The sequence below is a fragment of the Mycobacterium sp. HUMS_12744610 genome, assembly GCF_041206865.1.
GTDB classification, from domain to species: Bacteria; Actinomycetota; Actinomycetes; order Mycobacteriales; family Mycobacteriaceae; genus Mycobacterium; species Mycobacterium servetii.
Map to the genome: position 1 here is coordinate 3092840 of NZ_JBGEDP010000001.1, position 112613 is coordinate 3205452.

A 112613-nucleotide genomic window follows, 5' to 3' on the forward strand; every position below is an offset into this window, starting at 1 on the left:
GGTGACGACCCAGGCCAACCAGTACGACCACCCCATGAAGAAGGCCGCCGCGGGGCCGAGCAGATCGGCCGCGAAGTCGACGAACGACTTGTAGTTGAGGTTCGACAGCAGCAGTTCGCCCATCGCGCGCAGCACGAAGAACATGAAGAACCCGACGATGCCGTACACCAGCAGCACCGCCGGCCCGGCGTGGGCGATCGTTTTCGCCGACCCCAGGAACAGGCCCGTGCCGATCGCGCCGCCGATCGCGATCAGCTGGATGTGTCGGTTGGACAGCCCTCGGTGCAGGTGCGGGACGGCGGCGTCGTCAGGCATTAGCGGACGGTACCGGACCGGCGGCGCGCGATTCCGGACACGCGCAACGCCGCGCGTCTTACGCTGCATCCGGGGCCGAACGGAAGGTGGGTTCGACATGGTCTCGCGAGCCGCATCCGTTGCCGCCGGTGTCGCCGCGGCGGCGGCCGTCTGCTGGCCGGCCGCGCCGGCGAATGCCGATCCGCCGCCGACGGAGGTGATCACCATCGTGGCCGTGGGACCCGACGGCCAGCCGGTCAACGGCTATCAGGAGGCGCCGGCACAGGGCAACGTCCCCACCGTCGACCAATGCACCACCCCGTCGCCGTCGGCGGTGGCCGACGACATCTACTACTGCTCGCCCAGCGCCGCCGGCGCCGGCACCTGCTGGCCCGCCACACCCGGGTCGCTGCTGTGCATCGACAATCCCTGGGACATGCGCCTGCACCGGGTGGGCTACGGCGGTCCGCTGCCGCCGGTGCAGCCGCTCGCGACGCCCGATCCGTTCGCGCTGGTCCTCGACGACGGCACGCGCTGCCTGTTGCGCAACGGCGGCGCGTGGGGCGGGCGGGACGACGGCTATGTCGGGGTGTACGGCTGCGGCGACCCCGCCGCCCACCTGGCGGTCCTGTGGCTGCCCAGCCAGGGCGCGGGAACCTGCATAGATCGCGCGGCACCGGTGTGGACGGTCAAGGTCGGCCAGGTGGGCACCTCGAGCACTCCGTTCCCGCCGCCACAGATCCATGCGGTGACGACCGCATGGTTCGCCGGCCGGTGACCGGCGGGTGCTATAACGCAACGTATGCCCGGCCCCGGAAGCTCGATCACCCACGTATCCGACACGGCGAAGTGGACGGCGCTACACCGGGCCGCCGAGTCGGCCCGTCCGGACGCGCTGTTCCGCGATCCGCTGGCCGAGCGCCTCGCCGGCGAGCACGGCCGCGCGATCGTCGCCGCGGTGCCGCGGTCGACCCGCAACGGGTGGTGGCTCGTCGCGCGCACCAAGATCATCGACGACGCCATCGCCCAAGCGATCGCCGACGGCTGTGACCGGGTGCTGAACCTGGCCGCGGGGCTGGACACCCGGCCGTACCGCCTGGATCTTCCGCCCGACTTCACCTGGATCGAGGCCGACCTGCCCGCGTTGCTCGAGGAGAAGACGCGACTGCTCGCCGACCAGACACCGCGCTGCCGGTTGAGCCGGACCGCCGTCGATCTGGCCGACCCGCGGGCACGCGGCGCCTTCTTCGACGACGCGCTCGACGGCGCGACGAAGGCCCTGGTGCTGACCGAAGGCCTGTTGATGTATCTCGAGGAGGCCGACGTCGCCGCGCTCTCGGCGGCCATGCAGCGGCCCGAGGTCGGCTGGTGGATGCTCGACTTCGCCGGCCCCGGCCTCAGGGCGATGATGAACAAAAAGATGGCCGGCATGCTGGAGAACGCGCCGTTCAAGTGCGCACCCGAGAACGGGCTGGCCTGGTTCGAAGGTCTCGGCTGGCGCACGGTCCACTCCGAATCGCTGCTCGCGGCCGCGCGCCGGTTCCGTCGCCTGCCGCCGTTGATGCGGCTCGCGGCAAGGCTGCCCCAGCCCGATCCCCGTCGCCCGGGCCGCAGGGCGTGGAGCGCGGCGGCCCTTCTAGCCCCCGCATGATTCGGCCGGCCCCGCATCGTGAACGCCGGGACGTCCGAGCGGCTTCACCATCGCGGCATGGGAATCTCGCTCGAGTTCGACATGCGCTTCGATGCTCCCCAACCCGAGGAGATCAACGGACGGCCGGCGGATCGATCACTTCCTAGCTGCCGCCGTTGACGCTTGCCGAAAATGAGTTGACCGACGCGCCGACGCTGCCGCTCCAGGGCTCGAAGCCGGCTTGGATGCTGGTGAGATACCACGAGTTGGTCACCTGCTCAATGGTTTCCGTATTGTCGACAAAGCCCAGCACGTTGAAGTTGTTCCAGGAGTTCATGGGCGTGCTGGCGACGTAGGACACGACATTGTTCTGACCGTTGCTGCCCTCCCAGACCGCGAAGCTGCGCCCGTCGATCGTGGCGTTGCCCACCACCGAGCCGACCGGCTGGATCGGTCCCTGATGGTTGAACCAGATCATGATCTCCTGATGGTTGACACCGTTCGTTATAGGCGTCGGATTCAGCCAGATGTCGTAGGACGCGTCGTAGATCCCGTGGCTGGGATAGGTGTAACTGATGCTGCTGGTGGCGGTTTGGATCTGGCTCAACTGCTCGGGCAGGGGAGTGCCCGGCGAACTGGCGCCATAGGCCGTGCCCAGATAGACCGACGGGTATCCCAGCGGCGCCCCGTTGGTGGGGGCAGACCCGTTTTCCCCGGTGATCGTGAATCCGGTGGAGGTGACGTCGATGGTCTGCCCGTTGGGGTTGTTGTAGGCGTTGTTCTGGACCAGGTAGGAATTTTCGATCGTCGTCTTTCCGTACTGGGTGGTGATCACAGTGTCGCCCGTTCCGGTTCCGGTGCCCGTGCTGCCGCTGCCCGTGCTACCCGTTCCGGTTCCAGTGCCCGTGCCGGTTCCGGTACCCGTGCCGGTTCCCGTACCGCCGGTTCCCGTGCCCGTGCCCGTGCCGGTTCCGGTTCCCGTGCCGGTGCCGGTGGGGATTGAGTGTCCGTCGACCAGCAGATGGGTGGGTGGGGCGTAGGAGCCGGTTTGGCTGGCCTGGAAGCCGACCGTCACTGAATGACCCGGCGCAATCGTGTCGTTGTAGCTTTCGGCGGTCAGGGTGTACTGGGTGCCCGTGTGAGCGATCTGTGCGTTCCAGGCATTGGTGATGGATTCGTTTGAGGGCAGGTTGAATTGGGCCTGCCAGTTGGTCAGCGGAGTCGAACCGGTATTGGTGATCGTGTAGTCGGCGGTAAAGCCGTTGGCCCACTGCGACGACACACTGTACGTCGCCCCTAAACCGGTCCCCCCAGCGCTGCCTGTACCAGTGCCCGTTCCGGTTCCCGTGCCGCCGCTTCCCGTACCCGTCCCCGTACCGGTGCCTGTACCCGTGCCAGTCCCCGAGCCCGTGCCCGTACCCGCACCCGTGCCGGTGCCCGTGCCCGTGCCCGCACCCGTACCGGTGCCGGTTCCCGTGCCGGTACCGGTTCCGGTCGGGATTGAGTGTCCGTCGACCAGCAGATGGGTGGGTGGGGCGTAGGAGCCGGCTTGGCTGGCCTGGAAGCCGACCGTCACTGAATGACCCGGCGCAATCGTGTTGTTGTAGCTTTCGGCGGTCAGGGTGTACTGGGTGCCCGTGTGAGCGATCTGTGCGTTCCAGGCATTGGTGATGGATTCGTTTGAGGGCAGGTTGAATTGGGCCTGCCAGTTGGTCAACGGAGTCGAACCGGTATTGGTGATCGTGTAGTCGGCGGTAAAGCCGTTGGCCCACTGCGACGACACACTGTACGTCGCCCCTAAACCGGTCCCCCCGGCGCCGGCGGACGACGTTGCCCCACTGGCCGAGTCTGCAGTGGATGCGGACGCGTAACCAGTCGCGGTGCCCGCCGTGTTGCCGCTCGCATTCAGGGCCGCGGCGCTGGCCCGGACCTGCCCGCTGGTTCCACCGTTTACCGAGAGGCTGACCTTCCCGCTGGGCCCCTCCGCCCGCGAACTAGTCCCATTGATGCTCGCCGCTGCGGATCCGTTGTGTCCGCCGGCGCCGCCCTTGGCCACCGATTGAACACCGTTGGCGCCGGTCAGTGCGGTCACCATGCCGCGCGCCTCCTGCGCCACGCTCTGCAGGCGCGACGCGTTGGCCGCCTCCGCGTTCGCATACAGCGCCGCGCCGGCAGCCATTGCGCGCTCGAATTGGGCATGAAATGCCGCCGCTTGGGCGATCAGCGCTCTATATTCGTGACCGTACGAGCCGAAGAGGGTCGCGATGGCCGCAGATACCTCGTCGGCGGCCGCCGGTGTCACGCGCGTTGTCGAGACTGTTGCCGCGGCGCTGGCCGCGCTGACCTGGATTTTTCATCGAATGTGGAGCTCAGGGGTGTCGTTAACGTGAAAGGTGCACTGCCGCAAGGATAATCGGAGTATTCGAGGCTCGGTTATCCAGGATGGGAGTGCACCTGTCAGATGCAGGCTACTACGGATTGGTCGAAGAATGTCCGAGTTGAGGTCCGTGGCGACGACGTGGTCGGGCACGCCGGTAACGTGATACCCCGGTTGCTGGCCGACAATCTGGGTTTGACCAGCGGTTTGTCGTCGGTGCTGTCGCGCCCAGAAGTCACCCACGACCGAGGCGCGGTGTTGCGCGATGTGGCGGTATCGATCGCCGGCGGCGCGCAGAACCTGGCCGGCACCGCGGTGCTGCGCGATCAGCACCGGTTGTTTCAGGCGGTGGCGTCGGTTCCGACGATGTGGCGGTCCCTGGGCGAGATCGACGAGCAGAGCATCACCGAGGTCACGGCCGTGCGCAACAAGGTCCGCTCTCGGGTGTGGGAGGCGATCGAGGCCCGCCACGGTGCGATCCCGGCTTCGCAGACCTGCTATGGGGACCTCGGGGACACGATCGTGATCCGCATCGACGCGTCGCTGATTCAGTCGCACAGCGATAAGCAGCACGCCGCAGGCAATTTCAAAGGCGGGTTTGGCTTCCACCCGCTGTTGGCGTGGTGTGACAACACCGGCGAACTGCTGGCGGTGATCGCCCGTGCAGGCAACGCCGGCTCGAACACCGCGGCCGATCATATCGCGATCATCGACGCCGCGATCGCGGCGATCCCGGCCAAGTGGCGCCGCAAGTTGCTGGTCACCATCGACGGCGCGGGTTCAAGCCACGCCGTCGTCGAACACCTGGAGAAACTCAATGCCCGGCCGGGGATGTCAGTGGGCTACTCGGTCGGATTCGACCTCGATGAGCGGGTCCGGGTCGCGATCGGCCAGATGCCCGATGCGGGATGGCAAGCCGCACTGGATGCCACCGGAGCGGCCCGTGACGACGCCCAGGTCGCCGAGTTGACCGGGCTGCTGCGCCACAGCACCGGAGGGGATCGGCTGGTCGGCTGGCCGGCCGGCATGCGCATCCTGGTGCGGCGCGAAGAAATCGAACACGGCACCCAGTTGTCATTGTTCGAGCAGCTGGCCGGCTACCGCTACCAGGTCCTCGCCACCTCGACTGCCGGTGGACAACCCCAGCGACTGGAAGCCCGCCACCGCGTCCACGCCCGGGTGGAGGGCTTCATCCGCACCGGCAAAGACACCGGCCTGGCCCGCTGGCCCTCACACTCGTTCGCCATCAACACCGCTTGGGTCACCGCCGTCGCGATCGCCATCGACCTGCTGTGCTGGATGCGACTGCTACTCCTGGACGGCCCACTGGCCAAAGCCGAACCCGCCACCCTGCGCTACCGGCTGCTGCACGCCGCGGCCCGGCTGATCAAACGATCCCGCTACCTGATCCTGCGGATCCCCCAAACCTGGCCCTGGGCACAAGAATTCGCCGACGCCCTCAACAGGGTCCGCGCCATACCCTGACCCACAGGCCCCTATGCCCTCTCGACCCCAAGAAAGGAGTAACCACCCCCGGGATAAAGGACCCGGCGTCACCGCACGACACGCGGCGCCGCCGCCTACCCCCAGCCTCAAAACCTCGACAAAGCTGCCGCCCCGCAGACCGCCACAGCAGAACCCGGGCCACCGTGAAATTCTGAGGCTGAGTCTCGAGCCGATCTCGGCGATGTTTGCCGCCGTCGCCGCCAGTGCGTCCGGTGTCGAAATCATGTATGGCATGTGCAATCCTCTGGATGACGTATCACGCAGTTATCACGGCCCTATCACGGTGTGATCACGACCGTAAATCACTTCGATGTGATGCACATAGCGTTTCGATAACTTTTCGCGAAATTTTCAATCCCCAGGGCACAAATGAGTGCCAGTAGTCATTCGCTGTCCAGGCCAAAAACAAAGGTGACTTGGGTACGCAAACGTTGCGGAGCGGAGCGGTCGGGGAACAGCGGCGTCGAGTCGTTTGGGGCGACGCGGCGGGTCGATGCGACCGACACGCACGTCGAAGCCACACCGCCGTAGCCAACCCCGATAGAACGTCTGGGCAAGGATCGTGGCAGCCATGCCCACGGCAACGCTGAACTGGCGCTTCGGGTCGGACGCGCCTTGCCGCGTCCACATTGCGTCGCGGGCATCGTGCTCAGATACGCGGGCTGTCGCGGTTGCTGCGCCGGCGGCTTCTGTGCATTCGGCCAGGAACTTTCGCGCCGTCCGGCGCGAAAGCTCGTGGTCCGGAACGAACACGGCCGTCGCCCACTCCGCAACCGAGGCACCGGCCGTAGCGGCGGCTGATGGTCAGCGCATCGAGTGTGGTCCAAGATCCGGTTGTTGCCGGGGGGCGGGCCTGCGACGGCGCACCGCGACCATCGCGGCCGAGCACGGCCGAGCGCCAGTGCGCTCTTTTGTTCGTAAACCAACCCGCAAATCTGATAACGCCCGAATTCACGGCGGAAAACGAACGAAAAAAATTCAGGCGAGCGTGCAAATACGCGTTTCGCCGACGGCGCTTTCAGCCGGTGGATGCGACCCTCCCGGATTTCATGCATCCTGGAAGTGCTGTGAGACGCCAGTCGGTCGCGTGTTGGGAAGGGTAATGGGCCTCAACCTGGACGGGTCAGTCATCAACCGTGCGGTCAGCCGCACGCCACCGGCGCTCCGCTGATCCCCGGCCGACCGATCGAACGAGTGATATTGCGATTACACGCCTCGCATGCCCGGGACAAGGGCCGGGTGCCATCGCGTTCGGAGGACGATTTCCCTTGCCGAATGGCTGACGAAAATGGGTGAATCAGCTACCGAATGCTTTAACCGGGAGAGTGAGATGCAGGCACGAACTCTGGCCCCCGCCGCCACGGCCGTAGCCTCGGCCGCCGTCATCGGTGGGTTGGCGAGCCGCCCGGCCGCATCGCCGTGGTATCGATCGCTGCGCAAACCGCCGTATCAGCCCCCACCCCAAGCCTTTCCGATCGTGTGGCCGGTGCTCTACGCGGACATCGCGGTGGTCTCCTCCAACACACTCGACGAGCTGGAGCGCCGCGGACGAAAGCCGGAACACCGCCAGTACGTCATGGCACTCGCGGTCAACCTGGCATTGAACGCCGGCTGGTCGTGGCTGTTCTTCCAGCGCCGCCGGCTGGGCCTTTCCGCGGTCGCCGCGGGGGTGCTCACCGCCAGCAGCGCCGACCTGGCGCGCCGGGCGATGGACGCGCAGGGCGGGCGCGCCGCTCCGCTGCTCCTGTACCCGTTGTGGTGCGCGTTCGCGACGGCACTGACCGCGCACGTGTGGTTTCTCAATCGACGCTGAGAGAATGACATCGTGATGAAACTGACCAAGCTCGCCGAACAGGTTGCCGAATCGCTGGTCGCGGTCGTCGGAATCCGCGTGGGCACCGAGGAGCCCGGCTATACGCGCCGGGAACTCACCGACACCGTCGAAATCCGGAGCTACGGCCCGCGCATCGCCGCCGAAACCACGGTGCCGGGAGACCAGGAGCGCGCCCGCAACCTCGGCTTCCGCCGGCTCGCGGGCTACATCTTCGGCGGCAATCGCGGCGGCCAGGCGATTGCGATGACGGCGCCGGTGGGCCAGCATGCAAGCGCGGGCCAACAGATCGCGATGACCGCGCCCGTCGTGCAGTCGGCCGCCGCCGAGCGCGGCTGGGTGATCCGCTTCTTCATGCCGTCGAAGTGGACCATGGAGACCCTGCCCCCCCCCTGATGACGAACAGGTCCGCCTGGTGACCGTGCCGCCGCAGACGGTGGCAGTGCTGAAATTCAGCGGCGACCGGAGCCCGGCGGCCGTCGCCGCCCGCACCGCCGAGCTCAGGAACGTCCTGCGCAACAACGACATCACCCCGATCGGCGGGGCCGATGCGTGGTTCTACGATCCGCCGTGGACGCTGCCGTGCCGGCGCCGCAACGAGGTGGCGATCCCCGTCGAGCCGTGATGGGACGCAACGTCGGCCCCGTCGTGGTGGTGGTCGGGATTCTGGTCGTCGCCACCGGTGTCCTGATCTGGGCGGGCGGCTTATCGTGGTTCGGCCGCCTTCCTGGCGATGTCCGGATCGAGCGCGGTAACGTGCGCGTCTACATTCCGTGGGTGTCGATGCTGCTGGTCTCGGTCGTGGCGACGTTGTTGCTCTCGGTCGTGCGGCACCTGTTCCGCCGTTGAGTCGGGAGGTCTGATGAGTCGTCACAAAGACGACGGAGACGGCAAAGTGGACGCCCGGCAGTTGACCGGCGTCTCGGAAACTGCGCTGCTGACCTTGTACGGCAGGGCCTACCAGGCCGAGCGACCCGACGCGATCCTCGACGACCCGATGGCGATCGAACTCGTCGAGTCCATCGACTTCGACTTCGAGAAATTCGGCCGCCGGGGCCAGGAGATGGCGCTGCGGTCGCTGGCGGTGGACCGGTGCGCGACCGAATACCTCACGGCGCGGCCCCGCGCGACCGTCGTCGCGCTCGCGGAGGGCTTCCAGACCAGCTTCTGGCGCCTCAGCAGCGCGCTGCCCGACGCACCGTTCCGTTGGGTGTCGGTGGACCTGCCGCCGGTCATCGAGCTGCGGCGGCGCCTGCTGCCGCATTCGGAGCGGATCACCTACTTGGCGCAGTCCGCGCTCGACTACAGCTGGATGGCCGAGATCGACGACTCCGACGGCGTTTTCATCACAGCCGAGGGTTTGCTGATGTATTTACAGCCGCACGAGGCGCTGGGCCTGATCGCCGCGTGCGCCAAGCGGTTTCCCGGTGGTCAGATGTTCTTCGACCTGCCGCCGACCCTTGTTAAAAAGCTCGCGCCGCGGGGGATGCGGTCCACCAAGCGCTACCGCGTGCCGCCGATGCCGTTCAGCCTTTCGGCGCGTCAACTCTCGAATCTGGCCGGCACCATGCCCGGGATCCGGGCGGTGCACGACCTGCCGATGCCGCGAGGGCGGGGCTTGTTCTTCGGGATGCTGTTTCCCGCGTTCTGGCAGTGCGCGCCGCTGCGGACGTTCCGCGGCGCCTACACGCTGCTCGAGTTCGGCTGACTCACCACACGCGTATCCAGTCGACGAGCATTTCGGCGGGGTAGGTGCCCGGCCCCGGATCGCCGCCGCCGGAGCCGGCGACCGCGAGGTTGAACACCGTGAAGACGGTGTAGCCGGGCGCGTTGAACGGCCAGTCCGGCAGCGAGTTCGCCGGGACGTCGAAGTAGGGCTGCGCGCCGTCGACGTAGTCCTTCCAGAAGCGGATCCCGGTCTGGTCCCACTGGGTTCGCCACGTGTGCCACGCGTTGTCCACCGCGATGTTGTGGGTCTTCCACTCGCCGCCATTGGCTTTCGCGTGCACGGTGGTGGCCGAGGGCCAGTTGCCGTTGCCGTACCATTCCATGACGTCGATCTCGCCTTGGTCCTGGTTGCCCAGCCAGTAGGCGGGCCAGGCGCCCGGCGTCAGGCAGTTCAGCTTGATGCGCGCTTCCCAGGTGTGCCCGACGCCGCCCCGCCACAGGCTTTGCACCTTGCCGCTGTAGTACGTCGGGCCGTCTTTGGCGGCACGCAGGACGAGGTTGGACTTGCCGTCGACGTAGACGTTCTGCCGGTTGTCGCGGTACTGGCCGATGTTCTCCGGCCGCTCCCAGTACGTCGGGTCCTTGATGGTTTCGCGGGCCTGCGCCACCGTCCACTTCGACGCGTCGGGCGGCGAGCCTGCCGGCCCGTCGAATTCGTCCTGGAAGGCGTAGCTCCCGGACTGACCGCTGGGCGCTGCGGGCAGCGGGGTGCGCTGCGCGCGGGCCTCGGGACCGGGCAAGGCGGCTGCCAGCACGCCGATCCCGGTCGTCAATATCATGCGGCGGCGGTCCATCTCCGGCATAAGCAAGGGACGATAGCAGCCCGATACCAGCCGGGGCCCGGTCGAAGCCGGGCGAAATCGCACCGCCCGACCCGCGAATCGTGTCGGTGGTCACCATTACCCTCCTGATTCGTGGCCGGCCCGAGAACCGGCGGCGACAGGGAGCGGCTGAGCATTGCGGCATTTTCATGGCAAATTCTCATCTCTCGGGGTGGTTTGGTCTCAGGATTGGTCGGGCATCCTGAAATCACGAACCAATAACCACACCTGTCCCACGGCGCGGCCGAATCGCAATGCTTCGGAAGGAGTTGACAATCGTGGCGAATACTTCAGAGGCGACGGTCATTCGTCTTGACTCCCACCCAGTGTGGCTTGCGGCTCAACGACGTGCGCGGGAGCGCAGCGAGGCTATGCTGCGCCATCCGTCAGCCAGGGCCCGACGACGACGCGGCCCGTCCACCGGCGGTGCGGCCGGCCTCCGCGCTTTCGGGAGCTATTCAAGCTCTGATACACCGGCCTGAACTCTGTCCGCAATCACCCTGAGCAAAGACGGTTGATCAAAGACATATACATGGCAGTCGGTCGCCGGAAAGCGCGGCCGCTAACTGGCTGGCGCGGTGTTTACCGCCATTTCCAGTGACCGACGGTGGTAACGGATCGGCCTCGGCGGAGCCGCCCGCCTCAGAATTTCACGGTGGCCCGGGTTCTGCTGTGGCGGTCTGCGGGGCGGCAGCTTTGTCGAGGTTTTGAGGCTGGGGGTAGGCGGCGGCGCCGCGTGTCGTGCGGTGACGCCGGGTCCTTTATCCCGGGGGTGGTTACTCCTTTCTTGGGGTCGAGAGGGCATAGGGGCCTGTGGGTCAGGGTATGGCGCGGACCCTGTTGAGGGCGTCGGCGAATTCTTGTGCCCAGGGCCAGGTTTGGGGGATCCGCAGGATCAGGTAGCGGGATCGTTTGATCAGCCGGGCCGCGGCGTGCAGCAGCCGGTAGCGCAGGGTGGCGGGTTCGGCTTTGGCCAGTGGGCCGTCCAGGAGTAGCAGTCGCATCCAGCACAGCAGGTCGATGGCGATCGCGACGGCGGTGACCCAAGCGGTGTTGATGGCGAACGAGTGTGAGGGCCAGCGGGCCAGGCCGGTGTCTTTGCCGGTGCGGATGAAGCCCTCCACCCGGGCGTGGACGCGGTGGCGGGCTTCCAGTCGCTGGGGTTGTCCACCGGCAGTCGAGGTGGCGAGGACCTGGTAGCGGTAGCCGGCCAGCTGCTCGAACAATGACAACTGGGTGCCGTGTTCGATTTCTTCGCGCCGCACCAGGATGCGCATGCCGGCCGGCCAGCCGACCAGCCGATCCCCTCCGGTGCTGTGGCGCAGCAGCCCGGTCAACTCGGCGACCTGGGCGTCGTCACGGGCCGCTCCGGTGGCATCCAGTGCGGCTTGCCATCCCGCATCGGGCATCTGGCCGATCGCGACCCGGACCCGCTCATCGAGGTCGAATCCGACCGAGTAGCCCACTGACATCCCCGGCCGGGCATTGAGTTTCTCCAGGTGTTCGACGACGGCGTGGCTTGAACCCGCGCCGTCGATGGTGACCAGCAACTTGCGGCGCCACTTGGCCGGGATCGCCGCGATCGCGGCGTCGATGATCGCGATATGATCGGCCGCGGTGTTCGAGCCGGCGTTGCCTGCACGGGCGATCACCGCCAGCAGTTCGCCGGTGTTGTCACACCACGCCAACAGCGGGTGGAAGCCAAACCCGCCTTTGAAATTGCCTGCGGCGTGCTGCTTATCGCTGTGCGACTGAATCAGCGACGCGTCGATGCGGATCACGATCGTGTCCCCGAGGTCCCCATAGCAGGTCTGCGAAGCCGGGATCGCACCGTGGCGGGCCTCGATCGCCTCCCACACCCGAGAGCGGACCTTGTTGCGCACGGCCGTGACCTCGGTGATGCTCTGCTCGTCGATCTCGCCCAGGGACCGCCACATCGTCGGAACCGACGCCACCGCCTGAAACAACCGGTGCTGATCGCGCAGCACCGCGGTGCCGGCCAGGTTCTGCGCGCCGCCGGCGATCGATACCGCCACATCGCGCAACACCGCGCCTCGGTCGTGGGTGACTTCTGGGCGCGACAGCACCGACGACAAACCGCTGGTCAAACCCAGATTGTCGGCCAGCAACCGGGGTATCACGTTACCGGCGTGCCCGACCACGTCGTCGCCACGGACCTCAACTCGGACATTCTTCGACCAATCCGTAGTAGCCTGCATCTGACAGGTGCACTCCCATCCTGGATAACCGAGCCTCGAATACTCCGATTATCCTTGCGGCAGTGCACCTTTCACGTTAACGACACCCCTGAGCTCCACATTCGATGAAAAATCCAGGCCCGCGGGGCCTCTGACTCCGCTTCGTTGTGAAGCCTGTGCGGCGACACCGCCAAAACCGTCAGTTCACACAGGCCGCCTCGCCGCGATTGGCCACGCCCCCGAACAACGCCCATCCGATAGGGGCGTTCGGCCCTACCCGGTTCACGGCCGGAATGCGACGGTGAACCCGACATGCAGGAGCCCCGAGGGGAGACGGGTTTGGCCGAGACCACCGAAAAGCTGACCGAGTTGCCGTTACCGCAGCTGCTGACCGCACTGGACAGCTCCGCAGCGGGATTGACGACAGCCCAGGCCCGGCAAAGGCTGGAACGGTACGGGCCCAACGAGATCGCCGAACGGCATCGCGATCCGGTGCTGGAGTTCCTGGGGTACTTCTGGGCGCCGATCCCCTGGATGATCGAGGTCGCGCTGGCGTTGTCGGTGGCCGCCCAGCACTGGACCGACGCCGCGATCATCGGCGTGCTGCTGGCGATGAACGGGCTGGTGGCCTACTTCGAGGAACACCAGGCCGCCAACGCGATCGCCGCGCTCAAACAGCGTCTGGCCTCCTCGGCCCGGGTGTTGCGCGACGGCACGTGGGTAACGGTGGCCGTGCGCGAGTTGGCGCCCGGCGACGTCGTGCGAGTGCGCCTGGGCGACGTGTTGCCCGCCGACCTACGGATTCTCGACGACGTCGCCCTCGAGGTGGACCAGTCGGCGCTGACCGGCGAATCGCTCGCCGTGACCCGCGGGCAGGGCGAAGCCCTGTTCTCTGGTTCGGTGGTGGTGCGCGGCGAGGCCGACGCGCTGGTGTGCGCCACCGGGACCGCGTCCTACATGGGCAAGACCACCGCGCTGGTCGAGAGCGCGGGCACGGTGAGTCACTTCCAGCGTGCGGTGCTGCGCATCGCCAACTACCTGATCGTGATCGCGCTTGTCCTGGTCACCCTGACGGTCGTGGTGTCGCTGATCCGGCACAATCCCGTGCTAGAGACGCTCGAGTTCGCGCTGGTGGTCACGATCGCCTCGATCCCGGTGGCACTGCCGGCGGTGCTGTCGGTGACCATGGCCATCGGCGCCCGGCAGCTGGCGCGCCACGAGGCCGTGGTCAGTCACCTGCCCGCGGTCGAGGAACTCGGCGGCATCGACCTGTTGTGCTCGGACAAGACCGGCACCTTGACCCAGAACCGCCTCGCGCTCGCCGCCCGCTGGACCGCCACGGCCGTCAGCGACGACGAACTGCTCACCGCGGCGGCGCTGGCCTCACGCGTGGAGGACAACGACCTCATCGACTTGGCGGTGATCGCCGCCGCGGGCTCACCGCCGTCGGGGCGGGTGGACAAGTTCGTTCCGTTCGACCCGGTCAGCAAACGCACCGAAGCGACGGTGCACGACCCCGACGGCCGTGTCTTCCGGGTCAGCAAGGGTGCGCCGCAGGTCATCGCCGCATTGTGCGACGGCGACGGTGCGGTCACCGAGGTCGACGGCGTGGTCGAACGGTTCGCCGCGCACGGGTATCGGTCCCTCGGGGTGGCCCGGACCGATGGCGAAGGCTCCTGGCGGCTGATGGGTGTGCTGGCGCTGGCCGACCCGCCCCGCGACGACTCCGCGGCCACCATCAGCGCCGCCGAGGAGCTCGGCATCGACGTCAAGATGGTCACCGGCGACCAGGTCGCCATCGGCCGCGAGATCGCCCGGCAGGTCGGCCTGGGGCAGAACATTCTCGACGCCGCCGTCCTGGACAGCGCCGCCGACGACGACGACCTGGGTGCCCGGGTGGAAACGACCGACGGGTTCGCGCAGGTGTTTCCCGAGCACAAGTACCGCATCGTCAAGCTGTTGCAGGCTCGCGGGCACATCGTCGGGATGACCGGCGACGGCGTCAACGACGCCCCCGCGCTCAAACAGGCCGACGCCGGCATCGCGGTGTCCGGCGCCACCGACGCCGCGCGCGCGGCCGCTGACGTGGTTCTGCTGGCGCCCGGGTTGTCGGTCATCGTGCACGCGATCGGGGTGGCCCGGGAGATCTTCGCCCGCCTCACCAGCTATGCCACCTATCGCATCGCCGAGACCATCCGGGTGCTGTTGCTGATCACCCTGGCCGTGGTGTTCATGAACTTCTTCCCGGTCACCGCCGCGATGATCGTGTTCCTGGCGCTGCTCAACGACGGCGCCATCCTGTCCATCGCCTACGATCGCGTGCGCGGCTCAGCCAAACCCGTCAAGTGGGACATGCGCACCGTGTTGACCATCGCCACCGTGCTCGGTGTGATCGGCGTCGTCGCGACGTTCACGCTTTTCTTCCTCGCCGACAAGGTCTTTCACCTCGACCGCGACTTCATCCGCACGATGATCTACCTGAAGTTGTCGGTCGCCGGCCAGCTCACCATCTTCCTCACCCGCAGCCGAGGCCCCTTCTGGTCCGGACCCGCACCCGCACCGTTGCTGCTGGGCGCCGTCCTCACCGCTCAGACCATCGCGACGCTGATCTCGGTCTACGGGGTGGCGATGACGCCGCTCGGGTGGCGCTGGGCCGGGCTGGTCTGGGCCTACGCGTTGGTGTGGTTCCTGTTCAACGACCGGCTCAAGCTGGCCGCCTACTGGTGGCTCGACCACCACCCGCGCCGCGAGCAGCCACAAAAGCAGCGCGCCAACATGTTTCGGCGTCACCCGGCCTGAGCCCCGCCGGACGGCCGCGGATGGGCACGGACCCTGCCGTCGGGCACCCGGCCAGACCGCGGGGCGCGGGACTTTGGTCCCTGTTTCCGGGTCGCGTCGGCCGCCAGGAGGCAAGGCGAGACGGAATTTGACGTTTGGCGCTCGGGTCAAGCCACCGTGGGTGTCGGTCGAGGAGGAACGGTCGTGAGTGCCCCTGTCCAGCTGCAAGGTTCAGTCCGGCAGGACGGTCTCGACCGGCTCGTCGCAGGCGACCACCACGACCCGCACCAGCTCCTGGGCGCGCATTTCCGGCACGACGGCGACTTCGGGCGGCGCGGTGGAGATTCGCCCCGCCCGGACGCGCAGGACATGGCGGTGCTCACCGCCGGGGAGCGGCTGCCGATGCGCCGCATCCACCCCGCCGGTGTCTTCGCCGCCGCACTGAATACGGGTGCCGTGCCCGGCCCCGGCGGTCCGGCGCGAGCACCGGATCGGGCTTCCCGAGGCGGGCCGGTGGGTCGCGGTCCTCGCTACCGACGCGACCAGATTCGGCGGCAGCGGCGTGAGCGTCGGCGACCTCACCGCGGAACCGATCGGGTGCCGCGACCTGCCGTACTCAGCCGCCCTGACGCTTCCGCCGTTGAGCGTCGTCTGGCTGACACCCGACGACGACCGAAACCGCCGCTGAAATCTATCGCTATCGCCGGTATTGCGGGCAGTAGGCGGTGATCGCCGCGTTGACGCCCGCCGCCGCCTGCGCGGGCGTCAATCCGCTCCTGTGTTGGGTTGCGGCGGCGGCATCGTCGGGGCTGACCCCTTTTTGCAGCCCGGCGCACACCCCTCGGGCGGTGGCGGTTGCCTCCTTGGGGTCGCTGACGGTGACCCCGGGAATCTGTGAGGCCAGGTCGAGATACACCTGGTCGGGTCCCGGGGCCTGCCGCCTCGGGACCGGCGGCGTGTGCGTCGGGGCGGCCGCGACGGGCACATGGGCCCGGGATGCCACAGGTGGCGCCGAAGCGCGTCTGGGCGCCGGCGGGACCTGGACGGGCGGAGCGGGCGTCGGTAGGGCGGAGGCCGGTGGCGGAGCCCCCGGTGCCGGTCGCGGCGGGGCAGGCGCCGGAGGCCGCGCCGGGGCCGGGGACGCGACAGCCTGGTTGTGGCCTGCTGTGCCGCTGCCACCTTCGACGGCGTAGCCGGTGGCGCCGACGAGGTCGAATGCGAGGATGGCCGCCGCAGCCGCGAAAATCCGGCGCCGCCTGCGTCGTTGCTGCTTGCCGACGTTGATGGGGGGCAGGGCCACGCTCGCGGGCGGCCGGACCGCCAGCGGAATCTGCATGGTCGCGGCCGTGTCCGTCGGCGTCCGCCAGGGCGCCGCCTCGGCGAACGCGCGGGCGAAATCGGTGCACCGGGGGAATCGGTCGGCGGGGTCCTTCGCGAGGGCCACGGCGAGCACCGGGTCGAAGGCCGCGAGTTTGGCGCGGGTCTTTGCCAGCGCCGGCGGCGGCGCAGTGAGGTGGTGGCTGATCACCGCCACCGGATTCGTGTAGGGAAACAGCGTGGTTCCGGTCAACAGGTGATAGGCGGTGGCCGCCAGCGCATACTGGTCGGCGCGGCCGTCGGTCGGTTCGCCCGTCAGTTGTTCGGGTGCGGCATAGGGAAACGTGCCGATGGTCATGTTGGTGGCGGTCAAGCCACTGGAGTCGGCGATGTGGCGGGCTATGCCGAAGTCGCCCAGCAGGATTCTCTGTTCACCGTCACCGGGTTTGGCGAGCAGGATGTTCGCCGGGTTTACGTCGCGGTGCAGCAGGTCGTGGTGCTCGTGGGCGTAGTCGAGCGCGCCGGCGATCGCCGTGACGATCGTGGCAACCTGGTCTGCCGGCATGCCGACCGGGTAGCGGTCGCGCAGGAGGCTGGCGGCGTCGGTGCCGTCGACGAAATCCATCGCAATCCACAGCCGCCCGTCGCACTCGCCCCGGTCGTTGACGCGCACGATGTTCGGATGCCACAGCGCGGCCGCCAGGTCCGCCTCCCGGACGAAGCGGCGACGGTAGTCTTCGTCGGCAGAGACGTCGCCGCCCAAGATCTTGAGCGCTTCGCGGCGCGGCAGCCGCGGGTGCTGGGCGAGGTAGACCTCACCCATCCCGCCGGATCCCAGTAACCGGACGATCGTGTACCCGGCGAACACCTGCGCGGCGCGCAGGAGCGGCGTGCTCATGGCCTTCTCCTCGGTAGGCGGTCCTGCAACGCCCACCATCCGATTTCAGCACATCACCGCGTTCGCCGATAGGGGGTAAGACATCTTGCGCGCCATGCGATCCCATGCGGGCGAGATCGCCGTCAGAGCTTCGAGTTGAACATCAACCCGCGACGTGAACGTGATCGCCACGCCACGCGGCCCGCCGCTGGGGCGTGAAAACCGTTTGGGTGCAACGGGTCGCAGTCCACCGACCGCGCGAGGTGCTTCACAGGTTGCGACGTGACGCCCGAGGAGGGAATCGAGACGGCCATGAATTCACCGGTACGGCAGGCAGTCGGGGTCTGCGCCAACGGCGCCGTGGTCGCCGCGGCGCCGGCCGTCTCCGGATTCGGATTTGCCAGCGGCCCCAGCGAGTTGGCAGCCATTACGCCGACGACAACCCCTTCCGACAGCGCTACGTCGACGCCGCCCCCGGACAGCGATGCGCCGGGCGACACGGGCCGTATCCCCGGCGTCATTGCCGGCCGACCACGCTCGCGTCACCCGGCAGCGCGTCACAGCATGGAATTGATCATCGCCTCGGCGACGCCGCCGATCTGGCTGGGCGATTCGTCGGATTCCCGGTAGTCGATGAACGCGGACAGTCGGCTGGAAGGATTCAGCAGTTCCATGAACACGCCCATCAGGTGGGTGGTGTCGATGCCCGCCCGCTCATCCGCGGTGTAGTGCACCCGGGCCGCCCGCTGGAAGTGGCCGCCCTGCACGGTCTTGGATTTGATCTCGTCCGACGGCGCCAGATTGATCAAGCTGGTATTGGCCACCTCGTTGTCGATGTCGGCCTGCAGCACGGCGGCGACGTCACCTGCGCCGGCGGTTTTGACCGTGACCCGCATTTTCGCGCCGGCGTCGGTGTCGGCCAGGGTGACCCAGTTCGGGCCCCGATCTACCAGCTCCCAGCCGGGTGCGGGGGTGATGGAGACTCCTTGGTCGATGCCAATGGGGTCGGCCGATGTGAGGGCGATCACCGCGCCGCGACCGCGCGTGGGCGATGGCTGTCCCGGATCGATCGTGGCGGTGAGGACGGCCGCGCCGGTCACGGCGGCCATGAGGACGTTGGATGCGATGACAACCGGACGCAGGCGGTGCGGTGACGTTGATGACATGGTGGTTCCTCTTTCAGTTGAGGTGATACGGGACGTGCGGGTGCGTAGCGCCTGCTGGCGCATGTTTTCTGTTCATCGGCCGTGCTCGGTGGAGGCGGAATAGCGGTCTTCGATGGCGTGGATCAGCTGGCGCCGGATCCGTTGCACGTCGGCGGCGTGGCGCGCCACCAACTCGTCTTCCCAGGCGGCGACCTTCGCGGCGAGGTCCATGTCGGCGATGGTGTCGCCGAGCCAGCGGGAGAAATCGCCGCGTTCGAGGTGGTACTGCAGCGCCTGCGGATCGAGATATCCCAGCGCGGTGCGGAACTCGTGCATGGTGCCCGCCGCCGGGATGTTGCGCCCGTCGGTCGGGCGAAAGTAGAACCGGCGCTCCTCGGGCAGCGACACGTCGGCGTATTTGTGGGCGTGGCGCACGTGACCGGTGCGGCGAGACGAGATTGTGAAGGCACGGGGCGCCGCCGAGCCGAACTGGATGGATGCCCGCCGAACCGGTTCCGGTGCAACGCTACTCACCGGATCGATACCGCCGACGGTGAGCACGATATCAGTGTCGCCGACTTCACCCGCCGGTAGCAAGGCGGGCATGAAGGACGACAGCAGGTTTCCCCCGCGGCGCGTCCAGTGCGGCTGCTGGTCCGCACCCAGCAGGTGGGCCTCGTCGTAGATGACCCAGTGGGGAAACCCGCGGGCCTCCCGCTGAGCTTCGGCTGCCGGCCGCAGGCGATGCAAGTAGCCGATCTTCTCGGCGGTGGGCAGCGCCGACAGGTCCACCACCAGACCGGTGTGCGGCTGCAGCAGACCGACCAGTTCCACCGGGTCGGGGAGCCCCTCGTCGGCGTCCACGACCCGGACGCCGTTGAGCTGCTCGAGTTGCCGGTGGTCGCCTTCGGGGTCGACGAGCAGCACGCAGTAGCCGGCGTTCGTCCATTCCTCGGCCAGCAACCCGACCAGGTAGCTCTTGCCCGACCCGGCCGGCCCGGTCACCATCATGCGTGCCTGGCTGCCGGGCACCTTCGTCGGTGTTCCGTCGTCGAAGGTCCCGATCTGCACCCACCGGCGCGGCGGGCACCAGCGCCGCGCCCCACTGAGGTATGTGTCGGTGAGCAACTCGGCGACCCCGGCACCGTTCGGTTGGTCGAGCACCAGGTCGGCGTGTTCGCGTAAGGACGGAACCGCGTCGGCGACGGCGGCACCGATCTCAGCCGAGCCGAATAGTGACAGGTCGTTTTCGGCATCTCCGACGGCGATCGTGTTGTGTGGCGAAAGATTCAGCCGGTTCAGCACCTCCGTCAGACCGGTGCCCTTGGTGACCCCGGCCGGCACGACCATCAACTCGCCCCGGTTCCGGACGATCTGGCAGTCCAGCCCCAGCGCGCCGATCACCTCGAGGACCGTCGTGGCACGCTCGGCGCTGGTGGCCAGGATCACCTCACCGCGCCGGTACGTCACTTCGTGTTCGTCCAGTGCCGCGTCGAGTGCGGTGTCGACCGGCGCCGCCAGCGGGTAGGCCTTCCCGCCGATCTTGGCCACCGCCCCGTTTTCCAGGACCAGCGCATCGACATGGTTGCTGATCTGCGGGAAGCTTGCCGCCAGCTCGGTCCCGATCCGGCCGGTGGCCAGCACGACCAGCAGACCGTCGCGGCGCACCTGGTCGATGGCCTGCACGGCCTGCTCCGAGATCTGGCCTGCCGAGGTCAGGGTGCCGTCCACGTCCAGGGCCACCACTCGAAAGAAGCCCACACCCCGATCCCTTCGTTGCACACCACCGACCCGGCTAGCGGCGCGACCACGTGAAGGATAGGCAACCCGGCCGCGCACCGGGCAGGGTCGTTCGTCCCCATTCGCGGGTCGAACGTCCCGGCACGACGCCGCTCGGTCGTGAGCCGCAAGCCTTTCCGGGGCGGCATCCGGCATCCGGCTCCGGGCTGGCCGCGGCCCCTCGGCCATTGGTCGGCCCGCCGGACGCACCGATCGGCACGACCGATAGGTTCGGCTGATGAACGGCACCGATGCCCACTCGACCGAGCGCCTGTTCGCGCTGTCCGAACAGGTGCAGGGTTTCATGCCCGCCGACGAGGGGCGCGCCCTCTACGAGGCGGCGGTGCGCTACCTCGACCGCGGCGTCGGTGTCGAGATCGGCACCTACTGCGGCAAATCGACCCTGCTGCTGGGCGCGGCGGCGCAACAAACCGCCGGCGTGCTCTACACGATCGACCACCACCACGGCTCGGAGGAACATCAACCCGGCTGGGAGTTCCACGACGCCAGGTTGGTCGACGAGGTCACCGGTCTCTTCGACACGTTGCCCACCTTCCGCCGCACGCTCGACGCGGCGGGCCTGGACGACCACGTCGTCGCCGTCGTGGGCAAATCGCCGGTGGTGGCCCGGGGATGGCGGTGCCCGCTGCGGTTGTTGTTCATCGACGGCGGTCACTCCGAGGCCGCCGCGAACCAGGATTTCGACGGATGGGCCAAGTGGGTGGATCTCGGCGGTGCCCTCGTCATCCACGACGTGTTCCCGAACCCCGCGGACGGCGGGCGCCCGCCTTACCACATCTATTGCCGTGCACTGGATTCCGGCCAGTTCCGAGAGGTCTCGGCCACCGGGTCGCTGCGGGTGCTCGAGCGCACCGGCGGCGAGGCGGGGGAGAGGGTCGTCAGCGGCCCGGGCCGGTGACCACGCATTCGCAGTCGAAGCCGGTCTGCAGCCCCGTCGGCAGCCCGTCGCCGCGGAAGATGCCGCCGGCCGCGGTGGTGTCCGAGAGCGCGTCGGCGGCCAGGATCATCGCCGCCCCGGTCCAGGTGGTGCGCTCTTCGGGCCAGCGCTTACCGTCCGCGAAGACCAAGCCGGTCCAGTACGAGCCGTCATCCTCGCGCAGGTGCTGCATCGCGGCGAACTGCCGCAGCGCGGCGGGCCGCTGACCGATCGCGTCGAGCGCCATCACCAGTTCGCACGTCTCCGCACCGGTCACCCAGGGGCGGTCGTCGACGCAGCGGATGCCCAGGTCCCCGACCACGAAGTCGTCCCAGCGCTGCTTGATCCGCTCGGCCGCCGCCTGGCCGCGCAGCGCGCCCCCGAGGATGGGGTAGTACCACTCCATCGAGTAGCGGTCTTTCTCGGTGAACGCCTCCGGATGCGCGACGATCGCGTGGCCCAGCCGCCCCAGCGCCAGCTCCCACTCGGGCTGCGGCTCTCCGATGAGACCGGCGAGCGCCAGCGCGCACCGGATGCTGTGGAAGACGCTGGCGCACCCGGTCAGCAGCGCCTCCGGCAGCGGACCGGCTTCGCTTCGCGCCCAACAGATCTCGCCGTAGCCGATCTGCAGGTCGATGACGAAGTCGATCGCCTTGTGCACCACGGGCCACATCGACCTGGCGAAGGCTTTGTCCCCGGTGACCAGCACGTGGTGCCAGACGCCGGCCGCGATGTAGGCGCAGAAGTTGCTGTCGCTGTTGGCGTCCTCGACGATTCCCTCGCGCACCTGGATGGGCCAGGAACCGTCGGGCCGCTGCGTGCGGCGACACCATTCGAACGCGGCCCGGGCCGGCTCCAGCAGCCCCGCCGCGGTGAGCGCCATCGCGCACTCCACGTGGTCCCACGGGTCGGTGTGCCCGCCCGGGAACCAGGGGATGGCGCCCGACGATTCCTGAGCGTCGGCGATGGATCGCGCGGTTTGCCGGCACTGCTCGGCGGTCAGGATGTCCGCGACCGCCGGCGGCTCAACGCGACGCAACTGAATACCCCGGCGTCACTCCGCTTTCCGTCGCCCGCGGCTTGGTGAAGTACATCGCCACGCTTTTACCCACCAGCGGGTTGAGCAGCGACTCGGCCAGCCGCGTCAGTTTCGGCCGCTGCATCAGGTCCCACACCAGCAGTTTGTGGTAGGCGGTCACCGCCGGATGGTCGGTGTTCGACACGCCGACGGCGCATTTGAGCCACCAGAACGGCGAATGCAGCGCGTGTGCGTGGTGCTCGTGAGTCCAGTCCAGGCCGCCGGCGGTGATCTTGTCGCGTAGCCGGCTGGCCCGGTAGATCCGCACGTGGCCGCCCTCGTTGGCGTGGTACTCGTCGGAAAGCAGCCAGCACACCCGTTCGGGCAACCAGCGCGGGACGCTGACCGCCAGCGTGCCACCAACTTTGAGTACCCTGATCAGCTCGGCGATTGCGGCGTCGTCCTGCGGTACGTGTTCGAGGATCTCCGCGGCGATGACGCAGTCGAACGTCTCGTCGGCGTAGGGCAGGCTCAGCGCGTCACCGGCGACGGCCTGCGCCGAGGCGTCCAGGGGCGCCTCTCCGGTCTCGCCCATCGCCCGCAAAATGGTTTCCACGCCGCGCAATTCGGATTCGTCGCGGTCGAACGCGACGACGTCGGCCCCGCGCCGGTAGGCCTCGAAGGCGTGCCGGCCCGCTCCGCATCCCACGTCGATCACCTTGGTGCCCGGCCCGACGCCGAGGCGGTCGAAGTCCACCGTCAGCATCGGGCTTCGCCCCCGGCGGTGGCGCGGCGCGCGATCGCCAGCTCGTAGACCGCCACGGTCTGCGCCGCCACGGCGTCCCAACTGAACACGTTGACCGCGCGTTCGCGACCCGCGCGGCCCATGCTGCGGCGCTTCTCCGGTGAGTCGAGCAGACCGCCGAGCGCCGCGGTGAGCGCCTCGACGTCAGCCGGCGGCACCAGCTCGGCGCAGGCACCGTCGGTCCCGACGACTTCGGGCAGCGCGCCCACCCGGCTCGCGACCACCGGGGTGCCGCTGGCCATCGCCTCCACCGCCGGCAACGAAAACCCTTCGTAGAGTGAGGGAATGCAAGCAACCTCCGCCGACGCGAACAAGGCGGCCAGCGCGGCGTCGGACAGCCCGCTGGTGATGTGGACGATGTCGGAGATGCCGAGCTCGGCGATGAGTTTGTGGGTGGGGCCGTTGGGCTCCACCTTGGCGACCAGCCGCAGCTCGAGGTCGCGGTCCACGCGCAACCTGGCCACCGCGTGCAGCAGGGTGCGAACCCCCTTCAGCGGGGTGTCGGCGCTGGCGATGGCGATGACCCGCCCGGGCCGCCGCGGGGCCGATCCCGGTTTGAACAGGTCGGTGTTCACCCCGAGCGGCACCGTGTGCAGTTGCTCGGGGGCCACGCCGAAGTCGGTGACGATGTCCGCCGCCGACGACGACGAGACGGTCAGCAGGTCCGGGATCTGGCGCGACACCTCCTGCTGCATGTCCAAAAAGCCGTACCAACGACGCACCAGGGGTTTGCGCCACCAGCGCGCGGCGGCCAGGTCGAGCACGCGGTCGCGGGTGATCGGGTGGTGCACGGTGGCCACCACCGGCAAACCCGACTCGGCGATCCTGAGCAGCCCGGTGCCTAGGCTCTGGTTGTCGTGGACGAGGTCGAAATCGTTCACCCGGTCGGCCAGCAGCCGGGCCGCCCGCAGGGTGAACGTCCGCGGTTCGGGAAAGCCGGCCGTCCACACGGTGAGCAGTTCGAGCAGGTCGATCGAGCTCCGGATCTCGCTGGGACGGGGCACCCGGAACGGGTCGGGTTCGCGGTATAAGTCCAGGCTGGGCACCTTGGTCAGCCGCACCCGCGGATCGAGCAGCTCGGGATAGGGCTGGCCGGAGAACACCTCGACCTCATGCCCGAGGTCGACCAATCCGCGGCTCAGATGGCGCACATAGACGCCCTGTCCGCCGCAATGGTCCTTACTGCGATAGGACAGCAGGGCAATTCGCATACTCAACTCTTATCCGCCGCTGGAATACCACGGACGGGCAGCCCCCACTCCATCGCCATCAACGCACCCGATAACCCCACGACAGCAAACTGGACATGTGTCCAGACTATAGTTCGAACAGCTAAACGACGCAACGCGTACCCGGGACGACGCCGAGGCGGCCGCCGCTGCGCGCGTTCAGAGTTTGCCCGCGACGAAGTCCGCGGCTTGGTTGGGCATGCCGGCCTTGATGTATGCCCCCGCGAGGTGTTGCGGCCAGTTGTCGTTCCAGGTGTGCGGGTCGGCCGGGTTGCAGATGGGGTCGTCCCCGTGGCACAGCTCGATGGTCCTGTCGCCGTACGCCGGGCTCAAGTTCGTGAACGGGCCGATCCATTGGGTCCCGTTGCCGAACAAGGCGACGGCGGCGACGTGCTGGCCGGCGTCCGGCGGGAGCGGGTCGTCGAAGCCGAACGCGGAGAAAGGCACCGCGAGCACTACGTCGGTGACGGCCGCGCCGAGCGAATAGCCGCCCAGCACCAGCCTGGTGTTCGGGCAGTTGTCGACCATGTACCGGACGTGCTTGCTCATGTCGTTGGCGCCGACGGCCACCTCGGTGTTGGCGGGATAGTTCACGGCGTACACGCCGACGTCCTTGCCGGTTTTCGACCTGAGCGCGTCGACGAACGCGTTGCCGACGGCGCCCGTCCCAGGCGGTTCCAGACGTCCGCGGGCGAACACCACCTGCACCGGGGGGCAACCTGCCGCGGCGGCCGGCCAGGCGGCGCCCGGCGCCCCGGACGGCAGCACGATCGCAGCCGAGATCAGCGCCGCCGCGAGCGCGACGACCGACCGACGGGCGAGCCGGATACCCACAACAGAATTCAAAACGATGCGCGGCCAGCCCACAAGCCGTAGCGCGCACTCCGCGCCGTCGCGGGCGTCGGTTTCGGCCCGCCCGGCGGTCCAGCGGGCTTTGTTACCATCGCGCGATGCACGATTCGGCCGCCCCGCGCGGACCGGACGACGCGCGCTCGTTCTCACGACGCGACGTCCTCAAGCTCGCCGTCACACCGGTCCTGCTGGGCGCGGGTGCGGCGGCCGCCACGCTGGACGCGCCGACCGCGTCGGCCGGCGATCTCAAGCTGATCGACTTCGCCGAGCGGCGGATCGCGCCGGAGGAAATCAAGGCGGCGGGCTATGACGGCGTGGTCAACTACGTCTCCGAGCCGCGGCCCGGCGCGCACTTCGAGGCCAAACCGTTGACCCGCGGGTACGCGGACGCGTTGCGCGCGGTGGGCCTGCACATCGTCAGCAACTACCAATACGGCAAGCCCGCTTGGCCAGGGGCGCCTTCGGACTTCACCCGCGGCTACGACGGCGGCGTGGCCGACGCGCAGACCGCCCTGCAGCTGCACACCGCGGCGGGCGGGCCTCCGTCGGCGCCGATCTTCTTCAGCGTCGACGAAGACATCGACTCCAACACCTGGAACGATGTGGCGCTCAACTGGTTTCACGGGCTCAACTCGGTGCTGGGCGTCGGCCGCACCGGCGTCTACGGCAGCTACCCGGTCTGCGGCTGGGCGATCCGGGACGGGGTGATCGGCAGTTCGAGCACCGCGGGGCACCGGTGGGCCTGGCAGACGAAGGCATGGTCGCACGGGCAACGCGAACCCATGGCGGTGCTCTATCAGGCCGTGGTCAACAGCCCGTCGAGTCCGGGTCCGCTGCTGGGCGGGATCAACGTCGATGTCGACGACGTCCTCGCGGCCGATTACGGCCAATGGGATCTCGACCGCTGACGGTCGCGACTCACTTGGAGTTCAGGGCGCTGCCCTTGCGCCACTGGTCCCAGCCGAGCGTCCAGTCGCCGTTCTGCGCCAGGGTCAACGAGGGCCCGCCGGTGTTGCGGACCTCGACCACATCGCCCGGCACGGAGAAGTCGTAGAACCATTTCGCGTTGTCGGCGTTGAGGTTCAGGCATCCGTGTGAGGTGTCGCGGTGCCCTTGGGCCCACACGGTCGCGTTGAGCTGGTGCAGATAGATTCCGTCGATGCTGATCTTGGTTGCGTAGTGGATGGTCTCGCGGTAGCCCAGCCGGGAATTCTTGGGCAGCCCGAACGTCGAGGAGTCCATGATGACCGGGTTGCCCTTGCCGAGCACGGTGTAGATCCCGGGGGGCGTCCACAGATAGATGGTCTTGCCCCCGACGTCTTCGGTGCCGCCCATCCCCATGCTGGTGGGCATCGTGCGGACCAGCTTGCCGTTGTCGTAGACGCTGACCTGTTTGGTGGCATCGTCGGCGATGGACACGTGGGCGTCGCCGATCCGGAACGACACCCGCTCGTCCTCCTGCCCGAAGATGCCGTTGCCCATGGCGATTCCGTAGATGTCGGCCTTGGCGGTGACCGTCGTCCCCGGTGCGTAGTAGTGCTCCGGCCGCCAATGGGCGTTCTGGCCGTCGACCCAGAACCACGACCCCTTGACCGGCGGGTCGGTGGTGACCGTCAGATGCCGCTCGGCGGTGGCCCGATCGGCGATCTGCTCGTCGAAGTGGGCGACGACGACCGTCCCGACACCGTAGGTGGCGCCCTCCTGCAGGGGCGCCTCCGAGGTCAGCTCGAAGTAAACCTTGGTCTGGTTGGAGGGACGCAGCGTCGAGAACGACGACACCTGCGTGGCGTCGACCCCGTCGGATCCGCGGGCGGTGACGGTGAGTGTGTAAGTGCGCCCGTACCCCAGGGGGACCGTGGGCTTCCAGGCGACGTCGTCGGGGGTCATGACCCCCGGGATCGGCTTGCCGGCGTCGTTGACCATGCGCACCTCGGTCAGCCTGCCCGCGTCCGCTTTGACCATCACGTGCCCGACCGGGTCGACGTCGCGGGCGTCGTCACGCGGTGTGATGCTCACCCGCGCCGGTTCGGCGGGCTTCACGGAGGCCTCGTGGCGCGTGCAGCCCCCGCTCGGGCAGCCCGCCGGCGACGAGGTGAGCTGCACCGCGCCCACGACCGCGACCGCGACGAACACGGCAAGCATGAATCGGCGCGGCCAGTCGATGCCGAGAATGCGGCGAACGAGCTGTTCGCTGTTTTCGGATGTCATGGGCTGCCGAATCCTTGCTGGTCTTGGTCACCGGGTCATGCCGACACCCGCCGCCGAGGTCGTCCATCAGGTATCCCCGGACGTGCATTCCGAAACCGGTCCCGGCTTCGCGCCCGACGACGAGCTCGCCGAATTGTATTGGGTCCGACCGGATGTTTTCACCACGCGACGCGCCGCGTTTTCCCGCGGGGCGGCCGGGGTATCAGCCCGCGATAACTTCCTTGTGGCTGGCCGAACGCGCCGAACCTCTACCACGGGGCGTGCGGCTGGCCGAACAGGCACAGTTCGACCCGATGCCGTTCCTGGACTCGCTGGTCGTGGAGCTGGGCAGCCGCGGCGGGCGGCTGGTCGAGCACGCCCGGGTGCGGCGGGTGTCCGTGCGCAGGCGGGGCGTGCGTGTCCAGTCCTCAACTACGCGCGGCATAAGTTCGAGCTCACCGCGGACCGGCTGGTGCTGGCCACGGAATCCCGATCCTGGACCGCGGCGGATATTTCGAGCTGGAGGGGCCCGCCACCAGCGGGCTGACCGCCTCGGCCTGAGTGGGTCCCGGCGCTCAGCCCGTCTTCTGGTACACCAGCCAACGCAGGTCGATCGGGGAATCCTCGGGCTCGACGTCGAACACGTCCAGGCCCCGCGCCCACCCCTCGAACCACCCTGTGGGCGGCCAGGCGGTTCCGGGCAGATGGGTCTTCTCGAATTCGTAGGCGGGGTCGTCGGCGACGAGTTCGAGGGGGAGCCCGGCCGTCGCGGTCACCACCTCGTCGCGGGTGAAGATCATGGTGTTGCACTGCTGGCCCATTTCCCGCGCCGCGTCGTCGGGGGTGTAGCCCGCACGCGCCAGAAAGGTGTTGAGCACCAGGCGCCCGCCGGGCGCCAGGAGCCGGGCGGACAGTTCGAACACCTCACGCAGCTGGGACAGCGTCCGGAAGTCGGGAACCACCTCCGAGACGATGATCAGCTGATACTGCGAGTCGACATCCTCCATGGCCGCGAAGACGTTCTGCTGGATCACGCGTATGCCCAGCGATTCCTTGTCGGCCTCGATGCGGATGATCTCGGCGAACTTGGGCGTCATCTCGACCGCGTCCACCGGGTGACCGCGTCGCGCCAGCGCCAGGGAGTTGCGCCCGGTTCCCGCGCCGAGGTCGAGCACCCGGCACGCCGCCGGATCGGCTGCTTCGCCGGCCAGCGCCCACACCCGCGCGTCGGGTTCGCTGCCGAACAGCGGCGCCGGGCGGGTCTCGACCCAGTGGTCGTAGTCGGCTTCGAGCGTCCACCATTCGGCTTTGACGCGGTAGTTCAGCGTCGTGCCGAAGGGGCTGTGAAAGGTGACGACGACGTTCGAGCGGGGCGAGGCCCGGTAGCCCTTCGCCAGCTCGGCTTCCAGCACACTCCTGAGCTGAGCGGACTGTTCTGCCGTGTACTCCACGCCCACCCCGGCGAACAGCTGTCCGCACATGCGGACGTACTCGTCGATCAGGGCGGGCACGGCCGGCAGGCTGAGCCGGCCCTCGGCGACCGCTCGGCGATGCAGCCGCCGCGCCACCGCGTCCCGCAGCAAGGGCGGATCGAACGATCGGGGATTCGGCTCCTCCACGAGACTCTTCTACAGGACCGGGTGCGCGATCGCACACCGGGGCGGCAGCAAGCCGCCCGGCATCGCCGGGGCCGGCCTGCGCATCCTCGAAACCGCAGTTCTCCGGGGTCGGCGGCCTGCCGCCGGGTGCCGCGGGGAGCAATTGCGTAGGCTGGAGCCACCTGGTTGAGCCGACAGCCCCCATCCACGTGACCGTGCCCCTGCGCCGGACCACGACATGCACTGCCTAACGGCAAGAGAGTCGGCACCCGATGCTGTTCAAGAAAACACGCGTCGTGAACGACGCGGAGATTCACCCCTCTCCCCCCGACGTCCGCGCTCACCTGGCCGAAGAGATCACCCTCGACCTCGGCGGATCGCTGAACCTGCGCCGCAGCGCGCTGCGCCTGATCACCCTCATCGAGGCCAGGCTGGCCGACTGGGCGATGGTGGTCATGCCCGACGGTCGCACCGGCGAGCTCGTCGCGGTTGGCGCCGCCGACTCCGGCGGGGTCGTCTTGCGGCGGGCCACGCTCGAAGGCCTGCCGCTGGGCCGCATCCTGCACACGGGCCGCACCGAACAGCTCGTGGGCAGCGAGCTCTCGGGCCTGGTCCCCATCCAGCCGTTCCACGCGTCGGCGATGGACCTCACCCCGGCCGAGGTGCTCGGGCTGGGACTCACCGCCCGCGGCGGCACGTTCGGTGCGCTGGTGCTGCTGCGGCGGGCCAACGCGGGATTCGCGACGACGTCGCGTTCGCCGAACTCGTCGCCGGCCGCGCCGCGCTGGCTTTGGACTCGGCCCGGCTGTATGAGGACCAGGCCAGGATCGCGTCGGTGCTGCAGCAGAACCTGCGGCGACCGAGCCTGCCCGAGATCCCGGGTGTCCGCGTGGCCGCCCGCTACCGCGCCGCGGCCGAACACCTCGACGTGGGCGGCGATTTCTACGAGGTCAGCGGTCGCGACGACGACTGGCTCATCGCCATCGGCGACGTGTGCGGCAAGGGCGTGGAAGCGGCGGCGTTGACCGGATGCGCCCGCCAAAGCCTGCGCACCGCAGCGTATTTCGATCGGCGCCCGGCGGCGGTGCTCGCCGCCCTGAACAGCGTGCTGGACGAATCGATTTCGATGCCGTTCGTGACAGTGCTGTGCACGCGGGTGCGGCCGAACCCGGACGGGACGCACGCCGACGTCGAATTGGCCACTGCGGGACACCCGGCGCCGATCATCGTGCGCGCCGACGGCGGGGTCGAGCAGGCCGAGGTCTATGGGACCGCGGCCGGAGTGGTGAGCGAGATGGCATACGGCGCCGTGTCGCTGAGGCTGCACCGGGGCGACACGATGCTGTTGTTCACCGACGGGATCGATGAGGCACGCGGCGACGACGGCCAGTACGGGACGGAGCGGCTGCACGCGCTCCTGCCCACCTACGCCGGGGCGTCACCCGAAATCATCTGCGAGGCGGTCGAACAGGACGTGATCGAGTATCTCGACGGCCGCCGCCACGATGACATGGCATTGCTCGCGGTCACATGCGGCAGGTGACGGTCGCGTCAGACGCGTTGCAGCAGTATGAAACTGCCGTGGCCGCCGATGACAGGGCCGCGGTGCTCGCGCTCGTGGAAGCCCTTCTCGAGCAGGGAGCCGCGCCGCTGGACATCCTCACCGGGCTGGTCGTGAGCGCCCAGCGCGAGATCGGCCGACGGTGGCAGCGGGGGGAGTGGTCGGTCGCACAGGAGCACGCAGCCACGGCGATGGCCATGGCCGCCACCGAGATCGTGGCGCGCCGGATAGCGCAGGTCCCCGTGCGACGCGGCCACGTGATCGTCGCCTGCGCCGAGCGGGAGTGGCATTCCCTGCCGGCCACGATCATCGGCTGCGCGCTGCGCGCTGACGGTTGGCAGACAACGCAACTCGGGCCGGCCACCACGCCGCAGCGAGTCAGCCAGTACGTCCAGGACCTCGGCCCCGAAGCCGTCGCGGTCAGCTGTTCGATGCTGGGGGCGGTCCCGACCACCCGACGACTCATCGAGGCCGCCACCTCGGCCGGGGTCCCGGTGGTCGTCGGCGGCGCCGCATTCGGCGACGACGGTCTGCGCGCGACCGCGTTGGGAGCGACAGCATGGGCGGCCGACGCCCGCAGCGCGGTGGAGGCGGTGGACAACCTGCCGCTCTCGGTACCGCCCGTGGCACCGCTGCCGGGGGCGCCGGCCCAGGAACAGGCCGCTCTGGAGCTGAATCATCAGCGCCTCGTCGACGGGCTGCGTCGCGGGTGGGCCATCACCTCGGATCGCCGGCACGCCGGCTCGTCGGCCGCGCTGCGTGCGGTGGCCCGCGACGCGCTCCCACAAACCCTGCACGCCGTGTCGGCGGCCCTGCTCACCGGTGATCCACGGCCGGTGTCGCAGACGGCGGCCTGGTTGGCCGACCTGCTCGCCCACCGCGGCGTCCAATCCGTTCCCGCCGTCGCCGACCTGACCGGGGCGCTGGCCGACACGCTGCGCGACTACCCGTTGAGTCTGGACCTGATCCGTCGCCACTTCGCCACCGGCTGAGGTCGGGCGGGCCCGCCTAGAGTTGTCTCCATGGCCGCCGCCGATCCGACGACCCGCACGGGCCGCGCCCCGGCGCGGATGCAAGTCGACAGCCTGTGCCGCTACCCGGTGAAGTCGATGCTCGGCGAGTCCGTGGACCGGCTGTTCGTCGACGAGCGAGGCGCCGATGGGGACCGGCGGCTGGCCCTTCTCGATGCCGCGACGGGGCACGTGGCCAGCGCCAAGCAGGCCCGGCTCTGGCGCGGGCTCCTGCAATGCACCGCCCGCGGCGACGCCGGGGGAGTGAGCATCGTCTTTCCCGACGGGACTCGCGTCGCGGCCGACGATCCGCAGGCGGACGAACTGCTGTCGCGGCTGTTGGGCCGGGCGGTCCGGCTCATCAGCCGGCGCGACCCCGGCGCGACGGTGGAACGCCCTGACCCCGAGAAATTGCTCGCCCTGGGGCTGGACGCCGAGGTCGAGGGCATCGTCCTCGAGATCGGCAAGGCGACCCCGGGGGAGTCGTTCACCGACGATGCGCCGTTGCACGCGATCACCACCGCGACGTTGGCGCACATCGGTGTCGAGGCGCTGCGTTACCGGCCGAATGTGGTGATCGCAACGCCACCGGGCTACCGGCCTTATGCCGAAAATGATTGGGCCGGATCGGAGTTGACGGTCGGTGCGGCGCGGTTGCGGGTCATCGAGGCAACACCGCGCTGCGTGGTTCCCACGCTCGAGCACGGACCGCTCCCACTCGCCCCCCAGGCGCTTCGCACTCCGGGAGCCGAGAATCGGGTTCGGACAAGCGGTTCGGAAGCTCAGCGGCCCTGTGCGGGGGCATACCTCGAGGTCGTCGAGCCCGGCGTCCTCGTCCCCGGCGACGCGGTGGTACGGACGGGCTGACACCAGGAGATGTTCGCCTCCGGAATTTTCGGGGATCTACTGACGTTGTAGTGGGTCATTTCCGTCCGGGTAGTGCTGGGCAGAGGCCGCCTCGGGTGAGCATGGCCATGGCGATGAGTGCGTCTGGGCTGTGGAATCCGTAGGCGCGTTTGGTTAATGCCCGCAGGTGGGTGTTAGTGGCTTCGGATCGGGCGTTGGACAGGCCGTGATCGAGCGTGTTCCAGATGAGGTCGCGGTAGCGGCGGATGCTGCGGGCCAGCGCGGCGAACTCGGGGATGCGTGAGTGCGACGCCCACGACAGCCAGCCGGCCAGCAGCTGCCGCCCGTGGGTGCCCTTGACCCGAAACACCTCGCGTAGTTGCTCTTTGAGCAGATACGCCCGGTAGAGGGTGCGGTTGGTGTCGGCGATCTTAGCGAGGCTGGTGCGCTGCTCGCAGGACAGGTCAGCCGGGTTCTTGCGGGTCGCCCACATGGCGTGCCGATCGGTGATCCCGGCGCGGGTCATGGTGCGTACCCGCACCTTGTCCAGTGCCTTCATGGCCCAGGCCACGACATGAAACCCATCCAGGCAAATCAGCGCCTGCGGCGCGCGGGCACGCACCAGGGCGTGGATCCATTCCGCCCCGTCGCAGCTGACGTGGGTGAGCAGCTTGGCCCGCTCGGCGCCGAGCTGATCGAAGAACCGGCCCAGCGTGTCCTGGTTGCGGCCCTCGCCGGCCCACACCAGCCGGCCTGTCGTGTGGTCAACCACGCACGTCAAGTAGCGATGTCCCTTGCGGTAGGCGATCTCGTCGATGCCGATCCGCGACAGTCCGGCGAGCAGGTCGTTGGTGTCGCGGCCATCGGCCACCACCCTGGTCACGATCGCCGCCACGGTGCGCCAGGCGATCTGCAGCAGCACCGTGAGCACACTCAATGCGGTGTGCGCGGCCAGCCACGCGCAGGTGTCCTCGAACGCCCAGGTGTGTTTGGCGCCCGGCCGCGCCCACGGCACATGCGCAACCACCACCCCATGCTCGCCGCATGCCACCCGCGGGGCCGCGGCCTGCAGATACGCCTTTGTGGTCCCCACATCCAGGGTCCGCCAGCGCCTGATCCCGTTCCCGTCCCGGCCCCCCGCGTCATAGCCCGGGCACCGCTTCCGGCACCGCGAGCACCGGCCCGCCTGCGACGCCTTGGGCCGCACCGAGAACACCAGAACTTCGGAGGTCTTCGGCTGCTTCCGACCCGTGGTCTCGGTCTCGATCGTCACGTCCTCGATCACCATGTTTTGGTCACCCAGACCGCTCGCCAATACCCTGGACATGCGCAACGCCGTAGCTCCTTCTCGCGGATTGAACCCTAGACAGTCCAAAACGTAAGCAGGACACGGCGTTGCGCCCAAATTCCCAGGTCAGCGAACCCACGACAACGTCACAAGAGCCATTTTCGGTATCCCCAGCCTCGAATTCGCGTGAATTTCCCCAGCGTCGACTCTCTGCGACGATACCGCCAATGGGGTCGGCAAAACGCCGCGGACATACGAAACTCTTTGAATTCCTGACTGTGCGGCGCACTCCGGCCGACTGTAGCGTCAACGCCAACAACGGAAAGGACCGATTGACATGACTTCGCCTCGCGGGCTGATCGCGCTGGCCGTTCCGGTGATAATCGGCGCTGTTCTGATGCCCGGTGCCGCGGTCGCTGCCGCCGATGCCGCCGACGACGCATTCCTGTCCAGAATGCAGACACTCGGCTTCACATGGCCCAACGGGGAGGACTCCGCAATAGTGGCGTTGGGACGCAAAATCTGCGCCGACCGGACGGCCGGCAAAACTCCGGACGAAATCGCCGATCACATCCATTCCACCCTCGGCCCGGAAATCGTCACGTTCCCCGACGTCACGTCGATGGTAAGTGCCGCAGAATCAAACTATTGCCCAGAGTAACTGTTTTGGGTTGACCGATTCAGCGCGTTCCACGGTCGGCGCACCCGCGGCGCCGGTCGCCGGCGGTGACATCTGCGGAGACGATAAGTTCATCGCCCAGCCACCTGCCGGTCACCTTTCTTCGCCCAGGTCCGCGGCCCGGTCCCCACGGTGCGCCCGGCCGAGCCGACCGACTCGGCAAATACGGCGACCACCGTCCAGGGCAACCCCTACCGTGTTAAATCCGTTGCACGTAGTGCAGCCCGAAATTACAGCAAAGTTACGCCGGGGTGGGATGGGTCACATACACGCCGCGCTCAGGAACCCGACTGTGTACCATTTGTTAACTCGGACGAAAGGAGTGTGCTCCGATGATTTTACTGCGCCGGTTGACCGCACTCTGCGCGCCTGTATTCGTCGGCATTGCGCTACTGCCGAATCCTGCGCCGGCGCAGGCCGACGCCGCCGCCGATGATTCCGAGGACACGTTCCTGACGCAGATGCACCGACTGGGCTTCACGTGGCCGGTGGGCGAGGATGCCGCCATCGTTGCCCTGGGTAAGCAGATCTGCGCCGACCGCAAGGACGGCAAAACACCGGATTCCATCAGCCAGGACATCCATTCCGCTCTGGGCTCCAGAACCATCACGTTTCCCGACGTCACGTCGATGGTAAGTGCCGCAGAATCAAATTACTGCCCAGAGTAATCATCCTCGCCCGCAACGAAATTCGCGGGCGCGCCTACACGGTCAAGACACTGGGGTCCCGCGGTTGCGTGTCGCGCAGGTCCTTCTCGATGATGGCGAGTCCCGCGCGAAGTTCCGCGTTTCCCTGATCGAGGTAGCTGGCAGCGTACGCGATCTCGCCGCCGTCGCGGTTCTGCACGCCCACGACGCAGTGCCGCAGCCCAACGCGGTAGTTGTCGATCGCCTGCTGCAACGCGATGTTCAGTTCGGGGTCTGGGCTGGGCAGGTGGCGCTGGGCACCGGCGACGGAGGCGTCGGCGCTCCGGCAGGCCGCCCCCGTCGCGGTGACGTCGCCGGCGGCCGCGGCGGCGGTAACCGCGCGCCGGGCAACGATCAGCTCATCGATCGACGGCTCGGCCTGCGTCAGCCACCCCTGCAGCTGCCCGCCCGGCTGGGACGACGTCAACGGCTCCGCCACTCCGGTCGCGGGCGCGGCCGACGCCGCCCGCGGTGACGCCGGGTTCGCATTCGACAGGCTGTAGTGCGCCCAACCCGACAGCACCCCGATGACCACCACCAACACGGCGCCACTCGCCGCCGCGATCAGCTCCTGGCGGTGGTAGCTGGCCGGCTTGGCCGACACACCGTCACCGCCGTGGTGTCGGGAACGCACCGGCGCGCGGTGACGGCTGGTCGTGGCCATGGTGGGCCTTCCTGAGGGCGATGGGGCAAGTTCTGACGCTGATATTTCCCTTTTGGCACGATTGCAAACGAGAGCCGTCGGACACGCACGCGCGTGCCTTAGGGACCGCGATGAGGAGTCCGAAGGCCCTAGAAGCGGTGTCGGGGTCGCCGGCCGACCAGCGGACCACGCAAAGCCGTCGCGATGCTCGGCGGCTACCAAGTACACGGAGGTCGACTTCGTCGCCGGCCGCCCCGGCCTGTCGCTGATGCGCTGCCACCAGCAGATTCACTGGACTACGGGTCGATGACGCTGTTCAACACGGCGTGACGGCCGCGGCGCCCCGTCAGGGGGCGGTGGGGGACCGGTGCACCGGGCCGTGCGATTCCTCGCAGTGCGGTGCAGGCGCGGACTGATCGCGCTCGGCGTCGCCGCCGCCGGCATGATCGAGCTGCAGGGTGGTGTGGTGGATGCCGTGCTCCTCGTCGAGCAGCCGTGCCAGGTCGACGCGGACGGAGTGGCAATCCATCCCGTCTTCGACCAACACGTGCGCGGACAGGGCGGGGGAACCCGAGGTGATCTCCCAGATGTGCAGGTCGTGCACTTCGACCACCGCGTCGCAGTCGGCCATGGCCCGGCCGACCGCGGCCGGGTCGAGATCCTTCGGCGCGGCCTCCATGAAGACCCGCACGGAGGCGGCGATGAGACCGAATCCGGCCCGCGCCATCAAGGCGACCACGATCAGGGTGGCGATGGCGTCCGCCCGCCAGAACTGGGTCAGCAACATGATCACGCCGGCGATCGCGGTGGCGACGAATGCGAACAGGTCGTTGAGGATGTGCTGGAACGCGCCCTCGACGTTGAGGCTGGTGCGGTTGGCGCGACTGATCATCAACGTCGCCGCCACGTTCACCCCGATACCGACGAGCGCGGTGATCAGGACCAGGCTGCCGGTGACCTGGGGCGGATGGATGAGACGGCGGATCGCCTCGTCGGCCAACCAGGCCGCCAACAGCAACAGCGTCAAACCGTTCACCTGCGCCGACAAGATCTCGGCCCGCTTCCACCCGTAGGTCATGAACCCCGCCGCGGGACGCGCCGCCAGCCGAATCGTGTACAGCGCCAACGCGATCGAGCCGGCGTCGGTGAGCATGTGCGCGGCATCGGAGATCAGAGCCAGCGACCGCGCGATCAGGCCCATCGCGACCTCGCCGACCATGTAGGCCACGATCACCAGCAGTGCGCCCAGCAGCCAGCGCCGATCGCTGTTCGCCGAGGCATGCCCGTGCGCGTGCGAATGGCTCGCGCTCACCGACCCGCTCCCACCGCGATCACACCGAGTAACTTATGCACACACCCTTATGCGTGCAACTTCAGGCGACCCGGTTAGGGACCAAAGCCTCCTGCTCAAATCCGCGGCGCGGCCTAAGATAAATGGCATCCGCTTGACCGTCCGAGAACGGGCTTCAGGAAAAGAACATCCGAATGTCAGCTCAACAATTCGGAATCGTGGTAGGTGTCGACGGGTCACCGTCGTCTACCGTGGCGGTCGAGTGGGCGGCGCGGGATGCCGAGATCCGCGACGTGCCCCTACATCTGGTCCACGTCGTGGCGCCAGCGGTCACTCCCATCGAACCGTGGGTCGACCCATCTTCGCCGTCGAGCTTTCCGCGGCATCAGGAACAGCAGGCGCGCCGGATCGTCGAGGAGGCTCGCGGGGTCGCCGTCGCGGCGACGTCGTCCGACCGCGCATCGCAGATCACCGGGGAGGTGCTCTACGCGCCGGTGGTTTCCGCGCTGGTCGACCTGTCCGGGCGAGCCGAGATGATAGTGGTGGGTTGCCGGGGCCAGGGCGCGGTGACCCATTTCCTGCTGGGCTCGGTCAGCTCCGGACTGGTCCACCACGCCCACTGCCCGGTCGGCGTGATCCACGACGAGGAACCGCACACCTCACCGCCCTCCCGGGCGCCGGTGGTGGTGGGCATCCACGGGTCGCCTGCCTCGGAGTTGGCCACCGCGATCGCGTTCGACGAGGCGTCGCGCCGCAGCGTGGGCTTGGTTGCGCTGCACGCCTGGAACGACATGGGGCCGCTTGACTTCGCGAGTATGAACTGGGCACCTATCGAGTGGCGCAACATCGAGGTCCGTGAGGAAGAGGCTCTGGCCGAACGGCTTTGCGGTTGGCGGGAGCGTTACCCCGATGTCGACGTGCACCAGGTCGTCGTGTGCGACCGGCCGACACCGCGGCTGCTCGAGCAGGCATCGACCGCCCAGCTTGTGGTCGTCGGCAGCCACGACCACACCGCGCTGCCCGGTATGCTGCTCGGTTCGGTGAGCCGGACGGTGGTCAACGCCGCCCAGATTCCGGTGATCGTCGCCCGCACGCCTCGTCCGGGCGCGCACACAACCGAAAGCCGATGAACTGACCGCGACGGCCGGGGCCCGCGCCTATGACGCCTGGTTCGACAAGCCCTGGGGTGCTCACGCGTGGGCGGTCGAACTGGCGGCAGTCCGAGAGGCCCTGTCGGGCATCGGGACCGGGCGACTCGTGGTCGAAGCCGGCTGCGGCACAGGGCGCCTCGTGGAGTCGCTCGGGCGTCACGGTCACCGCGTCCTGGGCATCGACAAGTCGGTCGCGATGCTTGCGGTGGCCGCCGCCCGGGCCCCCGGACGCCTCGTGCGCGCCGACATCGCGCGCATGCCGTTGCCGGACGCTGTCGCTGACGCCACGCTCGCCGTTGCCACGCTGGAGTTCACCGACGCCGCGGCGGCCCTGGCGGAGCTGGCGCGCATCACCCGGCCCGGCGGCCGGATCGTCGTTCTTGCGCTGAATCCGCGCAGCCTGTGGGGACTGCTGGACCGGCCGAGGCGTCGTATCCCGTACTCGACCGCCACCTTCCTTACGCGGCGGCGCCTGCGACACCTCGGCCGCCGCCATGGCCGAATCCGCTTGTCGGGAAAGCTGTTCACGGCGGCGCGCCCCGGTCTCCTGCATCACCTGGAGCGGTTCGCCGCCGCGCTGGGTCGTGGCGTCCCCTGGCTGGGCGCCGTGCAGGTGCTCGTCATCGACAAGCAGGCGGGCGGCGGGACCTGCGTCAGCGGGTGAAGGGCAACGTGCTGAGGAACGCCGCGGTGCTCACCAGAACGACCAGTGGCCCCGCGGGGAAACCGGTGAACCGGCACAGGACGATTCCGGCCACCGCCGACACCACACCGATCGCCGCCGCGCCGAACGTGTACTGGGTCAGGTTTCTTCCGACGTTCCGCGCGGCGGACGCTGGAATGGCCACCAGTGCGGCCGTCAAGAGCCCGCCCACCATTTTCACGCCGAGCGCCACGACGACCGCGATCAAGAACAGGTACAGCAGGCTGTAGCGCCTGACGTTGACGCCCTCGGCGGCGGCAAGTTCCTCGGAGACGTTGGCCAACACGAGCTTCGGGAATGCTCGATACACCGCGACCATCACCGCCGCCGAAGAGAGCGCGACCACTACCGTGTCACCCACGCCGACCTTGGCGATGTCGCCGACCAGCGCGGACTCGGCCTGGTCGATCGGCAGAAACAAGAACGCGGCGGCCACGCCGGAGGCGAACACGACGGCCGTCAGCGCCTCCATCGGCAGCTTCGTTCTCAACTCGAGCAGCCAGATGACGACGACGCCGAGGATGACGAAGGGGAAGGCCCCGAGGGAGACGTCGAAGCCCCACAGCAGAGCCAGGGCGATTCCCGGCAGCGTCAGATGCCCGAGCGGCCCGGCCACGAGCGCCATGTTGCGGCTCAACATCAGCGACCCGAGATAGCCGGCCGCCCCACCGATGGAGGTCCCGGCGATCAAGCTGAGAACGAAAGTCTGCATGTCCCTACTCGTGCTTGTGCTTGTGCTCGTAGAACTTGACCTCGGCCCCATACAGCCGCCGCAGATTCTCCGGCGTGAGCACCGACAACGGCGCCCCTTGGCAGATCGGTTGTTGGTTCAGGCACAGCACCGTCGAGGAGAGCCGGTGCACGACCGCGAGATCGTGGGTGACGATGAGCATCGTGAGGTTCCGTTCGCGATGCAGCCTCGCCAGCAGGGCGTAGACGGTCTCTTCGCCACCGACGTCCACTCCGGTCGTGGGCTCGTCGAACAACAGCACGTCGGGATCGCCGGCAAGAGCCCAGGCGATCAGGACTCGCTGAAACTGCCCCGACGACAGATCGCCGATCCGCCGGTTGGCCAGCGCCGCGGGCAGCCCCACGGTGGCGAGTGCTCCGCAGACGTCGGCTTTGACGGCTTGCTTCAGCGCGAAGAAGTCGGCGACCGACAGGGGGACGTGCTTGATGTAGGGCAGCCGCTGCGGGACGTAGCCGATGCGGCTGCCCTGCTTCCAAATCACCGATCCGTCATGGGGCACCGTGCCGAGCAGCGTGCGCAGCAATACCGTCTTGCCCGCGCCGTTGGGGCCCAGGATGGTCAGGACGTCTCCCGGCCGCACACCGAAGGACACGTCGGCCAGCACCGTGCGGCCCTCGAGCGTCACCGTCAAGCCGGCTACCCGCAGCACCAAGTCGTCAACGAGCGGCACTGCCGCGAACCAGGTCTCGTTGCGGAACCACGACGCACCCTTCCTAGCGGCGAAACACCACGTGAAGTATGCCATTGCGGCGACGGCGGCGTCGCATACCTCAGCAAAACCGCCACAGGGGGCCCTCACTAGCGCTGCAACGCTTCGGGGTTGGCGATGCGGATCGGCGCCCCGTCCAGCCACGCGACCACGGCCTCGACGGTGTCCGCGTAGAACGCCCCCAGCATCTCGCGGGTGGCATACCCGAGGTGCGGAGACAGCGTCACATTCGGCAGCCGCCGCAGCGGATGGTCCGCGGGAAGTGGTTCGGTGTCATAGACGTCGAGGCCCGCCCCGGCGATGCGCCCTGATTCGAGCGCGGCAAGCAGTGCCGCCTCGTCGACGATCGGGCCCCTCGACGTGTTGATCAGGTAGGCCTGCGGCTTCATCGAGCCCAACTCGGGCCCACCGACCAGACCGCGCGTGCGCTCGGAGAGCACCAGGTGGACCGAGACGACGTCGGCCTCCCCGAAAAGCGTCGCCTTCTCCACCCGTCGGGCGCCGGCGGCGTCCGCCTGCTCCGCGGTGAGATTCTGGCTCCACGCGATGACGTCCATCCCGAAGGCCTTCGCGTACCCGGCCATGCGTCGGCCTGTCCTGCCCAGGCCGAGCAATCCCAGCGTCTTGCCCCACAGCGCCATACCCGCGGTGGCCTGCCAGCCGCCGCCACGCATGCGCCGATGCTCTTCGGCGAGGTTGCGCACGGTGGCGATCATCAGGCCCCACGCCAATTCCGGTGTGGCGTCCCGCACCGACCGGAACCGCGGGTTGGCGAAGTCCGAGTGGGCAACCGCGACACCGCATTCGGTGGCCGCTGCCATGTCCAGGTTCGGCAGGCTCGTGCCGATGATGGTGAGCAGCTTCAGGTTCGGCAGCCGCTCCAGAAGAGCGCGCGGGAAGGCCATCCGTTCCCGCATGGTGCACACCACGTCGAACGGCCGCAGCGCCTCGGCGGCCTCCGCCTCGGAGAGGTGGCGGTCGAACACGCTGACGTGGGAGCGGGTCCGCACCGACGACCAGTCGGCGACGTCGAGGGCCACGCCGGCGTAGTCGGCGAGTATCGCCACCCGCTGCATGCAGTCTCCCGTCACGAGCCGAAAAATGCTGGGCGACAGCCTAGTCGACTTGGCTCAACCGTGCGGGACGTCCACCAGGCCTCCGCGCTGCCGCCGGCGCGGAGGGCCAGCGGATCGGCCAGTTTGCGCGGCGGCCGCTAGGCCTCTGCGGGGGCAACCAGTTCTTCCAGCAGACCCGCGGCGTAGGCGACGCTCTTGGGGGCCTCGGTCATCTGCGTGCGCAGCTCTCGGCTCCTCGCGACGTATTCCGGGGTCAGAATGCGTCGCAGGTCCTCGACGAGTGTCTCCACCGTGGTGGCCGGAAGCTGCCTCTCACATCCGACGCCCAGCCGGACGACCGCGTCGGCCCACATCGGCTGGTCGAGCCAGAGCCAGAGGATCAACGTGGGAACCCCGGCCCGCATGCCCGCGGCGGTGGTGCCGGCGCCCCCGTGGTGAACGACGGCGCGGCACAACGGGAACACGGCAGCGTGATTGACCGAGGTGACGATTTTCACGTGGTCGGGATGCGGGACCCCGGTGAAGTCGTTGGGCCCGCTGCAGATCAACACCCGTTCGCTGAGCTGCTCGGTGGCCGCGCTGACCATGCCGACCATGTTGGCGGCGGAATCGATCGGCGTGCTGCCCAGCCCGAAGTAGATCGGCGGCGTTCCCTGGCCGATCCAGGACAGCACGTCCTCGTCGTCGTCCGTCGGCAGCTCGAGGGTGAGCGAACCGGCGAAGGGACGCCGCTGGGCGTCGGCCTCGCGCCACTCGTCGGCCAGCTTGGCCGCGCAGAGGTAGTCGTACGTCTGGATCTCCAGCGAACCCCCCGGGGGGGTCTCCGGCAGGCCCAGCGACTCGCGCTGGGCCATCTCGGCCTGGGTTTTCAAGTTCGAAAGCACCCCCCCGGCCGGCTGCAGCTGCACCGGGAAGAAATGCAGCGCGGCGAACGGGATCCCGTGATGCTCCGCCACGTTGGCGGCGATGCCCTGCTCGTTCATGCCCGCCAGGAGGAGGTCCGCGCCCGCCGCCAGCGAGGCCAAGGCGGTGGTCTTCTCCGCCGCGACCTGCAGAAGCTCCTCCATGAGCTGCGGCAGCGCGCTGAGCGGGTTGTCGACCTGCCGGACGAAGTTGGCGGCCGCGTTCATCCGTTCGCGGGTGTCCCTGCCGTAGGTGGCGGTGACGAGCCCGGCGGCCTCGACGAAGCTGCGCATGTCCGGCGGTACGGCCATGGTCACGTCGTGTCCTCGGCGCATCAGCTCGCGACCGAGGGCGGCGCCGGGTTCGATGTCACCGCGGCTTCCGTAGGCCGCCAGTACGACTTTCATGCGTGCAAACCGCCTCGTGTGCTCGACTGCCTCATCGCCACTTGATTCCGCAGCCGATCGACGGCCGCTGGTCGGGATTCACCGGCCGCCCGGCAAGCACCGCGTCGACCGCGGCCCGCACGTCGGCGGCCGTCACCGGCTTGCCGTTGCCGGGCCGGGAGTCGTCGAGCTGACCGCGGTAGACGAGCCGGCGCTCGCCGTCGAACACGAAGGTGTCGGGGGTGCAGGCGGCGGAGAAGGCCCGGGCGACATCCTGGGTCTCGTCGTAGAGGTAGGGGAACGTCCAGCCGTGGCGGTCCGCCTCGGCGACCATCTTGTCGGGGCCGTCCTGCGGGTAGGCCGCGACGTCGTTGCTGGAGATACCCACCATCGCGACGCCGCGGCCGGCGAGGTCGCGGCCCAGCTCGGCGAGCCCCGCGGCGACATGCTGGACGTAGGGGCAATGGTTGCAGATGAAGGTGACGACGAGCGCGGGCCCGGTGAGCTCGTCCAGACCGACCGTGGCGCCGGTGGCCGGCTCGGGCAGCGTGAACGGCGGAGCGGGTGTCCCCAGGGCGAGCATCGTCGACTCGATGGCCATGCCCGTCACCCTAGCGGCTGCTCCCACCCGGGTGCTCGACGGCGGGGACGGACTGCGTCAGGTACGCGGACCGCTTTGAGTGACCTTGTCGGCCGCGAACGTCGCGGCCTGGTCGGTCATCCCGGACTGGATGTAGGAGACGTGCGCCATGATGTTGCCGCCGCCGGTGCAGATCGGGTCGTCCGGGGCGCACAGGCTGATGGTCTTGGCGGTGTAGAGCGGACTGATGGTCGGCAGCGGCTGGCCACCGTAGAGCATGCTCGAGAAGCCGCTGGAGGGCTCGCCGAACAAGGCGACCGCGGCGACGTGGTCGGCCACCGGGGCCGGCATCTGCACGGTCGACAGGTCGATTACGGTGGCGCCCTGCGAGTACCCGCCGAGCACGATCCTGGTCTTGGGACAGCTGGCGACGGTGCCCTGGATGTGGGCGCTCGCATCGTCGGAACCGGCCGACGAGCTCCCGTGGTAGTCGTCGTTGGCCGGATACTCCACGGCGTAGACGCCGACGGACCGCCCGCTGAGCTTCGAGGTCAGCGAGTCGACGAACGCCTCGCCGACGTTGCCCAGACCAGGGGCCTGATGGGTGCCGCGAGCGAACACCACCTCGACGTCGGAGCAGGGATCGGCGGCAGCGGCGGGAACGCCCAGGGGGGCGCTCAGCAAACCCCATGCCGTCGCGACCAGGACACCGAGGATGCGGGCGAGTCTGCGTGCGCTCATTTCCAAATCCTGCCACACCGTCGGTGGCGGCGATTTCGGCGACCGCTCCCGATCCGGCGGTGGCGGTGGGGGTCGACCAATTCGCCAACGCGGCCGCGGCCGATGCGTCGTCAGTGCATGAACGCGATGCGGCGGCTGCCGAACCCGCCGAGATCGCCGCCGTCGCGGCGTTCCTGCTGTCCCCGGCCCCCTCCTACCTCAACGGCCCCACGGTGGCTGCCTTCGGCGGGTGGATGTGCGGCGACACCGGGGCTACCGCTCTTCGACGTACGTCTAATTAATGGCCGAATCCCGAGATTTTGGCGACGGATTTCCCTAGAGTCCGAGTTTGCCGGCGCGCCGATGCTCCCGGTCACCCGCAGGACATGCGGGTGTCGTGCGAGGAGGAGGCCGAGAACATGAGCTTCCTGACGTTCCCGCCGGAGCTGAACTCGTCGCTGATGTTTTCCGGCGCAGGTGGGGCGCCGATGTTGGCTGCCGCCGCGTCCTGGGACGGGTTGGCCGCGGAGTTGGGGTCGGCGGCACAGGCGTTCTCCTCGATCACCTCGGGGCTGGCTGGGCAGGGCTGGCAGAGCCCGGCCGCTGCGGCAATGCTGGAGAGCGCCACCCGCTACGCGGGGTATTTGAGCGCGGCGCAGGCCCAGGCCCAGACGGCGGCCACCCAGGCCCAGGCGGTCGTGAGCGCCTTCGAGTCCGCCCGAGCGGCCATCGTGCACCCGCTGGTCGTGGCCACCAGCCGGAACCAGTTTGTGCAACTGGTGGTCTCGAACCTGTTCGGGCAGAACGCGCCGTCGATCGCGGCCGCCGAATCCGAGTACGAGCAGATGTGGGCTGCCGACGTGGCGGCGATGATCGGCTACCACGGCAACGTGTCGGCCGCGGCCGCCCAGATCGCTGCCTGGCCGGCCGCGCTGCAGGGGCTGTCGGCCCAACTCTCCGGCGCCCTCGGCACGAATTCGGTGGCGGCGGTGACGTCGGTGGCCGCCGGCAATCCCGTGGCCGGGCTGGTGGCCAACCCGGCGCAAACCCTGAGCGCCGACCTCGGCCAGGCCGAGCAGACCATCGTGAACCTGATCAATGCCCCCACCAACACGTTGCTGGGGCGCCCGCTGATCGGCAACGGCGCCAGCGGCGCCAACGGCACAGGGCAGGCCGGCCAGGCCGGCGGGATCCTGTGGGGCAACGGTGGCACCGGCGGGTCCGGTGCAAACGGGCATCCCGGCGGCGCCGGCGGCGCGGCGGGGCTGTTCGGCAACGGCGGTACCGGCGGCACCGGCGGGACCGGTTCCTACGGCGGGCCCGGCGGCCAGGGCGGCCTGTTGTTCGGCAGCCCCGGCACGTCCGGCGCCAACGCCAGCGGCGTGACTACCGGACAGGTCGGGCTGACGATGTACGCCACGACCGAGCCGATCGTCTACGCCTCGGTCAACGGCGGACCGAGCGTGCCCCTGCTGGTCGACACCGGATCCACCGGTCTGGTGATCCCGCTGCAAGACATCGGCATCTGGAACCTCGGCCTGCCCACCGGGATCGGCATGAGCGGCTACAGCGGCGGGCTCGACTACATCTACCTGACCTTCAACGCCCCGGTGAACTTCGGCAACGGGATCATGACCTCGCCGACCGCGATCGACGTGCCCATCTTCTCGTGGCCGACGAGTCTGGCCAATTTCCCGACCTCCTTCAGCCAGTTCTTCGCCTCCGACGGGGTGGTCGGCGTGATGGGCATCGGGCCGAACGCCGGCGGCCCCGGCCCCAGCAGCCCGCTCACGGCGTTGCCGGGCAACCTCAGCCAGGGCGTGCTGATTAACGAAGTGCAAAACACAACGACCAGCCTGACCTTCGGTCCCCCCCCGAACCTGACGTCGATAGCCCAGGTGAGCGGGGCGCCGATCACCACCCTGGACGTCACGGTCACCCCGCCGACGGGCAGCCCCTATTCCGTGACCTCTCTGCCCTCGATCATCGACACGGGCGGCGTGCAGGGAACGATCCCGCTCAACGTGCCGTCGGGAACGGTCGTCGACGTCTACGCTCCCGGCACCACACCGACGTTGCTGTACTCGTACACCTACAACGGCACCGCCACTTCCAATCCCCAGGCTTACTACCCGACGTATTACCCGGGCCTCATGAACACCGGGGCCCTGCCGTTCCTCCAGCACGAGGTGTACCTTTCCAACGCCGGTAACGGGTCGATGACCTTCTACTGACGCGCGACGTGAATTGCCTTGCCTGCCAGGCGCAGTCACCGGTAGGCCGCGCTTTCTTTGAGTTTGCTATGCCGGTGCGATAACGCCTTCGGGTGTTGGCGTTTGCCGTCGTACGATCCGCGTTGCGGCAACAGCGGATTCGGCGAAAGGACGCTACGGGATGAGCTTTTTCACCTGGCCCCCGGAGACCAACTCCGCGCTGATGTTCTCCGGTGCGGGCGGGGGCCCGATGTTGGCCGCGGCGGCATCGTGGGACGGGCTGGCCGACGCGTTGGGGTCAGCCGCCCAGGCGTTTTCGTCCACCACTTCGGGATTGGCCGGTCAAGCCTGGCAGGGCCCGGCTGCCGCGGCGATGCTCGCCGCCGCCACCCGCTACACGTCATTCCTGACCGCCGCACAGGCTCAGGCCGAAACCGCGGCGACCCAGGCGCAGGCGATCGTCGGGGCGTTCGAATCCGCCCGGGCCGCCACCGTGCACCCGCTGGCCGTCGCCGCCAACCGCGGTCAACTCGTAAGCCTGGTGGTCTCGAACCTGTTCGGGCAGAACGCGCCCGCGATCGCGGCCGCCGAGGCCGAATACGAAAACATGTGGGCCACCGACGTGGCCGCGATGATCGGCTACCACGGTGGCGTCTCGGCGGCGGCGCAAATATCGTCCTGGCCGGCGACCCTGGAGGGCCTGTCCGCCGAACTTTCCGGCGCACTGGCCAATCCCGTCCAGGCGTTGCAGGTCGAACTCGGCCGAGCCGAACAGACCGTCGTGAACGCGATCAACGCGCCCACCAACACCCTGTTGGGTCGCCCGCTCATCGGCAACGGAACCGACGGCGCCCCCGGGACCGGCCAGGCCGGCGGACCCGGCGGAATCCTCTGGGGCAACGGCGGAAACGGCGGATCGGGCACGGGAACGCAAACCGGAGGTCCGGGCGGCCCGGCGGGGCTGATCGGCAACGGCGGAACCGGCGGCACCGGCGGGTCCACCGCATACGGTGGGGCGGGCGGTATCGGCGGCTGGCTGCTCGGCAACAACGGCGCCCTCGGCGCACCCGGCGCCGACGCCCCGCAGAACGTCACCGTCCCCCTGACGATGTACAAGACCATCGAACCCATCGTCTACGCCTCGGTCAACGGCGGGCAGAGCGTGCCCCTGCTGCTCGACACCGGATCGACTGGGCTGGTGATTCCGCTCCGCTACATCGGGATTCAGCACCTGGGCATCCCCACCGGGTTCGGGACGAGCGGATACAGCGGGGGACTGGGATACTTCTACCTCACGTTCCAGGGGCCGGTCGATTTCGGCAACGGCGTCGTCGCCCCCTCGACCGCCTACAACGTCCCCATCTTCTCCTGGCCGACGAGCCTGTCGTCGTTCCCCACCTCGTTCAGCGATTATTTCGCCCCCAACGGGGTCGTCGGCGTCCTGGGCGTCGGGCCCAACGCGCTGGGTCCCGGTCCCAGCAGCCCGATCACGGCACTGCCGGGGAGCCTGAGCCAGGGCGTGCTCATCAACGAGGTCCTCGGCGCGACGCCCTATCTCGACTTCGGCCCGGCCCCGCAGGGCCTGCCCACGCTGGCCACGATCACCGGGGCGCCCATCAGCGACTTGTACGTCACGGTCGGCGGCCCGTACGGAAACCCCGCGCAATATCCGACCTACCAGCTCGGCTCGATCATCGACACCGGCGGCGTGCACGGAACCCTCCCGTCGTTCGTGAATGCACAAGAGGGACAAGAGATTTACGTCTACGCACCGGACAATCTCACGACACCGCTCTATGCCTACAACTACTACAGCAGCTATTACCCGACCGCGGCGCCCAACAACGCCCTGATGAACACCGGGGCGCTGCCCTTCCTCCTGCACCCGGTGTACCTGTCCAACGGCGGCAACGGCTCGATGACTTTCTATGTGTGACGCGACGTGCGCGCCTCACCGGATGACGTAGAGCGCAGCCGTTGCGATGGCCACGACCCCGAGAAAGGTGCGCAGTAGGGGGTCGGGCAGCAGTGGTTGCAGTCGGGCGCCCAGGTAGCCGCCGATGAGCCCGCCGACGCCGGCGGCGATGCCGATGACCCAGTCGGGTGCGATGTCGCGACCCGGGTGGGTGACGGCCAGGATCGCGTAGGTGAGGGCACCGGCGATCGAGGTGACGAAGGTCGACGTCAGGGCCGCCGGCGCGACGGTTGGGATCGGCAGGCCGCGGGCGACCAGGATCGGGCTGAGCAGCGATCCTCCGCCGATGCCGTAGATGCCCCCGACGACGCCGACGACCACGGCCAGCGCGGTGACGGATCGATTCGACGGTTCGCCCGGCGCCCGCCGCCGAGGACGGCGGCGCGTTCGGTTGGACAGGCACAGCCGAATTCCGAGGGGCAGCAGCAGGAGCGCGACGACGAGGCGAAACAGTCGCGGCCCGGGAATGAGGAATACCCGGATGACGGCACCACCGATGACTCCGGGCACGGTGCCGGCCAGCAGCAGCGCGGTCAGCGGGCTGCCCAGACGGGCCTTTGCCCGGTAACGGGCCAAGGCTCCGGGGATGGCGACGATGTTGAACAGCAGATTCGTGGGGGTGACCGCGGGATTGGGGACCTGCAAGACGCTCATCTGGAAGGGCAGCAGGAAGACCGCACCCGACACGCCCACCGGCGCGGCGGTCAGGGCGAGCGCAAGGCCCGCGGCGAAACTGATGAGCGCTGATTCTGCGGTCGACACCCCCGCACTATCACCGAACCGGTGGGATCGGACAAGCGCAGCTCTTCACCTCCGACGAAAACGCTTGCCCCCGTGGAGATCGAGTCAGGATGCCCCCGGTGGCTAGCGGGCGAACGTCGCCGCGATCTCCCCGGCCACCTCTTCTGCCACGCGCAGGGCCGGTTCGTCGGTGGCCGGGCCGAAGCGCTCCGCGACGCGGCGCCGGCGATGGTCCCGTGATCGGCGCTCACCTCGTGCAGGTCCACCGGCCAACCCACCTCGCGGAGGCGGGCGGCGAATCCCCTGCCGGCGGCGAGGGGAACAACGCCGTCGTGCGCGCCGTGCAGCAAGGTGAACGGGGTACCGGCGCGGTAGGCCGACAGTTGCTCGGTCGCGCGGTGACCCGAGATCGGATCGGCGACCATGAAGGCGGCGGCGAGGCAGACGGTGTGCGCCAGCGGAACGGCGAGGCGGGCCGCCGCGAGTGTCAGGCCCGCGGCGGCGGCGCCCCCCCAACGACCATCCGACGAGCACGATGCCGTGGTCGCCCTCGGCGCATGACCGCGCGAAATCGACGGACCGCAACAGCTCATCGCGACCGCCGTCGGGTGCGCGGGAGCTCCAATCGGGCGCCACCACGGTGGCGCCGTGCCGGCGAGCAGAGCGGCGAGGGGACCGACGGCCGCGCGGGCATCGGTCTGCATGCCACGCCAGAGCAGGACGGTGTGCCGCGCCGAACCCGCAGTAAACGTCCGCGAGGCAACCCGGCGCGTATTCCATTGTTTCCGGCGTGCGCATGGGCAAAGGCATGTCCGGCCGCGGATAGAACCAACCGTCGGAGTTTTGGCGCACGCAAAGTGAAATGGATAACAATTCGCCCGATCCAATGGCCCCTGAACTGCACCGATGCCATTACCGCCCGTGCCCGACCCTATTGACATACGTCTATTAGCTTGAATTCAAGATTTTTCGGGTGGCCCTGTCATAGGGTTCATTCACCGGCTGTCGTGATGCTTCCGATCGCTGTCGCCGCAGAGCGTGAGAAGCCCGTCACCGGTAACAGGTGGGGTGTTGTGGAGGGGAAGGACACCAGCGGGGATGAGTTTTCTGACGTCACCACCCGAGATCAACTCGTCGTTGATGTACTCCGGTGCGGGTTCGGGACCGATGCTGGCCGCGTCGGCGGCCTGGGACGGGTTGGCCAGCGAGTTGAGTTCGGCGGCCCAGTCGTTCTCCTCGATCACCGCGGGTCTGGCCGGCCAGGCGTGGCAGGGGCCCTCCTCCGCAGCGATGATGGCGACGGCGGCACGCTACACGAACGTGCTCAGTTCGGCGTCCGCCCAGGCGCAGACGGCCGCCGCCCAGGCGCAGGCTGTGGCCGGTGAGTTCGAGGCGGCGCTGTCGGCCGTCGTGCACCCCGAGCTGGTGCTCAGCAACCGCAACCAGCTGGTGCAGCTGGTCGTCTCGAACCTGTTCGGGCAGAACGCCCCGGCGATCGCGGCGACGGAAGCCGAGTACGAGGCGATGTGGGCCAAGGACGTGGCCGCGATGGTCGGCTACCACGGGGGAGTGTCCGCGGCCGCCGCGCAGCTGCCGAGCTGGCAGGCGGCGATGCAGAGCGCATCGGCCCAGCTGAACGGCGCGGTCGCCGCCAGCCCGGTCGGCTCGGCGCTGAGCTCGCTGGCCTCGGCCGCCAACGGCGGCTCCGTCGGCGGGGCGCTCACCAGCGCCGAACAGGGCGTCAACGTGGCCGTCAGCCAGGTCCGGTCGGACATCATCGGGGCGATCAACACGCCGACCGAGATGCTGCTCGGGCGTCCGCTGATCGGCACGGGAGCGACCGGGGCGGTCGGCAGCGCCGCCAGCAGCACCGCGAGCAGCGGCGCCGTGATCAACTCAAACGGCAGCGCGACCGCTCCGCTGACAATCGTCCAACATACCGAACCCATCGTGAACGCCTCCGTCGGCAGCGGGGGAAGCATCCCGCTGCTGGTCGACACCGGATCCACCGGCCTGGTGGTTCCCTACCAGGACGTCGGCGGACTCTTCGGCTTGCTCAGCAACGGTCTGCCCACCGGCTTCGGTTTGGGTGGCTACAGCGGGGGATTGGACTACCTGTATGCCACCTACAACATGCCGGTGAACTTCGGTGGCGGCGTCGTCACCAACTCGACCCCGGTCGACGTCGAGCTGTTCGCCTTCCCGACGAGCTTGCAGGGCCTGCAGAACTACGGCTTCTCGTTCCAGAACTTCTTCGCCGGCGACGGCGCGCAGGGCATCCTCGGTGTCGGTCCGAACGCGGGCGGCCCGGGGCCGAGCATTCCGACCCAGCACTTCGCGAACCCGTCGTGGGATCAGGGGCTGCTCATCAACGAAACAGGCACGAGCCCGTCGTTGAGCTTCGGGACACCGGCGCAATTGGGGTTGACCAACCCGGTGGCCACACTGCAGGGATCGCCGGTCACCGCCCTCAACGTCACGGAGGGGAGCGGGGCTTCGGCCGTCACCTACTCCAACGTGCCTTCGATCGTGGACTCCGGCGGTGTGGAGGGGACCTTCCCGACCTCCGTCCTCGGTACTCCCACACCCGGAACGTTGATCACGGTCTCTACGCCCGGGGGTACGCCGCTGTACTCGTACACCTATTCCGGTGGCACCAATGCGTATTACCCGACACCCATTTCGAGTGGGCTGATGAACACCGGCTCTGCGCCCTTCTCGCTCTTCCCGGCCTACATCGACTACGGCGCCAACACCACCACCCTCTACTAAGCGCGCCCGAGCCCGACGGCTCTCGGCGCCGCGTGAAGAACTCAACGCACCGCCGGTGCGTTTCACTCCGCTCGCAGGCCGGGTACCCATTCCGGCATGGGGTGGGTGACGCACCACGCGGTCGCGATCGTTTCGGCGTTGCTTGCCGCATTCTGGGCGGCGGTGGGCATCGTCGTTCGGCAGGAGGTCGCCCAGGGCGCTCCCGCCGGTGAGTCCTTGTCCGGCCCGATGGCGACGACGCTGGTTCGCGAGCCGCGTTGGTGGGCCGGGAGTCTGGCCGCCGTAGCCGGTTACGCGTTTCAAGCCCTGGCGCTCGCCCACGGATCCCTCTTGCTGGTACAACCGTTGCTGGTGTCGTCGCTGCTGTTCGCCCTGCCGCTGGGGGCGCGGCTCTGCCACCAGCACATCAGCTGGGCCGAGTGGGGATGGGCATCGCTGTTGACCGCCGCGCTGGCGATTTTCGTGCTCGTCGGTCAACCCCGCGAGGGCCACAACCGACCTCCGGCGCCGGCCTGGACCTTGGCGCTGTGCGTGGCGGTGCCGCTGGTGGTCGCCTGTGTCGTCGCCGCGCGGCGCGCCTGCGGCCGCGGGCGCGCCATGCTGCTGGCCGTCCCGGTCGCGGTTCTGCTCGGCATGATCGCCGTGTTGACCAAGATCTGCACGCACCGCTACGCGGTGGGCGGCTGGCAGGCGCTGCTGAGCGTGCCGGCTCCGTACGTACTGGTAGCACTTGCCGGCATGCTCACCGTGCTGCAACAGGCCGCGTTTCATGCCGGGGCGTTGCAGGCGTCAGTCCCGATCATGTTGGTGGGCGAACCGATCGTCGCGGTGCTGCTCGGCATTGCGGTGCTCGGTGAGCACCTGGCCGTGCGCGGCTCGTCGGGCGCGGTCCTGGCCATGGCGGCGGCGGTGATGGTGGTGGCCACCGTCGCGCTGGGTCGCGGTCAGGCACCCGAATCGGGCGCGCTGCCGGCGCAGCGTGCTGTCGACGCGCGCCCAGCGGAGTACGCAAGTCCATGCCCGTTCGACGGTCCGGTAGTCCGCGCCTGCGAGGCCCGCGCGATGCCACGCCGGACGATCAGTGCGCCGCAATCGCGTTGAGCTGTGGACGGATTCGTGCGATCAGCCCGTCCTCGACGTCCATGTGGAGCACCACCGAGTCCAACGCCACGGTGCCGCGCGAGTACGGCAGCATCGCCGGCATCTCCCCGACGCGGTCGACGAAGTCGGCGATGAAGGCGCGGTAGGCGGCCAGCGGCACGTCCAGCAACTGCGCCAAATCGTCCATCAGCGGCCCATACTCGCTGGCCACCGCCAGGCCGCGACAGCGTTCCACCATGCCCAGGAATCGGTCGTGGTAGTCCATCAACCGGGTGGCGGCGTGCACGATCCCCTCGGCGTCCGCGCTGCTCTCGTCGCCGGGCTCGCCGAACACGCCGACGAATGCCGGGGTGAGCATAAAGTCCTCGACATGCTTGATCAGCACGATCATCTCGCCCATGCGGTCGAGGACGAAGCGGCCCACCTCCCCCGCCTCATCAGCTCGACGCCTTCGACGCCGTAGACGCCCCGGGCGTCGCCGCGCTGGGCCCAGCGGTCTTGTTGGTCGGCGCGTCGCGCGAGTTCTTCGTTCGCCCACGATGACACCCCGTGAGGTTTGCGTCTCTCGGCCCTCCGGACGCGAACGGCGCAGTACATCCCGGCGCAGGCCGCCAGGGTCACCAGCCACCAAAAGGTTGTCATGCCGACCTCCCATGGACGACTGTGCGGATCGTCTGGCAAACCGCACCGTACGCCGCGGCACCGACAAAATCTGCCATCGGCCGCTACGCGGCGCCGGCCGAACCGTGCGGCCAAGAACGCCGCCCGTGGGCGCGAAACGCCTTCACCCGCAACCCCCTTCGAGGATCGGACACATCGTCGTCTGCTGCGCGCGCCAATAGTTGTACCGCCCGTCCCCGCGCTCGAGCCCCTCGGCGACCTGCTCGGGGCGACACCCAGGTTGTGGGCGTCGCAGACCTACTGCGTCGGGTCCGGGCCGCCGTCCGCGCTTGCCGGACTTGCCGATACCGCCATCGCCGGCGGCCCACACGATGCGGCGTGTGCCCCATACGCCGAACCGTACAGCGCTGGGATGCGGGAAGCCCGCATGTAGGCTGGGAGTTTGCTAGAAGCGGGGCGGCCGAACCGGAACGCCGCACCCACGACGCGGCCCACCGACGACATCCTCACAGCCCGAACAGATTCGGAACCGCGCAACGCGGCGTCAGTGTTGCGATCCGCCCGACGACTGTTCGCCGGCCGCCGTGCCGCCGCAGGGTTGTCGGACCCTCCGTGCACACTGCGAGTGTGGATGAAGAGGACGGCGGCGCGACAGCCGCGGTGCCACCGTCGACGCAGGCCGCACCGGAACTGGCGTGGTCGCTCGACGACGACGAGGCCATGCCCGTCGAGCGCCATTCCTGGCGCCTGGCGTGGGTGCAGGCGGCGGTCTTCGTGACGCTGGGCGCGGTGAGTGCGTTCGCGGTCGGCGCCGTCGGGTGGGTGCTGGTCCGCGGGCATGACGACTGGCGGCAGGCCCCGCCCGTCGCGCACCGGCCAGACGAGGTCACCCAGACCCCCGCCAGGAAGGCGCCCGCCGCGCTTGCGGCCCCGGCGACCGTCACGGTCGAGGCCACCCCGCCCACGGTCACCGTCAAGGCCACCCCGCCGACCGTCACGGTCAAGGCCACCCCGCCGACCGTCACCGTCGAACCGGCCCCCACGACCGTGACCGTCCCGGCCCCCGCCGGCCCGATCCACTTTCCGCGGCGGTCCGGCGATGCGGCGCCGCACGCGGTCGACCCCGCCGCCGATCAGCGGTTCCTCGACCAGATGCGGTCGCTGGGCTATGTGATCGTCAATCAGCAGCTGATCCTGCACAACGCGCACGAAGCATGCCGGCTGCTCCGGCAGGGCGATTCGCCTGAGCAGGTCGACCAGGAGATGGCGGCGCGGATGGGCACGAACACGGCCGACACCCTGCAACTGGTGTCCAGCGCGATGCTGGCCTACCCCGACTGCTACTGATGCGCCGACACGGGTCAGCGGCCGCGCCAGCGGGGCTTGCGCTTCTCGCGCCACGCTTGAATGCCTTCAGCCACATCCTCGGTCATCGCAGCCACCTTGCGCATGGTCTCACCGAAGCGCACCGACTCGATCCAGCCCATGTCCGCGGTTCGCCACGCCACCTCCTTGGTGGCCCGCTGGGCCAGGGGAGCGGCCTCGGTCAGGGTGCGGGCCCACGCCCGCGCCTCGGCCTGCAGGTCGTCGGGTTCGACCAGCTTCCACACCAGCCCGACCTCCTTGGCCCGCTGCGCGCTCATCGGCTTGCCGGTCAACAGCAACTCCATGGCGTTGGCCCAGCCCACCCGCTGGGGAAGCCGGATGGCCCCGACGATCGTCGGCACCCCGAGCGACACCTCGGGAAAGCAGAACGTGGCCTCGGTGCTGGCGATGACGAAGTCGCAGAACAGGACTCCGGTCAGCCCGTAGCCGATACACGGCCCGTGCACCGCGGCGATCGTCGGCTTGAACAACTCCATGCCGCTCTCGAAGCTGTTGATCGTCGGCTTTTCCCAGAAGGTGCCGCCGAAACTGCCGACCGAACCCTCGCCGTCCTTGAGGTCACCGCCGGCGCAGAAGACGTCGCCGTTGGCCGTGAGGATCCCCACCCAGGCGTCCAGGTCGTCGCGGAACCGGTCCCAGGCCGCGTTGATGTCCTGGCGCATGGCCCCGTTGATCGCGTTGCGCGCCTCGGGACGGTTCAGCGTGAGGGTGGCGACATGGTCGTCCAGGGCGTAGGTGACCAGGCTCATGGTTGCACCCTAGTGGCGGCGAGCATGGGCCTCAGGTCGTGCGGTCGGCCCAGCCCGGCGGAAGCTCGCCGGGTGCGGTGTCGATCACCGATTCGTCATCGGCGCCGACATGTTCGAACAGGGTGATGTAGGCGAATTCGGGCACCACGTAGATCGGGTAGGTGGGTCCCTCGTCGCGGTAGGCGCGCATCTGGTCGAGGTGGTCGTTCTGGAAGCACACCGTGCGCTCGCCGTGCTCCCGGATCCATTGCGGGAAGAAGATCACGCCGTGCAGCCGCCGCTTGCCGGGCATGACGTTGACCGCCACGCAGGTCCCGGTCGGTTCGGTCCAGGAGATCTTGAAGCTGTCGTCGTCGAGCTGCACCAGGTCGACCTGTTGGCCCTTGACCCATCGCCCGCCGACGTGGCCGGAATGGATGCGGTAGTCGATGGTGTGGTCGTTCTTGACGTACATCTCGTAGCGCCAGCCGTTGGCGTAGGTGTAGACGAACCGGTGCCCGACGATCCCGGACAGGTCCTGCGGCGGAATCGGGTTGTCGGCAGTGGTCATGGTGCGACGGTCTCACGACTGCGACATCGCGACGACGCATACCCTGGCTCTCGTGGCCGAACCGACCGTCAAGGAGCTGCGCGCTCGCCTCGACGGCCTGACCGTCCGCGACGGCGCACGCCTGGGCCGGCGGCTGAAGAACCTTCGCGGCGCCAAGCCCGGCACGCTGCGGCAGCTGGCCGATCTGGTCGGCGAGGCCGAAACGCTCGTCGCCAACCGGCGCGCCGCGGTGCCGACGATCACCTACCCCGACCTGCCGATCAGCGAGCGCCGCGAGGAGATCGCCGAGGCCATCCGGTCACACCAAGTCATCGTCGTCGCCGGCGAGACCGGGTCGGGCAAGACCACGCAGCTGCCCAAGATCTGTCTGGAACTCGGCCGCGGCGTCCGCGGCACCATCGGGCACACCCAGCCGCGCCGGCTGGCCGCGCGCACCGTCGCCCAGCGCATCGCCGACGAGCTGGACAGCCCGCTCGGCGACGCGGTCGGCTACGCCGTGCGGTTCACCGACCAGGTCAGCGACCGCACCCTGGTCAAGCTCATGACCGACGGCATCCTGCTCGCCGAGATCCAACGCGACCGCCGCCTGCTGCGCTACGACACGCTGATCCTCGACGAGGCCCACGAGCGCAGCCTCAACATCGACTTCCTGCTCGGCTACCTGCGCGAGCTGCTGCCGCGCCGCCCCGACCTGAAACTGATCGTCACCTCGGCGACCATCGAACCGCACCGCTTCGCCGCGCACTTCGGCGGCGCACCCGTCGTCGAGGTGTCGGGGCGCACCTACCCGGTGGAGATCCGCTACCGCCCGCTGGAGGTGCCCGTCGCGTCCGGCGCCGAGGACGATCCCGACGATCCCGACCACGAGATCGTGCGCACCGAAACCCGCGACGAGATCGAGGCGATCGTCGACGCCATCGGCGAGCTCGAGTCCGAGCCGCCCGGCGACGTCCTGGTGTTCCTGTCCGGTGAACGCGAGATCCGCGACACCGCTGAGGCTTTGAGCGGCTTGAAACACACCGAGGTGCTGCCGCTGTACGCGCGGCTGCCGACGGCCGACCAGCAGAAGGTATTCGCGCCGCATACCGGGCGCCGCGTCGTGCTGGCGACCAATGTCGCCGAGACGTCGCTGACCGTGCCGGGTATCCGCTACGTCGTCGACCCGGGCAACGCCCGCATCTCCCGCTACAGCCGCCGCCTCAAGGTGCAACGGCTGCCGATCGAACCGATCTCGCAGGCATCCGCACAGCAGCGGGCCGGCCGGTGCGGTCGGGTCGCGCCGGGCGTGTGCATCCGCCTGTACTCCGAGCAGGACTTCGCGGCCCGCCCGCGCTACACCGACCCCGAGATCCTGCGCACCAACCTCGCCGCGGTGCTGCTGCAGATGGCGGCGCTGCAGCTCGGGGATGTCGAGGACTTCGGGTTCCTCGACCCGCCGGACCGGCGCAGCGTGCGCGACGGCGTGCAACTGCTGGCCGAACTCGGTGCCTTCGACGCCCACGGCGCGATCACCGACCTCGGCCGGCGCCTGGCGCGGCTGCCCGTCGACCCGCGGCTGGGCCGGATGATCCTGGCGGCCCAAACCGAGGCGTGCGTGCGGGAGATCTTGGTGTTGGCGGCGGCGCTGACGATCCCCGACCCGCGGGAGCGCCCCGCCGACCGCGAGGACGCCGCCCGCCAGAAGCACGCCCGCTTCACCGACGAGCACTCGGACTTCGTGAGCTACCTCAACCTGTGGCAGTACCTGCGCGAGCAACGAAAGACGCTGTCCGGTAGTGCTTTCCGCCGGATGTGCCGCCAGGAATTCCTGCACTACCTGCGCATCCGCGAGTGGCAGGACCTCGTCGGGCAGCTGCGCAGCATCGCCCGCGACCTCGGAATCATGGAATCTGATGAGCCGGCCGACCCGGCACGGGTGCACGCGGCGCTACTTGCCGGGTTGTTGTCGCATGTGGGCATGCGGCGCGAGGACGGCCGTGAATTCCTCGGCGCCCGTAACTCGCGGTACGTGCTGGCGCCCGGTTCGTCGCTCAGCAAGCGGCCGCCGCGGTGGGTAATGGTTGCCGAGCTGGTCGAGACCAGTCGCCTCTACGGCCGCACCGCCGCGCGGATTCAGCCGGAGGTCGTCGAGCGGGTCGCGGGCGATCTGGTGCAGCGCAGCTACAGCGAACCGCACTGGGATGCCAAGCGCGGCGAGGTGCTGGCCGTCGAGCGGGTGACGCTGTACGGCCTGCCGCTGGTGGCGCGCCGCCGCGTCGGGTATGCCCGGGTGGAGCCGGCGGTGGCACGGGAGCTGTTCATCCGCCACGCGCTGGTGGAGGGCGACTGGCAGACCCGCCATCACTTCTTCCACGAGAACGCCCGGCTGCGCTCCGAACTCGAAGAGCTCGAGGGGCGGGCCCGTCGCCGGGACCTGCTCGTCGGCGACGACGACATCTACGCCTTCTACGACGCCCGCGTCCCCGCCGAGGCCGTCTCGGCGCGGAGTTTCGACGCGTGGTGGAAAAAGCAGCGGCACAACACACCCGGCCTGCTGACGTTGACCCGCGACAATCTGCTGCGCACCGAGGACACCGCCTGGGCGGACCGGCCCGACGCCTGGAGGGCCGGTGACGTCGCGCTGCCGTTGACCTACCGGTTTGAGCCCGGCGCCGCCGACGACGGCGTCACGGTGCACGTCCCGCTCGACGTGCTCACCCGCCTGGGCGGCGAGGAGTTCGCCTGGCAGGTGCCGGCGCTGCGCGAGGAGCTGGTGACCGCCCTCATCCGCGGGCTGCCAAAAGAACTGCGTCGCAACTTCGTTCCCGCCCCCGACACCGCACGCGCGGTACTGGCCACGATCGACCCGGCCGGGGGGCCGCTGCTGCCGGCGTTGCAGCGCGAATTGCGCCGCCGCAGCGGCGTTCTGGTGCCCCTCGACGCATTCGACCTCGACAAGCTGCCGCCACATCTGCGGGTTACGTTCGCCGTGGAGTCGCCGGACGGCATCGAGATCGCCCGCGGCAAGGACCTGCAGGTGCTGCAGGAGCGGCTGCAGGCCGTGGCGCGGAACGCCGTCGCCGACGCGGTCGCCGGCGACCTCGAGCGGACCGGCTTGCGCGCTTGGCCGGATGACCTGGAGCAGCTGCCGCGCGTCGTGGAGCGCACGGTCGACGGGCGTGCGGTGCAGGGCTATCCGGCCTTCGTCGACGCCGGCTCGTCGGTCGACGTGAGCGTGTTCGCGACGTCGGCCGAGCAGAACCGCGCGATGGGACCTGGCATTCGGAGGCTGATCCGGCTGAGCGCGCCTTCTCCGGCCAAAGCTGTTGAGCGAAAGCTGGATTCGCGGACCCGCCTGGCGCTGGGAACGAATCCCGACGGCTCGCTGTCCGCGCTGCTCAACGACTGCGCCGACGCCGCGGTGGATGTCCTGGTGCCCGGGCCGGTGTGGACGCTCGGCGAGTTCACCACGCTGCGCGAGCGGGTGGCGCGTGCGCTGCCGGCGATGACCGCCGACGTCGTTAGCCACGTCGAGACCGTGCTGTCCGCAGCGCAGGAGGTGCGGCTCGCTTTGCCCGCCCAGGCCCCGACACCGCAGGCCGACGCGATTGCCGACGTCCGTGCCCAGCTCGCCCGGCTGCTGCCGCCCGGGTTCGTCACCGCGACCGGGTACGCGCACCTCGCCGACCTGACCCGCTACCTGACGGCCATCGGCCGGCGTCTCGACCGGCTGCCCTACGCGCCCGAGGCGGATCGGGAGCGGATGGCCCGGGTCCACGCCGTGCAGGACGCCTACGACGAACTCCTGGGCGCGCTGCCGCCCGCACGGCGGGCGGTCGCCGACGTCCTCGATCTCGCCCGCGAGATCGAGGAGCTGCGGGTGAGCCTGTGGGCCCAGCAGCTCGGCACGCCGCGACCGGTCAGCGAGCAGCGGATCTACCGCGCGATCGACGCCGCACGCGACCGCCGTTGACCTGCCCGGCTGCGAACACGCGGCGGCAGTGGAAATATCGCGGTCGTGACCAAGAAACCGCAGACGATCTCCTACCCCGCACCAGGGTCTCGCCCACGCCGCCACGACCATCAGTCGCTCGAACCCCACGTCATCGTCCTCTTCGGGGCCACGGGCGACCTGGCCAAGCGCAAGCTGATTCCCGGTCTGGCCTACCTCGACCAGTCCGAGCTCGCCCCCGACATCCAGGTCGTCGCGACGTCGCTCGAGGACCTCAGCGACGACGAGTTCCGCGACATCGCCAAGAATGCGATCGACGCATTCGGCATCCACAAGCTCACGCCCGAGCAGTGGTCCAATTTCGCGAAGATCGTCACCTACGTCCCACAGAGCGCCGGACCCGAGGCGTTGGCGGCCGCGGTCGCCGAGGCCGAGAACACCCTCGGGCCCAAAGTGCGCCGGCTGCATTACCTGTCGGTCCCGCCCAGCGCGGCGCGCGCGGTCATCAACATGTTGCGTGACGCCGACCTCGTCGAGCGATCCCGAGTGGTGATGGAGAAGCCGTTCGGCACCGACCTGCCCAGCGCGGTCGCCCTCAACGACTTCTTGCACGAGACGTTCGAGGAGTCCCAGATCTTCCGGATCGACCACTTCCTGGGCAAGGAGGCGGCCCAGAACATCTTGGCGTTCCGCTTCGCCAACGGCCTGTTCGAGCCGATCTGGAACCGCAACTTCATCGACCACATCCAGATCGACATCCCCGAGGCCCTGGGCCTGGATGAGCGGGCGAACTTCTACGAGAGCACCGGCGCCTACAAGGACATGGTGGTGACCCACCTGTTCCAGGTGATGGCGTTCGTGGTGATGGAGCCGCCCACGGCGCTCGAACCATACGCCATCAGCGAGGAGAAGAACAAGGTGTTCCGATCGATGCTGCCGATCGAGACGTCGAACGTGGTTCGCGGCCAGTACAGCGGCTACCGCCAGGAACCCGGGGTGGCCAAGGATTCCGACACCGAGACGTTCATCGCGCTCAAGGTCGGCATCGACAACTGGCGCTGGGCCGGCGTGCCGATCTATCTGCGCACCGGCAAGAAGATGGCCGAGGGAATCCGGATCATCTCGATCGCGTTCCGGGAGGCGCCGCGCACCATGTTCCCGCCGGGGTCGGGAGTGGGCACACAGGGACCCGACCACCTCACTTTCGATCTCGCCGACAACTCCAAGGTGTCGCTGTCGTTCTACGGCAAACGGCCCGGCCCCGGCATGAAGCTGGACAAGATGTCGATGCAGTTCTCCTCGCAGGAGATCGAGACGGTGGTCGACGTGCTCGAGGCCTACGAACGACTCATCCTCGACGCGATGCGCGGCGACCATACGCTCTTCACCACCGCCGAGGGCATCGAATCCCTTTGGGAGCGCTCGGAAGAACTCCTCAACGATCCGCCGGCGGCCAAGATGTACCAGCCGGGCACGTGGGGCCCCAACGCCATTCACCAATTGATCGCCCCCAATGCCTGGCGGTTGCCGTTCGAGCGGGAATGGCGTGAAACGCGGTCATAGCCGAGTCATTTTCGGGCGCTGGCGCACGCGGTCTAACAATTATTCTCAGACAATAGTGCTGCGGAAAAATGACTATCGCCAACCGTGTCGCATGGTTGCTACAGTTCCTCTCTCGTTGGTTGCTCAACGCCCCGATTCGCGGGGTGTCCAAGAAGGGAAGCGCCATGTCGATGCTGGGTATCGACATGGCTGCCGTGACCGCGGTGAGCGGGAGTCTGAATGATCTAGGTTCTTGCGCCGCGCAACGCGAATGCCACAGCGGCGAGCCAAACTATCGCAATCACCGCGCTGGCCAGTCAGTTCACCTCCTGACCCGGTGGTATCAGCGGAACCTGGAACCTTGGTCTCCTAGCCCTGTCGCTGAGCCAGACGGGCGTTCCCGTCGGCCTCGACGGGTACGCCGGGGTCGCGAACGCGGCCGTCACGCTCACCACCGGCGGAGCGGGATTCCCCGCCATCACCGCGTTCTCGTTCAACTTGGACAGCTTCGGCTTCTCCATCTGAGAACTACGGCGTCGCTCCCGATTCGCTTCAGTCGTCGATGACGGTAAGGCCCCGGCGCTCGAGCTCGGCCAGGCTGTCACGCATGGCCCGCAGCTGCTCGGAGGAATGCCCCACCCAGTCGGTGATCTCGCCGATGATTCTCACCGGCTCTCGGGTGCGATAGGAGCGAGTCGGATTCCCGGGCAGTTTCTTGTCCGTCACGTTCGGGTCGTCTTCCAGTGCGCCTTGCGGTTCCACGACGTAGATGCGGCCGCGGCCTTCACCTCGCGCCAATTCGGCTCCCCACACTGCGGCGTCGAGTGTTCGCGTCACATAGACGTGGTTGGCGACGCGTCGTGCGCCATAGTTCGGCCGATGGCCGGGCACCAGACAATCGCCCACCGCCAGGTCGGCCTTGGTGCCGTGCAGGAGTGCGCCCGATTCGTGCGCCTCGAAAGGTACCGGTGCGCCGCCCACGCGCCCCCTCGTCTGCCGCATTTGCCTGGACGCACGATTGTGCAACGACCTCAGGGCTTGCCGCAAGCCCCCGACCGGGCCCTAAAGTGAGAGTGGGAAGTCTTCCGCCACGGGCCCGACAGGGGCTGACCGCCGTCACGGCCAACGCCATCGCGGCCGACTGGCCAGCGCATTGGTGGCGAGTGGCATCCACCACACCACGGCCGGACGACGACGACGGTCGAGGTTCTCAGGACCCCTTGATGAGTCGCAGCGCCCGCTCAGCTGTGGGAGTGGCAGATTGCGAGCAGAACTTTTTGCTCGTTCAGCATTTGCGTGATGGTGTTCAAGTAGGCGGTCTTATGGGTGGCGATGACATCGGTTGATGCACTTGATGCTCCATCACTACCGATGTCGTGGAGCAATGAGACCGTGTGAACGGACAGGTCCACCGACGCGCGGCAAACCCCCGACGGGCCCATCGGAGGCCATCCGCGGCAGATGGCGTGCGCAACTGGTCCGACCAAGCGCGATGTCGGGCAAGGGATCGACGACCCTTCCGCGCTGCGTGAGCTCCACCGCACCGGATTTCGCGAGTTCGCGGGCGACCTCGCGGGCGTCGAGCATCAGATCCGCCAGTGCTCACCGCCGACAGCCCGGGCGGCATCCGACGGGCACGTGCTGCTGTCCGGGCCAGGGTTCCGTGCCAGCGCACGCATGGCGGACTTCAGCCGTTGCCGGACCGGCCGGTCCGCCAGCGCGGCCGCAGCGTCGGCGGCACCGGGGCCGCCCTCGTCGGCGATCCGGCGCTACTGTGCGCGCAGGCGTTCGTCCATCTCGAACCGCGCAGCGCGGCTCAGTCCAATTCGGCGCTGAGATAGCTGATGGCGCCCCGGAACTGCTGCAGAACCTCGTTGTCGGGGACGACGAAGCCGTACTTCTCGTACACCTGGTCGGTGGGGTGGACGGTGACGTGCCAGCCGGTCGCCCCCAGGTGGTCGGCCGCCGGACGGCGTTCGCCGAGCCACACCAGTTCGGCGACGTCGATGTCCAGCCCGTGCTTGCGCCAGGTGCTGCGCATCGCCCGCGCACGCTCGTCGGTGAACACGCTCATGTCGGTGATGTTCTCTGTGGCCAGCCGGCTCCCGGGCGCGCTGAGCGCGGTGATGTTGTCCAGGAGGCGGTCCTGGGCCTCCGGCGGCAGGTAGGGCAGCAGACCCTCGGCGATCCACGCGGTCGGCGCGGCGACATCAAAGCCGTTGTCGCGCAACGCCGTCGGCCAGTCGTCACGCAGGTCGATGCTCACGGTACGCCGTTCGGCGGTCGGTTGCGCGCCCAGCGCGGCGAGTGTGTCGGTTTTGAAGGCGATGACCTCGGGCTGGTCGACCTCGAAAACCACCATGCCCGGCGGCCAGGCCAACCGGTAGGCCCGCGCGTCCAGCCCGGCCGCCAGAATGACGGCCTGGCGTATCCCGGCGGCGGCCGCGTCCTGGAAGAAGTCGTCGAAGAACCTGGTCCGCACCGTCATCTGCTCGCGCCGCTGCTGCAGGGTCATGGGCGCATCGTCGTTCTCGAGGGGGAGCTGCCCGTCCAGCATCCGGATGAAGAAAGGGTGCCCGACCGCGCGCACCAGCGGCTCGGCGAAGCGGTCGTCGAGCAGGGGATCGGGCCCCCGCGATGCGAGCGCTCGTGAGGCCGCCACCATCGTGGCGGTCGCTCCGACGCTGGAGGCCAGGTCCCAGCTGTCGCCCTCGCTGCGCGCCGAACCAAAGGATGACATCGGTTTCTCCCTCCCGGCGTGACGCCGCCACCAGTTACCTCATCGAGGTCGAAGCGTACTTTCTCCTATGCTGCGCTCAGCATGCACCCGGCACTCGACGACAGGAAGCGAAGCAGTCCATGGCACCGACACTGCGCCCGCGCCGATCCGCTCTCTACCTGCCCGGCAACAAGGCCCGGGCGCTCGAGAAGGGCAAGACGCTGCCCGCAGACGTGCTCATCTTCGACCTGGAGGACGCGGTGGGGCCCGACGCCAAAGCCGAGGCACGAACGACGGTGTGCGAGGCAGTCGCGTCGGAAAGCTACCGGCCCCGCGAGGTCGTCGTGCGCATCAACGGCCTGGGCACCGATTGGCACGACGACGATCTGGCGGCGGTGGCCGGTTCGCCCGCCCACGGGGTGCTCGTGCCCAAGGTGGAGACCGGCGAGCAGGTGCGGGCGCTAGACGCCAGGCTCGAGCGGCTCGGCGCGCCGGAGTCGTTGCGGTTGTGGGTGATGATCGAGACGCCCCGGTCGTTCCTCAAGGCCGAGGAGATCGCCTCGGCCAGTGAGCGTTTGGCGGCGCTGGTAGTCGGCACCAACGACCTGGTCAACGATTTGCACGCGCTGCACGTGCCCGGACGGGCACCGATCGTGCCGGCGTTGACTTTGGCGGTGCTGGGGGCGAGGGCCGCCGGCAAGGTGGTGCTGGACGGCGTGTTCAACGACATCACCGACGCGGAGGGCTTCCGGGCGCAGGCCCGCCAGGGACGCGAAATGGGTTTCGACGGGAAGACCTTGATTCACCCCTCCCAGATTGGTGCGGCCAATGACCTCTTCGGTCCGTCGGAGGGGGAGTTGGCCGACGCCCGTAAGGTCGTCGCGGCTTACGAGCAGGCTAAGGCTTCGGGCGCCAGCGTGATCACCGTCGACGGCCGCATGGTTGAGAGCCTGCACGTCCGCAACGCCGAGCGGATTCTCGCTCTGGCCGAACGCATCTCGGAGATGGAATCCGCCTCCTGAGTCACGGCAGCACGCCCGTGGTCGCATCCGTGTGCTTGAATGCGTTGCCCGGGGTGGGCGGGTGCGGTTCGCGCGCGAAGCTGCCCAGCCGCATCACAGCACGTAGGCGCCCATGTAGAGCACGGCCGCCTGACCCAGGACCGAGCCGACCACGACGACTTGTCCCGCGCCGCGCTGCCTGAAATCGCTTATCGCACAGCGGGACACGTTGGCAGCCCCGAGCACGTTGGTTGTGACCACTTTGTCGAAGACCTCGGCGCGCACCTGGGTGAACCGGCCGAACGCCGGCACGGCGGCGTTTTGGACCACGACGTCCAGGCCGCCGTAGCGCGTGACCGCCGCGCCGATCGGGTAATCAGGGCGGCATCGCCCGCGCCGTTGTACCGTCGAAGAGGTGACGGTGCTGAGTCAGCTGGGTGCGGTGCGGGAATCGCTGGGCGCCAGGTTGTTCGCCATGGTTGCCGGCCCCGACGGCCCGGCCCAGCGGACGCGGATCCATGAGACGCCGGGGCCGCGGTGGTTCGACGAGGACCGCCCCATCCGCAGGGTGAACGCCGACGCGTCGATGTTCGTCGGTGGGTTGCGCGCGCTGCTGCTGCAGTCGTTGCACCCGCTGGCCATGGCCGGCGTGGCCCAACACTCGAACTACCGGGGCGATCCGTGGGGCCGACTGCAGCGCACGAGCACCTTCTTGGCCGTCACGACGTTCGGGACGGCGGCCGACGCGCAGCGCGCCGTCGATCGGGTGCGGGGGATTCACCGCCGGGTGCATGGGGTGGCGGACGACGGAAGGCCGTATTCCGGCACGGATCCGCACCTTTTGGAGTGGGTGCACATCACCGAGGTGGACAGCTTCCTGCTGGCGCACAAGCTGTACGGCGCCGCTCCGCTGGACCGCAGCGGTCGTGACGCCTACGTGGCGGACATGGCATATGTGGCAACCCGACTCGGGGTGGTCGATCCGCCGCGCACCGAGCATGAGCTGGTGGAGCGTATCGCGGCGTACCGTCCGGAGCTGCGCGGCACGTCGGCGGCACGCGACGCCGCCCGGTATCTGTTGCTGACCCCGCCGCTGCCGCTGGCCGCCAGGGCGCCCTACGCGGTGCTGGCGGCGACGTCGGTGGGGATGCTTCCCGCGTGGGCGCGCACACCGCTGCTGTTGCCGTACTTCCCCCCGATCGAGCGCACCCTGGGCCGCACGGCCGGTCGCGCGCTGGTCGGCGGCATCCGCTGGGCCATGACGGGCTGACAGTACGCCGCTGACGGTAACGTTGTGCGCCGTGAACGACTTCGTTGTCGTCAAGGTCAAGCCCGGCAGCAGCAAGGGCCCGCTCGTCGAGACCGGCCCCGACGGCGACCTGACGATCTACGTCCGGGAGCGCGCCGTCGAGGGCAAGGCCAACGACGCCGTCATTCGGTTGCTGGCTACCCACCTACGCCTGCCCCCGAGCCGAGTCGAACTGGTGTCCGGAAAGACCTCGCGGCTCAAGCGATTCCGCGTGCACCGAGCGGCGTCGCCGACGGATGACACCCGGACGTAGTTCCACACCTCGGCAGCAACGTCCGCGAGCTGCTGCCATGCTGAACCCGGGAGCGCCGATCATTCTGGCGAGTTCGACCACGGCATACAACGGGACGCCGGCGTTCAGTGCCTACGCGGCCTCCAAGGCCGCGATCCTCTCCTTCGGCCGCACCTGGGCGGCCGAACTCGTCGATCGCAACATCCGCGTCAACACGGTCGTGCCCGGCCCCGTCGAAACGCCTGGCCTGACGGAGCTGGTTCCCGCCGAGCAGAAACAAGGTCTCCTGGATACCCAAGCGGCCGTGGTACCGATGAGGCGGGTGGGCCGGCTCGAGGAGATCGCTGCAGCGGTGGTGTTTCTCGCCTCCGGTGCCAGCAGCTTCATGACGGGAAGCGAGTTGTTCGTCGACGGCGGCGCCGAACAGTTGTAGAGTGCCCGTCACGTCACAGCCGGGCATGGCGCAGACGGGATTGAGCCGCAAGGCTATTCGTAGCTCCGCTACGGCGAAGCCCGCTCGTACCGCCGGGCCCAAAAGGCAACGACGCCATACATCACGCCGCCGAAGGGCTGAATCACCCGAAATGGCAGCCACCAGTGTCAGCGACGAGGTGGCGGCGACGATTCCGGTCGCAGGTCTCACCGCCGCCGCCGTGGACGCGATCGGCCTGCGATCCGGAGACATCCTGCTCGTCGGTGGTGCCGCCGGCGGCGTCGGCGTGTTCGCCGTCCAGCTCGCCAGGCTCGCCGGCGCGACCGTCATCGGGACCGGCTCTCGGGGCACCTTCGAGTTCCTGCGGCAGCTGGGGCTCAGCCCGTGGCGTACGGCCCGGGACTCGCGGAGCGGGTTCGAGCGCTGGCCCCCGACGGTGTGACCGCCGCGACCGATTTGTTCGGCATCGAGACGGCCCAGACCGCGCTCGCGCTGGGAGTCTCGCCGGAACGGATCTCCACCATCGCCGCCGGCCCCAACCCGCCCGGCGGCGTCCGCGCCACCGGCGGTAGCGATGCCGAGCCGGACGCCGCGGCACGGATCACCGACGGGATCCTCGCGGGCAAGATCACGGTGCCGATCGCCGCGTCCTACCCGATCGAGCGGATCCGCGATGCCGTGACACTGCAGGCGGGACGGCACGTTCACGGCAAGATCGTGATCACACTCCGACCCCGCCCGGAAAGGGCGGCGTCGCGCGTTCCGCGCTCGGCGGTTACGCAGTCGACTCGGCGTAGCGGGCCAACTCCGCTGTGGCCGAACGCAATTGGTCAGCGGCATTCAGCGGTGTCGGGAAGCCGGCGCGGGTGTAGGCCACCCCGCGTGGCGTGTGCACCCGCAGGTCCAGGCCGTAGCGGTCGACGCCGGTGCACACCGCGGTCTCGGTATCGGGGTAGCCGCCGAACGCCCGGGCCATCGCGGCCAGGGCGGCGGCGTGGTCGGCGTTGAGATGCGCGACCGCCCGGGCCGAGGCCGGCGCGATCGGATCCGGCGACGCGGCGGCGTATTGGTCGGCGGTGGCCGAGTCCATCCGGCCGTAGCCACCGACCCAGCGCACCCGCCGCACTGCGAGCACCCAGAGGGTGAAGTCGCTGAAGTCGAGGTAGAAACGGGCGGCGGGCACCGCTTCCAGGTATGCGGCGCGGGCCGCCTCCCGTTCGGCGTCGGGGGGTCGTGCGACCACCCCCGCCAGGGTGATTCGGCTTCCGGCCAGCGGGTCGGCGTCGTTGCTCGCCGCCACGATCGACAGGCTCGCTCTCGGGTCGCCAGCCAGGTTGCGGCCGTGCTCGGCCAGGTTCGACACGCACAGCACCGGCATCCCGCCCAGCAGCCCGTAGGTCACCAACGATGCCCACGGGTCGCCGTCGGCGGTCAAGCTGGCCAGCGTGGCCACGTTGGTGGCGGCGGCGATGGTGCGGGCCTCTTCCGCCGCGGAGCGACGGGCGGGGTTGGTCGGCGGCAGCAGGGGAGGGGGCGCGGAGGGCGCATCCCCGGGGTCGCCGTGATCGCGAGTGGCCACGAGGGCAGGCTAGCAGCGCCCCGCGTCAGCTCGAGGCGCTGAGGATCTTGATCGCGAAGACGAGCGTGTCGCCCGGCCGGATCCCGGCGCTGGGCTGACCGTTGGGGTAGCCGTCCGCGGAGGTCATGGCGACGGCGACCGTGGATCCGACCTTTTGTCCCGCGATGGCCTTCTGGAAGCCCGGAACGACTCCGCCGAGCGGGAAGTCGACCGGGGCGCCGCGTTCGTAGCTGTTGTCGAACACCGATCCGTCACGCCCGTCGACGCCCATGTAGCAGACGGAAACCCGGGCCGTGGCAGGGACCACCGGTCCGTTGCCGGCGCGCAGGGTGTGCACCTGGGTCTGGGTGACGCTGAACGGTGTCGTCACCTTCACGAGCGGGGCCGTCGTGTCCGTGGACCCGGTGACCGCGACGCTGCCGGTGTTCCCGGCCAGGGTCCAGTCGGGCGCTGCCCCGTTGGCCGGCGCTGTGGTCGGGCACGAGCCGGCGGCGGCCGCCTCGCCCGGTCCTACAAGCGCCAGCGCGGTCGCACCGGCCGCGAGCATGACGGAGGCAGTCACCTGAGAAGACTTCACCGCCGACACGCTACAGCCACCCCATGCGTCCTTGACCGCCGCGCCCCACATCCATACGCGTGCCGGGACGCTTTATGCGCTTGGTGGCCTAGAGGCCGGCGGCATGCAGCGCGCCGATGTCGGCGGTCTCGCCACTGTGCGATGCGGTGCCGACGCTCGTGTCCGGAGCGTGCAGGCGGACCCCGGCGACGAACTGCTCCGCCGCGGCCGGCGCCGGTCCCGCACGGTCGACGATGCAGAAGGCGAACTCGTCGCCGCTGAGCCTGGCCAGGACCGCAATGCGGGGCGCCAGATCTCGCCAGCGCGCCGCGCAGCGGATCAGGTGCTCGTCGCCGGAGATGTCCGTCGGTGTCATTGATCTGTTTGAAGTTGTCGATGTCGACCGCGATGACGGTGACGGTGTACGCCGTCGACCGGGACCGCGCCAGCAGATCGGCGGTGGCGATCTCCCAGCCGGCCCGGTTGACCAGTCCCGTCAGTGGGTCGGTGCACGCCGCGGCCACCAGGGTGCGCGTCACCAGCCCGAAGGACTCGGCGGTCCCGACAATGGCGGTCACGAAGATGACGTGGTCGAGGTACAAGCTGGCCGCGTGACTCAGCTCAAGGGCCAGGACACACGCGCCGGTGAGATCAGCGCCGACCCCGCCGCCACCCGGGCATTCCTTGAGGTACTGAACCACGACATACCGCCCTCGATGCTCTACACCCCCGCCCTGGCGCTACGGGCCACCGCCCGCGCCATCGGAGAGCAACCCAGACATGCGCCGGCGACCATCAAAGAATTCATATCCACCGCAAGGCAAGGCATCCAACAAGCCCGCGGCAAAAAGCGACTGGCCGATTCGGGTCCGAACGATGAGCCGAACGTCGGCTTCGCGGCTTAGTCGAGCGCCGCCGACGGGGGAGTGCGGCCAAAATCTCATGACGGTTTCGGTTGGACAACGATACTGCAGCGCACCCGCGGGGCGATAACCAAGATCACCTGGGTGTCCTTAGCGTCTGCTGCCATGGCCGGACGGAACGATTACGGGACGCGCTGGCGCACAGTGCGTCACGCAACGGTGTCGGCATTGATGGTTGCCATTCTCGGGCTCGCCATTGCCCCCGCAGCTTATGCCGCTGCGCCCGCGGCCAGGTTGTCGGTGACATCGACGTGGCAGACCGGGTTCATCGCCCGGTTCACCGTCCTGAATCCGACCGCGGCGCCCCTCGCCGATTGGAAGCTCGAATTCGACATGCCGGCGGGACAATCCGTCACGCACACGTGGAACAGCACCATTGCGCAATATGGCACGCACTTCGTGCTCACCCCCGCCAATTGGAATCGCGTCATCGCGCCCGGTGGTTCAGCCACGGGCGGCTTGAGAGGCGTGCTGACCGGTACCTACTCGCCACCGCAGAATTGCATGCTCAACCGGCAGTATCTGTGCACCTAACGGCGACCGCGCAAACAGGATCGGCCGTCCTGAGGCCCGGAGCCGTTGCCACGCCGGGGAAACCCGTTGCGGTACATTGGCTCACTCGGCCGTACCCTGCGCCGGTCCATGACGGGTGCTCGACGGATCCAGCGCGTGGTGTAGCCGCCGTTCACGGAGATGATCAACGTCCCTGGCGTACAGAGAGAACGGCAAACGTACAGACGGTCGCGGTGTCGAGGTGATTCACCATGAGATCTGTGCTGACATGCTGCTCGGTCTCGCCGAGCTCGAGCGCACCGAGTGGGGCTGGCTGCCGCACCGACTCCCGGCTCGTGCGCGCGCGCAGTGCGACGACCCGCAGCTGCTCGGAGCCGAGGCGCAGCCGTCCGGAGTTCGGTTGGCATTACGGACGGCTGCAACGGCGATCGAGCTGGACGCGCATCGCACGCGGGTCGCGCTGACCGGCGTCCAGGTGCGGCCCGACGGCACCGTCGATCTCGTCGTCGACGACCGGCTGACGGCCCAGGCGGCAACGTACGGCGGCGACATCCTGCGCGTCGACCCGGCGACCACCTACCGAACGTCGCCATTCGGATAACTGGTTTGATGGAGGTTCCACTGGCCGCAATCGGGGGCCAGGACGTCGTTGACGTCGACTTCGAATCCTCCGACCCGAGGGCCGGGATTGGACGCCGTGCTCACGATGCGCTGGTAGAGAACAGCGGCGGGGTAGACGCGATTGCCGGACCAGGCTCGAGTTTGCCAGGCCCACCGGCGGCCGGGCGTGCTCGAAGACCCGATAACGCCATCGGCCGCGGCCCACTGACACGCATTGATGCCCCCGTAGATCCCGGTTCGTTGAACTCCAAGAACCGCGTTGATTCCACGAAACCACTGCAGCGCGAGGCGATTCCAGGTGTCGCGGCTGATGTCCTCGTCGATGGTGAAGAAAATCGGCGCACCCTGGGCCCCGCCTGCCGCGGTGTGCAGCTGCCAGGCGGTGCGCGCGTCCGCGATACCGCCGGCGTAGCCCCGCCTGAAGTCCGACGGTGCCGTCCCACCCGGCTTGCCGTATTGGTAGTTACTCACGATCACCAAGCCCGCGGCCGTCAGTGACTCGGCGTAGGGCCGCGTGATCGGCTTGGCGCCAAACGACGACCCAGGACGGGACAACGAGACGTAGTTGACCACCCCGCTATAGCCGGCAGCTCGGATGGCCTGCGCTGGAATCTGGTGCGCGGCGAAGTCGATCAGCTGGGGAGCCGAGGCGGCCGCCGTGGGCATGCCGCAGCCGACCGATGCGGCACCCAGCCCTGCCAACGCAGTGGCGTAGCGCAGCGCGTCACGCCGGGAAACCGTACCCGGTCGCCCATGGCTGGCCACCGGGGAAATATTGTGCATCGCGCGATGTTAACGATGGGTCGGCTGTCAACGGTAGGGTCCGACTTGATTACGATTTCAAATGGATACCGGGTGGTGACCCCCCGGCGATGCCATCGACCTGACGCCGACTTCGAGTGCCGCCAGAGATTGGACCCGGGGGAAATTCCCCGGCGTCAAGACTCCTCGTGGCCGCACACCTGCCATCGGGAAAAGATCCGGCCGACGCGCTTGACGACGTCACCTTGGCTGCGCGGTAGTCACAGTGATCGGCGTCGCCGCCGGCCACGGCAAGCGACTCGATGCCTCAGTGTCAGCCGATTGAGCCCAGGATCGCCCGCGCTGTGCGCTCCGCGATGAGCATCACCGGCGCGTTGGTGTTGCCGGAAATGATGGTGGGCATGGCTGACGCATCAACCACACGAAGGCCGGCCACACGGTATACGCGGCAGTCGGAGTCGAGCACTGTGACGGCCGACCGCGGGCGACCTCGGGCGTCAAAGGCTCCCATCGCGCATGTACCCACCGGATGGAAGATCGTTGTTCCGAGTTCAGTTGCTGCCCGGCATAATTCGTCATCACTTTCGAACTGTGGACCGGGAAGCAACTCCTGCGGTCGGTAGCGGGCGAGAGCCGGCGCCGCCATGATCTGCCGGGTCATGCGGAGGCCCTTCACTGCGATTAGCCGATCCGCGTCGGTCGAAAGGTAATTGCAGCGAATTTTCGGGTGAATCAGTGGATCTGCGCTAGCCATGCACACATGGCCACGCGAGCTGGGGCGCAAGTTGCAGACGGAGGGAGTGATTGCCCCGAAGGGGTGCAACGGTTCGCCGAACTTCGGCAAAGACAAGGGCTGCACATGCCACTCCAGATTGGGACTGTCCAGCGCGGGGTCGCTCTTGGCGAAAGCCCCCAGCGTCGAAGGAGGCATGGTCATGGGCCCCGATCGCAACAGCAGATACTGAAGTCCCATGCCCGCGCGGGTGATCCAATTCCGGTACAGCGTATTGACGGTCCGGGCGCCCCGGACCGTGTATACCGTTCGAAGCTGCAGGTGATCCTGAAGGTTTTCGCCCACGCCCGGTAGATCGACAACCACGGGCACGTGATGCCGGGTGAGGAGACCAGCCGGGCCCAGACCCGAGACCTGCATCAGGTGCGGCGAGCCAATAGCTCCAGCGCTCAGAATCACCTCCCGCCGGGCTCGGACGTCGACGATTTGGCCGCCTTTGAGCAGCCGCAGGCCGGTGACGCGTTGCTGGGCCGTGGTCCAGGCGCCGCGACGCTGATCGCGGCGCACCTGGTCGTCCAGCACAAGCCGCACGGCCTGGGTCTGCGTGTAGACGGTGAGATTCGTTCGGTGCGCGATGGGATGCAGGAAGGCGTCGGCCATCGACCAGCGACGGCCACGCCGTTGGTTGACGTGAAAGTACGCAGAGCCGGCGTTGAAGCCGCGGTTGAACTCGTCGATCGGGGAGATGCCCAGCTGGGCAGCGGCGGCCTGCCAGGCGTCCAAGATCTTCCAGCGCACACGCGGACGCTCGACGCGGATCTCGCCGCCAACGCCGTGCCAGTCGTCGGCGCCGCCGAAGTAGTCCTCTAATTTTTTGTAGATCGCGAGTGTCTCGCCGGGACCGTCCGGGCCACCCCAGAGCCAACGCTCGTCACCGGTGGCCCGCGCCCAAAGCTCATAGTCGCTCGCCTGTCCTCGCATGTGGATCATGGCGTTGATCGACGAGCAGCCGCCGATCACGCGGCCCCGCGCATAGTGGATGCTGCGGCCGGCCAGGCCCGGCTCGGCCTCGGTCGTGAAGCACCAATCGGTGCGGGGGTTGGCGATGGTGTACAGATAGCCCACCGGCACCTTGATCCAGAACCAGTCATCCCTGCCGCCGGCCTCGACCAAGAGCACACGGCAATCAGGGTCGGCACTGAGCCGATTGGCGAGCAGACAGCCGGCGCTGCCCGCCCCCACGATGATGAAGTCGAATTCGGCGACCGCGTTCATTTCCGGTATCGGCCCTCCAGCGTCGGTTGCGTGTCTCAGTGTGACCGACGACCAGTAACCGTGGCATCCTGCACTCACGAGCCAAGGATGAACACCAGCAGGGCCTCAGCGCAGCGCTTCGAGTGCGGTGCCGAGCCGTCGAAGTGCTTGTTGAGCGAGCGTTCTCATAGATTTCCGATTACCGGGTTGCAGCCAGCGCCGGAAGGCGTCCGCAAGAGCGAGTGCTCCGACGTTGGCGGCCAGATCGGCGACAGAGGTTCTACTCCGCGCGCGACCAGCGCATCGGCCATCGCCGCTGTCAGAGCGGCGGCCTTGAGCAGGTCTCGCTCCTTGAGTTCGGAATTGGCGTCGATGACGGCCTGACGCCTGGCCACGAATTCCCTGCGGTCGTCTGGGAAGCCCGCTGCGAAGGCGGCCAGTGCGGCGCCGATCGCTTCCAGAGGGCTGGCGCCGGCGGGCGCACCGGCAATGGCATCGGCGAACATCTCGCGGTACGCATCCTGGCCGCGAAAAAGGATCTCGCGTTTGTCGGCGAAATGACGAAAGAACGTACGCTTGGTCAATCCCGCACGCTCGGCGATCTCCACCACCGTGACGTCCTCGAATCCGCGGTCGGCGAACAGTTCCACCGCTGCGACCGCCAATCGCTCGGCGGCGTTGGGTTCCCAGCGACTCATACCCGCATTCTAAAGTGCGCAGTAGGCCGGATGACACCAAGTGCCGTCATGGTGTAGTGCGATGACACTTGGTGGCGTGCGGACGGCTCCGATGATTGCCTTTTGGGCAGGCAGGAATCCGGAATGAAAGACCTTCGCACTGCATACGGCCCTTACGCGGTGGTGACCGGGGCGTCCTCGGGTATCGGGGAGCAATTCGCAAGGCATCTCAGCGCGGCGGGCGTCAGCGTCGTCCTGGTGGCGCGCCGGGAAGATCGGCTGCAGGCCTTGGCCGCTGAACTCTCCCAAGCCCATGGCACCGACAATGTCGTGACTGCGCTGGACTTGCTTGCTGATGGTGCAGTGGATGAATTGATCTGTGGCGTTGGTGATCTCGACATCGGGATCGTGGTGGTCAATGCCGGCATCTCGTCTGCGGGTCCGCGGGTGGACAGTTCGCTGGCCTACGAGCTCGAGGTCTTCACCCTTGATGCGGTGGTACCGCTGCAGATGGCGCACGCGTTCGGCAATGCCTTGGTCCGGCGGGGTCGCGGAGCCATCGTGTTGGTGGCAACTGGGCGCCGACGATTTCCGCGTCCGGGTACGCGCGGCCGCCGCCAACCCGATGGACTTCGGCATCCGAAAAGGCAAGATGAAGATGGTTACCGGCCGCAGCTTTCCGCGGGGACTGGGCTACGACTTCGCCGGCGTCGTCGAGGCGGTCGGCACAAACGTCACCCGACTCCGTGTCGGTGACGAAGTGCTCGGTGCGGCGTCGATCAAAAACTCAGGCGCGTTCGCCGACGTGGTCGTCGCCGACCAAGCGGGCGTCGTGCACAAGCCCGAAGGGCTTTCGTTCCAGGCGGCCGCCACGCTTCCCATCGCTGCCGGCACCGCCTATCAGGCGCTGTTCAGCGTAGGCAAGTTGCAGCGAGGGGAAGCGGTGTTCGTGCATGCCAGCCTCGGCGCCGTCGGGCGCTCGGCCGTCCAATTCGCGCTCGCCCACGGGGCCATCGTGGGCGGCAGCTGCCGCCTCGGCTCCGAGCCTGAGGCGCGCGGGCTCGGTATCGATCCCATCGTCGACTTCGACTTCGAATCCGCCGCGCTTAGCAGGCGGTTCGACATCGTGCTCGACGCGGCCGGCACGTTGCCGATCAAGAAGGCCCGACGAATGTTGACGCCGAAAGGACGCATCGTCAGTGTCAACCCCAGTCCGGCGAACATGGTCAGAAACGCCCTACCCGGACCGTTCCACGTCGTGATCGGCAAGTTCGTCATCGCCGATCTCGAGGCAGTCGCACGCGCCGCCGCCGACGGTCATCTACGGCTACCCATCGCCCAAACGGTACCGCTGGCAACCGCAGTCCCGGCTCTCACAGAACTAGAACGAAACGGCATTGCCAAGCGGGGCAAGCTCATTATCCTGCCCGGGTGAGCTCAGGGCAGCGAACCCCCGACCGCCCCGGATGCGGGCCTATGCGGCCACGGCAGCCCGGCGCGCTTAGCCAGGCCAGCGTCGGTATAGCTTCTCCGACGCCCACGCCGGCCACGTCGGTGCGCCGATGACCGTGCCCGCGGTCAGTTGAGCGACAATCCGGGGCCCCTCGAGGCGTGAATTGTCGTAGATCGTTGCGGTGTCGGCGATCTCGATCGCGTCGGCCACCAATTGCCATAATCGGCGGTGCCTTTCGCGGATCTTGCCCTCGGGGACGTCGTGACCGCCGTGGCGGACGCGCCGCCGTACGCGTTCGACGGCGAGGCCCTCGGGGATCAGCATCACGTGCAGAGCGACGACGTAGCCCCCATCGTGGGCGGAGCGGATCAGCTCCAGCTTGGACGGATGGGAGAAGACGGTCTCGGCGATGAACGATAGGCCAGCCTCGATGAGTTTGGCGCGGGTATCTGCAGCAATCCGGGCTGCATCGTAGGCGTGCACAGCGGGATTATCGGGCCAACGCTGCTTGGCGATCTCGTCGGCATTGACGAACACGCTGCATGGTAACAACGGCCCTAACGTGAACGCGATGAACGTCGACTTACCAGCACCGTTCGGGCCGACGACGAGATCGAGCCGCTTCACCGGCGCCTCGCGAAGTCGTGGCTCATCCGTCGACGTCGACCACCGAGGAAGTTCCGTCGGGCCGGTACTCGACGATCTCGCCGTCGTCGTTGAGCGCCACTGTCGTGATGCCGCGCACTGCCAGCCAGTCACCGTAATGGACGGTAGAGAGCGACTCCTCGATGGCGGCCGAGATCTCTGCGTTGAAGACGACCCCCTCATCCTCGGACAAGTGGTTCGTGTCGAGATCACCGGCCAGGGCGGCCTCGACACGGCGACGCGAGGCCGTCTGATGGCTCGACACCGCCCGGCCCACCCGAGCCCAATGATCGAGTTGCTGCTTGGCCGAGCGGCTCTGGCGAGCGCCCTCAGCAGCAGCGCTGTCCATAAGGTCGGCGGCGACCCGCGTGACGCGGTCGGCGACGTTCGTCATATCCGCACCTCCTGTAGCAAGACGGAACGTGTCAAGGTCGGTGAGACAGTTTCTTACGCGGATTTGATGAGTGCTTCCGGGGTTGGTTGGTTGATCCAGGCGACGGTGGGCAGCTTCGGTGGAGCGGGCCGTCGGTGCCGGAATCTAGCGGGGTTAGCGGCGTAGGCCGCATCCAGCGTGGCGGCACGTTGGGCCTGGATCTCGTTTGCGGTGCCGTAGTGCACCGATGCAACGGTGTGTAGGCCCACGCCGCTGTGGCGATGCTCATGGTTGTAGTAATCGAAGAATGTCGTGCAGAAGGCGCGGGCATCTTCGATCGAGCCGAACCGGCCCGGGAACGCCGGGCAGTACTTGAGGGTCTTGAAATTAGCCTCCGAGTAGGGATTGTCGTTGGACACGTGCGGGCGGCTGTGGCTGCGGTCCACCCCCAGGTCGATCAGCAACTGGGCGACCGGCTTGGAGGTCATCGAGGTGCCGCGATCAGCGTGCAAGGCCAACTGGCCGCGGGCGATGCCGTGACGGGCCATGGTGTCGGCGATAAATGCTTTGGCCAACTCACCGTCCTCAACTTCTGCGATGATCCAGCCGACGACGTAGCGCGAGAAGATGTCGATAATCACATAGAGTTGATAGAAGATACCCCGTTGTGGCCCTTGCAATTTCGTTATATCCCAGGACCAGACCCGGTTTGGTGCGTTAGCGATCAGCTCGGGTTTCTTGCGCGCCGGATGGGTGCGCTGGCGACGCCGCTCGCGGTTCTCCCCGGCAATGGCCAGTAGCCGGTACATGGTGCGAATCGAGCACAGGTAGACACCATCATCAAGCAGTCGCGCCCACACCTGCGCCGGCGCCAGATCGCAGTACTGCTCTGAGCGCAGCACCGTCAGAATCTGCTGGCGTTCGGCCTCGGTGAGCTTGTTCAGTGGCTCGGGCCGCACCCGCCGTGCCGGCCGTGGTGGTGGGTTGCGGTGGCGGTGGAGCGTGGCCCGCGATGCACCCAGCAATTCGCACGCCCGTTTGGTGCTGGTTGCGGCCTCCAGGTCGGGCAGGTGCTCGCCGATCACGGCTTGGACTTCGGCTCGAAATCCGCGCTCTCGGAGAGCATCTCCAAGAGCGCGTGTGCTTTTCCCGTGATCTCCAGCGCTAGCTTGGTCCGATCCAGCTCAGCCTGCAGTTGCGTGGTGCGCCGCCGCAGCTTGTCCAACTCGACCTGCTCAGCGCTGCGCTTCGGCTTGCCCTTCGCCGACAAACCCTCCCGAGCGCCGGCATCACGGGCCTTTCGCCATTCGGCGATATGCGAGCTGTACAGGCCTTCACGGCGCAGCAACGCACCACGCTCCGACGAGCCCACCGACAGCGCGTCGTACTCGTCGAGGATGCGGGCCTTGTACTCGGCGGTGAACGTGCGCCGCCGCGCCCGAGCACCTGGATCGGGCACGTTGTCCACTTGGTCATTATCACTGCACCCGTCCAGGGATGCGATCGTCATAGTCACGGAAAATGGTGATCCTGTCTCGCCCTGTAGCGATGATTGGCTACTGCTGCTGTCTCACTTAACCCTGTCACACAGGGAGATGCTACACCTGGTAGCGTAATGTTACATGGGTTCCCATTGGCGGATACATAGAACACCGATGATCCGTTTCCGAGGCGCTCTGACTTACCGTCGATCACCGCGGGCGTAAGTTCGTTCGGAGCTACGAACACCGCACCCGCCTGCGCCACTCAAGTGGTTCGGATGTGGCGCGGACCGGGCGCACAGGTCACCGGCAACTTGGCCCACACCAACAGGAAGACGCGGGGGAGACGCCCATGGGAATGATCGCACACCGCCGCCAAACGGTGGTCGGCCTGGCCGCCGCCGCGCTCATCACTGTCGGCTGCAGCAATGACAAGAGCGTCGACGGGGCGGCACCACCTCACGCCGGTGCGCACGCCATCTCCACGAATACGACCTCAGCGCAGCCCACCGCGGTCAAGCTCCTCGGGGAGGGAGATGTCGAGGTGACCCTGACCGGCCCGATCGCCGCCAAGTACTCGTCGGCAAGCGAGGATCAGAAGAAGGCACTCGGCAAGCCGCTGACGGGTGACCGCAACGCGGGAAAGCGGGCGAGTGGCGTGGTGTTCCAACAGTTCCAGGGCGGCGTGATCACCGCAGAGAACGACGAACCCGGCACGCCCGCGTTTATCACCACGGGCAAGCTCCGGGAGGCATGGAACGTCCCGCGCGACCCGAACGGCGTGCCCGCGATCACCGGCACCAACGGTTCGGCGGGTCCGCTGGGCCTGCCGACCAGCGACGTGAACGCCGTCCACGGTCTGCTCGTGTCGAACTTCGAGCACGGCACCATCGCGTACAACCCGAAGACCGGCCAGGTCGAAGTTACGGTAAACGGCAAGGTCGTACCATCCGGCCTGCAGCCCGAATGACGGCCAACGGAAAGCCTTGGGCGCCGGGCCGGCGCGACGATTCGCGCCGAGGCCGCAAGGCTCGCCGAAGACGAGTTCGATCGCGCCGAGGCCATGCAGGTGCTGCGCGATATGGAGACGCTGCGTGCGTGGTGAGGTCTTTCGGTTGCATGCCGCGAAGGGGAGTCGCAGTCATGAGCAGTCCGGTTCCCGATACGCCGTAGTCGTCCAGTCAGATCAAGTGCCGCTGTCGACCTGGCTGGTTGCACCCACATCCACGTCGGCGCGTGCCGCCAGCTTCCGACCCGAGGTCGAAGTCGGCGGCGTGAAGACACGAGTGCTTGCTGAGCAGACCGCAGCGGTCGACCCGGGCCGGCTCGGCAAGAGCGTCGGGTTCCTAAGCTTCGACGAAATGCGCCGCGTTGATGCGGCCCTGCGTATCGTCCTCGATCTATGAGGACTGCGGCGCCCGCATCACCGCCTGGGACGACGAAAACAACTCGTAGGCAGTGCATTACGAAGCGCGTTACTTGACATAATGTCGCTTATCGGTACCGGAGGGTAGCGAGTTGCATTAGATGAAAGAACTTGCACCTCTTGACGATTAGCATGTTCACGCAGGTCCGGCCGTTGATCGGCTGGCGTAGGCCTGGAGCGGCTCTGCCGTGGTCGTTGCACGAAGGCCCAGCACGTCGTCGAGGCCGACTGACTTCGAATCGCACGCATCGGGTGCCCGACGGGGCCGGCGCCAAGGATCGCGGAATCTGTCAACCTGAATGAGGCACCGTTGGGTGGTATTTACTGAGTGGCCTCCTGGGTGTCGTCTGGTTTGTTGATCCATGAACCGCTGGGCAGTTTCGGCGGCTCGGGCGTGTTTTGCGTCTGACTTCGCGATAGAGATCGGTGTGTCGATCAGACGACATCCGACGGGTTCTCCGAGCTCTCTTGGAGGATCTGATCATGTCCGAAGCAAACTCTGGTGGCGACCGCTCGCACCGTCGCCCGAAGCGGTTCTTGAGCCCGTCGCAGAAGTACGAGATATGGCTGCAGCTGGTACGCCAGGAGGTGACGATCGCCGAGGCCGCCGCCAACCATCAGGTGGATCGCACGACGATCATGCGCATCCGCACGATCGCCAAGGAAGGTGCGCTGGCCACGCTGGCGGCAGCCAAGCCAGGCGCGGCGGCCCGCCAACGCGACTACGAACTCGATGCCGCCAAGGCCGAGAACGCGCGGCTGTCCGAGGCACTCAAGGAGATGGCCGTGCGGCTGACGTTGGTCGAGGGAAAAGGGCGCTGGGGCTAAGTGGCCGAGTCCCACACCGTGTCGACGTGGCCACCAAGACGGCGCTGTTGGGCTTGCTCGACCAGGCGGTCGATGAAGGTTGGACACTGCGCCAGGCATGCCATGCGTTGGAGCTCGGCGAGCTGCGGGCACATCGCTGGATCGCTCGCCGAGCGATCGGCCAGCTGGTCGACAAGATCCCTGGTGGGTCGCCCATGCATGGGCTGCTCGACGAAGAAGTCAGCGAGATCTTGGCGTTGTTCGACCAGTGGGGCGAGACCGACCGCTCGCACCGCAAGCTTGCTCACCGCGGCTCTTATCTGGGCCGGGTATGGGTGTCACCGTCGAGTGTTCGTCGGGTCCTGTTCTTGGCGGACAAGCACTTTCGACCACTTCCCAAGCCTGGACGTTCTCAACGCAAGCCCTTCCCGGATTGGGTGGACTACAAGCCGAACTCGATCTGGATTTACGATACGACGCACTTCACCAGGGCGGGGATGGCAGTGTTGATCATTCAGGATTTGGTCTCGCGCAAGTGGATCACCGAGGTCGTCTCCGCTGAGGAAACCTCCACCCAGGTCGAGATCGGGTTCACCGACGCGCTCGACATCGAGGGACTCCTGCAGGCCGTTGAGCGACGCGCCGACGGCCTGGTCGATATCGGCATCGACGACCAGGCCCGGCCGATCCTGCTCGCGGTGTCCGATAACGGTCCCCAGATGACGTCGGGCTCGACGCGGGAGTTCATGGCCATGTCTGCGATCGCCCAGCACTTCGGACGAGCCTGTCACGATTTCTGTGTAAGTCAGAGGTGATTTGACTACGAGTTGTATTCTAGCACAATGGGATTCGCCCAGGGAATAGTCTGGCGAGTGTGTTGAGCGCCACAGTCCAGTTGTGCGTTCCAGTACCCGAATAGCCTCCTCTCTCGCTGGAGATGTTGCGCAGCCCGAGGTACAGCAACTTCATCGCGGCGTCCTTGTCCGTGAAATGACCACGGTTCTTGGTGATCTTGCGCAACTGGAAGTTGATCGACTCGATCGCATTGGTGGTGTAGACGATCTTGCGCAACTCCACCGGATAGTCCAGGAACGGAACGAATTCCCCCCAGGCGTTGTGCCACACGTCAATTGCACCCGGATATTGGGCGCCGAATTGCTGGTCGAACTCCTTGAGTGCGAGTTCGGCTCCATCGACGGTCGGCGCACTGTAGATCGCCCGCATCGCGGTGGCGACCTTCTTGCGGTCCTTATAAGACACGAAGCGCATCGCATTCCTAATGACGTGCACGACGCAGGTCTGCACCACGGTATCGGGATAGATCGAGCGGATCGCATCAGGCAGACCGGTCAGCCCGTCGCAGCAGGCGATGAGGATGTCGCGCACCCCGCGGTTGCGCAGGTCGATGACGACCTTCTGCCAGAACTTCGCCCCCTCGGAGTCCTGGATCCAGCAGCCCAAGGCGTGTTTGCGGCCCTCCAGATCCACGCCAATGGCCAAATAGGCGACCTTGGTGGTGATGACCCCGTTGTCGCCGATCCGCAGCCGCAGCCCATCGATGTAGAGGATCGGGTAGACCTCATCGAGCGGGCGGGCCTGCCAGGCCTTGATCTCATCGACCACCACCTCGGTGATATTGGAGATCAACTCCCGCGACACCGACGCCCCATAGACCTCCTGCAGGTGGGCTTCGATATCGCGGGTGGTCATTCCCCGTGAATACAGCGACAACACCACCGAATTGATGTTGTTGAGCCGGCGGGTCTTCTTCGGCACAATCGCCGGCTCAAACGAGCCGTTGCGATCACGCGGCGCATCGATCTGCACCGGGCCGTTGACGGTGGTCACCGTTTTCGGCGTGGTGCCGTTGCGCGAATTTCCCGATCCGCGTCCGGCCGGATCGCCGGCCTCATAACCCAGATGGTGGGTTAGCTCCGCATTCAGCGCCCGCTCCAGCACGGCCTTAGTCAGCTGGTTCAGCAAACCGTCCGCGCCGTCGATCGGGGTCCCGGTCTTCACCGCATCCTTAATCAACGAGTCCAGCGTCTCTTCGGTGAACATCTCGGCCAGCCGCCGCGCCGCGGTCGTCTCCTCAGCCGGCATCTGCATGGTCTTGGTCACAAAACACTCCTTCTGTCCGCCCAACGGCGGTCCGATGATGGACCACCCCGGACTTACACAGATGGAATGACACGCCCCTTCGGACGCCCCGGAACGCCGACCGATCAAGCCTGGATCGAGAGTTTCAACGGGCACCTCAAGGCCGAGTTCCCGCACCTGCTCGCGATCGAGGACCCCGCCACCCTGCGCGCCGAACTTGCCGTCACCCGCCAATTCTGGAACGGAGTCCGGTTGCACGCCGGCATCGGCTATGTCACGCCCAACGACGAACACGAAGGACGAGGGGAGGCCATCCGCAAAGCACGCCAAGCCGGGCTCGAATCCGCCCGCAACCGCCGACTTGCCTGGCACCGCCAGCAAAGGCACACTCAACCCATACAGGATCCCGACGATGTTGTCTGATCAAACGCGAATGTCTATCGCAAAGTCAGAAACACCTCAGGCGGACTTTCGCACGAACCGTTCTGGGTGTGCAGCGTAGGCGGTGTCGAGCACACCGGCGCGCTTGTCACGGATGATCGCGGCGGTGCCGTAGTGCATCCATGATTTCGCCGGGGACTCCGCCGCGGATCCCCGACCACTCCCAACTCGCACCTTCGAGCACGCACCGTTACCAGCTTTGCGAGTTAGGCTTGCGTTACAAAGCATTTCGTCACCGTGAGGCTACCGTCAGTGCCTGTAAATGTCCGCGCGATGATCGACACGCTGAATCAGCACTAGTGAGTGCTCCTCGTCGATCCGGTACAACAGGCGGTACGGGCCGCGCCGGGCGCTATACAGCCCTGTCAGTTCACGCCGCAGCGGCTTGCCGACCCGGCGCGGTTCCCGCGCTAGGTCGCCGAACGCGAACTCAATCGCGGCCGCGAGCACCCGCGGCGGCATCTTGTGCAGGTCACGCCGCGCGGTGCCGGTGAACCGAACCGTGTAACCCACCGACTGCGTCAGTTGCCGCGCCGAGGCAGGCCGAATTCGGCGCGAATTTCGTCCTCGCCGTACGTGCGCCCAGCGGCAATGTCGGCGTCGGCCTCGGCGACGGATTCCTTGATCCCGGGCTGGGAAAGCCAGTACAGCGTCTCCTGGAGCGATTCCCATTCCTCGGCGCCGACGAGCACTGCCGCCGGCGCTCCGTTCTTGGTGATCGTGATCTGATCCTGCGTTTGGGCGACCGCGTCGACATACTCGTTGAGCTTGTCTTTCATCTTCGAAATGGGCAGTATCCGCATACCACCATGTTAGACCTAAATATAAGCCAGCTACAGGCCATAATAAAGGCCTATAGTTCTGCACCACTGGCCCCGAACCATCTGGCGACGATGCGGAAACCCGGCCGCATGCGCTCCCTAGGCCAACTCGCACCTCTCGAGCACGCACCGTTACCAGTTAACTGTTGCGAGTTGCTTTGTATAACAACAGCTTTGCGAGCCGATTGTCCGATCCTGAACTAGTTGGGAGTAATCCGGGAAAACCTGGTAGCTGTCCGATTTCTCGCCCTCCGTTCCAGAACTACCTGACAGTGACACCCGCCCAGGTCCCTGTCCATGCAACCTGCGGATCTTCGCCCGGCGTAACCATGGCGCTGAGTCTGAATCCATGACTATCTGACAGCGCCGGACAGGACGATGGACAGTCCAGAACTACCTGACACCGGCGGACGCTCCGCGTCGTCGAGGTCCCGCGCGAGCCGTTTAATTCGTCACTGTGACGTTATGGAGGTGATGAGCGCGCTCGATCGCGGCGCGCTTGCCCAACCCGAGGTCCATCCCGCCGCGCTATTTCGTCACCGTGACGCATTAACGATAGTGCCGACCCCCTGCGGGATCCAATGGTTCGCATGCGTTCAAAGTCGAATCAGTCTGTTGAATCAGCTTCCCAGAAAACGATTTCCGCATCTGGGAGCGGTTCATCGAAATCGTCTGAGACATGAATATCTGGGAGCTGTCCAAATGTTCGCACCGGCGGCTTAAGGGCTGTAGCCGATTCATCGCTGGCCTGACCCGTTGCCATCCCCTGTCGTTCGGACGGGTCCGAGAATTCATGGTTTTTTGCCCGGCGGTTGGTTGCACATTCTGATAAACATGAAATCTTCCGTGTCACGTCGAAGGGCGCCCAGCGTAATTATTTTGTCACTGTGACGTTTTTCCAACACCGTGCAAAAGGTTGATCGGCATGGTTTGTCCTGCCAGCGGGTGGGCTGCGACGATTTGCACGACGGCGACGCTGGTGTCGTCATCGACCGGTGCGGGCGAACACGCCGGCTAGGGCATCCAGGGCGGCCGGCACTAGCCGGTAGTAGGCCCATTTGCCGCGCTGGGTGCGCTCGAGCAGACCGGCCTCGACCAGGACCTTGAGGTGGTGTGACACGGTCGGTTGGGACAGCCCGACCGGCCCGGTCAAGTCACAGACGCATGCTTCGGCCGCCTCGTGGCCCGCGATCAGCGACACCAGCCGCAGCCGGGTTGGCTCGCCGAGCGCCTTGAGAACCATGGCCAGCCGCTCGGCGGCCTCCGCATCCAGCACCGCATCGGCGATGGGACGACAACACGTCTGGAGATCCGCCACCAGTAGCGATACATCGGATTGCGCTGAGGAAGCGATCGTCGTAGGCATAAACCCAGTATGACACACATTGACAGCCGTCGATGGATAATGCAGTCTTGATCCCATAGACATCAGTCGATGAGAGGAGTATCGAAATGACCGAGACCAGGGACGGCGAGTTGCGCGATCAGGTTCGCGCCAGCTACGGCGCCGCCGCCAACGCGATCAGCGGTGGCGCCACCAACAGCGAGGTGCTCACCGCGGCGAGCTGTTGCGGGTCGAGCGATGCGGCCGACGTCGGCACCATTTTCGGAGCGGGTCTCTACGGCGCCGACGAGCATTCCGAGCTGCCCGCCGACGCCGTTGCGGCGAGCTTGGGGTGCGGCAACCCGACCGCGGTCGCCGACCTGCACCCCGGTGAACGCGTGCTCGACTTGGGCTCCGGCGGCGGCATCGATGTGCTGCTCTCGGCGCGCCGAGTCGGACCTGAGGGGTTCGCCTACGGCGTCGACATGACCGACGAGATGCTCGCCCTGGCCGAGGCGAACAAGGCCAAAGCGGGTGTCACCAACGTCGAGTTCCTCAAGGGCACCATCGAGGACATCCCACTGCGTGACGCGGCGGTCGACGTGGTGATCTCCAACTGCGTGATCAACCTGTCGGCCGACAAACCGGCGGTGCTCGCCGAAATGTTTCGGGTTCTGGTTCCCGGAGGGCGGATCGGGATCTCCGACGTGGTCGCCGAGGATCGCCTCACCGCGGCCGAACGAGCCGAGCGCGGCTCCCATGTCGGCTGCATTGCCGGAGCCCTGTCCAAAAAGGAATACCTCGACGGCCTGGCAGCCACCGGATTCGTCGATGCCTCCGTGGCCTTCACCCACGAAGTCGCCGACGGAATGCACGGCGCAATCATCCGCGCCACCAAACCCGCAGCATCGGTCGGCGGCTGAACCGACACAGAGCCGATGCAGAAAGGCCAGTGGGCTGGCGCGGAGCAACCGCACCAGCCCACTGTCACGTTTGGAGTTACTTAGACAGCAGTCACTCCTACTGCCTGAGGTCCTTTGGCGCCTTGCGCTACCTCGAACTGAACACGCTGGTTTTCCTCGAGCGACCGGTAGCCGTTGCCCTGGATCTCCGAGTAGTGGACGAACAGGTCCTTCGCGCCGTCGTCCGGGGTGATGAAGCCGAAGCCCTTCTCACCGTTGAACCATTTCACAGTCCCCTGTGCCATTTACTTTCTTCTCTCATTTCAAATGCGGATATACCTAAAATATCCGCGCGATCAACGTAGCACGAGCCGTGCTATTTATTGACAATTGTTGCCGCGCTGCGACGACGAACCCTGGGAGCGGGCCGAACGGCGCCGCCGGCCGGCAGGACCGGAGCGGCGAGGCTGCGCCGGGCGCTGTTGCGCGGTGTGCGCGGGGACGGCCTGCTTCGGCGCGGGGGCCCGGTGCGGCGCCACGTCCCCGGCCACCGCATGCACGGCGGCCGAGTCGACGGTGACCTCCTGCGGCGTGACGCGGATGCCCGCACGGCGCATCAACGCGTGCGTGTCCTTGCGCTGCTCGGGCAGGACGACGGTGACGACATCACCGGCATTGCCGGCCCGCGCGGTGCGCCCGGACCGGTGCAGGTACGCCTTGTGCTCGGCGGGCGGATCGATGTGCACGACCAGTTCGATCCCGTCGACATGGACACCGCGTGCCGCGATGTCGGTGGCCACCAACACGCGCGCGTCACCGGCGGTGAAAGCGGCCAGGTTCCGGTCGCGCGCGGGCTGAGACAGGTTGCCGTGCAAGTCGACAGCCGGGACACCGGATTCGGTGAGCTGCCTGGCGAGCTTGCGCGCCTGGTGCTTGGTGCGCATGAACAGGATGCGGCGACCCGATCCGGAGGCGAGCCGGTGGACCAACTCCTTCTTGGCCTGCGCGTCGGAGACGTGGAACACGTGGTGGGTCATCTCGGGCACCGGCGAGTCGGAGCCGTCGACGGAGTGCAGCACCGCGTCGCGCAGGAACCGATTGACGAGCTTGTCGACCCCGTTGTCGAGGGTCGCGGAGAACAGCAAGCGCTGGCCGCCCATCGGGGTGGCCGCCAGGATGCGGGTGACGCCGGGAAGGAAACCGAGGTCGGCCATGTGATCGGCTTCGTCGATCACCGTGATCTCGACCGAGTCGAGACTGATCAGACGTTGCTTCATCAGGTCTTCGAGCCGGCCTGGGCAGGCCACGACGACGTCGACGCCGGACTTCAGCGCCGCCACCTGCCTGCTTTGCGACACGCCGCCGAAGATCGTCGTCACACGTAGCCCGTTGGCGCCGGCCAGCGGTTCCAGGGTCGCGGTGATCTGGGTGGCCAGCTCCCGGGTCGGGGCCAGAATCAGACCCGTCGGGTGGGACGGGCGGCGTCGGTGTCCGGCCAGCCTGCTGACCAGAGGAATCGAGAAGGCGAGCGTCTTGCCGCTGCCCGTCTTGCCGCGGCCGAGGACGTCGCGGCCGCTGAGGGTGTCGGGAAGTGTCTCGACCTGGATGGGAAACGGATGGCTGATCCCGCGGGCGGCGAGCACCTCGATGAGTGGTTCGCGCACGCCGAGATCGGCAAATGTCATGCCTGTGGTCACTGGATGTCTTTCAGCATCGGTGGTGCCGACTTGGCGGCAAAATGCGCGCGTTCGGTCAGCACAAAGTGGCGAGATTGCCGGTGGGCAAAATCGATCGCCGCGATACGAACTGCGCCGGATTCAGTGCGCCAACCACTCGATCGGGGCGGACGCCGGAAGGATGAAGAAGCGTTTCACGACGTGCCGGCCGCCGTAGGACGGCCAACATTGCTACGAGCATAGCGCACATGCCGGCCCGGTGCGCCCCGGGGTCAAGACCTGCGCGCACCGCCCGCCCGCTGCCTGTACCGTTGAACACGAACCGCCTGCCAGCGGTCATCGCGAATCGTCGGCGCACCAGAAAAGAGATCAGCGTGCGATTCGATCGTCGTCCGACCGCCGATGCGGACCGGCCGACCTCCTCTTTCGTAAGGACACACATGGACAACTCGAACCTGTTTTCCCACCCTGAAGCGCCCGAATACGTGGTCTCGGGCGAGGCCTCCGGGAAGCCGGTCGAACACCCGGTCTTCTCGGATCGGCCCAGCGGCGACGCCGGAGCGCGCGCCAAAGAACGCCACTGAAGTAGTAAACGCCGAGCTTTCGAGGAGCGGTGGCGTCAACTGAGTCACTATCGTGGCACCGAGCGGGCTTGATCACATCCGCGCGACGGGGCCACGCCTCGCACCACACCATCGTGGGGTGCTCCACGACAAACTAGCCGCGCTGTCGATCGCGAGCGCCGAGGTTTTCACCGCTGCCGCGGTTTGGGCCGTCGGCGGCTTGGTGGCGGCAAGTCCCGCCGGCGCAAGCACTTTGGTGCCGCTCACCCAGAAGTTCCGTGCGTGCGACTTCACCCCGGCAGTGAATATGCAGTCGCGGGGACACGGTACGGCCCGAGCCGTAATCGGCACGGGCGCAAATCAAACGGTGACCGCGCACGTCCAACTCGTGGCCGTCGAACCCGGAGTTCGCTACAACGTCAGGTTGATCCAGGCACCGGCCTCTTCGGTGTCGTGCACTGCCGGCGTCACCGACGGGACGATGGAGACCGATGGCGCCGGGACAGCGACGCTGACGCTGCGGGACGCGTTTTGTCCCCGAATACCACCGGTGCGTGGGTCTTCGTCGAACGCCCATCGCCGAACTCGCAGACACCGGCCGAGTACTACACCTCGGAGTTCATCGCCGCGCTCCGAGAAGGGCAGGCGGGTCCGCTAACGCCGATATTGGGGACAGTACGCGGTGATCGCAGCGTCGACGGCTGACTGAGCCTGCGCGGGCGCGGTGTTCGTGTTGCTCGCAGGTCGCGGCTGCGGCATCCCGCATTGGAGCCATTGGAGGCCGGTACACACGGCATGGCCGGTGACGATTCGACCTTGGGATCTGTGACGGTGACGCCGGGAATCTGCGAGGCCAGTTTGAGGTAGACCTGGTCAGCACTGGGCCCCGGTCGGCACGGTGCCGGTGCCGGTGCCGCCGGCGCGGGTGGCAGCGCCGGCGCACCTTTTGCCGCGGGGCGCGCCGTTGCGGCGCCGCGGGGTGCGGCGACTCGGCCTGGATGCGCCTCGGCGCTCCGGGCGCCGCTTTGGCGGCCGGCGCCGGCTGCCGCGACGGATCATCCCGGCCAGCAATCGCCGGGCCGCACCCCCCAGCGCGAGGACGATTCCGAGGATCACCAACGGCAATTCCGATGGGAGGTGTCTGATTTCAATGGCGGCAGTCCATCGGTGTCGCAGTCGGGTTTTTGAACAGAGCCGGGTCGGCGAACAATTGTTGATCGGCCACGGTGACGCCGTCGGGAACATCGCCTTCCCGCGTTATGACCATCGGCGTCTTGTACACCGACCCCTGGTCGCCGCAGTTGACGGCGACAACGGTGTCGGTCAGCACGCCCCGAAGCGTTCCGACGGGCTGGGGCTCCCACGACCGATTCAGCGTGTCGGTGTCGCCGGCCGTTCCGTCGGCGCCGGGAGGACACGGCGCCGGCGACTCGAGCGGCGAGGGTCTCGGTGGCGGCCGAACGTCCCGATGGTGCCGGACAGTCGGCGAACGACATCGAAAAATCTGCTCGGCGAAACCCGGCGAAACCCCCATTGGCCCGAGCGTGATTTGGCGCTTCATTGCCGGCACCTCCGCGAAGCCGCCACGATGCGCGGAGGTCGGTACGGTATATTCACCCCCATGCGAGTCCAGAAAGCGGCTCTTTTGACGTGTCGACCGCACGGGAGCGATCTGGTCAAGTGAGAAGCGGGAAAATCGCAGCGCAAACGCCGGAAATCCCCTCGCGGAAGTCGCCGTAGGCGACATTGTCGCCGACCAGGCCGCGAGGATTGTTGGTTGTGTACGTGTTGATCTGAACATTATCGGGGGCTGTGAATGGCCAGGAGGCTTCTGCTCCGGCGTTGGCACCGCAACATGGAGGTGCGTGACGACACCGAGTACGTAAGCAGCATCGCAACGTTGTCCGAGGGATCGGTGCGACGGAACTTCAACCCCTATACCGACATCGACTGGGATGCCCCGGAGTTCGCGGTCATCGACAACGATCCCCGGTGGATCCTCCCGGCTACCGATCCGCTGGGGCGCCACCCCTGGTACCAGGGGCAGCCCGAGGAACGCAAGATCAAGATCGGTATGTGGCGCCAGGCCAACGTCGCCAAGGTGGGCACCCACTTCGAATCCGTCCTGATCCGAGGCCTGCTGAACTACGCGTTCTGGCTGCCCAACGGCTCCCCGGAATACCGCTACTGCCTGCACGAATCCATCGAAGAAGGCAACCACACCCTGATGCTGCAGGAGATGGTCAACCGCGTCGCCGACGGCGTTCCGGGCATGCCACGCATCCTGCGCTGGATCTCGCCGCTGGTCCCCCTAGCTGCCGGTCCGCTGCCGGTGGCCTTCTTCATCGGGGTGCTCGCCGGCGAGGAACCACTCGACCACACCCAGAAGGATGTGCTGCGCGAGGGCAAGGCACTGCATCCGATCATGGAGCGGGTGATGGCCATCCACGTGGCCGAGGAAGCGCGGCACATCTCCTTCGCGCACGAATTCTTGCGTAAGCGGTTACCGCAGCTGCCCAAATGGCAGCGCTTCTGGCTCTCCTTGTATTTCCCGTTGATCATGCGCCTGTTGTGCCACGCAATTGTTGTTCCGCCGGAGGCGTTTTGGCGCGAGTTCGATATTCCGCCCGAAGTAAAACGGGACCTGTTCTTCGGGTCACCTGAATCGCAGAAATTATTGCGCGACCTGTTCGCCGATATGCGGGCGCTGGCCTACGACACCGGGATGATGAATCCGCTTTCCCACATGCTGTGGCGGGCGTGCGGGATCGACGGCGAGCCCTCGCGCTACCGCGGCGAGCCGCAACGCGGGCGATTGAGCACCCTGCCCGACGACGATGCGGCGCCGGTGTCCGGCGACGACCCGCACGCAACACCTTCCGTGCATCGCGGCGCGCTGGCCTGACGCGCAGTTCCTCGTCGACCGCGCTCCCCCGCGGTGTCAGGCGGCGTCGTGAAAAATCAAGCCGAGCGTGTAGCGCTGCCCCGACCGGACCACCGACACTCCGTGACGTACTTGGACGGCCGACCATCCCCGCGTCGAGCGGACCGGCCGCTCCCGGGTGGTGAAGACATAGCCGTGCCCCTGCGGCAGCGTGCTGGCCGTACCACGCGACTGCGCCCGCGGCCGCTGCTCGACCAGCAGGAACTCGCCGCCGGTATGGGTCACGGCCGGTGCACTGAGGTTGATGACGACCTGCAGCGGAAAGACCAGGTCCCCGTAGAGGTCTCGGTGCAGGGCATTCCAGTCGCCGGGACCGTACTTGAGCAGGAGAGCCGTGGATTTGGTCTGGCCGGCCCGATGGCACAGGTCCAGCCATTCGTCGAGAGTGTCGGGCCAGGGAGCCTCCCGGCCCAGCTTGGCCCACCAGTCGCGGGCGATCGCCAACAACCGGGGGTAGAGCGCGTGTTTCAGTTCGTCGATGGGATGCGGACAGGGCCGGTCGAAGTAGCGGTACTCCCCCCGTCCGTAGCGGTGGCGCGCCATGTCGACGGTGGCGCGAAACAAGCGGTCGTCGGCGTAGAGAGCGATGAGCGCTGCACACTCGGTGGGAGTGAGCAGTTCGGACGTCAGCGCGCCGCCGAATTCGTTCATGTCGGCGGTGACGGCCTGCCAGTCCGCGCCGTCTACGCGCCGGCGCCACGTCGTTGCCATCAGGACGGTCTCCCGGGGTATGACACTTCATCGAGCCTGTAAATGCGCAGACGAAGTACGAGTGCGGAACTGCAAAATCTACAGGCTCGTCGCAGTAATGCGCGCCCGCTCACTCACCCGGCGACGACCAGTGCACCACCTTCACGGCCGTCCGGCCGCACGCACGTCCGCAGCATCGCATGCCGACGGCTCGGCGATGGGCACCTGCGTCACCACCTCGCCGGTACGGGGATCAAGAACGCTGATGACGTTTGTCGGAGTCGAAGACACGCCGCGGCATACCCTCGCCGCACCCCACCCAATCAGCCGGTTCGAAGCCCTTGGAACGGCTTGGCTCACTTTTCGCATCCTGTATGGTCATGCTGGCCTGTCGGCGCGCGGGAATCGAGAGCACCCATGGTGAGCGGACCCCCTGACAAGGCCTTCACGACACGGCACGTCGTGGACCCCGGCCTGCGCACCGCCGCGCGGTTCCTGCCCCGCGGATACGCGCTGCACCGCGGGTACAAGCTGCAGCGAAAGCTTATGGCGGCCCTGGGTAACGCCGGCCGGTTGCGCGACACGCCGGTCGCCGCCGTCAACGAGCACGTCACCGTTCGCCTGCACCGCCCGGCCGGGCCACCCGACCGGGCACCCGCGCTGCTGTGGATCCACGGGGGCGGCACCATCATGGGGGTCGCCGCCCAGGACGACAAGTATCTCCGCAAGCTGTGCCGGCGCACCGGGATCGCGGCGGCGGCCGTCGAACACCGACTGGCGCCCGAGCATCCCTACCCCACGCCAGTCGAGGACTGCTATGCGGCCCTCCTTTGGCTGGCGCGCCAGCCGTGGGTGGACCCGGATCGGGTCGCCGTCGGGGGCGCCAGTGCCGGTGGGCATTTCGCGGCGGCCGTGGCCCAGCGCGCCCATGATCGGGGCGACGTCGAGCTCGCCTTCCAGATGCTGGTGTATCCGATGCTCGACGATCGCACCGGCGCCGGAGGCGATGGGCCCAGACGCATCATGTGGACCGAGAGCGACAACCAGCTGGCGTGGCGCTGGTACCTCGACGGCGCCGATCCGCTCGAGGCGGTGCCGGGGCGGCGCAAAGACCTGTCCGGTCTCGCCCCGGCCTGGATCGGGGTCGGCACGTTGGACCTCTTCTACGCCGAGTGCGTGGAGTATGCCCGGCGGCTTCGCAACGCCGGTGTCCCCGTGCACCAGGAGCTCGCGCCGGGCGCCTTTCATGCGTTCGACCAGATCGCCGACAAGGCACCCATTTCGGTGAACTTTCTCGACAGCCAGTGCGCCCATCTGGGCGCTGCGCTGGCGGCCCCGCATCGCTGAGGCCGGCCGGATCGGCATGCGATCCATCACGTTGTGACTGCAGAGTTTGCAGATTGTGCAACTATTGAGTGCTATGGCCAATCAGATCGGACTCCGCGAGCGCCGGCGCCGCCAGACGAGCATGGACATCCGGGACGCCGTCGTGCGCCTGGCCAGCGAACGCAGCTTCGACCGGGTCACGATCGACGAGATCTGCGTCGAGGCCGGCATCTCCTCTCGCACCTTCTTCAACTACTTTCCCAACAAAGAATCCGCGATCGCCTACGGCCCCTCCGACATCCCCCCGGAACTCGTCGCCGAGTTCGTCGCGTCCGGACCGGCTCCCTACTCGGTGGTGCTGGCGGAACTGATCACGCTGGCGGCCCACCACCTTCGCGACGCGCCGCCCAAGCGCGAGCAGGCGGTGTGCATGTTGCAGCTCGCCAAAACCACCCCCGCGGTGCTGGCCGCCTTCCTCGCCGACTTGGAGCGCTTCCAAACCCACCTGACCGACATCGTCGCGCGCCGCCAGGGTATGCGGCCCGACGACGAGGTCCCCGCGATGATTTCCGCCCTGGCATTGACGGCCGTGCGCTCGGGTATCGAGCGCTGGTCTGGTGGCAAGCCCGAGGACGCCGACGACACGCCGATGCCCTACGTGGAGCGCGCCGCCGCGCTGGTCCACAGCATCTTCACGAAGTGACGCAAAACACCGCCAACGAACTTGCATAGACTGCAAAATATGCACAACATGTACTATGCTCTGATCGCGGTCACGCTAAGCGGTTCGGGGGCGCAGACTCATCGCAACGTCTGACGATCGCCTACGGATTCCGTTGTAGCGCAAGCGATCAGCGCCGCTCCCGTTCCCGCCCACGGGGCAACCCCGACGACGTCCACACCGCTGTTGCGCGACGAGGAAGGAAAGCACCCGGGTGCAGATATCGAAGGTTGTGCGCAACGCGTGGCTACCGCTGTTGATCACGGCGGTGGTCGTGGTCGGTGGCTTCACCGTGGCGCGGGTCAAGTCGTTCTTCGGGGAGAACAACACGGGCGTCATGATCAGCCCCCGGCGCGATGAATCCACACCGTTCAAGCCCAAAGTCGTCAAATACGAGGTCTTCGGCTCGGCCAGTCACGCCAACGTGAACTATCTCGACCTCAGCGCCGACCCGCAGCGCGTCGACAATGCGCCGCTGCCGTGGACGCTGGTCCTGTCCACGACCGCCCCGTCGGTCTTCCCGAACATCTCGGCACAAAGCAGCGGTGACCAACTCGGTTGCCGCATCACCATCGATGACGAAGTCAAGGACGAGAACATGACCACCGGTGTGCACGCCCTGACCTTCTGCTTGGTGAAGTCGGCATGAGCAGACACCTGGACGACACCGCTCCGATCGCCGCCGTCAAAGAGCGGCCTGCGATACCGCGCCTCATCCGGAAGTTCGCCGTGCCCGTCATCCTCGGCTGGATCGCGGTCATCGCGGTACTCAACATCGTCGTACCCCAGCTGGACGAGGTCGGCAAGATGCGCTCCGTGTCGATGGCCCCCGACGATGCGCAATCGGTCATAGCGACGAAACGCATGGGCGCGGTGTTCCACGAGTACAAGTCCAACAGCTCGGCGATGATCGTGCTGGAGGGCCAGCAGCCGCTCGGTGACGCGGCCCACGCCTATTACGACGAGATCGTCAAGAAGCTCGACGCCGACACCAAACACGTTGAGCACGTGCAGGACTTCTGGAGCGATCCGCTCACCGGTGCGGGCGCCCAGAGCAACGACGGCAAGGCCGCCTACGTGCAGGTCTATCTGGCCGGCAACCAGGGTGAAGCCCTCGCCAACGAATCGGTGGAAGCCGTCCAGCGCATCGTCAAAAGTGTGCCCGCCCCCCAAGGGGTGAAGGCCTACGTCACCGGGCCCGGAGCGCTGTCGGCGGACCAGCACGAGGCCGGCGACCGCAGCCTGCAACTCATCACGGCGGCGACCTTCACGGTGATCATCGCGATGCTGCTGCTGGTCTACCGGTCGGTCGTCACGGTGTTGCTCACATTGCTGATGGTGGTGTTCGAGCTTTCCGCCGCCCGGGGCATGGTCGCCTTTCTGGGCTACTACAACATCATCGGGCTCTCCACGTTCGCCACGAACTTGTTGGTCACGTTGGCGATCGCGGCCGCCACCGACTATGCGATCTTCTTGATCGGCCGATATCAGGAGGCCCGGTCGGTCGGCGAATCCCGGGAAGACGCCTACTACACCATGTACCACGGCACCGCCCACGTCGTGCTCGGGTCGGGCCTGACCATCGCCGGCGCCACGTTCTGCCTGCACTTCACCAACCTGCCCTACTTTCAGACGCTGGGAATCCCGTTGGCAATCGGCATGGTGGTGGTCGTCGCCGCGGCGCTGACGCTCGGCCCTGCCGTCATCTCGGTGGCATCGCGTTTCCGCAAGACACTGGAACCCAAACGGTCACAACGGATCCGCGGGTGGCGCAAGGTCGGCGCTCTCGTCGTCCGGTGGCCCGGACCCATCCTGGTGATGACGATCATGGTCGCACTGGTCGGCCTGCTCACCCTGCCCGGCTACCGCACCAACTACAACGACCGCAACTACCTGCCGGCGGACCTGCCCGCCAACGAGGGTTACGCCGCCGCGGACCGGCACTTCTCAAAAGCGCGGATGAATCCCGAAATGCTGATGATCGAAAGCGACCACGATCTGCGCAATTCCGCGGACTTCCTAGTCATCGACAAGATCGCCAAGGCGGTCTTCCGGCTCCCCGGAATCGGTCGCGTGCAGGCCATCACCCGGCCGGAGGGCACGCCGATCGAGCACACCTCGATCCCGTTCCAGATCAGCATGCAGGGTGTCACCCAGCAGATGAACCAGAAGTACCAGGAAGACCAGATGGCCGACATGCTCCACCAGGCCGACATGATGCAGACGACCATCAACGACATGACCAAGATGCAGAGCATCACCACGCAGATGGCCGACAACATGCACGTCATGGTCAAAAAGATGCACGATATGACCATGGACGTTGCCCAATTGCGGGACAACATGGCCGATTTCGAGGACTTCTTCCGGCCCATCCGCAGCTACTTCTACTGGGAGAAGCACTGCTACGACATCCCGGTGTGCTATTCGCTGCGGTCCGTGTTCGACGCCCTCGACGGCATCGACACGATGACCGACGACATCCAGAGCCTGCTGCCCGTCATGGATCGCCTCGACGCCCTGATGCCCCAGATGGTGGCGCTGATGCCCGGGATGATCGAGAACATGAAGGCCATGAAGACGACGATGCTTACCATGTATTCGACGCAGAAAGGGTTGCAGGATCAGCAGAACGAGGCGCAGAAGAACGCCAGCGCGATGGGCAAGGCGTTCGACGCGTCCAAGAACGACGACTCGTTCTATCTGCCGCCGGAGACGTTCAACAATGCCGAGTTCAAGAAGGGCATGAAGAACTTCATCTCCCCCGATGGCCATGCCGTGCGCTTCATCATCAGCCATGACGGCGATCCGATGTCGGCCGAGGGCATCGCGCACATCGCCGCGATCAAGAAGGCCGCCTACGAGGCTGTCAAAGGCACGCCGCTGGAGGGCTCGAAGATCTATCTCGGCGGGACCGCGGCAATGTACAAGGACCTCAGGGACGGCAACACCTACGACCTGTTGATCGCCGGAATCGCCTCGCTGTGCCTGATTTTCATCATCATGCTGATCATCACACGCGGGGTCGTGGCCTCGGCGGTCATCGTGGGCACCGTCCTGCTGTCGCTGGGCGCGTCCTTCGGGCTCTCGGTGCTGATCTGGCAGCACCTCATCGGCATCGAACTGCACTGGATGGTGCTCGCGATGTCGGTCATCATCCTGCTGGCCGTCGGCGCCGACTACAACCTGCTGTTGGTGGCGCGGTTCAAGGAGGAGATCTACGCCGGTTTGAACACCGGCATCATCCGGTCGATGGGCGGCACCGGCTCGGTCGTCACCTCGGCGGGGCTGGTGTTCGCCTTCACGATGATGACGATGGCGGTCAGCGAGCTGACCGTGATCGGCCAGGTCGGCACCACCATCGGCCTCGGCCTGCTCTTCGACACGCTGATCGTCCGCTCGCTGATGACCCCGGCGATCGCCGCGCTGCTGGGCAAGTGGTTCTGGTGGCCGCAGCGGGTCCGGCAGCGGCCCAAGCCGTCACCGTGGCCCAAGCCGGTCCCGGCCGAGCAGCCCGAGTTCGCTTCGACCCTGCGCTGACGCGAGGCTACGTCACCCACTCCGGTTGCTCGCCGATGTCGGCCGCGGAGAAGTCCTTGTGGCCCAAGCCTGCCGTGGTGCCGCCGTCCACGACGAACTCCGAGCCGGTCGAATAGCTGGACTCGTCGCTGGCGAGATAGACCACCAGGTGGGAAACCTCTCTGGGGTCGGCGGCGCGCCCCAGCGCGGTCTGGAAGAGATCGTCGGGAACCCACTCGGTCATGGGCGTCTTGATGAGCCCGGGATGGATCGAGTTCACCCGGATCCCGCTCGGGCCCAGCTCCAGTGCCGCCGATTTGGTCAGCCCGCGGACGGCGAATTTGGTTGCGGTGTAACCGTGGCAGGCGATAGTGCCGGCCATCCCCTCGATGGAGGAGATGTTGATAATCGAGCCGCGTCCCGCTTCCTTCATGGGTTTGACCACGGCGCGGATGCCGAGGAAGACCCCGGTCAGGTTGATGTCGAGGATCCGCTGCCACTCGGAGAGCTCATAGTCCTCCAGCGTGCCGATGTTGATGATGCCGGCGTTGTTCACCAGCACGTCGACACCGCCGAACTCGGCCAGCGTGGTGGCGACCGCCGCCTCCCACTGCTCGGGTTTGGTGACGTCCAGGTGCACATAGCGGGCGGCGTCACCGACTTCGGCGGCCACCGCCTTGCCCTCGTCGTCGAGGATGTCGCCGAAGACCACCTTGGCGCCCTCACCGACCAGCATGCGCACGTGCGAGGCCCCCATCCCCCGCGCGCCGCCGCTGACGAGCGCGACCTTTCCCGCCAACCGATCCGCCACCGCATGTCTCCCGTCGTGTCGCAGGGTCGTTAGCACCATACAGATGCGTGCAGATGTATGACCAGGGGTTGAGGGCTTCCACCGGGACTTTCGGCCCTCGCGATCGCCGCCCCGCCACGGAAGCATGGATGCCAACCCCCAGACCGTGGCGAGGACCGCACATGCCTGATCCACAAGACCGCGAACGCGACGGGTCGCCGTCGGGCAGCAGCCCGCGCGGGTCCGCACCGTGCTACCTGCCGAATGTGATCGCGGCGATCGCCGCGAGCGTGGGCATCGTGGTCGGCAGCGCGGGCCCCTGGGCGAGCCGCGCCTGGATCGCTGCGAACGGTGCCCCAGCCGGCATCTGGTGGCAGGGACAAACCACCTTCGCCCTCGCGGCCGTTGCCGGCGCCGCGTTGTTCATCCTGCTGCACCGCGTGCGGATCGGGTCGGGCACGCGGTGGCTGCTCGCACTGGCGTGGCTCGCCCCGGGCGCAGGGCTGGTGTGTCTGCTCATCGCGATGGTCAACATCGTCAACGTGACATCGGCCGCCGACCGACTGGTCGGCCTCCACGTCGGTTGGGGCTTGTGGCTGGTCGCCATCTCCGCTGTGGTGCTGTGCGCCATGGCATCCGTGGCCGCCGCACAGGTCGGTGCGGTGATCAGAGGTTCCCGGGCAGGGGTCCACGCGGCGATCGCGATCTCGGTGCCGATCTTGCTCGGCGTCGCCCTCTACGTCCCGATCCGCTGGGCCGCGGTCAGCCCGCACCCCGGCCGGGACCCGCAACCGCCGATCAGCGCGCCGGTGCCCGTGCTCTCACCGCAGTCACCGCCATCGACGGCGATTCCGGCCACCGTCGCGCCCCAATCGCCCGAAATCGCCGAGGTGCAGCAGCTGTGGCTGACCGCCCTGCAGAAGCATCACCCGGTCCAGGACTTCCTGGCCGCCGTGCAAGCGGCCGGCGTCACCGGGCTGGAACCGGCGCTGTTGAACAACGGTTACCGGGTGTGCGGGGAACTCTGGAATGGCGGCATGGACGGTGTCCAGGCGGCCAAGGACCTGCAGAAGCGCTATCCGACACTGACCCTCAAACAAGCGGCTCAATTCGTTCTCGCCGCAGCTGAGAATCTGTGCCCGACGAGTGCCTATGCCGGTGTGTACAACTGGTGGGAATCCGGCGGCGGTGCCGGTGCCGGCGGCGGCGGCGGTGCCGCCGGCGGCGGCGGCGGATGACCGCTGAACTGCTACGGCCTGACCACATCGAAAATCGCCGCGGCGGAAGTGACCGCCTTGTCGGCGTTGCCCTCGTCGTGCAGCAGCATGCGCACACCGACGCGCCCGGACCCGCCCGCATGCGCCGTGCCCTCGACGCGGAACGGACCCACCTTGCCGCGCGACATGAACATGACGTGCCAGCTGACCACCTGCACCATGCGGGTGCCGGCCAGTTCGGCGGCCAAGTCGGTGGCCGCGGTTTCCAGGACGACGTGCTGGGGCCCGATGTGCAGGGCCGCGTCCGGCGAGGCGAGTTCGGCGCTGAGCGCGGGCAGCACCCAGTGGCCGTCGTCGCGCTGGCTGGCACCGAAGGCCTGCCACAGCGGCGGCAGTTCGGGCGAATCCTCGATCACCAATTCGGTGCCCGAAACGTCCATTCTGCCAAGGCCTTCCGGCGGGATCCCGATGATCGCGCCCTGGCCCTCGTTGAACGCGATGACCCGGGCGGGGTTGTCGGCGTCGACGATGGTGCACCGTCCGTACCCCATGGTCCGGCCCTGATGCACGATGCCCGATCCGACGATCTCGATCCTGCTGACGTCGTAGCCGGGGTCGACGATCTGCACCGAGGCGATCACGGGGTTGGGCACCGCGACCATGTCGGTCTGGCACCCCTCCGGTGAGGAGATGGCCAGCGGTGCCACCAGGAGCCCGCCCGCCTCGTTGCGCATGTCGCGACGGATCGCGACGGTGTCGTCGGGGTCGCCGAGGTCCATCGACGAGTGCTTGCGGCCGATGTAGCGGTAGCTCAGCAGACCCGTCCAGCGGCGGAACAGTTCGTCGCGGTAGGCCGCAGAGTCGCCGGCCAACTCCCGGATGTCCCGCAGTTGGTCGCCCACTCCCGGCCGCCTTTCCCCGATGTCGGGCTATCGCACTGCTGAGCGACTGTACAGACCCGGGGCGGGAGCGGCCAGGAGCTGATCAGCCGTCGACGGCTTCGAGCAACGCCTCGGCGGCAAGCCGGCCCAGCGCGTCGGACGCGAGCGGGCTGTCGCCGGTGAGCAGCCGGCGATCCTGGTGGACCTTGCCGGTCATGTCGTCGTTGAGGATCTTCAGGCCCTGCTTGCCCAGCAGATCCCCGACGAGCCACGGGAGACGGCCCGGCAGGTAGCCGATCTCGATGTTCGGCCCCTTGTCGAGTGCGTCGGGGAAAACACAGACCGAGTAGCCCTTGAACGGTGACTCCTCCTTGTCCAGCGCGCCGGCGAGCAACGCGGCCGGGCCGTGACAGAGCGTGATGATGAACTTGTCGTTGGCCAAGGCCCAGTCGAGCGTGCGCCCCACGATCCGGCTGTCCGGAAGTCCCACCAGCGCGCCGTGGCCACCCGGGATGAACACGGCCAGGTAGGGGGATTCGGGCCCCAGCTCGTGATCGACGACGTCCGAAAGCCTCTTGGGCTGTTTGAGCTTCGGCTTGAGGGCCTCGTAGGTCGACAGCACCGCCTCGTCCTCGCGCGGCATCGCCCAGAGCTCCAGTTTGGCCGGGTAGCCGGAGATGGTCGCGACGTCGACGTCGAAACCGGTCTCCATCAGGTGGTGCAGGGGGAGCAGCGTCTCGACGGGGTGGTTGCCGGTGGAGAACATCGTGCCGTTCTCCAGCAGGACGTAGCGCTCCTCGGTCGCGATCAGGAGCACTTTCCACCTGCCGCCGATGTATGCGCCCGGGTGCTGCACACCGTCGAAGTCGGTCTTGGGCGACGTGTACTCGTTCAGCGAGTACGCGGAGGGGAAGAATGCGTTGTCCTCCGCCTCGTCGGGCCTGGGGTCCTTACTCAGATCGTCTGCACCGGATGCCATCCAGGGGTACTGCCCGCGCGGGAGCACCCGTAAACGCTCATCACGAGAATCTGCCCCGCCGCACCTGGTTGAACGGCACGCCGCGGTCGGCTGCGTACTCGCGCGGAAAGTTCAGGACCCGCTCGCCGATCACGTTGCGTGCCATCTCCGTGGTGCCGCCGCCGATGCTGGCGGCCTGGCGCCCCAGATAGCGCGTGCCGACGTCGAGCAGGCCCGCCGCGTCGTCGACGACGGCCGCCGAGCCGGCCACGGCCAGCGCGGTGTCGGTCTCGACGTCGTGCACCGCGGCCATCGACAGCCGGGTGATCGATCCCGCCGCCGGGGGCAGCGAACCGGCGACGACGGCGTGGAAGACGTGTTCGGCAAGTTGCCCGTGCACGGCCCGGTGCACCAGGGCCCGGCCGGCGCGCTCGCGCGCGCGTTCGCTGCCGCCTGCCTTCTCAACCAGCGACAGCAGGTCGATCGAAATGTCTTCGGCGTCGGCGATTCCGGGCCCGCTGGTGTACTCCGAACCATCCCCCATCGTGCGACGCTCGTGGTAGAGCTGCCGCGACGCGACGTCCCAGCCCTTGCCCGGTTCCCCGACGACGGCGTCGTCGCCCAGGACGACGTCGTCGAGGAACTCCTCGCAGAACTCGACCGAGCCGTTGACCTGCTTGATGCGGTTGATCGTCACGCCGGGATGCCGCAGCGGCAGCAGGAACATCGTCAGGCCCTCGTGCTTGGGCACGGCCCAGTCGGTGCGGGCCAGGCACAGGCCGTAATCGGCGGCGAACGCCCAGGTGCTCCACGTCTTGGCGCCATTGAGGATCCACCGGCCGTCCCGGCGTTCAGCGCGAGTGATGACGCCGGCCAGGTCCGAGCCGCCGCTGGGCTCGGACAGCAGCTGCACGAGCACCTCGTCGCCGCGCAGCGCCGCGCCGATGTGGGTGCGTTTCTGCGCTTCGCTGCCCATGTCGAGGATCGTCGCGCAGCAGATGGCGAACGAGGGCACGTTGAGCAGCAGCGGCATCTCGTAGGCGGCGGTCTCGGCGTCGAACACCTTCTTGTACTCGTAACCCAGTCCGAGCCCGCCGTAATCGCGGGGAAAGCAGATGCCCGCGAATCCCCCGTCGTACAGCCGCTTTTGCAGTTCGCGGGCCCGCTGCCAGGACTCCGGCGCGTCACGCTCGAGCGCCCTGGCCTTGTCGGGGTCCAGTGGCGGCATGTTCTCGGCGAGCCAGGCCCTGGCCCGGCCGCGAAATTCCGTGACCGACTCCGTCACCGGGGACCTCCGTCCTTGCCCATCAGGACAGGTTTACACTTCACGGAGTAAATGTCACGGCCAGCATCAACGATCAACCGGAATCGAGCCGCAATGACAGAGGGCGCACCCGACGTGATCGCCGACAACGACACCGCCGCGCTGCTGGCCATCGAGGCCATCAAGCAGCTCAAGGCCCGCTACTGCCGCTACCTTGACACCAAGGATTGGGCGTCCTGGCGCACGATCTTCACCGACGATTTCGTCAGCGACACCGCCGAGGCCGGCGGCAAGGTGATCGTCGGCGCCGACGACTTCGTGGCTTTCCTGCGCAAGACCCTCGGGCGGCCGGCACAGGTCACCGCGCACCAGGTGCACGCGCCCGAGATCGAACTGACGTCACCGACGACGGCGCGCGGGGTGTGGGCGCTGCAGGACGTGGTGCGGCTCGGGCCGGGGGTGACGCTGGTCGGCTACGGCCACTACCATGAAACCTACGAAAACGTCGCCGGCCGCTGGCTCATCAAGAGCTCCAAGCTGACTCGGCTCCGCGAGGACATCACCACTCCCCTGTTCTCGGTCTACGTCTCGGACCGGATCCGCAGGGCGATCGGCAGGCTCGCCGGCCAGCCGGCGGGGAGGTGACCCGCCGATGACCGTCGACACCATCCTCGTCACCGGCGCGTTCGGGCAGATCGGCAAGCGGTGCACCGAAATCCTGCTCGACCGCGGCCGAACCGTCGTCGCGATGGACCTGCGCACCGATAAAACCGTTGCGGCCCAAAGAGAATTATCCGCCCGCCCCGGCACGCTGATACCGGCCTACGTCGATCTCCTGGATCCGGCCGCGGTGCGCGAACTCCTCACAACCCATCAGCCCGAGGCGATCATCCACCTCGCGGCGATCGTCTCGCCACCCTCTTACCGCAACCCCGCGCTGGCCAGAAAAGTCAACGTGGGCGGCACCGAGAACCTGCTGGCGGCCGCGGCCGAACTTCCCGACAAGCCGCTGTTCCTGATGGCCTCCAGCGCCGCGGTCTACGGGTCGCGCAATCCTTATCGCCACCCGGAACGCATCACCCCCGACACCCCGGTGAACCCCATCGACCAGTACGGCCAGGACAAGGTGCTGGCCGAGGCCGCCATCGGAGCCAGCGGCCTGCCGTATGCGCTGTTCCGGCTCGCCGGGGTCGCGTCCCCGGACACCCAGGGCAGCATCAACGGCGACTACCTGGCGCTCATGCGTTCGATGCCCGGTGACAACCGGATCCACATGGTGGACGCCCGCGACGTGGGGCTGGCGTTCGCCAACGGCGTCGACCGGGCGGCCACCATCGCCGGCAAGGTGCTGCTCATCGGCGGCGACGACTCGTATGTGATGCTGCAGCGCGACCTCCAGGACGACATGATGGCCGCCGCCGGGCTCGGACGGCTCGGCCCCGCGGCCAGCCTGCCCGGCGATCCCGGCGACGACCGCGGATGGAGCTTCACCGGCTGGTACGACACCACCGAGACGCAGGCGCTGCTCGACTTCCAGGAGCACGACTGGCATCAGACCCTGGACTGGATCGCGAAATCCCAGGGCCGCAAGCGCATCTTGGTGCAAGCATTGAGCCCGCTGCTGCGGCCGCTCATGCTGGCCGCCCTGCTGCTGCAGCGCCGCCTCGAGGGGCGGGGCCCCTACGCCGACCCGTGGGCGCTGATCGCGAAGAAATACGGCCCCGGGGCGCTCGCCACGCCGGACTAGGGGCGGGACGCGAAGAACACGGCGGCCTTGCGGATCGAGTGTTCGACGGGGTCGGGTTCCCAGCCGAGTTCGCGCTCGGCCTTCCCGTGGTCCAGCGGTGACATCAGCTCGGCCATGCGCATCCCCATCGCGGCACGCAGGGCGTCGTCGTCGAAGACGTCGCCGTAGCAGCGCTCGACGTCGAGGTCGTCGATGCCCTTGGTGGAGCTGGTGCGGCGCAGCATGACGCGCACGTCGGCGCCCGAGGCGACGAGCGCCCGGGTGACGTGTGAGCCCAGAAACCCGCTGGCGCCGATCACCAGCTTCTTTTTGCGACTTGAAACCGCGCCGGCCACTACCGGTCGATCCATGCCATCTGCGCCTCCGCGTGGTGGCCGCCGGCGGGCGGGGTGAGCGCGTCGAGCCTGGCAAGTTGCTCGGGGCTCAGCTCGACGGCGTCCGCGCCGACGTTCTCCTCAAGGCGCGCAACGCGTTTGGTCCCCGGAATCGGGACGATGTCGGAGCCTTTCGCCAGCAGCCAGGCCAGGGCGACCTGCGCCGGGGTGGCGCCGATGTCGGCGCTGATGTCTCGCAGCTCGTCCGCGCTGGCGAGGTTGTGCGTGAAGTTCTCCTCGAAGAACCGCGGATTCGTCTTGCGGTAGTCGGTGTCGGGAATTTCCCCGGTGGAGCGGATCGCACCGGTGAGAAATCCGCGGCCCAACGGCGAGTAGGCGACGAAGCCGATCCCGAGTTCACGCAGCACGGCCAGTACCCCGTCCTCGGGGTCGCGGGTCCAGATCGAGTACTCCGATTGCACGGCCGCGACGGGGTGCACGGCGTGCGCCCGGCGGATCGTGTTCACCCCGACCTCGGACAGGCCGATGTGCCGGACCTTTCCGGCGGCCACCAGCTCGGACAACGCCCCCATCGTCTCCTCGATCGGGGTGCCGCGGTCCAGCCGATGTTGATAACAGAGGTCGATGTGGTCGGTCCCCAGCCGCTTGAGCGAACCGTCCACGGCGATGCGGACATTGGCGGGGCTGCTGTCCAGGCCGTCGCGGCCGGTGTGGGAGAGCAGACCGAACTTGGTGGCCAGCACGACCCGGTCGCGACGGCCCTGCAGGGCGCGCGCGACGAGCTCCTCGTTGACGTAGGGGCCGTACACCTCGGCGGTGTCGATGAGCGTGACGCCGAGATCGATGGCGCGATGAATGGTGCGGACGGACTCCGCGTCGTCGCTGCCCGCGCCGGCGTAGGCCACGGACATGCCCATCGCGCCCAGGCCGATGCGACCGACACCGAGGCCACCGAGATTCGCTTGTTTCATGAAGTCATTCTGCCGCGGGCGACTTCGGGCCACGGCGCGGGTACCGTGACCGGCGTGCACCGTATGGACCTTTCGGAGACCTGATGGACGTCGCCACCACGCGGCCGGTGCGCAATCTCGCCGTCGACTTCTACCGGGTCTCCGGTGTGGTGCTGATCGTGCTGGGACATTGGCTGGCCGGGTCGGTGACGTACCAGGACGGACATTTCGGCCGCCAGAATCCGCTGGTCGATATTCCGTGGACCCAGTGGCTGACGTGGTGCTTCCAGGCCGTTCCGGTGTTCTTCCTGGTCGCCGGCTATGCCGGTGGCATCTCCTGGACGCACCGGCGCGCCGGCGACGACTTCTCGCGGCACGCGTGGACCCGGCATCGGCTGGCCCGCGTCCTCGGGCCGACGGCGGTCTACGTCGCGCCGCTGTGGGCCGCCGTGGCGGTAGCGGAATTCCTCGGTGTGTCCGGCTCCCTGCTCGACTACGCCGGCTGGGCGGTGGCCATGCACCTGTGGTTCCTCGCCATCTACATGATCGTGGTGTCGCTGACCCCCATCGCGGTTGCCGCGCAAAGGCGTTGGGGTCTTCGGGTGCCGGCGGCGCTGGCGGTGGGGGTCATCGCGATCGACGCCGCCTCCGTGCACGGCCACATTCCCCACCTCGGATGGCTGAACTACGTGTTCTGCTGGGGGCTGCTCTACCAGCTCGGAATCGCTTGGCACGGCGGCCTGCTGGGCGGGCCCAGGCCGCTGTTGCTCGCGGCCGGGTCGGCGCTCGCGCTGGCACTGCTGATCGGGCCGGGCGGATATCCCGTCAGCATGATCGGCGTCCCCGGCCAGGCCGTCGAGAACACCACGCCGCCGACCGTGGCGCTGCTGGCGTTCGGCTGCACCGAGGCCGGGCTGGCGATCGCGCTCGCCCCGGCGGTCAACCGGGCGCTGCGCGCCGCCCGGGCGCGGCGCGCGCTGTCGGTCGCCAACACCAACGTGATGGCGCTCTATTTGTGGCACATGATCCCGGTCGTGATCGTCGCGGTCGTCGGCTACCCGGCCGGGCTGTTGCCGCAACCGGTCGAGGGATCGGCGGCGTGGTGGCTGGCCCGACTGGCGTGGGTCGCCATCCTGAGTGTGGTGACCGGCGCCGAGATGGTCCTGTTGGCTTGGCAGCGAAGGATTTTCGGTGCCCCGCTCCCCACGCTGGGCGTCCGTCTCCCCCGCCGCTGGGGCGAAGCTGTCACGCTGGCCGGCGCCGCGATGACGGTCTACGGCCTCGAGTTCCTGTCGGCCAACGGCTTCGCCCCGAACGGGCGGTTCCCGTGGGAGGCCGCGACGGTGTTCGCGGCCGGGCTGGTCCTGGTGATGTTTCGTCCCGCGGGTCCCCGGCTCAGCCCGTGAACCCGTGGTAGTGCATGACGTGTTTGATCCGGGTGTAGTCCTCCAACCCGTACAGCGACAGGTCCTTGCCGTACCCGGAGTGCTTGAAGCCGCCGTGCGGCATCTCGGCCACCAGCGGGATGTGGGCGTTGACCCACACGCAGCCGAAGTCCAGCTGCGCCGCCATGCGCGCCGCGGTGTCGGCATTCCGCGTCCACACCGATGACGCGAGCCCGTATTCGGTGCCGTTGGCCAGCGCGACGGCCTCGCGTTCGTCGCCGAACCGCTGCGCGGTCATCACCGGACCGAAGATCTCGGTCGCGACCAGTTCGTCGTCCTGGCGCAGGTCGGCGATCAGGGTGGGCTCGTAGAAGAAGCCGGCCCCGTCCTTGCGGCGGCCCCCGGTGAGAACCCGGGCATGCTCCGGCGCGCCCGACACCAGCCCGGAGACCTTCTCCAGCTGGTTTTCGCTGTTGATCGGCCCGTACAGGATGTCCTCGTCGTCCGGGTCGTAGCCGGTCTTGATCTGGCCCACCGCGTCCGACATGACCGCCAGGAACTCGTCGTAGATGCCGTCGCCGATGATCATGCGCGTGGCCGCGGTGCAGTCCTGGCCGGCGTTGAAGTAACCCGCCTCCGTCAGGCCGCGCACGGTGGCCTCGATGTCGGCGTCGTCGAAGACGACCACCGGCGCGTTGCCGCCGAGTTCGAGGTGCGCACGCTTGAGGTCCCTGGCCGCGCTGGTCGCCACGGCCATGCCGGCCCCGACGGAGCCGGTGATCGACACCAGCTGCGGCACCGGATGCGCGACGAGCTCCGCGCCGGTGTCGCGGTCGCCGCAGACCAGGTTGCACACCCCGGGCGGAAAGATCTCCTGCATCTTCTCCACCATCCAGAACGCCGACGCCGGCGTGGTGTCCGACGGTTTGAGCACCGTCGTGCAGCCGGCGGCCAGCGCCGGCGCGAACTTCCACACCAGCATCAGCATCGGGTAGTTCCACGGCGCCACCTGGGCGACCGGGCCGACGGGTTCGCGGCGCACCGAGGAGGTGTAGCCCGGCATGTACTCGGCCTGGGCGCGGCCTTCGAGGACCCGCGCGGCGCCGGCGAAGAACCGGAGGTGGTCGAGCACCTGCGGGATCTCCTCCGATGTCGTCAACCCGATTGGCTTGCCGGTGTTCTCGCTTTCGATCGCCACGAGTTCGTCGGCGTTGTCCTCGATGACGTCGGCGAGTTTGAGCAGGGCCCGCTGCCGGTCGCCGGGGGTGCACCAACGCCATGATTCGAATGCCCGCGCCGCTGCCCGGAATGCCCGGTCGACGTCCTCGGCCGACGAGTTCGGCGCCACGGCATAGGTTTCGCCCGTGGCGGGGTTGACGATGTCCATCAGCCTTCCGTCGGCAGCGGCGGTGATCTCGCCGCCGATGATGTTGTGAAATACCTTGTTCTCCCACATATCCGCTTCCTCCTGCGATGGTTTCACTCGTCGTTGCGATGGCAGGCGGTTGCCTGGCTGGGCGCAACATCCAACGCCGGGGTGCGATCGAAGAACCCGACGGGCTTGAGCCAGAACGACACCGTGTCGACCGGCATGATCGGCCAGTCCTCCGGGCGGGTGATGTGGTGAATCCCGAAGGTGTACCAGAGCACCACGTCGGTGTTATGGATGGGACGGTCGGCCGCGGTCCAGCGGGGCAGACCGAGGCCGGGTCCGCTCTGGTTCACGAACTCCCCTGCAGGCCAGCGCTCGTCGGGATGGTTGGGAGTGACCCACACGGTGTGGCCGATGACTCCGGCGCGCTGCAGGACCGGCGAGTCGCGGTCGAACATGGCCGGGATCGCCCCGCCCGGGATCAGCTTGTAGGAGGGATGGGTGCCCAGACCGTTGGTGACGTTCTCGTTGACCACCCGCCACGCCCGCTGGGTTTCCCAACAGTAGTCCTGCTTGCCGTCCTGCTCGGTGCGCAGCGGAATCTCCTTCTGCCGCACCGACAACCCGTAGGGGTTGTCGGGCCCCATCGGCACCGGCTCGGTTTCGCCGGCGTACACGGTGTTGTCGCTACCGTCGACGTCGAGATCGATTCGCGCGGTGAGGAAATGCTGGTGGTACGGCGCGTAGGTGCGGGTATCCACCAGCGCTCCCCGCGACGCCTTCTCCCCGGGATACAGGTGGGTGGTCAGGATCAATCCCGTTGCCCGCACTTCGCTCTGGATGCTGCCGTCCTGATAGAAGCGCCAGTACACGAGGTATTCGTAGTTGGCCACAGTCACGTGGAAGGACACGGTGAGGCGGCGCGCGCGGCGCACCTCGGCGCCGGTGGCGGGGTCGACGTGCTTCCAGAGCACCGCGTCGTCTTCTTCGTGGATGCAGATAGCGTTCTTGATCACGTACGGCCGGCCCGTGCTGTCGTGCAAGGTCGCGTCCAGATAGCGGATCTCGCCCAGGCAGTCGCAGCCCAGCGCCAGGGAGGTCGTCATGAATCCCAGGCCCCACTCGCCGATGTCGAACGCCGTGCGCCGGTAGTGGTCGTCGGACTGGTCACGGTAGGGCACCGTCATCTCCGCGAACGACAGCCGATGGGCGATCGGGCGGATGCGCCCGTGGTCGTTGTAGGTGACGGTGTGCAGGTCATCCCTTCGCGCCAGTTGAAACCGATTCGCACAGACCAGTTCTGCCATTCCAGCAGGTTTCCGTTGAGGGTGAACGACGGGCCGTCGGGCTGGGTGATCTCCAACGGCCGCAACGGTTCTCTGACACTCGAGTCGCGCAGGCGCCGGGGCACGTGCTCCGGCAGGTACTCGCCCATGATCTCAGGCAACTCCAGCGGCTCCCCTTCTTCGATGTCGAGCACCTCCATGGAGTTGAGGTCGAGGATGCAGTGGAAGCCCCTGAGCTGATGCGCGTACCGATTCGCACCGCCCGGCGATTTGAGCCAGGTGTCCGACCACGCCAGCCGCCGGCCGCGGTAGTCCTCCGGGATCAGCACGTCCCCGTAGGCCCAGATGTCGGCGAACACGTCGTCCACGTCGGTGATGCCGCGCCGGCGCAGCGCGGCGACGACGCGCGGATCGCGGCGCATGACCTCGTTCGCCTCCCGGAACTCGTCCACCGTGATGTTGGGTTGCACGCCGGGCACCCGGTCCCAGGCCACCACCGCGTCGTCGGTCAGCGAGACGAGCGCCTTGAACGTCGTGTTGGTGTCGCGGTCGAAACACACCACCGCCGCCCGGCGGTCGGGCACCGCGCCGGTGTCCTCGAACGCGGCGACCATGGGCTTGCCCGGCTCCTCCAGTGCGATGGAGGCGAAGCGCCAGCGGTCGTCCACCGATTTCTCCCGGCGCAGGAGCGCGGCCGCCTGCCGGAACTCGTCCGCGGTGAGCGGGTCAAGGGGGTGGAAGGTCTGGATGAGGGTGTCGGTCATAGCTTGTCTCTACCCACCGCGACAGGCCTACACCCGCTTCGCCGGGTGGTGGGTTGAGCGCCGGCGTCTCGCTACAGCGCTCTCCGGCCCGCCACACGCCGAGAGAGTCGGCGCCGCAACGCGATTCGCCCGACCCGGCCACGGGCCGGGACGGGTCGGGCGAATTTCGGCGCCCGGCCCGATTTGCCAGAAGAATTTGGGTAGCCTACCCTATCCTGCGATGGATCACCGTTTGCGGAATTCGCTCCCGATCGACCCCCACGCCGACGCGTCGCGTCGCGCCTGGCTACCCTGCCCGCGCTGCGACTGGGGCCACGGCAGATGCGCGGAGTGCCGCAGCAGCCGCAACTGCGCGACACACTGGCAGTACCTGCTGAGCAACCGGGCAACGCGCGTCAACCTGCAGTGCCCGGGCTGCGCGACGCTGTGGTCGACCGACACCCGCCATCGGTGACGCCGGACGATCCGGGGGGCTTTTTCAGGTTGCCGCGGCGGCCCTGGCCACGATCACCGGCACCCGCACGGAGTGCAGCACCGCGTTGCTGACCGAGCCCAGCAGCATGCCGGCCAAACCGCCCCTGCCGTGACTGCCCACGACGACGAGCTGAGCCGAGCCCGCGTTTTCGATGAGCTCATGCGCCGGACGGTCGCGCACGACGAGCCGGCGCACGGTCACGTCGGGATAGCGTTCCTGCCAGCCCGCGAGCCGTTCGGCGAGGCTGCGTTCCGCCTCCCCGAGCAGTCCGGGCAGGCCGGACTCCCCGAGGTCGCTCACCGTGAGGTCACTCCACGCGTGCAGGGCCACCAGGCTCACCCCACGCCGAGAGGCCTCGTCGAACGCGATCTCCGTGGCTAGCTCGGAGGCCGGCGAGCCGTCGATGCCCACCAGGACGTGGGCGTCCGGGGCCGGCAGGTCTCCCTCGTGGACAACGGCGACCGGGCAGGAAGCCTGGCGCACCACCGTCGAACTGACCGAACCGATCACGCCGCGGGCCAGCAGCCCATGCCCGGAACTGCCCACCACGACCATCTCCGCCTGGGCGGACATCGTGATCAGGGTCGCCGCCGGGGTCGCGAAGACCAGCTCCCTGGCGATAGGGACCTTGCGGTCCGCCGGCATGGCCTCTTCGGCGATCTTGACCGCGTGCATGATGGCCTTCTTGCCGTCGTCCTCGAGCCGCACCGCCAAGGAATCCGGGTAGGGCATCGGCGGCCAGGTCGCGGTCGGGGTGACCACCGCGTGGACGACCGTCAGTGGAACATTCCTCATCGCCGCGTCACGGGCCGCCCAGGCGACGGCGACATTGGACGCCGCCGAACCGTCGGTGGCGACCACCACGCCGGGCTGCTTCGGTGCTGACATGTCGCGCTCCCTCCTTCAGGAGGGACGTTATCGGCGACGGGTGCCCCCGGTCGTGAGGCTTTAGTCCCCAACCGGCGGGACGGAGTGCTTCAGCGGCGCCCCGTTGCGTCGCCCGGCCATAACGGTCCCGTCACCGGCCGGCCATGAGGCGGGGCGTTGCAGCCGCGCGATGACCCAGAACGGCAGGGCCACGAACAGCGTGCCGCCGATCAGATTGCCCACCGTGGTGATGCAGATGTTGGTCAACAGGCCGCCCTCGCCCAATCCCCAGCCGATCCCGCCGCGCGGCGCCGCTGGATGGAACAA

The 112613-nt window shown here is 67.7% G+C and carries 108 protein-coding genes and 10 pseudogenes (2 of these 118 running past the window's edge); 58 read left to right on the plus strand and 60 right to left on the minus strand.

Features of this window, described 5'->3' with window-relative positions; translation table 11 throughout:
• Window positions 1–315, minus strand: partial view of an amino acid permease gene (locus tag AB8998_RS15210; RefSeq protein ID WP_369738649.1) — the start only. The gene continues 1113 nt to the left of window position 1, outside the view; only the first 315 of its 1428 coding nucleotides appear in the window; it begins with the start codon at window positions 313–315; its stop codon lies beyond the left edge, outside the window.
• A 97-nt stretch (window positions 316–412) separates the two neighbouring features.
• Between AB8998_RS15210 and AB8998_RS15215 the strand changes: the two genes are divergently transcribed.
• Window positions 413–1072, plus strand: a complete 660-nt coding sequence (locus AB8998_RS15215) for a hypothetical protein (RefSeq protein WP_369738650.1) — start codon at window positions 413–415, stop codon at window positions 1070–1072.
• A 24-nt stretch (window positions 1073–1096) separates the two neighbouring features.
• Window positions 1097–1945, plus strand: coding sequence for a class I SAM-dependent methyltransferase (locus AB8998_RS15220; protein ID WP_369738651.1), 849 nt, complete (start codon window positions 1097–1099; stop codon window positions 1943–1945).
• 142 nt (window positions 1946–2087) lie between these two features.
• Here the strand turns inward: AB8998_RS15220 and AB8998_RS31590 are convergent, their stop codons facing one another.
• On the minus strand, window positions 2088–4274 hold the full coding sequence (locus tag AB8998_RS31590; protein ID WP_420492656.1) for a cellulose binding domain-containing protein: 2187 nt from the start codon (window positions 4272–4274) through the stop codon (window positions 2088–2090).
• 111 nt (window positions 4275–4385) lie between these two features.
• Here AB8998_RS31590 and AB8998_RS15235 point away from each other — a divergent pair, with 111 nt between their 5' ends.
• The 5 genes and pseudogenes from AB8998_RS15235 (at window position 4386) to AB8998_RS15255 (ending at window position 9346) form a co-directional block, all read left to right on the plus strand.
• Complete coding sequence (locus AB8998_RS15235) at window positions 4386–5786, plus strand: IS1380 family transposase (protein WP_369736302.1); 1401 nt, start codon at window positions 4386–4388, stop codon at window positions 5784–5786.
• Window positions 5787–7137: 1351 nt separating this feature from the next.
• Entirely contained in the window at window positions 7138–7620 is a 483-nt protein-coding gene (locus tag AB8998_RS15240; RefSeq protein WP_369738652.1) for a TspO/MBR family protein, read from the plus strand.
• Window positions 7621–7635: 15 nt separating this feature from the next.
• Window positions 7636–8263, plus strand: a pseudogene (locus AB8998_RS15245) (SOUL family heme-binding protein).
• 23 nt (window positions 8264–8286) lie between these two features.
• A complete protein-coding gene (locus AB8998_RS15250; protein ID WP_369738653.1) occupies window positions 8287–8487 on the plus strand; it encodes a DUF2905 domain-containing protein in 201 nt (66 codons plus the stop codon).
• 13 nt (window positions 8488–8500) lie between these two features.
• Window positions 8501–9346, plus strand: a complete 846-nt coding sequence (locus AB8998_RS15255) for a class I SAM-dependent methyltransferase (protein ID WP_369738654.1) — start codon at window positions 8501–8503, stop codon at window positions 9344–9346.
• 1 nt (window position 9347) lies between these two features.
• On the opposite strand, the gene AB8998_RS15260 is transcribed toward AB8998_RS15255, so the two are convergent.
• Together AB8998_RS15260 and AB8998_RS15265 are read right to left on the minus strand one after the other, a co-directional pair.
• Complete coding sequence (locus AB8998_RS15260; RefSeq protein ID WP_369738655.1) at window positions 9348–10169, minus strand: glycoside hydrolase family 16 protein; 822 nt, start codon at window positions 10167–10169, stop codon at window positions 9348–9350.
• 836 nt (window positions 10170–11005) lie between these two features.
• Window positions 11006–12406, minus strand: coding sequence for an IS1380 family transposase (locus AB8998_RS15265; RefSeq protein ID WP_369736302.1), 1401 nt, complete (start codon window positions 12404–12406; stop codon window positions 11006–11008).
• A 291-nt stretch (window positions 12407–12697) separates the two neighbouring features.
• On the opposite strand from AB8998_RS15265, the gene AB8998_RS15270 reads away from it, so the two are divergent.
• From AB8998_RS15270 to AB8998_RS15280, 3 genes and pseudogenes are all read left to right on the plus strand, one after another.
• The gene (locus tag AB8998_RS15270; protein ID WP_369738656.1) at window positions 12698–15184 is read left to right on the plus strand and encodes a plasma-membrane proton-efflux P-type ATPase; all 2487 of its coding nucleotides are present in this window, start codon (window positions 12698–12700) and stop codon (window positions 15182–15184) included.
• 183 nt (window positions 15185–15367) lie between these two features.
• Window positions 15368–15553 (plus strand): annotated as a pseudogene (locus tag AB8998_RS31595) (GlgB N-terminal domain-containing protein); the annotation flags it as partial.
• Window positions 15554–15614: 61 nt separating this feature from the next.
• Window positions 15615–15851: an alpha amylase C-terminal domain-containing protein gene (locus AB8998_RS15280; RefSeq protein WP_420492640.1), complete on the plus strand. Its 237-nt coding sequence runs from the start codon at window positions 15615–15617 to the stop codon at window positions 15849–15851.
• Window positions 15852–15860: 9 nt separating this feature from the next.
• Here the strand turns inward: AB8998_RS15280 and AB8998_RS15285 are convergent, their stop codons facing one another.
• The 4 genes from AB8998_RS15285 to AB8998_RS15300 all read right to left on the minus strand — a co-directional run bounded on the left by AB8998_RS15285 (window position 15861) and on the right by AB8998_RS15300 (window position 20263).
• Window positions 15861–17378, minus strand: a complete 1518-nt coding sequence (locus AB8998_RS15285) for a serine/threonine-protein kinase (RefSeq protein WP_369738657.1) — start codon at window positions 17376–17378, stop codon at window positions 15861–15863.
• 122 nt (window positions 17379–17500) lie between these two features.
• The gene (locus tag AB8998_RS15290; RefSeq protein WP_369738658.1) at window positions 17501–17857 is read right to left on the minus strand and encodes a hypothetical protein; all 357 of its coding nucleotides are present in this window, start codon (window positions 17855–17857) and stop codon (window positions 17501–17503) included.
• A gap of 57 nt (window positions 17858–17914) precedes the next feature.
• Entirely contained in the window at window positions 17915–18523 is a 609-nt protein-coding gene (locus AB8998_RS15295) for a hypothetical protein (RefSeq protein WP_369738659.1), read from the minus strand.
• 72 nt (window positions 18524–18595) lie between these two features.
• Complete coding sequence (locus AB8998_RS15300; protein WP_369738660.1) at window positions 18596–20263, minus strand: HAD family hydrolase; 1668 nt, start codon at window positions 20261–20263, stop codon at window positions 18596–18598.
• 256 nt (window positions 20264–20519) lie between these two features.
• Here AB8998_RS15300 and AB8998_RS15305 point away from each other — a divergent pair, with 256 nt between their 5' ends.
• A complete protein-coding gene (locus tag AB8998_RS15305; protein ID WP_369738661.1) occupies window positions 20520–21200 on the plus strand; it encodes a class I SAM-dependent methyltransferase in 681 nt (226 codons plus the stop codon).
• On the opposite strand, the gene AB8998_RS15310 is transcribed toward AB8998_RS15305, so the two are convergent.
• From AB8998_RS15310 to AB8998_RS15325, 4 genes are all read right to left on the minus strand, one after another.
• The gene (locus AB8998_RS15310; RefSeq protein WP_369741587.1) at window positions 21181–22224 is read right to left on the minus strand and encodes an MMP endo-(1,4)-3-O-methyl-alpha-D-mannosidase; all 1044 of its coding nucleotides are present in this window, start codon (window positions 22222–22224) and stop codon (window positions 21181–21183) included. The two genes, AB8998_RS15305 and AB8998_RS15310, sit on opposite strands and share 20 nt — an antisense overlap.
• 19 nt (window positions 22225–22243) lie before the next feature.
• A complete protein-coding gene (locus AB8998_RS15315; protein WP_369738662.1) occupies window positions 22244–23002 on the minus strand; it encodes a class I SAM-dependent methyltransferase in 759 nt (252 codons plus the stop codon).
• Window positions 22996–24252: an MMP alpha-(1->4)-mannosyltransferase gene (locus tag AB8998_RS15320; protein WP_369738663.1), complete on the minus strand. Its 1257-nt coding sequence runs from the start codon at window positions 24250–24252 to the stop codon at window positions 22996–22998. The genes AB8998_RS15315 and AB8998_RS15320 overlap by 7 nt, the downstream gene beginning before the upstream one ends.
• Before the next feature lie 177 nt (window positions 24253–24429).
• Window positions 24430–25104, minus strand: coding sequence for a cutinase family protein (locus AB8998_RS15325; protein ID WP_369738664.1), 675 nt, complete (start codon window positions 25102–25104; stop codon window positions 24430–24432).
• A gap of 116 nt (window positions 25105–25220) precedes the next feature.
• On the opposite strand from AB8998_RS15325, the gene AB8998_RS15330 reads away from it, so the two are divergent.
• The gene (locus AB8998_RS15330) at window positions 25221–26030 is read left to right on the plus strand and encodes a DUF1906 domain-containing protein (RefSeq protein WP_369738665.1); all 810 of its coding nucleotides are present in this window, start codon (window positions 25221–25223) and stop codon (window positions 26028–26030) included.
• Between the two features lie 10 nt (window positions 26031–26040).
• Here AB8998_RS15330 and AB8998_RS15335 read toward each other — a convergent pair whose 3' ends face one another.
• Window positions 26041–27330 carry a L,D-transpeptidase gene (locus tag AB8998_RS15335; RefSeq protein WP_369738666.1) on the minus strand — a complete coding sequence of 430 codons (1290 nt, stop codon included), beginning with the start codon at window positions 27328–27330 and terminating at the stop codon, window positions 26041–26043.
• Between the two features lie 257 nt (window positions 27331–27587).
• Here AB8998_RS15335 and AB8998_RS15340 point away from each other — a divergent pair.
• Window positions 27588–27849 (plus strand): annotated as a pseudogene (locus AB8998_RS15340) (FAD-dependent oxidoreductase); the annotation flags it as partial.
• Window positions 27850–27884: 35 nt separating this feature from the next.
• Here the strand turns inward: AB8998_RS15340 and AB8998_RS15345 are convergent.
• A complete protein-coding gene (locus AB8998_RS15345) occupies window positions 27885–28928 on the minus strand; it encodes a class I SAM-dependent methyltransferase (protein WP_369738667.1) in 1044 nt (347 codons plus the stop codon).
• A 275-nt stretch (window positions 28929–29203) separates the two neighbouring features.
• Between AB8998_RS15345 and AB8998_RS15350 the strand changes: the two genes are divergently transcribed.
• From AB8998_RS15350 to AB8998_RS15365, 4 genes are read left to right on the plus strand one after another with little or no spacing between them, the layout of a single operon-like run.
• A complete protein-coding gene (locus AB8998_RS15350) occupies window positions 29204–29932 on the plus strand; it encodes a hypothetical protein (RefSeq protein ID WP_369738668.1) in 729 nt (242 codons plus the stop codon).
• A complete protein-coding gene (locus AB8998_RS15355; RefSeq protein ID WP_369741588.1) occupies window positions 29914–30450 on the plus strand; it encodes a PP2C family protein-serine/threonine phosphatase in 537 nt (178 codons plus the stop codon). The genes AB8998_RS15350 and AB8998_RS15355 overlap by 19 nt, the downstream gene beginning before the upstream one ends.
• Window positions 30438–31460, plus strand: a complete 1023-nt coding sequence (locus tag AB8998_RS15360) for a cobalamin B12-binding domain-containing protein (RefSeq protein ID WP_369738669.1) — start codon at window positions 30438–30440, stop codon at window positions 31458–31460. The genes AB8998_RS15355 and AB8998_RS15360 overlap by 13 nt, the downstream gene beginning before the upstream one ends.
• A gap of 30 nt (window positions 31461–31490) precedes the next feature.
• Window positions 31491–32345 carry an MOSC domain-containing protein gene (locus AB8998_RS15365; protein ID WP_369738670.1) on the plus strand — a complete coding sequence of 285 codons (855 nt, stop codon included), beginning with the start codon at window positions 31491–31493 and terminating at the stop codon, window positions 32343–32345.
• A gap of 55 nt (window positions 32346–32400) precedes the next feature.
• On the opposite strand, the gene AB8998_RS15370 is transcribed toward AB8998_RS15365, so the two are convergent.
• Window positions 32401–33657, minus strand: a complete 1257-nt coding sequence (locus tag AB8998_RS15370) for an ISL3 family transposase (RefSeq protein WP_369736942.1) — start codon at window positions 33655–33657, stop codon at window positions 32401–32403.
• A gap of 292 nt (window positions 33658–33949) precedes the next feature.
• Here AB8998_RS15370 and AB8998_RS15375 point away from each other — a divergent pair, with 292 nt between their 5' ends.
• Together AB8998_RS15375 and AB8998_RS15380 are read left to right on the plus strand one after the other, a co-directional pair.
• Window positions 33950–34273, plus strand: a complete 324-nt coding sequence (locus AB8998_RS15375) for a DUF732 domain-containing protein (RefSeq protein ID WP_369738671.1) — start codon at window positions 33950–33952, stop codon at window positions 34271–34273.
• Between the two features lie 350 nt (window positions 34274–34623).
• Window positions 34624–34959 carry a DUF732 domain-containing protein gene (locus AB8998_RS15380; protein ID WP_369738672.1) on the plus strand — a complete coding sequence of 112 codons (336 nt, stop codon included), beginning with the start codon at window positions 34624–34626 and terminating at the stop codon, window positions 34957–34959.
• Window positions 34960–34993: 34 nt separating this feature from the next.
• On the opposite strand, the gene AB8998_RS15385 is transcribed toward AB8998_RS15380, so the two are convergent.
• Window positions 34994–35641 (minus strand): hypothetical protein, encoded by a 648-nt coding sequence (locus tag AB8998_RS15385; RefSeq protein ID WP_369738673.1) that lies wholly within the window; start codon window positions 35639–35641, stop codon window positions 34994–34996.
• Between the two features lie 153 nt (window positions 35642–35794).
• On the opposite strand from AB8998_RS15385, the pseudogene AB8998_RS15390 reads away from it, so the two are divergent.
• Window positions 35795–35950, plus strand: a pseudogene (locus AB8998_RS15390) (multicopper oxidase domain-containing protein); the annotation flags it as partial.
• Window positions 35951–35966: 16 nt separating this feature from the next.
• Here AB8998_RS15390 and AB8998_RS15395 read toward each other — a convergent pair.
• Window positions 35967–36932: a cation diffusion facilitator family transporter gene (locus tag AB8998_RS15395; protein WP_369738674.1), complete on the minus strand. Its 966-nt coding sequence runs from the start codon at window positions 36930–36932 to the stop codon at window positions 35967–35969.
• Window positions 36933–37105: 173 nt separating this feature from the next.
• On the opposite strand from AB8998_RS15395, the gene AB8998_RS15400 reads away from it, so the two are divergent.
• Window positions 37106–38041: a universal stress protein gene (locus AB8998_RS15400; RefSeq protein ID WP_369738675.1), complete on the plus strand. Its 936-nt coding sequence runs from the start codon at window positions 37106–37108 to the stop codon at window positions 38039–38041.
• A gap of 79 nt (window positions 38042–38120) precedes the next feature.
• The gene (locus AB8998_RS15405) at window positions 38121–38726 is read left to right on the plus strand and encodes a class I SAM-dependent methyltransferase (protein ID WP_369741589.1); all 606 of its coding nucleotides are present in this window, start codon (window positions 38121–38123) and stop codon (window positions 38724–38726) included.
• On the opposite strand, the gene AB8998_RS15410 is transcribed toward AB8998_RS15405, so the two are convergent.
• The 6 genes from AB8998_RS15410 to AB8998_RS15435 form a co-directional block, all read right to left on the minus strand.
• Window positions 38716–39477 (minus strand): metal ABC transporter permease, encoded by a 762-nt coding sequence (locus AB8998_RS15410; protein ID WP_369738676.1) that lies wholly within the window; start codon window positions 39475–39477, stop codon window positions 38716–38718. The genes AB8998_RS15405 and AB8998_RS15410 overlap by 11 nt on opposite strands.
• 4 nt (window positions 39478–39481) lie before the next feature.
• Window positions 39482–40261, minus strand: coding sequence for a metal ABC transporter ATP-binding protein (locus tag AB8998_RS15415; protein ID WP_369738677.1), 780 nt, complete (start codon window positions 40259–40261; stop codon window positions 39482–39484).
• 53 nt (window positions 40262–40314) lie between these two features.
• Window positions 40315–41301, minus strand: coding sequence for a D-2-hydroxyacid dehydrogenase family protein (locus tag AB8998_RS15420; RefSeq protein WP_369741590.1), 987 nt, complete (start codon window positions 41299–41301; stop codon window positions 40315–40317).
• Between the two features lie 137 nt (window positions 41302–41438).
• Window positions 41439–42611: a glycosyltransferase gene (locus AB8998_RS15425; RefSeq protein WP_369738678.1), complete on the minus strand. Its 1173-nt coding sequence runs from the start codon at window positions 42609–42611 to the stop codon at window positions 41439–41441.
• Window positions 42612–42642: 31 nt separating this feature from the next.
• On the minus strand, window positions 42643–43191 hold the full coding sequence (locus tag AB8998_RS15430) for a thioredoxin family protein (RefSeq protein ID WP_369738679.1): 549 nt from the start codon (window positions 43189–43191) through the stop codon (window positions 42643–42645).
• Between the two features lie 57 nt (window positions 43192–43248).
• A complete protein-coding gene (locus tag AB8998_RS15435; protein WP_369738680.1) occupies window positions 43249–43911 on the minus strand; it encodes a cutinase family protein in 663 nt (220 codons plus the stop codon).
• Between the two features lie 23 nt (window positions 43912–43934).
• Here AB8998_RS15435 and AB8998_RS15440 point away from each other — a divergent pair, with 23 nt between their 5' ends.
• The 3 genes from AB8998_RS15440 (at window position 43935) to AB8998_RS15450 (ending at window position 48039) form a co-directional block, all read left to right on the plus strand.
• Entirely contained in the window at window positions 43935–44192 is a 258-nt protein-coding gene (locus AB8998_RS15440) for a hypothetical protein (protein ID WP_369738681.1), read from the plus strand.
• Between the two features lie 84 nt (window positions 44193–44276).
• The gene (locus AB8998_RS15445) at window positions 44277–46124 is read left to right on the plus strand and encodes a PecA family PE domain-processing aspartic protease (protein WP_369738682.1); all 1848 of its coding nucleotides are present in this window, start codon (window positions 44277–44279) and stop codon (window positions 46122–46124) included.
• A gap of 160 nt (window positions 46125–46284) precedes the next feature.
• The gene (locus AB8998_RS15450) at window positions 46285–48039 is read left to right on the plus strand and encodes a PecA family PE domain-processing aspartic protease (RefSeq protein WP_369738683.1); all 1755 of its coding nucleotides are present in this window, start codon (window positions 46285–46287) and stop codon (window positions 48037–48039) included.
• Between the two features lie 15 nt (window positions 48040–48054).
• On the opposite strand, the gene AB8998_RS15455 is transcribed toward AB8998_RS15450, so the two are convergent.
• Both AB8998_RS15455 and AB8998_RS15460 read right to left on the minus strand, forming a co-directional pair.
• Window positions 48055–48840 carry a TSUP family transporter gene (locus tag AB8998_RS15455; RefSeq protein WP_369738684.1) on the minus strand — a complete coding sequence of 262 codons (786 nt, stop codon included), beginning with the start codon at window positions 48838–48840 and terminating at the stop codon, window positions 48055–48057.
• Window positions 48841–48942: 102 nt separating this feature from the next.
• Window positions 48943–49599, minus strand: a pseudogene (locus AB8998_RS15460) (alpha/beta fold hydrolase).
• Window positions 49600–49917: 318 nt separating this feature from the next.
• Between AB8998_RS15460 and AB8998_RS15465 the strand changes: the two are divergent.
• Together AB8998_RS15465 and AB8998_RS15470 are read left to right on the plus strand one after the other, a co-directional pair.
• Window positions 49918–51591: a PecA family PE domain-processing aspartic protease gene (locus tag AB8998_RS15465; RefSeq protein WP_369738685.1), complete on the plus strand. Its 1674-nt coding sequence runs from the start codon at window positions 49918–49920 to the stop codon at window positions 51589–51591.
• 96 nt (window positions 51592–51687) lie between these two features.
• Window positions 51688–52692, plus strand: coding sequence for a DMT family transporter (locus tag AB8998_RS15470; protein WP_369738686.1), 1005 nt, complete (start codon window positions 51688–51690; stop codon window positions 52690–52692).
• On the opposite strand, the gene AB8998_RS15475 is transcribed toward AB8998_RS15470, so the two are convergent.
• Window positions 52670–53116, minus strand: coding sequence for a hypothetical protein (locus tag AB8998_RS15475; RefSeq protein ID WP_369738687.1), 447 nt, complete (start codon window positions 53114–53116; stop codon window positions 52670–52672). The two genes, AB8998_RS15470 and AB8998_RS15475, sit on opposite strands and share 23 nt — an antisense overlap.
• 824 nt (window positions 53117–53940) lie before the next feature.
• Between AB8998_RS15475 and AB8998_RS15480 the strand changes: the two genes are divergently transcribed.
• A complete protein-coding gene (locus AB8998_RS15480) occupies window positions 53941–54660 on the plus strand; it encodes a DUF732 domain-containing protein (RefSeq protein ID WP_369738688.1) in 720 nt (239 codons plus the stop codon).
• Between the two features lie 14 nt (window positions 54661–54674).
• Here AB8998_RS15480 and AB8998_RS15485 read toward each other — a convergent pair whose 3' ends face one another.
• Together AB8998_RS15485 and AB8998_RS15490 are read right to left on the minus strand one after the other, a co-directional pair.
• The gene (locus AB8998_RS15485; protein ID WP_369738689.1) at window positions 54675–55448 is read right to left on the minus strand and encodes an enoyl-CoA hydratase/isomerase family protein; all 774 of its coding nucleotides are present in this window, start codon (window positions 55446–55448) and stop codon (window positions 54675–54677) included.
• A gap of 31 nt (window positions 55449–55479) precedes the next feature.
• Window positions 55480–55998: a phenolic acid decarboxylase gene (locus AB8998_RS15490; protein ID WP_369738690.1), complete on the minus strand. Its 519-nt coding sequence runs from the start codon at window positions 55996–55998 to the stop codon at window positions 55480–55482.
• Between the two features lie 43 nt (window positions 55999–56041).
• Here AB8998_RS15490 and hrpA point away from each other — a divergent pair, with 43 nt between their 5' ends.
• Window positions 56042–59950 (plus strand): ATP-dependent RNA helicase HrpA, encoded by a 3909-nt coding sequence (gene hrpA, locus AB8998_RS15495; protein WP_369741591.1) that lies wholly within the window; start codon window positions 56042–56044, stop codon window positions 59948–59950.
• 36 nt (window positions 59951–59986) lie between these two features.
• Complete coding sequence (zwf, locus tag AB8998_RS15500; protein WP_369741592.1) at window positions 59987–61492, plus strand: glucose-6-phosphate dehydrogenase; 1506 nt, start codon at window positions 59987–59989, stop codon at window positions 61490–61492.
• A gap of 531 nt (window positions 61493–62023) precedes the next feature.
• Here zwf and arr read toward each other — a convergent pair.
• The 3 genes and pseudogenes from arr to AB8998_RS15515 form a co-directional block, all read right to left on the minus strand.
• Window positions 62024–62452 carry an NAD(+)--rifampin ADP-ribosyltransferase gene (gene arr / locus AB8998_RS15505; RefSeq protein ID WP_369738691.1) on the minus strand — a complete coding sequence of 143 codons (429 nt, stop codon included), beginning with the start codon at window positions 62450–62452 and terminating at the stop codon, window positions 62024–62026.
• 384 nt (window positions 62453–62836) lie between these two features.
• A pseudogene (locus AB8998_RS15510) lies at window positions 62837–63234 on the minus strand (DUF3253 domain-containing protein).
• 53 nt (window positions 63235–63287) lie between these two features.
• A complete protein-coding gene (locus tag AB8998_RS15515; protein ID WP_369738692.1) occupies window positions 63288–64211 on the minus strand; it encodes a class I SAM-dependent methyltransferase in 924 nt (307 codons plus the stop codon).
• Between the two features lie 119 nt (window positions 64212–64330).
• On the opposite strand from AB8998_RS15515, the gene AB8998_RS15520 reads away from it, so the two are divergent.
• Window positions 64331–65212, plus strand: a complete 882-nt coding sequence (locus AB8998_RS15520; protein WP_369738693.1) for an HpcH/HpaI aldolase/citrate lyase family protein — start codon at window positions 64331–64333, stop codon at window positions 65210–65212.
• A gap of 93 nt (window positions 65213–65305) precedes the next feature.
• Here the strand turns inward: AB8998_RS15520 and AB8998_RS15525 are convergent, their stop codons facing one another.
• The gene (locus AB8998_RS15525) at window positions 65306–65560 is read right to left on the minus strand and encodes an SDR family NAD(P)-dependent oxidoreductase (RefSeq protein WP_369741593.1); all 255 of its coding nucleotides are present in this window, start codon (window positions 65558–65560) and stop codon (window positions 65306–65308) included.
• Between the two features lie 106 nt (window positions 65561–65666).
• On the opposite strand from AB8998_RS15525, the gene AB8998_RS15530 reads away from it, so the two are divergent.
• The 5 genes and pseudogenes from AB8998_RS15530 to AB8998_RS15550 all read left to right on the plus strand — a co-directional run.
• A complete protein-coding gene (locus AB8998_RS15530; RefSeq protein ID WP_369741594.1) occupies window positions 65667–66461 on the plus strand; it encodes an oxygenase MpaB family protein in 795 nt (264 codons plus the stop codon).
• Window positions 66462–66492: 31 nt separating this feature from the next.
• Entirely contained in the window at window positions 66493–66753 is a 261-nt protein-coding gene (locus tag AB8998_RS15535; RefSeq protein WP_369738694.1) for a DUF167 domain-containing protein, read from the plus strand.
• Window positions 66754–66790: 37 nt separating this feature from the next.
• Window positions 66791–67165 (plus strand): annotated as a pseudogene (locus tag AB8998_RS15540) (SDR family oxidoreductase); the annotation flags it as partial.
• Between the two features lie 151 nt (window positions 67166–67316).
• The gene (locus tag AB8998_RS15545; RefSeq protein WP_369738695.1) at window positions 67317–67607 is read left to right on the plus strand and encodes an MDR/zinc-dependent alcohol dehydrogenase-like family protein; all 291 of its coding nucleotides are present in this window, start codon (window positions 67317–67319) and stop codon (window positions 67605–67607) included.
• Window positions 67604–67828: pseudogene (locus tag AB8998_RS15550) on the plus strand (NADP-dependent oxidoreductase); the annotation flags it as partial. The gene AB8998_RS15545 and the pseudogene AB8998_RS15550, both read left to right, overlap by 4 nt.
• Before the next feature lie 112 nt (window positions 67829–67940).
• Here AB8998_RS15550 and AB8998_RS15555 read toward each other — a convergent pair.
• The 3 genes from AB8998_RS15555 to AB8998_RS15565 are packed head-to-tail and all read right to left on the minus strand — an operon-like array spanning window position 67941 to window position 69791.
• The gene (locus AB8998_RS15555; RefSeq protein WP_369738696.1) at window positions 67941–68744 is read right to left on the minus strand and encodes a HugZ family pyridoxamine 5'-phosphate oxidase; all 804 of its coding nucleotides are present in this window, start codon (window positions 68742–68744) and stop codon (window positions 67941–67943) included.
• Between the two features lie 25 nt (window positions 68745–68769).
• Window positions 68770–69291, minus strand: a complete 522-nt coding sequence (locus tag AB8998_RS15560) for an FKBP-type peptidyl-prolyl cis-trans isomerase (protein WP_369741595.1) — start codon at window positions 69289–69291, stop codon at window positions 68770–68772.
• A 26-nt stretch (window positions 69292–69317) separates the two neighbouring features.
• A complete protein-coding gene (locus AB8998_RS15565; protein WP_369741596.1) occupies window positions 69318–69791 on the minus strand; it encodes a diguanylate cyclase domain-containing protein in 474 nt (157 codons plus the stop codon).
• Here AB8998_RS15565 and AB8998_RS15570 point away from each other — a divergent pair.
• From AB8998_RS15570 to AB8998_RS15585, 4 genes are all read left to right on the plus strand, one after another.
• The gene (locus AB8998_RS15570) at window positions 69685–69915 is read left to right on the plus strand and encodes a hypothetical protein (protein WP_369741835.1); all 231 of its coding nucleotides are present in this window, start codon (window positions 69685–69687) and stop codon (window positions 69913–69915) included. The genes AB8998_RS15565 and AB8998_RS15570 overlap by 107 nt on opposite strands.
• A complete protein-coding gene (locus AB8998_RS15575) occupies window positions 69912–70205 on the plus strand; it encodes a hypothetical protein (RefSeq protein ID WP_369738697.1) in 294 nt (97 codons plus the stop codon). The genes AB8998_RS15570 and AB8998_RS15575 overlap by 4 nt, the downstream gene beginning before the upstream one ends.
• 123 nt (window positions 70206–70328) lie before the next feature.
• Complete coding sequence (locus AB8998_RS15580; protein WP_369738698.1) at window positions 70329–70757, plus strand: cellulose-binding domain-containing protein; 429 nt, start codon at window positions 70329–70331, stop codon at window positions 70755–70757.
• Between the two features lie 247 nt (window positions 70758–71004).
• Window positions 71005–71337, plus strand: coding sequence for a hypothetical protein (locus tag AB8998_RS15585; protein WP_369738699.1), 333 nt, complete (start codon window positions 71005–71007; stop codon window positions 71335–71337).
• Here AB8998_RS15585 and AB8998_RS15590 read toward each other — a convergent pair.
• The 3 genes from AB8998_RS15590 to AB8998_RS15600 all read right to left on the minus strand — a co-directional run bounded on the left by AB8998_RS15590 (window position 71313) and on the right by AB8998_RS15600 (window position 74804).
• Window positions 71313–72140, minus strand: coding sequence for a DUF1906 domain-containing protein (locus tag AB8998_RS15590; protein WP_369738700.1), 828 nt, complete (start codon window positions 72138–72140; stop codon window positions 71313–71315). The genes AB8998_RS15585 and AB8998_RS15590 overlap by 25 nt on opposite strands.
• A 292-nt stretch (window positions 72141–72432) precedes the next feature.
• Window positions 72433–74127, minus strand: coding sequence for a GMC family oxidoreductase (locus tag AB8998_RS15595; RefSeq protein WP_369738701.1), 1695 nt, complete (start codon window positions 74125–74127; stop codon window positions 72433–72435).
• Between the two features lie 164 nt (window positions 74128–74291).
• Window positions 74292–74804 (minus strand): TetR/AcrR family transcriptional regulator, encoded by a 513-nt coding sequence (locus tag AB8998_RS15600; protein WP_369738702.1) that lies wholly within the window; start codon window positions 74802–74804, stop codon window positions 74292–74294.
• 123 nt (window positions 74805–74927) lie between these two features.
• On the opposite strand from AB8998_RS15600, the gene AB8998_RS15605 reads away from it, so the two are divergent.
• Window positions 74928–75539: an SDR family NAD(P)-dependent oxidoreductase gene (locus AB8998_RS15605; RefSeq protein ID WP_369738704.1), complete on the plus strand. Its 612-nt coding sequence runs from the start codon at window positions 74928–74930 to the stop codon at window positions 75537–75539.
• Window positions 75421–76218 (plus strand): NADP-dependent oxidoreductase, encoded by a 798-nt coding sequence (locus AB8998_RS15610; RefSeq protein ID WP_369741597.1) that lies wholly within the window; start codon window positions 75421–75423, stop codon window positions 76216–76218. The genes AB8998_RS15605 and AB8998_RS15610 overlap by 119 nt, the downstream gene beginning before the upstream one ends.
• Window positions 76219–76284: 66 nt before the next feature.
• Here AB8998_RS15610 and AB8998_RS15615 read toward each other — a convergent pair whose 3' ends face one another.
• The 3 genes from AB8998_RS15615 to AB8998_RS15625 all read right to left on the minus strand — a co-directional run bounded on the left by AB8998_RS15615 (window position 76285) and on the right by AB8998_RS15625 (window position 78764).
• Entirely contained in the window at window positions 76285–76863 is a 579-nt protein-coding gene (locus AB8998_RS15615) for an ATPase (RefSeq protein ID WP_369738705.1), read from the minus strand.
• Between the two features lie 22 nt (window positions 76864–76885).
• The gene (locus AB8998_RS15620) at window positions 76886–77275 is read right to left on the minus strand and encodes a TA system antitoxin ParD family protein (RefSeq protein WP_369738706.1); all 390 of its coding nucleotides are present in this window, start codon (window positions 77273–77275) and stop codon (window positions 76886–76888) included.
• A gap of 53 nt (window positions 77276–77328) precedes the next feature.
• Window positions 77329–78764, minus strand: a protein-coding gene (locus AB8998_RS15625; RefSeq protein ID WP_369737281.1) for an IS3 family transposase whose coding sequence is annotated in 2 segments (ribosomal slippage) — window positions 77329–78404 and window positions 78404–78764 — 1437 coding nt in all. Because the reading frame shifts where the segments join, the coding sequence is not laid out codon by codon here.
• Between the two features lie 323 nt (window positions 78765–79087).
• Between AB8998_RS15625 and AB8998_RS15630 the strand changes: the two genes are divergently transcribed.
• The 4 genes from AB8998_RS15630 to AB8998_RS15645 all read left to right on the plus strand — a co-directional run bounded on the left by AB8998_RS15630 (window position 79088) and on the right by AB8998_RS15645 (window position 81783).
• Window positions 79088–79705: an LGFP repeat-containing protein gene (locus AB8998_RS15630; protein WP_369741598.1), complete on the plus strand. Its 618-nt coding sequence runs from the start codon at window positions 79088–79090 to the stop codon at window positions 79703–79705.
• Between the two features lie 124 nt (window positions 79706–79829).
• Window positions 79830–80141, plus strand: a complete 312-nt coding sequence (locus AB8998_RS15635; RefSeq protein WP_369738707.1) for a type II toxin-antitoxin system PemK/MazF family toxin — start codon at window positions 79830–79832, stop codon at window positions 80139–80141.
• Window positions 80142–80644: 503 nt separating this feature from the next.
• Window positions 80645–80989, plus strand: coding sequence for a helix-turn-helix domain-containing protein (locus tag AB8998_RS15640; protein ID WP_369738708.1), 345 nt, complete (start codon window positions 80645–80647; stop codon window positions 80987–80989).
• Between the two features lie 26 nt (window positions 80990–81015).
• Window positions 81016–81783 carry a DDE-type integrase/transposase/recombinase gene (locus AB8998_RS15645; protein WP_369738709.1) on the plus strand — a complete coding sequence of 256 codons (768 nt, stop codon included), beginning with the start codon at window positions 81016–81018 and terminating at the stop codon, window positions 81781–81783.
• A 19-nt stretch (window positions 81784–81802) separates the two neighbouring features.
• Here the strand turns inward: AB8998_RS15645 and AB8998_RS15650 are convergent, their stop codons facing one another.
• Window positions 81803–83038, minus strand: coding sequence for an IS256 family transposase (locus AB8998_RS15650; protein ID WP_369741377.1), 1236 nt, complete (start codon window positions 83036–83038; stop codon window positions 81803–81805).
• A gap of 117 nt (window positions 83039–83155) precedes the next feature.
• Between AB8998_RS15650 and AB8998_RS15655 the strand changes: the two genes are divergently transcribed.
• Complete coding sequence (locus AB8998_RS15655) at window positions 83156–83491, plus strand: integrase core domain-containing protein (protein ID WP_369738711.1); 336 nt, start codon at window positions 83156–83158, stop codon at window positions 83489–83491.
• A 267-nt stretch (window positions 83492–83758) separates the two neighbouring features.
• Here AB8998_RS15655 and AB8998_RS15660 read toward each other — a convergent pair whose 3' ends face one another.
• The 4 genes from AB8998_RS15660 to AB8998_RS15675 all read right to left on the minus strand — a co-directional run bounded on the left by AB8998_RS15660 (window position 83759) and on the right by AB8998_RS15675 (window position 85696).
• Window positions 83759–84022, minus strand: coding sequence for a type II toxin-antitoxin system RelE family toxin (locus AB8998_RS15660; protein WP_369738712.1), 264 nt, complete (start codon window positions 84020–84022; stop codon window positions 83759–83761).
• Between the two features lie 8 nt (window positions 84023–84030).
• The gene (locus AB8998_RS15665; protein ID WP_369738714.1) at window positions 84031–84312 is read right to left on the minus strand and encodes a type II toxin-antitoxin system Phd/YefM family antitoxin; all 282 of its coding nucleotides are present in this window, start codon (window positions 84310–84312) and stop codon (window positions 84031–84033) included.
• Between the two features lie 625 nt (window positions 84313–84937).
• Window positions 84938–85183 carry a hypothetical protein gene (locus tag AB8998_RS15670; protein WP_369738715.1) on the minus strand — a complete coding sequence of 82 codons (246 nt, stop codon included), beginning with the start codon at window positions 85181–85183 and terminating at the stop codon, window positions 84938–84940.
• 132 nt (window positions 85184–85315) lie between these two features.
• Window positions 85316–85696 (minus strand): ArsR/SmtB family transcription factor, encoded by a 381-nt coding sequence (locus AB8998_RS15675; protein WP_369738716.1) that lies wholly within the window; start codon window positions 85694–85696, stop codon window positions 85316–85318.
• An 86-nt stretch (window positions 85697–85782) separates the two neighbouring features.
• Between AB8998_RS15675 and arsM the strand changes: the two genes are divergently transcribed.
• Window positions 85783–86577, plus strand: a complete 795-nt coding sequence (gene arsM / locus AB8998_RS15680) for an arsenite methyltransferase (RefSeq protein WP_369738717.1) — start codon at window positions 85783–85785, stop codon at window positions 86575–86577.
• 80 nt (window positions 86578–86657) lie between these two features.
• On the opposite strand, the gene AB8998_RS15685 is transcribed toward arsM, so the two are convergent.
• Together AB8998_RS15685 and AB8998_RS15690 are read right to left on the minus strand one after the other, a co-directional pair.
• Window positions 86658–86861, minus strand: a complete 204-nt coding sequence (locus AB8998_RS15685; protein ID WP_144954743.1) for a cold-shock protein — start codon at window positions 86859–86861, stop codon at window positions 86658–86660.
• Between the two features lie 75 nt (window positions 86862–86936).
• On the minus strand, window positions 86937–88253 hold the full coding sequence (locus AB8998_RS15690; protein WP_369738719.1) for a DEAD/DEAH box helicase: 1317 nt from the start codon (window positions 88251–88253) through the stop codon (window positions 86937–86939).
• A 290-nt stretch (window positions 88254–88543) separates the two neighbouring features.
• Between AB8998_RS15690 and AB8998_RS15695 the strand changes: the two genes are divergently transcribed.
• Window positions 88544–88816 (plus strand): hypothetical protein, encoded by a 273-nt coding sequence (locus AB8998_RS15695; protein WP_369738720.1) that lies wholly within the window; start codon window positions 88544–88546, stop codon window positions 88814–88816.
• A gap of 1126 nt (window positions 88817–89942) precedes the next feature.
• Here the strand turns inward: AB8998_RS15695 and AB8998_RS15705 are convergent.
• Window positions 89943–90125 carry a hypothetical protein gene (locus AB8998_RS15705; protein WP_369738721.1) on the minus strand — a complete coding sequence of 61 codons (183 nt, stop codon included), beginning with the start codon at window positions 90123–90125 and terminating at the stop codon, window positions 89943–89945.
• 486 nt (window positions 90126–90611) lie between these two features.
• Between AB8998_RS15705 and AB8998_RS15710 the strand changes: the two genes are divergently transcribed.
• Window positions 90612–91700 (plus strand): AurF N-oxygenase family protein, encoded by a 1089-nt coding sequence (locus tag AB8998_RS15710; protein WP_369738722.1) that lies wholly within the window; start codon window positions 90612–90614, stop codon window positions 91698–91700.
• A gap of 36 nt (window positions 91701–91736) precedes the next feature.
• Here the strand turns inward: AB8998_RS15710 and AB8998_RS15715 are convergent, their stop codons facing one another.
• Complete coding sequence (locus tag AB8998_RS15715; RefSeq protein WP_369738723.1) at window positions 91737–92450, minus strand: 2OG-Fe(II) oxygenase; 714 nt, start codon at window positions 92448–92450, stop codon at window positions 91737–91739.
• A gap of 396 nt (window positions 92451–92846) precedes the next feature.
• Here AB8998_RS15715 and AB8998_RS15720 point away from each other — a divergent pair, with 396 nt between their 5' ends.
• The 4 genes from AB8998_RS15720 (at window position 92847) to AB8998_RS15735 (ending at window position 98016) form a co-directional block, all read left to right on the plus strand.
• On the plus strand, window positions 92847–93776 hold the full coding sequence (locus tag AB8998_RS15720) for an alpha/beta hydrolase (RefSeq protein WP_369738724.1): 930 nt from the start codon (window positions 92847–92849) through the stop codon (window positions 93774–93776).
• Between the two features lie 73 nt (window positions 93777–93849).
• Window positions 93850–94458, plus strand: coding sequence for a TetR family transcriptional regulator (locus AB8998_RS15725; protein WP_369738725.1), 609 nt, complete (start codon window positions 93850–93852; stop codon window positions 94456–94458).
• Between the two features lie 232 nt (window positions 94459–94690).
• Window positions 94691–95125 (plus strand): MmpS family transport accessory protein, encoded by a 435-nt coding sequence (locus AB8998_RS15730; RefSeq protein ID WP_369738726.1) that lies wholly within the window; start codon window positions 94691–94693, stop codon window positions 95123–95125.
• On the plus strand, window positions 95122–98016 hold the full coding sequence (locus tag AB8998_RS15735) for an MMPL/RND family transporter (protein WP_369738727.1): 2895 nt from the start codon (window positions 95122–95124) through the stop codon (window positions 98014–98016). The genes AB8998_RS15730 and AB8998_RS15735 overlap by 4 nt, the downstream gene beginning before the upstream one ends.
• A 7-nt stretch (window positions 98017–98023) precedes the next feature.
• Here AB8998_RS15735 and AB8998_RS15740 read toward each other — a convergent pair whose 3' ends face one another.
• Window positions 98024–98806 (minus strand): SDR family oxidoreductase, encoded by a 783-nt coding sequence (locus AB8998_RS15740; protein WP_369738728.1) that lies wholly within the window; start codon window positions 98804–98806, stop codon window positions 98024–98026.
• A 161-nt stretch (window positions 98807–98967) separates the two neighbouring features.
• On the opposite strand from AB8998_RS15740, the gene AB8998_RS15745 reads away from it, so the two are divergent.
• Window positions 98968–100023, plus strand: coding sequence for a DUF732 domain-containing protein (locus tag AB8998_RS15745; protein WP_369738729.1), 1056 nt, complete (start codon window positions 98968–98970; stop codon window positions 100021–100023).
• Window positions 100024–100034: 11 nt separating this feature from the next.
• Here AB8998_RS15745 and AB8998_RS15750 read toward each other — a convergent pair whose 3' ends face one another.
• The 3 genes from AB8998_RS15750 to AB8998_RS15760 all read right to left on the minus strand — a co-directional run bounded on the left by AB8998_RS15750 (window position 100035) and on the right by AB8998_RS15760 (window position 103069).
• Entirely contained in the window at window positions 100035–100904 is an 870-nt protein-coding gene (locus AB8998_RS15750) for a hypothetical protein (RefSeq protein WP_369738730.1), read from the minus strand.
• 82 nt (window positions 100905–100986) lie between these two features.
• Window positions 100987–101862, minus strand: coding sequence for a glyoxalase III HchA (hchA, locus tag AB8998_RS15755; RefSeq protein WP_369738731.1), 876 nt, complete (start codon window positions 101860–101862; stop codon window positions 100987–100989).
• Window positions 101863–101902: 40 nt separating this feature from the next.
• Window positions 101903–103069: an acyl-CoA dehydrogenase family protein gene (locus tag AB8998_RS15760; protein ID WP_369741600.1), complete on the minus strand. Its 1167-nt coding sequence runs from the start codon at window positions 103067–103069 to the stop codon at window positions 101903–101905.
• A gap of 150 nt (window positions 103070–103219) precedes the next feature.
• On the opposite strand from AB8998_RS15760, the gene AB8998_RS15765 reads away from it, so the two are divergent.
• A complete protein-coding gene (locus AB8998_RS15765; RefSeq protein ID WP_369738732.1) occupies window positions 103220–103750 on the plus strand; it encodes a nuclear transport factor 2 family protein in 531 nt (176 codons plus the stop codon).
• Window positions 103751–103757: 7 nt separating this feature from the next.
• Window positions 103758–104852 (plus strand): NAD-dependent epimerase/dehydratase family protein, encoded by a 1095-nt coding sequence (locus tag AB8998_RS15770; protein WP_369738733.1) that lies wholly within the window; start codon window positions 103758–103760, stop codon window positions 104850–104852.
• Window positions 104853–104977: 125 nt separating this feature from the next.
• Here AB8998_RS15770 and AB8998_RS15775 read toward each other — a convergent pair.
• Both AB8998_RS15775 and AB8998_RS15780 read right to left on the minus strand, forming a co-directional pair.
• Window positions 104978–105202: pseudogene (locus AB8998_RS15775) on the minus strand (NAD-dependent epimerase/dehydratase family protein); the annotation flags it as partial.
• The gene (locus AB8998_RS15780) at window positions 105187–106158 is read right to left on the minus strand and encodes an aldo/keto reductase (RefSeq protein WP_369738734.1); all 972 of its coding nucleotides are present in this window, start codon (window positions 106156–106158) and stop codon (window positions 105187–105189) included. The gene AB8998_RS15780 and the pseudogene AB8998_RS15775, both read right to left, overlap by 16 nt.
• Before the next feature lie 80 nt (window positions 106159–106238).
• On the opposite strand from AB8998_RS15780, the gene AB8998_RS15785 reads away from it, so the two are divergent.
• Window positions 106239–107543: an acyltransferase family protein gene (locus AB8998_RS15785; RefSeq protein WP_369741601.1), complete on the plus strand. Its 1305-nt coding sequence runs from the start codon at window positions 106239–106241 to the stop codon at window positions 107541–107543.
• Here the strand turns inward: AB8998_RS15785 and AB8998_RS15790 are convergent.
• From AB8998_RS15790 to AB8998_RS15805, 4 genes and pseudogenes are all read right to left on the minus strand, one after another.
• Window positions 107533–108978, minus strand: coding sequence for a gamma-aminobutyraldehyde dehydrogenase (locus AB8998_RS15790; RefSeq protein WP_369738735.1), 1446 nt, complete (start codon window positions 108976–108978; stop codon window positions 107533–107535). The two genes, AB8998_RS15785 and AB8998_RS15790, sit on opposite strands and share 11 nt — an antisense overlap.
• Before the next feature lie 23 nt (window positions 108979–109001).
• Window positions 109002–110944 (minus strand): annotated as a pseudogene (locus tag AB8998_RS15795) (primary-amine oxidase).
• A gap of 478 nt (window positions 110945–111422) precedes the next feature.
• Complete coding sequence (locus AB8998_RS15800) at window positions 111423–112307, minus strand: universal stress protein (protein ID WP_369738736.1); 885 nt, start codon at window positions 112305–112307, stop codon at window positions 111423–111425.
• 60 nt (window positions 112308–112367) lie between these two features.
• Window positions 112368–112613 carry the 3' end of a formate/nitrite transporter family protein gene (locus AB8998_RS15805; RefSeq protein ID WP_369741602.1) on the minus strand. It continues 681 nt past the right edge of the window, so the window shows 246 of its 927 coding nt (coding positions 682–927); the start codon falls outside the window, past its right edge; the stop codon is at window positions 112368–112370.

Bases quoted from the DNA above. Each gene is read 5' to 3' on its own strand.
- AB8998_RS15365 (WP_369738670.1), top strand. From the start codon at position 31,491: ATGGCCGCCGCCGATCCGACGACCCGCACGGGCCGCGCCCCGGCGCGG.
- AB8998_RS15790 (WP_369738735.1), bottom strand. From the start codon at position 108,978: ATGTGGGAGAACAAGGTATTTCACAACATCATCGGCGGCGAGATCACC.
- AB8998_RS15435 (WP_369738680.1), bottom strand. From the start codon at position 43,911: ATGAGCGCACGCAGACTCGCCCGCATCCTCGGTGTCCTGGTCGCGACG.
- AB8998_RS15585 (WP_369738699.1), top strand. From the start codon at position 71,005: ATGCTGCTCGGTCTCGCCGAGCTCGAGCGCACCGAGTGGGGCTGGCTG.
- AB8998_RS15315 (WP_369738662.1), bottom strand. From the start codon at position 23,002: ATGCTGACGGTGGACTTCGACCGCCTCGGCGTCGGGCCGGGCACCAAG.
- AB8998_RS15595 (WP_369738701.1), bottom strand. From the start codon at position 74,127: ATGAACGCGGTCGCCGAATTCGACTTCATCATCGTGGGGGCGGGCAGC.
- AB8998_RS15630 (WP_369741598.1), top strand. From the start codon at position 79,088: ATGGGAATGATCGCACACCGCCGCCAAACGGTGGTCGGCCTGGCCGCC.
- AB8998_RS15725 (WP_369738725.1), top strand. From the start codon at position 93,850: ATGGCCAATCAGATCGGACTCCGCGAGCGCCGGCGCCGCCAGACGAGC.
- AB8998_RS15220 (WP_369738651.1), top strand. From the start codon at position 1,097: ATGCCCGGCCCCGGAAGCTCGATCACCCACGTATCCGACACGGCGAAG.
- AB8998_RS15285 (WP_369738657.1), bottom strand. From the start codon at position 17,378: ATGAGCACGCCGCTCCTGCGCGCCGCGCAGGTGTTCGCCGGGTACACG.
- AB8998_RS15560 (WP_369741595.1), bottom strand. From the start codon at position 69,291: ATGCTCGCGGCCGGTGCGACCGCGCTGGCGCTTGTAGGACCGGGCGAG.
- AB8998_RS15590 (WP_369738700.1), bottom strand. From the start codon at position 72,140: ATGCACAATATTTCCCCGGTGGCCAGCCATGGGCGACCGGGTACGGTT.
- AB8998_RS15255 (WP_369738654.1), top strand. From the start codon at position 8,501: ATGAGTCGTCACAAAGACGACGGAGACGGCAAAGTGGACGCCCGGCAG.
- AB8998_RS15400 (WP_369738675.1), top strand. From the start codon at position 37,106: ATGTCAGCTCAACAATTCGGAATCGTGGTAGGTGTCGACGGGTCACCG.
- AB8998_RS15465 (WP_369738685.1), top strand. From the start codon at position 49,918: ATGAGTTTTCTGACGTCACCACCCGAGATCAACTCGTCGTTGATGTAC.
- AB8998_RS15745 (WP_369738729.1), top strand. From the start codon at position 98,968: ATGCCTGATCCACAAGACCGCGAACGCGACGGGTCGCCGTCGGGCAGC.
- AB8998_RS15580 (WP_369738698.1), top strand. From the start codon at position 70,329: ATGGCCGGACGGAACGATTACGGGACGCGCTGGCGCACAGTGCGTCAC.
- AB8998_RS15235 (WP_369736302.1), top strand. From the start codon at position 4,386: ATGCAGGCTACTACGGATTGGTCGAAGAATGTCCGAGTTGAGGTCCGT.
- AB8998_RS15470 (WP_369738686.1), top strand. From the start codon at position 51,688: ATGGGGTGGGTGACGCACCACGCGGTCGCGATCGTTTCGGCGTTGCTT.
- AB8998_RS15215 (WP_369738650.1), top strand. From the start codon at position 413: ATGGTCTCGCGAGCCGCATCCGTTGCCGCCGGTGTCGCCGCGGCGGCG.
- AB8998_RS15710 (WP_369738722.1), top strand. From the start codon at position 90,612: ATGGCCAGGAGGCTTCTGCTCCGGCGTTGGCACCGCAACATGGAGGTG.
- AB8998_RS15545 (WP_369738695.1), top strand. From the start codon at position 67,317: ATGGCAGCCACCAGTGTCAGCGACGAGGTGGCGGCGACGATTCCGGTC.
- AB8998_RS15685 (WP_144954743.1), bottom strand. From the start codon at position 86,861: ATGGCACAGGGGACTGTGAAATGGTTCAACGGTGAGAAGGGCTTCGGC.
- AB8998_RS15265 (WP_369736302.1), bottom strand. From the start codon at position 12,406: ATGCAGGCTACTACGGATTGGTCGAAGAATGTCCGAGTTGAGGTCCGT.
- AB8998_RS15420 (WP_369741590.1), bottom strand. From the start codon at position 41,301: ATGCAGCGGGTGGCGATACTCGCCGACTACGCCGGCGTGGCCCTCGAC.
- AB8998_RS15485 (WP_369738689.1), bottom strand. From the start codon at position 55,448: ATGAGCCTGGTCACCTACGCCCTGGACGACCATGTCGCCACCCTCACG.
- AB8998_RS15760 (WP_369741600.1), bottom strand. From the start codon at position 103,069: ATGCCGCCACTGGACCCCGACAAGGCCAGGGCGCTCGAGCGTGACGCG.
- hchA (WP_369738731.1), bottom strand. From the start codon at position 101,862: ATGGCATCCGGTGCAGACGATCTGAGTAAGGACCCCAGGCCCGACGAG.
- AB8998_RS15770 (WP_369738733.1), top strand. From the start codon at position 103,758: ATGACCGTCGACACCATCCTCGTCACCGGCGCGTTCGGGCAGATCGGC.
- AB8998_RS15335 (WP_369738666.1), bottom strand. From the start codon at position 27,330: ATGACATCCGAAAACAGCGAACAGCTCGTTCGCCGCATTCTCGGCATC.
- AB8998_RS15605 (WP_369738704.1), top strand. From the start codon at position 74,928: ATGAAAGACCTTCGCACTGCATACGGCCCTTACGCGGTGGTGACCGGG.
- AB8998_RS15735 (WP_369738727.1), top strand. From the start codon at position 95,122: ATGAGCAGACACCTGGACGACACCGCTCCGATCGCCGCCGTCAAAGAG.
- AB8998_RS15490 (WP_369738690.1), bottom strand. From the start codon at position 55,998: ATGACCACTGCCGACAACCCGATTCCGCCGCAGGACCTGTCCGGGATC.
- AB8998_RS15515 (WP_369738692.1), bottom strand. From the start codon at position 64,211: ATGTCATCCTTTGGTTCGGCGCGCAGCGAGGGCGACAGCTGGGACCTG.
- arsM (WP_369738717.1), top strand. From the start codon at position 85,783: ATGACCGAGACCAGGGACGGCGAGTTGCGCGATCAGGTTCGCGCCAGC.
- AB8998_RS15720 (WP_369738724.1), top strand. From the start codon at position 92,847: ATGGTGAGCGGACCCCCTGACAAGGCCTTCACGACACGGCACGTCGTG.
- AB8998_RS15620 (WP_369738706.1), bottom strand. From the start codon at position 77,275: ATGACGAACGTCGCCGACCGCGTCACGCGGGTCGCCGCCGACCTTATG.
- AB8998_RS15380 (WP_369738672.1), top strand. From the start codon at position 34,624: ATGATTTTACTGCGCCGGTTGACCGCACTCTGCGCGCCTGTATTCGTC.
- AB8998_RS15425 (WP_369738678.1), bottom strand. From the start codon at position 42,611: ATGAAAGTCGTACTGGCGGCCTACGGAAGCCGCGGTGACATCGAACCC.
- AB8998_RS15410 (WP_369738676.1), bottom strand. From the start codon at position 39,477: ATGCAGACTTTCGTTCTCAGCTTGATCGCCGGGACCTCCATCGGTGGG.
- AB8998_RS15665 (WP_369738714.1), bottom strand. From the start codon at position 84,312: ATGCGGATACTGCCCATTTCGAAGATGAAAGACAAGCTCAACGAGTAT.
- AB8998_RS15600 (WP_369738702.1), bottom strand. From the start codon at position 74,804: ATGAGTCGCTGGGAACCCAACGCCGCCGAGCGATTGGCGGTCGCAGCG.
- AB8998_RS15260 (WP_369738655.1), bottom strand. From the start codon at position 10,169: ATGCCGGAGATGGACCGCCGCCGCATGATATTGACGACCGGGATCGGC.
- AB8998_RS15450 (WP_369738683.1), top strand. From the start codon at position 46,285: ATGAGCTTTTTCACCTGGCCCCCGGAGACCAACTCCGCGCTGATGTTC.
- AB8998_RS15295 (WP_369738659.1), bottom strand. From the start codon at position 18,523: ATGTCATCAACGTCACCGCACCGCCTGCGTCCGGTTGTCATCGCATCC.
- AB8998_RS15655 (WP_369738711.1), top strand. From the start codon at position 83,156: ATGACACGCCCCTTCGGACGCCCCGGAACGCCGACCGATCAAGCCTGG.
- AB8998_RS15415 (WP_369738677.1), bottom strand. From the start codon at position 40,261: ATGGCATACTTCACGTGGTGTTTCGCCGCTAGGAAGGGTGCGTCGTGG.
- AB8998_RS15640 (WP_369738708.1), top strand. From the start codon at position 80,645: ATGTCCGAAGCAAACTCTGGTGGCGACCGCTCGCACCGTCGCCCGAAG.
- AB8998_RS15800 (WP_369738736.1), bottom strand. From the start codon at position 112,307: ATGTCAGCACCGAAGCAGCCCGGCGTGGTGGTCGCCACCGACGGTTCG.
- AB8998_RS15445 (WP_369738682.1), top strand. From the start codon at position 44,277: ATGCGGGTGTCGTGCGAGGAGGAGGCCGAGAACATGAGCTTCCTGACG.
- AB8998_RS15385 (WP_369738673.1), bottom strand. From the start codon at position 35,641: ATGGCCACGACCAGCCGTCACCGCGCGCCGGTGCGTTCCCGACACCAC.
- AB8998_RS15375 (WP_369738671.1), top strand. From the start codon at position 33,950: ATGACTTCGCCTCGCGGGCTGATCGCGCTGGCCGTTCCGGTGATAATC.
- AB8998_RS15320 (WP_369738663.1), bottom strand. From the start codon at position 24,252: ATGCGAATTGCCCTGCTGTCCTATCGCAGTAAGGACCATTGCGGCGGA.
- AB8998_RS15765 (WP_369738732.1), top strand. From the start codon at position 103,220: ATGACAGAGGGCGCACCCGACGTGATCGCCGACAACGACACCGCCGCG.
- AB8998_RS15675 (WP_369738716.1), bottom strand. From the start codon at position 85,696: ATGCCTACGACGATCGCTTCCTCAGCGCAATCCGATGTATCGCTACTG.
- AB8998_RS15715 (WP_369738723.1), bottom strand. From the start codon at position 92,450: ATGGCAACGACGTGGCGCCGGCGCGTAGACGGCGCGGACTGGCAGGCC.
- AB8998_RS15530 (WP_369741594.1), top strand. From the start codon at position 65,667: ATGGTTGCCGGCCCCGACGGCCCGGCCCAGCGGACGCGGATCCATGAG.
- AB8998_RS15240 (WP_369738652.1), top strand. From the start codon at position 7,138: ATGCAGGCACGAACTCTGGCCCCCGCCGCCACGGCCGTAGCCTCGGCC.
- AB8998_RS15305 (WP_369738661.1), top strand. From the start codon at position 20,520: ATGAACGGCACCGATGCCCACTCGACCGAGCGCCTGTTCGCGCTGTCC.
- AB8998_RS15360 (WP_369738669.1), top strand. From the start codon at position 30,438: ATGCGGCAGGTGACGGTCGCGTCAGACGCGTTGCAGCAGTATGAAACT.
- AB8998_RS15430 (WP_369738679.1), bottom strand. From the start codon at position 43,191: ATGGCCATCGAGTCGACGATGCTCGCCCTGGGGACACCCGCTCCGCCG.
- AB8998_RS15270 (WP_369738656.1), top strand. From the start codon at position 12,698: ATGCAGGAGCCCCGAGGGGAGACGGGTTTGGCCGAGACCACCGAAAAG.
- AB8998_RS15330 (WP_369738665.1), top strand. From the start codon at position 25,221: ATGCACGATTCGGCCGCCCCGCGCGGACCGGACGACGCGCGCTCGTTC.
- AB8998_RS15520 (WP_369738693.1), top strand. From the start codon at position 64,331: ATGGCACCGACACTGCGCCCGCGCCGATCCGCTCTCTACCTGCCCGGC.
- AB8998_RS15780 (WP_369738734.1), bottom strand. From the start codon at position 106,158: ATGAAACAAGCGAATCTCGGTGGCCTCGGTGTCGGTCGCATCGGCCTG.